Source organism: Actinoplanes sandaracinus (assembly GCF_030009775.1).
Classification (GTDB): domain Bacteria; phylum Actinomycetota; class Actinomycetes; order Mycobacteriales; family Micromonosporaceae; genus Actinoplanes; species Actinoplanes sandaracinus.
Genome location: NZ_JASCTH010000008.1, coordinates 56,430 through 166,578 on the forward strand (window position 1 = coordinate 56,430; position 110,149 = coordinate 166,578).

Annotated in this window: 105 protein-coding genes and 2 pseudogenes (1 of these 107 running past the window's edge); 61 read left to right on the forward strand and 46 right to left on the reverse strand. The window is 70.0% G+C overall.

What is annotated here, in order from left to right:
- The 5 genes from QLQ12_RS13765 to QLQ12_RS13785 form a co-directional block, all read left to right on the forward strand.
- Positions 1-730, forward strand: the 3' portion of a protein-coding gene (locus tag QLQ12_RS13765) for a TldD/PmbA family protein (RefSeq protein ID WP_282759981.1). Its footprint begins 728 nt before the window's first position; the window shows 730 of its 1,458 coding nt (coding positions 729-1,458); its start codon lies off the left edge, out of view; it ends in the stop codon at positions 728-730.
- Between the two features lie 207 nt (positions 731-937).
- Entirely contained in the window at positions 938-1,729 is a 792-nt protein-coding gene (locus tag QLQ12_RS13770) for a hypothetical protein (protein WP_282759982.1), read from the forward strand.
- Positions 1,730-1,739: 10 nt separating this feature from the next.
- A complete protein-coding gene (locus QLQ12_RS13775) occupies positions 1,740-3,635 on the forward strand; it encodes a fumarate reductase/succinate dehydrogenase flavoprotein subunit (RefSeq protein ID WP_282759983.1) in 1,896 nt (631 codons plus the stop codon).
- A complete protein-coding gene (locus QLQ12_RS13780; RefSeq protein WP_282759985.1) occupies positions 3,632-4,645 on the forward strand; it encodes a succinate dehydrogenase/fumarate reductase iron-sulfur subunit in 1,014 nt (337 codons plus the stop codon). Before QLQ12_RS13775 ends, QLQ12_RS13780 begins: the two co-directional genes overlap by 4 nt.
- A 614-nt stretch (positions 4,646-5,259) precedes the next feature.
- Positions 5,260-5,844, forward strand: coding sequence for a GNAT family N-acetyltransferase (locus tag QLQ12_RS13785; protein WP_282759987.1), 585 nt, complete (start codon positions 5,260-5,262; stop codon positions 5,842-5,844).
- 240 nt (positions 5,845-6,084) lie between these two features.
- Here the strand turns inward: QLQ12_RS13785 and QLQ12_RS13790 are convergent, their stop codons facing one another.
- Positions 6,085-6,822, reverse strand: a complete 738-nt coding sequence (locus QLQ12_RS13790; RefSeq protein WP_282759988.1) for a TetR/AcrR family transcriptional regulator — start codon at positions 6,820-6,822, stop codon at positions 6,085-6,087.
- Between the two features lie 89 nt (positions 6,823-6,911).
- Between QLQ12_RS13790 and QLQ12_RS13795 the strand changes: the two genes are divergently transcribed.
- The 12 genes from QLQ12_RS13795 (at position 6,912) to QLQ12_RS13850 (ending at position 18,750) form a co-directional block, all read left to right on the forward strand.
- Entirely contained in the window at positions 6,912-8,477 is a 1,566-nt protein-coding gene (locus tag QLQ12_RS13795; RefSeq protein ID WP_282759989.1) for an MFS transporter, read from the forward strand.
- Positions 8,478-8,486: 9 nt separating this feature from the next.
- Entirely contained in the window at positions 8,487-9,122 is a 636-nt protein-coding gene (locus QLQ12_RS13800; protein WP_282759990.1) for an alpha-ketoglutarate-dependent dioxygenase AlkB, read from the forward strand.
- Between the two features lie 127 nt (positions 9,123-9,249).
- Complete coding sequence (locus QLQ12_RS13805; protein WP_282759992.1) at positions 9,250-9,957, forward strand: ABC transporter ATP-binding protein; 708 nt, start codon at positions 9,250-9,252, stop codon at positions 9,955-9,957.
- Positions 9,958-10,231: 274 nt separating this feature from the next.
- Entirely contained in the window at positions 10,232-10,951 is a 720-nt protein-coding gene (locus QLQ12_RS13810) for an ABC transporter ATP-binding protein (RefSeq protein WP_282759994.1), read from the forward strand.
- A gap of 104 nt (positions 10,952-11,055) precedes the next feature.
- The gene (locus QLQ12_RS13815; protein ID WP_282759995.1) at positions 11,056-11,934 is read left to right on the forward strand and encodes a branched-chain amino acid ABC transporter permease; all 879 of its coding nucleotides are present in this window, start codon (positions 11,056-11,058) and stop codon (positions 11,932-11,934) included.
- 85 nt (positions 11,935-12,019) lie between these two features.
- Positions 12,020-13,054: a branched-chain amino acid ABC transporter permease gene (locus tag QLQ12_RS13820; protein WP_407651477.1), complete on the forward strand. Its 1,035-nt coding sequence runs from the start codon at positions 12,020-12,022 to the stop codon at positions 13,052-13,054.
- A complete protein-coding gene (locus QLQ12_RS13825) occupies positions 13,051-14,316 on the forward strand; it encodes an ABC transporter substrate-binding protein (protein WP_282759996.1) in 1,266 nt (421 codons plus the stop codon). Before QLQ12_RS13820 ends, QLQ12_RS13825 begins: the two co-directional genes overlap by 4 nt.
- A gap of 47 nt (positions 14,317-14,363) precedes the next feature.
- A complete protein-coding gene (locus QLQ12_RS13830) occupies positions 14,364-15,110 on the forward strand; it encodes an SDR family oxidoreductase (protein ID WP_282759998.1) in 747 nt (248 codons plus the stop codon).
- Between the two features lie 11 nt (positions 15,111-15,121).
- On the forward strand, positions 15,122-15,898 hold the full coding sequence (locus QLQ12_RS13835; RefSeq protein ID WP_282759999.1) for an SDR family oxidoreductase: 777 nt from the start codon (positions 15,122-15,124) through the stop codon (positions 15,896-15,898).
- 70 nt (positions 15,899-15,968) lie between these two features.
- Complete coding sequence (locus tag QLQ12_RS13840) at positions 15,969-16,949, forward strand: phosphotransferase family protein (protein WP_282760000.1); 981 nt, start codon at positions 15,969-15,971, stop codon at positions 16,947-16,949.
- Positions 16,949-18,148, forward strand: coding sequence for an acyl-CoA dehydrogenase family protein (locus QLQ12_RS13845; RefSeq protein WP_282760001.1), 1,200 nt, complete (start codon positions 16,949-16,951; stop codon positions 18,146-18,148). Before QLQ12_RS13840 ends, QLQ12_RS13845 begins: the two co-directional genes overlap by 1 nt.
- Entirely contained in the window at positions 18,145-18,750 is a 606-nt protein-coding gene (locus QLQ12_RS13850; RefSeq protein ID WP_282760003.1) for a TetR/AcrR family transcriptional regulator, read from the forward strand. The genes QLQ12_RS13845 and QLQ12_RS13850 overlap by 4 nt, the downstream gene beginning before the upstream one ends.
- Here the strand turns inward: QLQ12_RS13850 and QLQ12_RS13855 are convergent.
- The 7 genes and pseudogenes from QLQ12_RS13855 to QLQ12_RS13880 all read right to left on the reverse strand — a co-directional run bounded on the left by QLQ12_RS13855 (position 18,704) and on the right by QLQ12_RS13880 (position 23,086).
- On the reverse strand, positions 18,704-18,985 hold the full coding sequence (locus tag QLQ12_RS13855) for a DUF6886 family protein (protein ID WP_282760005.1): 282 nt from the start codon (positions 18,983-18,985) through the stop codon (positions 18,704-18,706). The genes QLQ12_RS13850 and QLQ12_RS13855 overlap by 47 nt on opposite strands.
- A gap of 112 nt (positions 18,986-19,097) precedes the next feature.
- Positions 19,098-19,259: pseudogene (locus tag QLQ12_RS46880) on the reverse strand (DUF6886 family protein); the annotation flags it as partial.
- 3 nt (positions 19,260-19,262) lie between these two features.
- Positions 19,263-19,679 (reverse strand): PIN domain nuclease, encoded by a 417-nt coding sequence (locus QLQ12_RS13860; protein ID WP_282760006.1) that lies wholly within the window; start codon positions 19,677-19,679, stop codon positions 19,263-19,265.
- Positions 19,670-19,891, reverse strand: a complete 222-nt coding sequence (vapB, locus tag QLQ12_RS13865; protein ID WP_282760007.1) for a type II toxin-antitoxin system VapB family antitoxin — start codon at positions 19,889-19,891, stop codon at positions 19,670-19,672. The genes QLQ12_RS13860 and vapB overlap by 10 nt, the downstream gene beginning before the upstream one ends.
- A gap of 74 nt (positions 19,892-19,965) precedes the next feature.
- A complete protein-coding gene (locus QLQ12_RS13870; protein ID WP_282760009.1) occupies positions 19,966-21,054 on the reverse strand; it encodes an alcohol dehydrogenase catalytic domain-containing protein in 1,089 nt (362 codons plus the stop codon).
- Positions 21,051-22,460 carry an aldehyde dehydrogenase family protein gene (locus tag QLQ12_RS13875; protein WP_282760011.1) on the reverse strand — a complete coding sequence of 470 codons (1,410 nt, stop codon included), beginning with the start codon at positions 22,458-22,460 and terminating at the stop codon, positions 21,051-21,053. The genes QLQ12_RS13870 and QLQ12_RS13875 overlap by 4 nt, the downstream gene beginning before the upstream one ends.
- A complete protein-coding gene (locus tag QLQ12_RS13880; RefSeq protein WP_282760012.1) occupies positions 22,457-23,086 on the reverse strand; it encodes a TetR/AcrR family transcriptional regulator in 630 nt (209 codons plus the stop codon). Before QLQ12_RS13880 ends, QLQ12_RS13875 begins: the two co-directional genes overlap by 4 nt.
- Before the next feature lie 115 nt (positions 23,087-23,201).
- Here QLQ12_RS13880 and QLQ12_RS13885 point away from each other — a divergent pair, with 115 nt between their 5' ends.
- A complete protein-coding gene (locus QLQ12_RS13885) occupies positions 23,202-24,737 on the forward strand; it encodes a long-chain-fatty-acid--CoA ligase (RefSeq protein WP_282760014.1) in 1,536 nt (511 codons plus the stop codon).
- Here QLQ12_RS13885 and QLQ12_RS13890 read toward each other — a convergent pair.
- Positions 24,734-25,156, reverse strand: coding sequence for a (deoxy)nucleoside triphosphate pyrophosphohydrolase (locus QLQ12_RS13890; protein ID WP_282760015.1), 423 nt, complete (start codon positions 25,154-25,156; stop codon positions 24,734-24,736). The two genes, QLQ12_RS13885 and QLQ12_RS13890, sit on opposite strands and share 4 nt — an antisense overlap.
- Positions 25,157-25,341: 185 nt before the next feature.
- Here QLQ12_RS13890 and QLQ12_RS13895 point away from each other — a divergent pair, with 185 nt between their 5' ends.
- Positions 25,342-25,653: a 4a-hydroxytetrahydrobiopterin dehydratase gene (locus QLQ12_RS13895; protein WP_282760016.1), complete on the forward strand. Its 312-nt coding sequence runs from the start codon at positions 25,342-25,344 to the stop codon at positions 25,651-25,653.
- 28 nt (positions 25,654-25,681) lie between these two features.
- On the opposite strand, the gene QLQ12_RS13900 is transcribed toward QLQ12_RS13895, so the two are convergent.
- Positions 25,682-26,590, reverse strand: coding sequence for a hypothetical protein (locus tag QLQ12_RS13900; protein ID WP_282760017.1), 909 nt, complete (start codon positions 26,588-26,590; stop codon positions 25,682-25,684).
- A 254-nt stretch (positions 26,591-26,844) separates the two neighbouring features.
- Here QLQ12_RS13900 and QLQ12_RS13905 point away from each other — a divergent pair, with 254 nt between their 5' ends.
- Positions 26,845-27,027 (forward strand): hypothetical protein, encoded by a 183-nt coding sequence (locus QLQ12_RS13905; protein ID WP_282760018.1) that lies wholly within the window; start codon positions 26,845-26,847, stop codon positions 27,025-27,027.
- Between the two features lie 145 nt (positions 27,028-27,172).
- Here QLQ12_RS13905 and QLQ12_RS13910 read toward each other — a convergent pair whose 3' ends face one another.
- Genes QLQ12_RS13910 through QLQ12_RS13920 form a run of 3 tightly spaced genes read right to left on the reverse strand, consistent with a single transcriptional unit; the run spans position 27,173 to position 29,655 of the window.
- Positions 27,173-27,907, reverse strand: coding sequence for a Type 1 glutamine amidotransferase-like domain-containing protein (locus tag QLQ12_RS13910; RefSeq protein WP_282760019.1), 735 nt, complete (start codon positions 27,905-27,907; stop codon positions 27,173-27,175).
- Positions 27,904-28,737, reverse strand: a complete 834-nt coding sequence (locus QLQ12_RS13915) for a nucleotidyltransferase domain-containing protein (protein WP_282760020.1) — start codon at positions 28,735-28,737, stop codon at positions 27,904-27,906. The genes QLQ12_RS13910 and QLQ12_RS13915 overlap by 4 nt, the downstream gene beginning before the upstream one ends.
- Positions 28,738-28,785: 48 nt before the next feature.
- The gene (locus QLQ12_RS13920) at positions 28,786-29,655 is read right to left on the reverse strand and encodes a G5 domain-containing protein (RefSeq protein ID WP_282760021.1); all 870 of its coding nucleotides are present in this window, start codon (positions 29,653-29,655) and stop codon (positions 28,786-28,788) included.
- Between the two features lie 199 nt (positions 29,656-29,854).
- Between QLQ12_RS13920 and QLQ12_RS13925 the strand changes: the two genes are divergently transcribed.
- Positions 29,855-30,304: a MarR family winged helix-turn-helix transcriptional regulator gene (locus tag QLQ12_RS13925; RefSeq protein WP_282760023.1), complete on the forward strand. Its 450-nt coding sequence runs from the start codon at positions 29,855-29,857 to the stop codon at positions 30,302-30,304.
- Positions 30,305-30,395: 91 nt separating this feature from the next.
- The gene (locus QLQ12_RS13930; protein ID WP_282760024.1) at positions 30,396-31,016 is read left to right on the forward strand and encodes a phosphatase PAP2 family protein; all 621 of its coding nucleotides are present in this window, start codon (positions 30,396-30,398) and stop codon (positions 31,014-31,016) included.
- Between the two features lie 51 nt (positions 31,017-31,067).
- Here the strand turns inward: QLQ12_RS13930 and QLQ12_RS13935 are convergent, their stop codons facing one another.
- On the reverse strand, positions 31,068-31,658 hold the full coding sequence (locus QLQ12_RS13935) for a TetR/AcrR family transcriptional regulator (RefSeq protein ID WP_282760026.1): 591 nt from the start codon (positions 31,656-31,658) through the stop codon (positions 31,068-31,070).
- Between the two features lie 74 nt (positions 31,659-31,732).
- Here QLQ12_RS13935 and QLQ12_RS13940 point away from each other — a divergent pair, with 74 nt between their 5' ends.
- Positions 31,733-32,212, forward strand: coding sequence for a GNAT family N-acetyltransferase (locus QLQ12_RS13940; RefSeq protein WP_282760028.1), 480 nt, complete (start codon positions 31,733-31,735; stop codon positions 32,210-32,212).
- Between the two features lie 183 nt (positions 32,213-32,395).
- The gene (locus QLQ12_RS13945; RefSeq protein WP_282760029.1) at positions 32,396-32,791 is read left to right on the forward strand and encodes a Uma2 family endonuclease; all 396 of its coding nucleotides are present in this window, start codon (positions 32,396-32,398) and stop codon (positions 32,789-32,791) included.
- A 244-nt stretch (positions 32,792-33,035) separates the two neighbouring features.
- Here QLQ12_RS13945 and QLQ12_RS13950 read toward each other — a convergent pair whose 3' ends face one another.
- The 4 genes from QLQ12_RS13950 to QLQ12_RS13965 all read right to left on the reverse strand — a co-directional run bounded on the left by QLQ12_RS13950 (position 33,036) and on the right by QLQ12_RS13965 (position 35,771).
- Positions 33,036-33,431 carry a PIN domain-containing protein gene (locus tag QLQ12_RS13950; RefSeq protein WP_282760030.1) on the reverse strand — a complete coding sequence of 132 codons (396 nt, stop codon included), beginning with the start codon at positions 33,429-33,431 and terminating at the stop codon, positions 33,036-33,038.
- Positions 33,428-33,667: a hypothetical protein gene (locus QLQ12_RS13955; protein ID WP_282760032.1), complete on the reverse strand. Its 240-nt coding sequence runs from the start codon at positions 33,665-33,667 to the stop codon at positions 33,428-33,430. The genes QLQ12_RS13950 and QLQ12_RS13955 overlap by 4 nt, the downstream gene beginning before the upstream one ends.
- Positions 33,668-33,867: 200 nt before the next feature.
- Positions 33,868-34,953, reverse strand: coding sequence for a redox-regulated ATPase YchF (ychF, locus tag QLQ12_RS13960; RefSeq protein WP_282760033.1), 1,086 nt, complete (start codon positions 34,951-34,953; stop codon positions 33,868-33,870).
- Between the two features lie 23 nt (positions 34,954-34,976).
- Complete coding sequence (locus QLQ12_RS13965; protein WP_282760035.1) at positions 34,977-35,771, reverse strand: alpha/beta fold hydrolase; 795 nt, start codon at positions 35,769-35,771, stop codon at positions 34,977-34,979.
- Positions 35,772-35,975: 204 nt separating this feature from the next.
- Here QLQ12_RS13965 and QLQ12_RS13970 point away from each other — a divergent pair, with 204 nt between their 5' ends.
- A complete protein-coding gene (locus QLQ12_RS13970; protein ID WP_282760036.1) occupies positions 35,976-37,487 on the forward strand; it encodes a DNA-3-methyladenine glycosylase 2 family protein in 1,512 nt (503 codons plus the stop codon).
- 161 nt (positions 37,488-37,648) lie between these two features.
- Complete coding sequence (locus QLQ12_RS13975; RefSeq protein WP_282760038.1) at positions 37,649-38,143, forward strand: methylated-DNA--[protein]-cysteine S-methyltransferase; 495 nt, start codon at positions 37,649-37,651, stop codon at positions 38,141-38,143.
- 8 nt (positions 38,144-38,151) lie between these two features.
- On the opposite strand, the gene QLQ12_RS13980 is transcribed toward QLQ12_RS13975, so the two are convergent.
- Positions 38,152-39,507 (reverse strand): DUF4407 domain-containing protein, encoded by a 1,356-nt coding sequence (locus QLQ12_RS13980; protein WP_282760040.1) that lies wholly within the window; start codon positions 39,505-39,507, stop codon positions 38,152-38,154.
- The gene (locus tag QLQ12_RS13985; RefSeq protein WP_282760041.1) at positions 39,483-40,757 is read right to left on the reverse strand and encodes a hypothetical protein; all 1,275 of its coding nucleotides are present in this window, start codon (positions 40,755-40,757) and stop codon (positions 39,483-39,485) included. Before QLQ12_RS13985 ends, QLQ12_RS13980 begins: the two co-directional genes overlap by 25 nt.
- A gap of 220 nt (positions 40,758-40,977) precedes the next feature.
- On the opposite strand from QLQ12_RS13985, the gene valS reads away from it, so the two are divergent.
- Both valS and QLQ12_RS13995 read left to right on the forward strand, forming a co-directional pair.
- Positions 40,978-43,512, forward strand: coding sequence for a valine--tRNA ligase (gene valS, locus QLQ12_RS13990; protein ID WP_282760042.1), 2,535 nt, complete (start codon positions 40,978-40,980; stop codon positions 43,510-43,512).
- 23 nt (positions 43,513-43,535) lie between these two features.
- Positions 43,536-44,084 (forward strand): hypothetical protein, encoded by a 549-nt coding sequence (locus QLQ12_RS13995; protein ID WP_282760044.1) that lies wholly within the window; start codon positions 43,536-43,538, stop codon positions 44,082-44,084.
- On the opposite strand, the gene QLQ12_RS14000 is transcribed toward QLQ12_RS13995, so the two are convergent.
- A complete protein-coding gene (locus QLQ12_RS14000) occupies positions 44,081-44,797 on the reverse strand; it encodes a hypothetical protein (protein ID WP_282760045.1) in 717 nt (238 codons plus the stop codon). The genes QLQ12_RS13995 and QLQ12_RS14000 overlap by 4 nt on opposite strands.
- 54 nt (positions 44,798-44,851) lie before the next feature.
- Between QLQ12_RS14000 and rmuC the strand changes: the two genes are divergently transcribed.
- A complete protein-coding gene (rmuC, locus tag QLQ12_RS14005) occupies positions 44,852-45,985 on the forward strand; it encodes a DNA recombination protein RmuC (protein WP_282760047.1) in 1,134 nt (377 codons plus the stop codon).
- On the opposite strand, the gene QLQ12_RS14010 is transcribed toward rmuC, so the two are convergent.
- Positions 45,978-47,009: a 4-hydroxy-3-methylbut-2-enyl diphosphate reductase gene (locus QLQ12_RS14010; RefSeq protein WP_407651485.1), complete on the reverse strand. Its 1,032-nt coding sequence runs from the start codon at positions 47,007-47,009 to the stop codon at positions 45,978-45,980. The two genes, rmuC and QLQ12_RS14010, sit on opposite strands and share 8 nt — an antisense overlap.
- A gap of 25 nt (positions 47,010-47,034) precedes the next feature.
- Here QLQ12_RS14010 and QLQ12_RS14015 point away from each other — a divergent pair, with 25 nt between their 5' ends.
- From QLQ12_RS14015 to QLQ12_RS14030, 4 genes are read left to right on the forward strand one after another with little or no spacing between them, the layout of a single operon-like run.
- A complete protein-coding gene (locus QLQ12_RS14015) occupies positions 47,035-47,550 on the forward strand; it encodes a hypothetical protein (protein ID WP_282760050.1) in 516 nt (171 codons plus the stop codon).
- Between the two features lie 46 nt (positions 47,551-47,596).
- A complete protein-coding gene (locus QLQ12_RS14020; protein ID WP_282760051.1) occupies positions 47,597-48,136 on the forward strand; it encodes a hypothetical protein in 540 nt (179 codons plus the stop codon).
- Between the two features lie 9 nt (positions 48,137-48,145).
- Complete coding sequence (gene xseA / locus QLQ12_RS14025) at positions 48,146-49,369, forward strand: exodeoxyribonuclease VII large subunit (protein ID WP_282760053.1); 1,224 nt, start codon at positions 48,146-48,148, stop codon at positions 49,367-49,369.
- Complete coding sequence (locus QLQ12_RS14030) at positions 49,370-49,573, forward strand: exodeoxyribonuclease VII small subunit (RefSeq protein ID WP_282760055.1); 204 nt, start codon at positions 49,370-49,372, stop codon at positions 49,571-49,573. It abuts the gene before it with no gap.
- A gap of 2 nt (positions 49,574-49,575) precedes the next feature.
- Here QLQ12_RS14030 and QLQ12_RS14035 read toward each other — a convergent pair whose 3' ends face one another.
- Entirely contained in the window at positions 49,576-50,205 is a 630-nt protein-coding gene (locus tag QLQ12_RS14035) for a DUF4245 domain-containing protein (RefSeq protein ID WP_282760057.1), read from the reverse strand.
- Positions 50,206-50,255: 50 nt separating this feature from the next.
- On the opposite strand from QLQ12_RS14035, the gene glpX reads away from it, so the two are divergent.
- Positions 50,256-51,344: a class II fructose-bisphosphatase gene (glpX, locus tag QLQ12_RS14040; RefSeq protein ID WP_407651478.1), complete on the forward strand. Its 1,089-nt coding sequence runs from the start codon at positions 50,256-50,258 to the stop codon at positions 51,342-51,344.
- A 397-nt stretch (positions 51,345-51,741) separates the two neighbouring features.
- On the opposite strand, the gene QLQ12_RS14045 is transcribed toward glpX, so the two are convergent.
- The 4 genes from QLQ12_RS14045 to QLQ12_RS14060 all read right to left on the reverse strand — a co-directional run bounded on the left by QLQ12_RS14045 (position 51,742) and on the right by QLQ12_RS14060 (position 55,585).
- Positions 51,742-52,362, reverse strand: coding sequence for a rhomboid family intramembrane serine protease (locus tag QLQ12_RS14045; protein ID WP_282760059.1), 621 nt, complete (start codon positions 52,360-52,362; stop codon positions 51,742-51,744).
- A 47-nt stretch (positions 52,363-52,409) separates the two neighbouring features.
- On the reverse strand, positions 52,410-53,189 hold the full coding sequence (locus tag QLQ12_RS14050; protein ID WP_282760060.1) for a S1 family peptidase: 780 nt from the start codon (positions 53,187-53,189) through the stop codon (positions 52,410-52,412).
- A gap of 69 nt (positions 53,190-53,258) precedes the next feature.
- Positions 53,259-53,948 (reverse strand): aggregation-promoting factor C-terminal-like domain-containing protein, encoded by a 690-nt coding sequence (locus tag QLQ12_RS14055; RefSeq protein ID WP_282760061.1) that lies wholly within the window; start codon positions 53,946-53,948, stop codon positions 53,259-53,261.
- A gap of 224 nt (positions 53,949-54,172) precedes the next feature.
- On the reverse strand, positions 54,173-55,585 hold the full coding sequence (locus QLQ12_RS14060; protein ID WP_282760063.1) for a PhoH family protein: 1,413 nt from the start codon (positions 55,583-55,585) through the stop codon (positions 54,173-54,175).
- 275 nt (positions 55,586-55,860) lie between these two features.
- Here QLQ12_RS14060 and otsB point away from each other — a divergent pair, with 275 nt between their 5' ends.
- Positions 55,861-56,667 carry a trehalose-phosphatase gene (gene otsB, locus QLQ12_RS14065; RefSeq protein ID WP_282760064.1) on the forward strand — a complete coding sequence of 269 codons (807 nt, stop codon included), beginning with the start codon at positions 55,861-55,863 and terminating at the stop codon, positions 56,665-56,667.
- A 526-nt stretch (positions 56,668-57,193) separates the two neighbouring features.
- On the opposite strand, the gene QLQ12_RS14070 is transcribed toward otsB, so the two are convergent.
- Positions 57,194-57,964, reverse strand: coding sequence for an isoprenyl transferase (locus QLQ12_RS14070; RefSeq protein ID WP_282760067.1), 771 nt, complete (start codon positions 57,962-57,964; stop codon positions 57,194-57,196).
- 188 nt (positions 57,965-58,152) lie between these two features.
- Entirely contained in the window at positions 58,153-59,958 is a 1,806-nt protein-coding gene (locus QLQ12_RS14075) for a phosphoenolpyruvate carboxykinase (GTP) (protein ID WP_282760069.1), read from the reverse strand.
- A 314-nt stretch (positions 59,959-60,272) separates the two neighbouring features.
- Between QLQ12_RS14075 and QLQ12_RS14080 the strand changes: the two genes are divergently transcribed.
- From QLQ12_RS14080 to QLQ12_RS14090, 3 genes are read left to right on the forward strand one after another with little or no spacing between them, the layout of a single operon-like run.
- Entirely contained in the window at positions 60,273-61,037 is a 765-nt protein-coding gene (locus QLQ12_RS14080; protein ID WP_282760071.1) for a sigma-70 family RNA polymerase sigma factor, read from the forward strand.
- A gap of 52 nt (positions 61,038-61,089) precedes the next feature.
- On the forward strand, positions 61,090-61,629 hold the full coding sequence (locus tag QLQ12_RS14085) for a GtrA family protein (protein ID WP_282760073.1): 540 nt from the start codon (positions 61,090-61,092) through the stop codon (positions 61,627-61,629).
- A gap of 37 nt (positions 61,630-61,666) precedes the next feature.
- Positions 61,667-62,224 carry a GtrA family protein gene (locus QLQ12_RS14090; RefSeq protein ID WP_282760074.1) on the forward strand — a complete coding sequence of 186 codons (558 nt, stop codon included), beginning with the start codon at positions 61,667-61,669 and terminating at the stop codon, positions 62,222-62,224.
- Here the strand turns inward: QLQ12_RS14090 and QLQ12_RS14095 are convergent.
- The 3 genes from QLQ12_RS14095 to QLQ12_RS14105 are packed head-to-tail and all read right to left on the reverse strand — an operon-like array spanning position 62,188 to position 64,510.
- Positions 62,188-62,754 carry a PH domain-containing protein gene (locus QLQ12_RS14095; RefSeq protein WP_282760075.1) on the reverse strand — a complete coding sequence of 189 codons (567 nt, stop codon included), beginning with the start codon at positions 62,752-62,754 and terminating at the stop codon, positions 62,188-62,190. The two genes, QLQ12_RS14090 and QLQ12_RS14095, sit on opposite strands and share 37 nt — an antisense overlap.
- Before the next feature lie 4 nt (positions 62,755-62,758).
- On the reverse strand, positions 62,759-63,580 hold the full coding sequence (locus QLQ12_RS14100; protein ID WP_282760077.1) for a biotin--[acetyl-CoA-carboxylase] ligase: 822 nt from the start codon (positions 63,578-63,580) through the stop codon (positions 62,759-62,761).
- A gap of 9 nt (positions 63,581-63,589) precedes the next feature.
- Positions 63,590-64,510: a hypothetical protein gene (locus QLQ12_RS14105; protein ID WP_282760078.1), complete on the reverse strand. Its 921-nt coding sequence runs from the start codon at positions 64,508-64,510 to the stop codon at positions 63,590-63,592.
- Positions 64,511-64,656: 146 nt separating this feature from the next.
- Here QLQ12_RS14105 and QLQ12_RS14110 point away from each other — a divergent pair, with 146 nt between their 5' ends.
- Positions 64,657-66,228 (forward strand): acyl-CoA carboxylase subunit beta, encoded by a 1,572-nt coding sequence (locus QLQ12_RS14110; protein WP_282760079.1) that lies wholly within the window; start codon positions 64,657-64,659, stop codon positions 66,226-66,228.
- 3 nt (positions 66,229-66,231) lie between these two features.
- Here the strand turns inward: QLQ12_RS14110 and QLQ12_RS14115 are convergent, their stop codons facing one another.
- The 3 genes and pseudogenes from QLQ12_RS14115 to QLQ12_RS14125 form a co-directional block, all read right to left on the reverse strand.
- Positions 66,232-66,975, reverse strand: coding sequence for a M50 family metallopeptidase (locus QLQ12_RS14115; RefSeq protein WP_282760080.1), 744 nt, complete (start codon positions 66,973-66,975; stop codon positions 66,232-66,234).
- Between the two features lie 23 nt (positions 66,976-66,998).
- Complete coding sequence (locus tag QLQ12_RS14120) at positions 66,999-67,217, reverse strand: hypothetical protein (RefSeq protein ID WP_282760082.1); 219 nt, start codon at positions 67,215-67,217, stop codon at positions 66,999-67,001.
- A gap of 1,714 nt (positions 67,218-68,931) precedes the next feature.
- Positions 68,932-70,179, reverse strand: a pseudogene (locus QLQ12_RS14125) (serine/threonine-protein kinase); the annotation flags it as partial.
- Positions 70,180-70,280: 101 nt separating this feature from the next.
- Here QLQ12_RS14125 and QLQ12_RS14130 point away from each other — a divergent pair.
- The 7 genes from QLQ12_RS14130 to QLQ12_RS14160 all read left to right on the forward strand — a co-directional run bounded on the left by QLQ12_RS14130 (position 70,281) and on the right by QLQ12_RS14160 (position 79,044).
- On the forward strand, positions 70,281-70,478 hold the full coding sequence (locus tag QLQ12_RS14130) for an acyl-CoA carboxylase subunit epsilon (RefSeq protein ID WP_282760084.1): 198 nt from the start codon (positions 70,281-70,283) through the stop codon (positions 70,476-70,478).
- Positions 70,479-70,563: 85 nt separating this feature from the next.
- Positions 70,564-70,998 carry a hypothetical protein gene (locus tag QLQ12_RS14135; RefSeq protein WP_282760085.1) on the forward strand — a complete coding sequence of 145 codons (435 nt, stop codon included), beginning with the start codon at positions 70,564-70,566 and terminating at the stop codon, positions 70,996-70,998.
- Entirely contained in the window at positions 70,998-72,329 is a 1,332-nt protein-coding gene (locus QLQ12_RS14140; RefSeq protein ID WP_282760086.1) for a hypothetical protein, read from the forward strand. The genes QLQ12_RS14135 and QLQ12_RS14140 overlap by 1 nt, the downstream gene beginning before the upstream one ends.
- Positions 72,330-73,502, forward strand: coding sequence for a S8 family serine peptidase (locus tag QLQ12_RS14145; RefSeq protein ID WP_282760087.1), 1,173 nt, complete (start codon positions 72,330-72,332; stop codon positions 73,500-73,502).
- A gap of 478 nt (positions 73,503-73,980) precedes the next feature.
- Entirely contained in the window at positions 73,981-74,595 is a 615-nt protein-coding gene (locus tag QLQ12_RS14150) for a Maf family protein (protein WP_282760089.1), read from the forward strand.
- Positions 74,596-75,333: 738 nt separating this feature from the next.
- On the forward strand, positions 75,334-77,082 hold the full coding sequence (locus QLQ12_RS14155) for an acetyl/propionyl/methylcrotonyl-CoA carboxylase subunit alpha (RefSeq protein WP_282760090.1): 1,749 nt from the start codon (positions 75,334-75,336) through the stop codon (positions 77,080-77,082).
- A gap of 756 nt (positions 77,083-77,838) precedes the next feature.
- The gene (locus QLQ12_RS14160) at positions 77,839-79,044 is read left to right on the forward strand and encodes a hypothetical protein (protein WP_282760092.1); all 1,206 of its coding nucleotides are present in this window, start codon (positions 77,839-77,841) and stop codon (positions 79,042-79,044) included.
- A gap of 413 nt (positions 79,045-79,457) precedes the next feature.
- On the opposite strand, the gene QLQ12_RS14165 is transcribed toward QLQ12_RS14160, so the two are convergent.
- Positions 79,458-79,664 carry a helix-turn-helix transcriptional regulator gene (locus QLQ12_RS14165; RefSeq protein WP_282760093.1) on the reverse strand — a complete coding sequence of 69 codons (207 nt, stop codon included), beginning with the start codon at positions 79,662-79,664 and terminating at the stop codon, positions 79,458-79,460.
- Between the two features lie 174 nt (positions 79,665-79,838).
- On the opposite strand from QLQ12_RS14165, the gene QLQ12_RS14170 reads away from it, so the two are divergent.
- The 3 genes from QLQ12_RS14170 (at position 79,839) to QLQ12_RS14180 (ending at position 82,305) form a co-directional block, all read left to right on the forward strand.
- Positions 79,839-80,096 carry a hypothetical protein gene (locus QLQ12_RS14170; RefSeq protein ID WP_282760095.1) on the forward strand — a complete coding sequence of 86 codons (258 nt, stop codon included), beginning with the start codon at positions 79,839-79,841 and terminating at the stop codon, positions 80,094-80,096.
- Positions 80,097-80,257: 161 nt separating this feature from the next.
- Entirely contained in the window at positions 80,258-81,280 is a 1,023-nt protein-coding gene (locus QLQ12_RS14175) for a tyrosine-type recombinase/integrase (RefSeq protein ID WP_282760401.1), read from the forward strand.
- A 287-nt stretch (positions 81,281-81,567) separates the two neighbouring features.
- Positions 81,568-82,305 carry a DedA family protein gene (locus QLQ12_RS14180; protein ID WP_282760097.1) on the forward strand — a complete coding sequence of 246 codons (738 nt, stop codon included), beginning with the start codon at positions 81,568-81,570 and terminating at the stop codon, positions 82,303-82,305.
- Here QLQ12_RS14180 and QLQ12_RS14185 read toward each other — a convergent pair.
- Positions 82,232-83,632: an NAD(P)H-quinone dehydrogenase gene (locus QLQ12_RS14185; protein ID WP_282760099.1), complete on the reverse strand. Its 1,401-nt coding sequence runs from the start codon at positions 83,630-83,632 to the stop codon at positions 82,232-82,234. The two genes, QLQ12_RS14180 and QLQ12_RS14185, sit on opposite strands and share 74 nt — an antisense overlap.
- A gap of 98 nt (positions 83,633-83,730) precedes the next feature.
- On the opposite strand from QLQ12_RS14185, the gene QLQ12_RS14190 reads away from it, so the two are divergent.
- Positions 83,731-84,192, forward strand: coding sequence for a gamma-glutamylcyclotransferase (locus QLQ12_RS14190; RefSeq protein ID WP_282760100.1), 462 nt, complete (start codon positions 83,731-83,733; stop codon positions 84,190-84,192).
- Here QLQ12_RS14190 and QLQ12_RS14195 read toward each other — a convergent pair.
- From QLQ12_RS14195 to QLQ12_RS14210, 4 genes are all read right to left on the reverse strand, one after another.
- A complete protein-coding gene (locus QLQ12_RS14195; RefSeq protein WP_282760102.1) occupies positions 84,189-85,154 on the reverse strand; it encodes a GNAT family N-acetyltransferase in 966 nt (321 codons plus the stop codon). The two genes, QLQ12_RS14190 and QLQ12_RS14195, sit on opposite strands and share 4 nt — an antisense overlap.
- Before the next feature lie 111 nt (positions 85,155-85,265).
- On the reverse strand, positions 85,266-86,003 hold the full coding sequence (locus tag QLQ12_RS14200) for an SCO6745 family protein (protein WP_282760104.1): 738 nt from the start codon (positions 86,001-86,003) through the stop codon (positions 85,266-85,268).
- 94 nt (positions 86,004-86,097) lie between these two features.
- Positions 86,098-87,021 (reverse strand): hypothetical protein, encoded by a 924-nt coding sequence (locus QLQ12_RS14205; RefSeq protein ID WP_282760106.1) that lies wholly within the window; start codon positions 87,019-87,021, stop codon positions 86,098-86,100.
- A 2-nt stretch (positions 87,022-87,023) separates the two neighbouring features.
- A complete protein-coding gene (locus QLQ12_RS14210; protein ID WP_282760107.1) occupies positions 87,024-87,656 on the reverse strand; it encodes an MBL fold metallo-hydrolase in 633 nt (210 codons plus the stop codon).
- 190 nt (positions 87,657-87,846) lie between these two features.
- On the opposite strand from QLQ12_RS14210, the gene QLQ12_RS14215 reads away from it, so the two are divergent.
- Complete coding sequence (locus tag QLQ12_RS14215) at positions 87,847-88,788, forward strand: DUF4349 domain-containing protein (protein WP_282760109.1); 942 nt, start codon at positions 87,847-87,849, stop codon at positions 88,786-88,788.
- 23 nt (positions 88,789-88,811) lie between these two features.
- On the opposite strand, the gene QLQ12_RS14220 is transcribed toward QLQ12_RS14215, so the two are convergent.
- Together QLQ12_RS14220 and QLQ12_RS14225 are read right to left on the reverse strand one after the other, a co-directional pair.
- Positions 88,812-90,068 (reverse strand): amidohydrolase, encoded by a 1,257-nt coding sequence (locus tag QLQ12_RS14220; protein ID WP_282760110.1) that lies wholly within the window; start codon positions 90,066-90,068, stop codon positions 88,812-88,814.
- 216 nt (positions 90,069-90,284) lie between these two features.
- Entirely contained in the window at positions 90,285-91,850 is a 1,566-nt protein-coding gene (locus QLQ12_RS14225) for an acyl-CoA mutase large subunit family protein (protein WP_282760111.1), read from the reverse strand.
- Between the two features lie 205 nt (positions 91,851-92,055).
- Here QLQ12_RS14225 and QLQ12_RS14230 point away from each other — a divergent pair, with 205 nt between their 5' ends.
- Positions 92,056-94,005 (forward strand): serine/threonine-protein kinase, encoded by a 1,950-nt coding sequence (locus tag QLQ12_RS14230; RefSeq protein ID WP_282760402.1) that lies wholly within the window; start codon positions 92,056-92,058, stop codon positions 94,003-94,005.
- Between the two features lie 23 nt (positions 94,006-94,028).
- Complete coding sequence (locus QLQ12_RS14235) at positions 94,029-95,669, forward strand: phospho-sugar mutase (protein ID WP_282760112.1); 1,641 nt, start codon at positions 94,029-94,031, stop codon at positions 95,667-95,669.
- Positions 95,670-95,709: 40 nt separating this feature from the next.
- Here the strand turns inward: QLQ12_RS14235 and QLQ12_RS14240 are convergent, their stop codons facing one another.
- Both QLQ12_RS14240 and galE read right to left on the reverse strand, forming a co-directional pair.
- Positions 95,710-96,396: a GOLPH3/VPS74 family protein gene (locus tag QLQ12_RS14240; RefSeq protein ID WP_282760113.1), complete on the reverse strand. Its 687-nt coding sequence runs from the start codon at positions 96,394-96,396 to the stop codon at positions 95,710-95,712.
- A 107-nt stretch (positions 96,397-96,503) separates the two neighbouring features.
- The gene (gene galE, locus QLQ12_RS14245) at positions 96,504-97,505 is read right to left on the reverse strand and encodes a UDP-glucose 4-epimerase GalE (protein ID WP_282760115.1); all 1,002 of its coding nucleotides are present in this window, start codon (positions 97,503-97,505) and stop codon (positions 96,504-96,506) included.
- Between the two features lie 275 nt (positions 97,506-97,780).
- Between galE and QLQ12_RS14250 the strand changes: the two genes are divergently transcribed.
- From QLQ12_RS14250 to QLQ12_RS14260, 3 genes are all read left to right on the forward strand, one after another.
- Positions 97,781-100,627 (forward strand): bifunctional glycosyltransferase/CDP-glycerol:glycerophosphate glycerophosphotransferase, encoded by a 2,847-nt coding sequence (locus QLQ12_RS14250; RefSeq protein ID WP_282760116.1) that lies wholly within the window; start codon positions 97,781-97,783, stop codon positions 100,625-100,627.
- A complete protein-coding gene (locus QLQ12_RS14255) occupies positions 100,624-101,790 on the forward strand; it encodes a glycosyltransferase (RefSeq protein ID WP_282760117.1) in 1,167 nt (388 codons plus the stop codon). Before QLQ12_RS14250 ends, QLQ12_RS14255 begins: the two co-directional genes overlap by 4 nt.
- A gap of 63 nt (positions 101,791-101,853) precedes the next feature.
- Positions 101,854-102,342, forward strand: coding sequence for an NUDIX hydrolase (locus QLQ12_RS14260; protein WP_282760119.1), 489 nt, complete (start codon positions 101,854-101,856; stop codon positions 102,340-102,342).
- Positions 102,343-102,660: 318 nt separating this feature from the next.
- On the opposite strand, the gene upp is transcribed toward QLQ12_RS14260, so the two are convergent.
- Positions 102,661-103,293: a uracil phosphoribosyltransferase gene (upp, locus tag QLQ12_RS14265; RefSeq protein ID WP_282760121.1), complete on the reverse strand. Its 633-nt coding sequence runs from the start codon at positions 103,291-103,293 to the stop codon at positions 102,661-102,663.
- Positions 103,294-103,352: 59 nt separating this feature from the next.
- Here upp and deoC point away from each other — a divergent pair, with 59 nt between their 5' ends.
- From deoC to QLQ12_RS14290, 5 genes are all read left to right on the forward strand, one after another.
- The gene (gene deoC / locus QLQ12_RS14270) at positions 103,353-104,282 is read left to right on the forward strand and encodes a deoxyribose-phosphate aldolase (protein ID WP_282760122.1); all 930 of its coding nucleotides are present in this window, start codon (positions 103,353-103,355) and stop codon (positions 104,280-104,282) included.
- Positions 104,283-104,287: 5 nt separating this feature from the next.
- Entirely contained in the window at positions 104,288-105,712 is a 1,425-nt protein-coding gene (locus QLQ12_RS14275; RefSeq protein ID WP_282760124.1) for an aldehyde dehydrogenase family protein, read from the forward strand.
- A complete protein-coding gene (locus QLQ12_RS14280) occupies positions 105,705-106,553 on the forward strand; it encodes an aldehyde dehydrogenase family protein (RefSeq protein ID WP_282760126.1) in 849 nt (282 codons plus the stop codon). Before QLQ12_RS14275 ends, QLQ12_RS14280 begins: the two co-directional genes overlap by 8 nt.
- Before the next feature lie 113 nt (positions 106,554-106,666).
- Complete coding sequence (locus QLQ12_RS14285) at positions 106,667-107,533, forward strand: DNA primase (protein WP_407651479.1); 867 nt, start codon at positions 106,667-106,669, stop codon at positions 107,531-107,533.
- A gap of 64 nt (positions 107,534-107,597) precedes the next feature.
- Positions 107,598-110,036 carry a transposase gene (locus QLQ12_RS14290; RefSeq protein ID WP_282760128.1) on the forward strand — a complete coding sequence of 813 codons (2,439 nt, stop codon included), beginning with the start codon at positions 107,598-107,600 and terminating at the stop codon, positions 110,034-110,036.
- Positions 110,037-110,149 lie beyond the last annotated feature (113 nt).

Consider the following 110,149-nt stretch of genomic DNA (forward strand, 5'->3'; position numbering starts at 1 on the left):
GGTGCTGGAGCCGGACGCGGTCAAGGACGTGCTGGAGAACCTGGCGATCTTCGGGTTCGACGGCAAGGCCCACAACCAGCAGCAGAGTTTCGCCGAGCTGGGCAAGGCGCAGTTCGACCCGTCGGTGACCATCGTGGACGAGCCGCTCGGCAGCCGCGAGGAGCCGGCCGCCGATCTGCCGTTCGACGACGAGGGCACCCCGCGCCGTCCGTTGGTGCTGGTCCGCGACGGGGTGACCATGGCGGTGACGCATGACCGCACCTCGGCGGCTCAGGCGGGCGCCGAGTCGACCGGGCACGCCTCGCCGGTCTCCCGGTCGTGGGGTCCGCACGCCTCGCACATGCGCCTGGAGGCGACGTCGGCGCCGGGCGTCAGACCCGGCACGGGTGACATCGACTCGATCGCCGAGTCGGCTCGCCCGCTGGTCGCCGGGATGCGCCGCGGCCTGCTCGTCACCGATCTCTGGTACACCCGTGTGCTGGACCCGAAAGCGTTGGTGGTGACCGGCCTGACCCGTAACGGTGTCTGGCTGGTGGAGGATGGCGAGGTCGTCTCGGCGGTGAGCAATCTGCGGTTCACCCAGTCCTATCCGCATGCGCTCGGCCCGGGCCGGGTGCTCGGGATCGGCGCCGGGACGGTGCTGCTGCCGGACTCGTGGGACCGCGCCCACTACGCCGCTCCCGCCCTGCATCTGGCGGAGTGGAACGTGACGGGCAACGCCTCGGGATGATCCACTAATTCATCGGCGATGATCACTGCGACTCGGGATGATGTTTTTGTGACCCAGTCCGCAAAGTGTCAGACCTTCGGCGTAACGTGTGCCCCACATCACTGTCGCGACGCGATGGCGGAGTGGGGCACCACTGTGTCCTGACCACGTCGCCCGCGGCCCTGCGCCGCACTGAAAAGGAAGCGCGGCACTGTTCAGGGGAGTGGAATGACGACGACGGCATCGAGGCCGGGCGGCGGCAAAGCCCGTGCGGCGATCACCGCCCGGACGCTGCGCACCGACCGCTGGTGGCTCGCGCCTCTGGTGACATTCATCGGGCTGAGCGCGTGGGTCACCTACGCGACCGTCCGGGTGTTCATGCACAAATGGTTCTTCGTGGAGGAGTACCTCTACCTGACGCCGTTCTACTCGCCGTGCATCACCGACGTGTGCGGCCCGGCGGCGGAGTTCGGCACCCCGCTCCCCGCGTTCTTCCTCATCCCGGAAGCGGCGTTCACCCTTCCGTTCCTGCTGCTCTTCCGCCTGACCTGCTACTACTACCGGAAGGCGTACTACCGGGCGTTCTGGCTGTCGCCGCCCGCCTGCGCGGTGCCCGACGGCCACAAGACGTACACCGGTGAGACCCGCTTCCCGCTGATCTTCCAGAACGCCCATCGCTACGCGTTCTACGCCGCGGTCATCATCTCGGTGATCAACACCTGGGACGCCGTGCACGCGCAGACGACCGGGCTGGGGCTGGGCAACCTGATCCTCTGGATCAACGTGATCATGCTGTGGGCGTACACGCTGTCCTGTCATTCCTGCCGCCACATCGCCGGTGGGCGGATGAAGCACTTCTCGAAACACCCGGTCCGCTACCGCTTCTGGACGTTCGTCTCGAAGCTCAACACCCGGCACATGCAGCTGGCCTGGATCACGCTCGGCACCCTGGCGCTGACCGACTTCTACATCATGGGTCTCGACGCCAACTGGTTCGACGACCTGCGCTTCATCAACTGAGGGGCCTGCGATGAGCACCGCGATCGAACGACACCTGTACGACGTCGTCGTGATCGGCGCCGGCGGCGCCGGCCTGCGCGCGGCGATCGAGGCCCGGCTGGCGGGCAAACGGACGGCGATCATCTCGAAGTCGCTGTTCGGCAAGGCCCACACGGTGATGGCCGAGGGCGGCGCCGCCGCCGCGATGGGCAACGCGAACTCCCGTGACAACTGGATGGTCCACTTCCGTGACACCATGCGCGGCGGGAAGTTCCTGAACAACTTCCGGATGGCGGAGCTGCACGCCAAGGAGGCGCCGGAGCGGATCTGGGAGCTGGAGACGTATGGCGCCCTCTTCGATCGGACCAAGGACGGCAAGATCTCGCAGCGGAACTTCGGTGGCCACGAGTACCCGCGACTCGCCCACGTCGGCGACCGCACCGGCCTGGAGCTGATCCGCACCCTGCAGCAGAAGATCGTGTCGCTCCAGCAGGAGGACTACGCCGAGACCGGCAACTACGAGTCGCGGATCCGGGTCTTCCAGGAGACCACGGTCACCGAGCTGCTGCTCGACGGCGACCGGGTGGCCGGGGCGTTCGGCTACTACCGCGAGTCCGGCGAGTTCGTGCTCTTCGAGGCGCCGGCCGTGGTGCTGGCGACCGGCGGCGTCGGCCGCAGCTACAAGGTCACCTCGAACTCCTGGGAGTACACCGGTGACGGCCACGCTCTGGCGCTGCGTGCCGGGGCGACCCTGATCAACATGGAGTTCCTGCAGTTCCACCCGACCGGCATGGTCTGGCCGCCCAGCGTGAAGGGCATCCTGGTCACCGAGTCGGTCCGCGGTGACGGCGGGGTGCTGCGCAACTCCGAGGGCAAGCGGTTCATGTTCGACTACGTCCCCGACGTCTTCCGCAAGCAGTACGCGGAGACCGAGGAGGAAGCCGACCGCTGGTACACCGACCCCGACAACAACCGCCGTCCGCCCGAGCTGCTGCCCCGTGACGAGGTGGCCCGGGCCATCAACAGCGAGGTCAAGGCCGGGCGTGGCAGCCCGGCGGGTGGCGTCTTCCTGGACATCGCCAGCCGCATGCCGGCCGAGCAGATCATCCGGCGGCTGCCGTCGATGCATCACCAGTTCAAGGAACTGGCCGACGTCGACATCACCAAGGAGCCGATGGAGGTCGGGCCGACCTGCCACTACGTGATGGGCGGGGTCGAGGTCGAACCGGACACCGGCGCGGCCTTCGGCAGGGTGCAGGGGCTGTTCGCCGCGGGCGAGGTGTCCGGCGGCATGCACGGGTCCAACCGGCTCGGCGGCAACTCCCTCTCCGACCTGCTGGTGTTCGGCAAACGGGCGGGCGAGCACGCGTCGGCCTATGTGGACACCCTGCCGGCCCGGCCCAAGCCGGCCAAGGTGGACGTCGCCGCCGCGGTCGAGGTCGCGCTGGCGCCGCTGGTGCGGACGGGGGGCGAGAACCCGTACACCCTCCAGCAGGATCTTCAGGTGGTGATGGGTGACCTGGTCGGCATCATCCGCCGGGAAGGCGAGTTGACCGACGCCCTCAAGCGCCTTCAGGAACTGCGGGTGCGGGTGGCGAACGTGAGCTCCGACGGCGGCCGCCGCTACAACCCGGGCTGGCATCTGGCCCTCGACCTGCGCAACATGCTGGTCGTCTCGGAGTGCACCGCCAAAGCCGCCCTGGAGCGGGAGGAGTCGCGCGGCGGCCACACCCGGGAGGACTTCCCGAAGATGAGCCCGCAGTGGCGCCGCGTCAACCTGGTCTGCTCGGTCGACGAGGCCGGCGAGGTCCACCTGGACCGCAAGCCGGTGCCCCGGATGCGTGACGAGCTGCTCTCCCTGTTCGAGCGCAGCGAGCTGACGAAGTACATGACCGATGAGGAACTGTCCGAGTTGGAGGCCGAGTGAAACGCCACTTCCGGGTCTGGCGCGGCGATGCGTCCGGCGGCGACCTGCGTGACTTCGACGTCGAGGTGAACGAGGGCGAGGTGGTCCTCGACATCATCCACCGGTTGCAGGCCACGCAGACCCCCGACCTGGCCTGCCGCTGGAACTGCAAGGCCGGCAAGTGCGGCTCCTGCTCGATGGAGATCAACGGCAAGCCGCGCCTCGGCTGCATGACGCGGATGTCGACGTTCACCGAGGACGAGACGATCACGATCACTCCGATCCGCACCTTCCCGGTGATCCGTGACCTGGTCACCGACGTCTCCTTCAACTACGAGAAGGCGCGGGAGACCCCGGCGTTCGCTCCGCCGCCCGGCCTCGCGCCCGGCGAGTACCGGATGCAGCAGGTCGACGTCGAGCGCAGCCAGGAGTTCCGAAAGTGCATCGAGTGCTTCCTCTGCCAGAACACCTGCCACGTCATCCGCGACCACGACGAGAACAAGCCGGCCTTCTCCGGCCCACGCAACTTCATCCGCGCCGCCGAGCTCGACATGCACCCGCTCGACGACCGCACCGACCGCAAGGAGTTCGCGCAGGCCAGCCAAGGCCTCGGGTACTGCAACATCACCAAATGCTGCACCGAGGTCTGCCCCGAACACATCAAGATCACTGACAACGCGATCATCCCGATGAAGGAACGCGTCGTCGACCGCCGCTACGACCCCCTGGTCTGGCTCGGCCGCAAGATCTTTCGCCGCGACCAGCTGGAGTCCGCCGAGAACATGGCCCCCAGCACCACGGTCGGCGTCGCCGGCACCTCCGGCGGCACGACGCTCGGCGCCTCCGGCGTGCCGCATTCCAGCGTCCGCCTCCCGGAGAGCGCTCCGATCGGCCCCGACGGCCGCATGGACGTCGCCGAGTTGCTCGCACCCCAGCAGGGCGGCCTCTCCCCCTTCGGCGAGGACATCAGCTTCCCGCTCCCGCCCGAATACATCACCTACACCCACCCCGAAAGAGACAAAAACCAATAGTTTGTACGCCGTGGGCCGCCCCGCCGAACCACTTCTCCCGTGGCGCGCCATGCGACGTCCGCCGGCCTCACGGCCGCGGCGCCACCACGGGCTGCTGCCCACTCACCGGCTACCGCATCAGGGGCGCTGATCCACCAGTGAGGGCTAGCCGCCCTGTGCCGGCTAGCCCTCACTGCTGTGTCGGAGGTGCCGATACAGCAGTCAGGGCTAGCGGGGCGGGGTGGCTGGCGCTGCTGTATCGGAGGTGCTGATACCGCCGTCGGCGCTAGCCGGAACAGGCGGCTAGCGCGCTGCTGTATCGGAGGCGCTGATACCGCCGTTGGGGCTAGCCGGGCGAGGCGGCTAGCGCCTACCGCGTTTATCGAAGGTGCTGATGCGACAGTGAGGGTCAGCCGGGCTTGGCTGGGGGCGGTTTCTGGTGTGCGGGCGGGAGGGGCGAGCCGGGGGGCAGCGGATACGCCCGAGAGTCGCGCTGCGGTCCACAGTGGGTCGGGCGTCGCGCGGTAGCCCGGGACGCGTGGTTCGGCGGGGCGGCCCGCGGCGTACCGGATGATCGGTTCTGGGGCCTGCCAGCCGGGCGGCGCGTTTCGTGAAGCGCGGCCTATCGTCGCGGAATGCCTCTGTTGACCACGCCCGCGCTGCCCGCGGGTTCGCTCGCCGCTCTGAGTCAGCCCACCATCGCCCGCAACGGGGTGATCTTGCGCGCGTGGGAGGAGTCGGATGCGGCGGCCGTCGTGGCCGCTTATGCCGATCCGGCGATTCAACGGTGGCACTGTTGGAGCTTGAGCGGTGACGAGGCTCTGCGATGGATCGCGGGTTGGCCCCGGAAGTGGCAGGAAGAGACCGGGGCCAGTTGGGCGGTGGTCGTCGATGGAAAGTTCGCCGGACAGGTCGGCTTGCGCGGGCTGCAGCTCGAAGAGGGCCTGGCCAAGATCTCCTACTGGGTGCTGCCGGAGACCCGGGGCAAGCGTGTCGCACCGCGGGCGCTGGAGGTGATGAGCCGGTGGGCGTTCGGGACGCTGGGCCTGCACCGGCTGGAGTTGAACCACTCGACCGCGAATGCCGCGTCGTGCCGGGTGGCGCTGCGATGCGGCTTCCTGCTGGAGGGCACCAAGCGCAGTGAGGCGCTGCACGCCGACGGCTGGCACGACATGCACACTCACGCCCGCCTCACCACCGACCCAAGCCCCACCGTGTGAAGTCGGGGTAGGCAGCGCAGCACCACACTTACTTGCCACCCTGGCTGGCGAGCGAGGTGCGGAGCGTCTGCGCGACGCCAGAAACCGCTGGGATTGCGGCGCAAGCAGGCGCGGAGTTGCGCGACGCCAGGCGCTGCAGTGCGAGTGGCGTGAGCGAAGCGCGCACTCTCCGCGACGCCAGACGCTTCAGGTGGCGTGGCGCGGTGCGGTGCGGTGCGGTGCGGTGCGGTGCGGCAGGCTTCAGTCGGTGGGGGCGGGGTTGCTGGTGAGCCAGAGTTCGAGGCCGTCGAGGATCCGCTCCATGCCGAACATGTAGCTCTGCGTGAAGACCTGTTCGGGGTCCATGTCGGCGACCCCGTCCTCCTGGCGCCAGCGGGCGTAGTCCGTGTGCTTCTCGCCGAGTTCGTCCATGAGCGGCTCCAGTTTCTGCTGGAGCTGAGCCGCGGGCAGCCCGGAGCGCCGGACCGCGGCGGCGACCGCTGCCTCCGTGGTCGCTGAGCCGATCACGTGCGCGGTGATCAGGGAGTGGACGTGCGCCAGCCTGGGCCCGTGGAAGCCGGCGGCGGAGAGGAGGGCGACGGTCCGGTTGGTCATCCGCATCACGTTGGGGCCGATGGTGGGACGGACGCCGAGCAGGCCGATCACCCACGGGTGGCGTAGCAGCATGGTTCGCATCCCGCCGGCCGTCACCGATACGCCGACACGCCAGGGGGTGTCACCGGCCTCGGGCACGTAGACCTCGCCCATCACCTCGTCGACGGCGAGTTCGAGCAGGTCGTCCTTGGTGGCGACGTGCCAGTAGAGCGAGGTGGCGCCGGAGCCGAGCCGGGCGCCGAGGCGGCGCATGCTCAGCCCGGCCGTGCCCTCGGTGTCGAGCAACTCGATCGCCGCGCGGACGATCTGCTCCCGGCTGAGGGTCGGCTGACCGGTTCGGGGGCGGGCCGGACGGGTCCACACCGAGTCTGTGAAGTCGGGCATGACGTCATCTTAAAGGGGATCGCACAGTGTTCGACTCCACTGGTACGGTGTTCGAGCAATCACGAACACTGTACGAGAGAGGAAGATCGATGCCCGACCGTCACCCGCGTCGCTGGCTGATCCTGGGCGTGCTGTGCGTGAGCCTGCTCGTGGTCGTCGTCGACAACATGGTGCTCAACATCGCGATCCCAGCGCTGATCCGCGACCTGGGCGCGAGCACCGCGGACATCCAGTGGATCATCGACGCCTACATCCTGGTCTTCGCCGGCCTGCTGCTCACCGCCGGCAGCCTCTCCGACCGGCATGGGCGCCGCCTCGGGCTGGTGGTCGGCCTGGTCGTCTTCGGCGGGGCGTCGGCGCTGGCCACCATCTGCCAGACCTCCGGCCAGCTGATCGCGGTCCGTGGCCTGATGGGTCTCGGCGCGGCCTTCCTGATGCCGGGCACGCTCGCCATCCTGACCACGGTCTTCGACGATGCGGAGCGCAAGAAGGCCATCGCGATCTGGGGCTCGGTGCTCATGCTCGGCGCCCTCGGCGGCCCGACGCTGGGCGGGCTGCTGCTGGAGCACTTCTGGTGGGGTTCGGTCTTCCTGATCAACATCCCGATCGCGGTGATCGGCATCGTGGCCGCGCTGGCGATCATTCCGGAGTCCCGGGGGCCGGCCTCCCGGCCCGATCCGGTCGGCGCACTGCTCTCCACGATCGGCATGACGGCCCTGGTCTGGGGCGTGATCTCGGCTCCCGAGCACGGCTGGGAGTCGCCGCGCACCGCCGGCGGCTTCGTCATCGCCCTCGTCGCGCTGGTCGGGTTCGGGTTCTGGGAGCGCCGGGTCGACGAGCCGATGCTGCCGATGACGCTCTTCAAGGACCGCAACTTCCGGGGCGCCAGCCTGTCGCTGGTGCTGCTCGCCTTCTCGGCCGGCGGTGTGATGCTGGCTATCACGCAGTACCTCCAGTTCGTCCTCGGCTACGAGCCGATCAAGGCCGGCGCGGCGTTCATCCCGATGCTCGTGACGACGATGGCGTTCAACGGCATCGGCGTGGTGGTGGACAAGAGGTTCGGCGCCCGGGTGGCGCTGACGGCGGGTCTGCTCCTGGTGGCCGGCGGCTTCGCGGTGCTCGCGTCGCTCGACCCGACCGACGGCTATCTGAAGCTGGCGACCGCGCTGGTCGTGATCGGCATGGGCAGTGGTGTGGCGTCACCGGCCGCGGTGGGAACCCTGCTCGGCGCCCTGCCGCCGGAGCGGGCGGGCGTCGGGTCGGCGGTCAACGACACGGTGCAGCAGATAGGGACGGCGCTGAGCGTGGCGGTGCTGGGCAGTGTGCTGACCACGGCCTACCGCGCGGCCATGCCAGCGGACGTCACCGGGCCGGCGCGCGACTCCCTCGGCGACGCGCTCGGGGTCGCCGCCGCTTCGGGGAACACGGGACTGGCCGATGCGGCGCGAGCCGCTTTCGTCGACGCCATCGCGGTCACCTCACTGGTCGGAGTGGTGGGCGGAATCGCGGCCGCGATCCTGGCCGCTTCGGTGCTGCGCCCCAAGGCTTCCACGGAAGCGGCGCCCACCGGCCCGTCGTCCACAGAAGCGGAAACCGCGAATCCGTTGTCCACAGGCTCGGCGCCGGAGCCTGCCGGGATCGAACGTCAGTACTAACATGGCGGGATGACCAGCGCCTACCAGCCTTCGATGCTCGATCTGATGTCCGGGCCGGCCGAGGCGGTCGCGTCGTTGACCGGCCGCCTCACCCGGCACCCACTGACCGCCGGCGCCTGGGTCGACGTGCTGCCCGGCTGGCTGCACGGGTCCGACGCGGTCTTCGAGACCCTGCTCGACATCGACTGGCGGGCCGAGCGGCGGCGGATGTATGACGACGTCGTTGACGTCCCACGCCTCCTGCGGTGGTTCGGCCCGCGGGAGCAGCTGCCGCATCCCGCGCTGGACGCGGCGAAGGCCGAACTCAACCGGCACTACGCCGGGGAGCTGGGCGAGCAGTTCGTGACCGCGGGCATGTGCCTCTATCGCGACGGGCGCGACAGCGTGGCCTGGCACGGCGACACCCACGGCCGGTCGGCCACGCACGACACCATGGTCGCGATCGTCTCCTTCGGCTCGCCGCGCAATCTGCTGCTGCGACCACGGGCCGGCGGGCACGGCACGCTGCGGTTTCCGCTGGGGCACGGCGACCTGATCGTGATGGGTGGCTCCTGCCAGCGCACCTGGGAGCACGCCGTGCCGAAGACCGCGAAGCCGGTCGGGCCACGGGTCAGTGTCCAGTTCCGCCCGATCGATGTGGCCTGATCAGAGCAGTCGAGTAACGGGGACATTGCAAGTGGTTGACGAGTCGGCCGAGAAAGTTACACTCCAAGTGTAAATAGTTGAGGCTCCATCTCCATCCAGGACTTCCACCGGTCCTCCCGAGGCGGCCATGTCAACAGAATCCCCGCTCAAAGAGCTCGCGCTCCACGACATCACCGTTCGCTTCGGCGGCCTGACCGCACTCGACAACGTCTCTCTGCGCGTGGCGCCGGGACGGATCGTCGGCGTCATCGGGCCGAACGGCGCGGGCAAGACCACCCTCTTCAACATCATCTGCGGGTTCGTGCAGCCCACCTCCGGGTCACTCACCCTGGACGGGCAGCCCTGGCGGCCACGCCCGCACCATCTCAACCGGCTCGGCATAGCCCGGACCCTGCAGGGCGTCGGCCAGTTCGCCGGCATGACCGTCCTGGAGAACGTGATGGTCGGCGCCCGTCGCCGGCGCGCCGAAGCGGAGGCGATGGCCGCCCTGGAGCGCTGTGGCGTCGCACGCTATGCGGCGGCCCATCCCGGCGCCCTGCCCTACGCGATCCGAAAACGCATCGAACTGGCCCGCGCGCTGGTCGCCAAGCCACAGATCCTGATGCTCGACGAGCCGGCCGGCGGCCTGGACGCCGATGAGATCGGCTGGCTCGGCACGCTCATCAAGGAGACCGGCACCACGGTTCTACTGGTCGAACACCATATGGACCTGGTGATGTCGGTCTGCGACGAGATCCTGGTGCTCGATTTCGGCAAGCCGATCGCCCTCGGCAGCCCAGCCGAGATCAGTGAGAACCCCAAGGTCACCGAGGCTTATCTCGGCACGGCGGCCTGACCACCCCGCACCTCACGGCCAGAGGCCTGACCGGCCACTGACTTCGCATCTCACACGGCCCGAGGCCGGACCGGCCTCTGACTTGACTCCCCAGACAGCCAGAGGTCCGACCGGGCTCTGGCATCACACCTCACACAGCCAGGGGCCGGCCCACCCCTGACGTCGCATATCCGAAAAGCCGGTTATCTCCCGGCTTCCTTCGGCATACCCGAGAACGGCCCCAAGGAGGAGCGCCGATGATCATTCGCATCCCGTTATCACCGGGACTCTTCCGGTGAGCGGCGCGCTGCTGCAGGTCGAGGGCCTGACCGCCGGGTACGGCGCGGCGCCCGTTCTGCACGATGTGGACCTCGCCGTCCGGCCGGGAGAGATCGTCGCCGTCCTGGGGGCGAACGGCGCCGGCAAGACGACGCTGTTGCGCACCCTCTCCGGGTTGGTCCGCTCCGCCGGAGGCCGGGTCGTTTTCGACGGATCCGACCTGGCCGGCACCAAGGTGGAACACCTGGTCCGGCGCGGGATCGCGCACGTCCCGGAGGGCCGGGGCGTGGTCACCGAACTGACCGTGGACGAGAACCTGCGGCTCGGCGGCCTGTGGCGGCGCGACCGCGCGGACACGAAGAAGGCGCTCGACGAGGTCTACGAGTTGTTCCCTCCGCTGGCGCAGCGCCGGGCGTCCGCCGGTCATCAACTCTCCGGCGGGGAGCGCCAGATGCTGGCGCTGGGCCGCGCCCTGGTCGGGCGGCCGAGGCTGCTGCTGCTCGACGAACCGTCGCTGGGGCTGGCTCCGAAGGTCACCGGGCAGATCATGGCGCTGCTGCGTGACCTGCGGGCCCGCACCGGTCTCGCGGTGCTGCTCGTCGAGCAGAACGTCCGCAGCGCCCTCTCCATCGCCGACGAGGGTGTGGTGCTGGCGCTGGGCCGGGTCGTGGTCCGCGACAAGGCCTCGGTGCTCCGCGACGACGCCGATCTCCGTCACGCCTACCTGGGGTTCTGAATGAGCGAGCTTGCGAGCGAATCGGTCGGCTCAGTCCGTCACTCATGGAGCGAATGGCGACGCCGGAGCGAACTGCGGCACCGGAGCGAAGCGGAGGCGGCGGCATGAGTCAGTTCATCTATCTGACCTTCGACGGGCTGAGCCGCGGGCTGGTCTACGCCGCTTTCGCGCTGGCCCTGGTGCTGATCTGGCGGGCCGCCCGGATCGTCAACTTCGCGCAGGGCGCGATGGCGGTGGCCGCGGTCTACGTCGCCTACTCGGTCACGAACGCGACCGGGTCGTACTGGCTCGGGTTCGTGGTGGCGCTGCTGGCCGGGATGGTGCTGGGCGTCACCGTCGAGCGGGTGGTGATGCGGTTCGTGGACCATTCGTCGCCGCTCAACGGGGTGGTCGTGGCCCTCGGCCTGGTCCTGATCCTGCAGGGCACGCTCGGCATCCTCTACGGCAACGAGTACCTGCCGGTGGAGACCCCGTTCAGCCGGGACGCCTTCGAGGTGGGCGGGGTGGCGATGCTGTCGCGCTACGACCTGTTCGTCATCGGCGCGGTGGGCACGGTGGTCGTCGCTCTGACGCTGCTCTTCACGCGTACGGCGGTCGGCCTGCGGATGCGGGCGGCGGCTTTCGCCCCGGACGTGTCGCGGCTCCTCGGCGTCTCGGTGGGCGGCATGTTGACGCTCGGCTGGGCGCTCGCGGCGGCGGCGGGCTCACTCGCCGGCATGCTCGTCGTCCCCACCGAGTTGGGACTGCACCCGACGGCGATGGACGTGGTCTTCGTCTCGGCGTTCGCGGCCGCCGTGGTGGGCGGGCTGGACAGCCCGATCGGTGCGGTCGTCGGCGGGCTGGTCGTCGGCCTGCTGCTGTCGTACGTCAGCGGATACATCGACGTCACGGTCACCCCGATGGCCGTACTGGCCCTGCTCGTCGTGGTCCTGCTCGGTAAGCCGGGGGGCTTGTTCTCCAGTTCGAAAGCGAGGGTGGCATGACCGACCGCACCGAGCGGCAGCAGGCCGCACCGGATGACGGACCGTGCAGGCGAGGGCCGGGAGCGCATGCCGGGGGAGGCACAGCGTGACCGACGTGAAACCGAAAGCGAGCGCGGCTCCCGTACCCGACACGGGTCTGATCGTGCCGAAGCGGCGCCGGCGCCCACATCCCGTGCTGGTGATCGCGATCGGCGCGGTCGTGGTGGTCGCGCTGACCTACGTCCTGCCGCCGTTCCGGAACTATCAACTGGCCACGGTCGGCGCCTACTTCTGCGTGACGGCCGGGCTGACCGTCCTGACCGGACTCAACGGGCAACTGTCGCTGGGGCACGGCGCGCTGATGGCGACCGGCGCGTACACGCTCGCGCTGACGCAGAACAAGTTCATGAACCTGCCGTTCAGCTTCGCCGTCGCGATCCTGGTGACGACCGCGGCCGGTGCGGTGATCGGCTTGGCGGCGGCCCGGTTGCGCGGCCCCTATCTGGCCGGTCTCACCCTCGCCGTCGCGATCGTGGTCCCTTCGGTGACCAGCACGTTCGACGAGACGTTCAACAGCGACCAGGGCCTGTCGGTGGTGCTGGACCCACCGCCGGAAGCGTTCCCGATGGAGCAGTGGCAGGCCTGGTTGTGCTGGAGCGCCGCGCTGGTCGTGGTGCTGCTGCTGGCGCTGCTGGTGCGCGGCCGGTTCGGGCGTGACCTGCGGGCCGTCCGTGACGACGAGACCGCCGCCCGGCTGGCCGGGATCAACATCGCGCGTACCCAGGTGCTGGCGTTCGTGGTGAGCGCCGTCTGTGCCGGGGTCGCCGGTGCCCTGTTCGCCGTGCTCGCGCAGAGCGTGTCGCCGGGCGCGTTCCCGCTGACGCTCTCCCTCTTCCTGATCATGGCGATCGTCATCGGCGGACTGGGCAGCCTCTTCGGAGCGCTCTGGGGCGCCGTCCTGCTGGTGGTGCTCCCCACCCTCTCGCAGTCCGTCGGTGAGCAGACCGGGTCGCAGCGGCTGGAGGGAAACCTCGCGCTGATCGTCTTCGGTGTGGTACTCGTCGTCGTCATGCTCGCCGCCCCGGGCGGCCTCGCGTCCATTCCCTCTCGCATCACACGTCTAATCAGGAGGAACCGATGAAACGCACCGCGACGACGGTTCTCGCCGTCGTGCTGCTGGCCACGGCCGGCTGCACGAACGACGGCGGAGGCGGCGGCACCGGCAGCGCCAACGTCCCCGGCGTGACCGACTCCTCGGTCATCGTCGGCACCCACATGCCGTTGACCGGTCCGGCCGCGGCCGGCTATTCGAAGATCGCGCCGGCCACCAAGGCGTACTTCGACTACGTCAACAAGAACGGCGGCGTGCACGGCCGCAAGATCGAATACAAGATCAAGGACGACGGTTACAACCCGGCGAACACCCAGACCGTGGTGCGCGAGCTGGTGCTGCAGGACAAGGTCTTCGCGGTCCTCAACGGCCTCGGCACCCCCACGCACACCGGCGTGCTCGACTTCCTCAAGACCAACCGGGTGCCGGACCTCTTCGTGGCCAGCGGCAGCCGCAGCTGGAACCAGGCCGACAAATACCCGGGCACGTTCGGCTTCAACCCGGACTACACGGTCGAGGGCAAGATCCTCGGTACGTACGTCAAGGAGAACCTGGCCGGAAAGAAGGCCTGTTTCCTCGGGCAGGACGACGACTTCGGCCGGGACAGCCTGGCCGGCATCGAGAAGATCCTCGGCTCGGTCGCGGCCAAGGAGAGCTACGTGACCAGCAACCCGAACGTGGGACCGCAGATGGGCGCGCTCAAGGCGGCCGGCTGCGAGGTCGTCCTGCTCGCGACTGTGCCCGGTTTCACTGCCCTGTCGATCGGGACCGCTGCGAAAATCGCCTTCAAGCCCCAGTTCGTGGTCAGTAACGTGGGCGCCGACCCGACGACCGTCGGCAAGGCACTGGGCGCCGGCGCTCCGCTGATGGAAGGCCTGGTGGCGACCAACTACCTGCCGCTGACCACCGACGAGGCGAACCCGTGGATCCAGCTCTTCAAGAAGGTCAACGCGGAGCACAACGGCAATGCCGAGTTCGACAACAACACCGTCTACGGCATGTCGGTCGGATATCTGTTCGTGCAGGCGCTCCAGGCGGCCGGCAAGGACCTGACCCGCGACAAGCTGACCGAGGCGGTCAAGAAGAACGGCTTCCAGGGCCCCGGTCTGGTTCCGCTGCGCTTCTCCGCGACGGATCACTCGGGGTACGGCGGCGCCCAGCTCACCAAGGTCGTCGGGGGCAAGGCGGCCTGGGTCGGTACGCCGTACACCACCGACGACAAGGACGCCCCGGTCACCGCGTACCAGGGACAGGCCGCGACTCCGCCGCAGAACGGCGTGCCGGCCGCGTAGTATCTGCACGAAGCATGCAAAAAGACGACTCATCAGGAGGTTGTGCGATGGCCGACCAGGTAGCGGTAGTGACCGGAGCAAGCCGGGGAATCGGGTTCGCCATCGCGCAACGCTTCGTCGCCCAGGGGGCGAGAGTCGCCGTCACCGGCCGCGACGCCGACGCTCTCGAGGCCGCCGTGAAGGAACTCGGCGGTCCCGAGGTAGCGATCGGCGTGGCCGGCAAAGGTGACGACCCGGCGCACCGGGCCGCCGTCGTGGACGCGGTGCGGGAACGGTTCGGGCCGATCACCACGCTGATCAACAACATCGGGATCAACCCGGCGTACGGGCCGCTGGCCACCCTCGACCTGAACGCCGCCCGCAAGATGGCCGAGGTCAACCTGATCGGCACGCTCGGCTGGGTCCAGGAGGCGCTGCGTGGCGGCCTGGGCGAGACCGGCGGTTCGATCGTCAACATCTCCTCGGTCTCCGGAGTCCGCCCGGCGCCGGGCATCGCCTTCTACGGCACCACCAAGGCGGCTCTGATCCACCTCACCGAGGAGCTGGCGGTCGAGTTGGCCCCGAAGGTCCGGGTCAACGCGGTCGCGCCCGCGGTCGTGAAGACCCGGTTCGCCACCGCCCTCTATGAGGGGCGCGAGGCGGAGGTGGCGGCCACGTACCCGCTCCAGCGGCTCGGCAACACCGACGACGTGGCCGGCACCGTGGCGTTCCTCTGCTCACCGGAGGCGTCCTGGATCACCGGGCAGACCATCGTGATCGACGGTGGCATCACCCTCACCGGGGCCGTGCAGTGAAGGCCGGTTCAGTGAAGCGGGTCGTGGTCACCGGCGCCGGTGGCGGGATCGGGGCGGCGCTGGCCCGCCGGTTCGCCGCCGACGGCGCCCGGGTCGTGGTCAACGACCTCAACGGCGACGCGGCCCGCTCGGTGGCGGACGAGATCGGTGGGATCGCCGTGCCCGGCGACGCCGCCCGCGAGGACGACGTTCAGAACCTGGTCGACACGGCCTTCACCGAGTTGGGCGGGATCGACCTGTTCTGCTCGAACGCCGGAGTGCTGTCGGGCGGGGACGAGACGACACCGGACGCGCAGTGGCAGCGTGACTTCGAGGTCAACGTGATGTCGCACGTCTACGTGAGCCGGGCGTTGCTGCCACGCTGGCTGGACAGCGGCGAACCGAAACGACTGCTGGTCACGGTGAGCGCGGCCGGCCTGCTGACCCTGCTGGGGAGCGCCACCTACTCGGTGACGAAGCACGCGGCTCTGGCCTACGCGGAGTGGCTGCGGGCCACGTATGCCCATCGGGGTCTGATCGTGCAGGCGCTCTGCCCGCAGGGTGTCCGCACGGACATGCTGACCCGGGGCGGCGACCGCGGCAGCGCCGCGCTGCTCGCCGAGGGCGCGCTGGCGCCGTCGGCGGTGGCCGACCTGGTCGCCGAGTCGCTGGACGGCACCGGTTTCCTGATCCTTCCGCATCCGGAGGTCGAGGGTTATTACCGCTTGCGTGCGAGTGATCCGGATCGTTGGCTGGGGGGCATGAACAAACTCCAGCGCGGCTTCGAGCAGAAGGCCTCACCGGCATGATCGACCGCACCCCTGAACCGGACGGCGACCTCGCGGACGAGGGCCGGCGGAGCCTGTCGAGGCGGGCCCGATGAAGGGTCTCGACCTGGAGAGACTCCAGGCCTATCTGGACAGTCCGCCGCTGTCCGCGACGATGTTCGCCGGCGGCAAGTCGAACCTGACGTACGCGGTCACCGACGGCGTCAACCGCTGGGTGCTGCGCCGCCCGCCGCTGGGTCACGTGCTGCCCACCGCCCACGACATGGTGCGGGAGCACCGTGTCCTTGACGCCCTGTCCAAGGCCGGGTTCCCGGCGCCGGCGCCGGTGCGCCTCTGCACCGACACCGAGGTGATCGGGGCGCCTTTCTACCTGATGGAACACGTCGACGGCACGATCCACCGGGACGCCGGCGGGCTTGACGCGAGATCCTTCCGGGAGCTGAACCTCACCCTGGTGGACACCCTCGCCGACCTGCACTCGCTGGATCCCGCGGCGATCGGGCTGGGCGATTTCGGCCGTCCGGAGGGCTTCAACGCGCGCCAGGTGCGCCGCTGGAAGCAGCAGCTCGACGCGTCTCGCAGCCGGGATCTCCCCGGCATCGAGGAACTGCACGCGCGCCTCGCCACCGACATCCCGGCCGGCGGCCCGGGCGCCGTGGTGCACGGCGACTTCCGGCTGGACAACGTGCTGGTCAGCTCCTCTCTGGAGGTGAACGCCGTGCTCGACTGGGAGATGTCGACGCTCGGCGACCCGCTCAGCGACCTAGCCCTGATGCTGGTCTACGCGGGCCGCCCGCTGCTGGAGCGCGACGGCCACCCGGTCGCCCCGATCGACATCGCCGGCCACCCGTCGCTCGACGAGATGGCCGCCCGATACGCCGAGCGCGGCAACCGCGACGTCGGCGATCTGCACTGGTACGTGGCCTTCGCCGCGTTCAAGCTCGCCGTCATCCTCGAGGGCGTGCACTACCGCTACACCAAGGGTCAGACGGTCGGCCCCGGCTTCGACACCGTGGGTGCGATGGTTCCGGCCCTGGTCGAGCAGGGCCATCGAGCGCTGGAAGGACACTGATGGACTTCGAATACGACGCGAGGACCGAGGACTACCGCAAGCGTCTGCTCGCCTTCATGGACGAGCACGTCTACCCGGCCGAGGCCACGTTCCACACCGACGGCTGGGAACCGCCCGCCGGCCTGGAAGCCCTGAAGGCCGCCGCGAAGGACGCCGGCCTCTGGAACCTCTTCCTGCCCGGTGAGCACGGCGCCGGACTGACCAACCTTCAGTACGCCCCGCTCGCCGAGATCACCGGCCGGAGCCCGGCGATCGCGCCGGCCGCGCTGAACTGCGCCGCCCCGGACACCGGCAACATGGAGGTCCTGGCCGAGTTCGGCACCCCGGAGCAGCAGGAGAGGTGGCTCAAGCCGCTGCTGGCCGGTGAGATCCGCTCCGCGTTCGCGATGACCGAACCGCAGGTGGCTTCCTCGGACGCCACCAACATCGGCACCCGGATCGAACGCGACGGCGACGACTACGTCATCAACGGCCGCAAGTTCTACATCAGTGGCGCGATGAACCCGAACTGCAAGATCTTCATCGTGATGGGCAAGACCGACCCGGACGCTGCCCGTCACGTGCAGCAGAGCCAGATCCTGGTGCCGCGGGACACTCCCGGCGTCACGGTCGAGCGCGGCATGACGGTGCTCGGCTACACCGACGGCGACCACGGCGGCCACGCCGAGATCACCTTCGACAACGTGCGGGTGCCGGCCACCAACCTGATCGGTGTCGAGGGCGGCGGCTTCGCCATCTCCCAGGCCCGCCTCGGGCCGGGCCGGATCCACCACTGCATGCGGCTGATCGGCATGGCCGAGCGGGCCCTGGAGCTGATGTGCACGCGGGCGCTGGTCCGCACCCCGTTCGGCAAGCCGCTCGCCGAGCAGGGCGTTGTCCAGGACTGGATCGCCGAGTCCCGGGTCCGCATCGAGCAGGCCCGCCTGCTGGTGCTCAAGGCCGCCTGGCTGATGGACACGGTCGGCAACAAGGGCGCGCACACCGAGATCCAGGCCATCAAGATCGTGGTGCCGTCGGCCGTCGAGTGGATCGTCGACAAGGCGATCCAGACGCACGGCGCGGCCGGACTCGGCCAGGACTTCCCGCTCGCCGGGCTGTTCGCCAGCGCCCGTATGCTGCGACTCGCCGACGGGCCGGACGAGGTGCACAAGCGCTCGCTGGCCCACCGAGAGCTCAAGCGTTACCGGAGCAGTTCGTGACCAACCCACCCACCCGCGTCGATGGTCGCACCGCGCGGTCCGAGAGGACCCGCGCGGCGATCATCGACGCACACCTCCAGTTGATCGGCGAAGGGGACATGCGTCCCACCGCCGATCGGGTCGCCAAGCTGGCCGGGGTGTCGCTACGCGCCCTGTGGAGCCACTTCGCCGACATGGAGGCGCTGATGACGGCCAGCGGCGAACGCGTGCTGGCCCGGCGGGACGCCTCGTACCGCCCGATCCCGGCTGACCTGCCGCTGGCCGAACGGATCGAGGCGTTCTGCCACCAGCGCGCCCGCTTGATGGAGGAGCTCGCGCCCGCCGCGCGGGCCGGCGCGCTCAAGGAACCTTTCTCGCCCGGGTTGCAGCACTACCGCGGGATGCATATCTCCCGGGTACGCGACGAGCTGACCTCCACCTTCCCCAGCGAGATCGGCAGTGACGATGACCTGCTCAACGCCCTGACCGCCGCCAGCTTCTGGCCCACCTGGGCGTTGTGGCGCGACGCCATGGGCCTTTCGGTGGAGAGCGCCCGCATCGCGTTGAGCCGGTTGATCACGGCGATGCTGGCTCCGGCCGTGGGCGCGCGTTCCGGAGTCTGATCCCGCTGAAGCCGACCGTGCTGGTGATCACCTGGTCCCAGAACGGCCAGAGGTTGTCGAGCAGCCGCAACTGGATGCCGGCCGCGGCGTGGCACTCGATCAGGTCGCCGACCGGTTCCGGCGGGCCGAGCGGCTCGACCGGCCCGGTCGACACGTGGGCGTGCGGCTGCGGCTCGCCGATCGGGCGGAACCTCCCCGCCGGGAGCCGGTACGCGTAGAGCCTGGTGGTGCGCATCGCGTCCCACCAGGCGTACTCGATCGCGTGGACCCGGTCGCCGCAGCCGGCCGGCGATAATCCGCTCCCGGTCGGCCTCGGTGGTGACGCCGGGACGCACCCAGGCCATGGCGCGCGGGCACTGCCGCGGAAACCAGTAGTCGGGCGCCCGGTCGTGGCCGACGGCCCACACATAGGCGTCGGTCTGCCGTGCGGTCGCCGCGACGTGCGGCACGAACCGCGTGATGGCGGGGTCTTCGGAGAAGTGCAGCACGTGACCCGGCTCCGGACGCATGCGTCAGCTGGCCAGGGATTCCACCGGCTGCCCGGTGACAGCCGCGATGAGCTCGAAATCCTTGTCGACCGCCAGCACGGTCAGTCCTGATTTCTCGGCGGTCGCCGCGATCAGCAGATCGGGAATGGACGGAGCGCGGTGCTGACCACGGTCGGCGAGGATCATCTGCACCTCGAGGGCTCGGTCCTCGATGGCGGGCGTCAGGTACTCGACGGGCATGAACGACAAGGGCGGCAGGATGAACTGTTGCCGTCCGGCCTCACCGGAACGCGCCGAGTAACCGAGTTCCAGTCGGGTGATCGTCGACAGCCGGACGAGGCCACGGCTGATGCGAGCACTCCACTCGTCACGGTTCGCCGCTTGGTCGCGCTGCAAGCGCACGTAGGCCGACTTGTCGATCAGCCAACTGGTCACCGCCACGCGGACCCCATGACGTCGGGGTCGTCCAGATCCGCGAAGACGTCCGCGGAGCGCTGCCAGTCGTCGGGGGTCACTGAGCGCCCGACCGGCGTGATGTCTCTCTCGAACTTCCGGCGCAGGTATTCGTTGCGGGACAGTCCGAGTGCAGCGGCCGCGGCGTCGATGCGGTCGACGGCTTCCTGACTCAGATCACGAATGAGGATGTTCGGCATGGCAACCTCCGGCATGCAGCTGCTGATATCACGATATCAGCAGCCGCATGCCGCCCGCTCATCGAAGGACAGGTTCAGAGGATGGCTACGGAGCGGGCGCCCTCGCCGCGGGCCATGCGGTCGAAGGCGGCCGGCACCTCGGCCAGGGTGATCCGGTCGGTGATCAGGTGACCGATGTCGAGCTTGCCGTCGAGGACGTCGCGGGCCAGGGCCGGAACCTCCAGGTCGGTGTCGGCCTGGCCGTACACCGAGGCTTTGAGGGTGCGCGCCGACGAGAAGATGTCGAGCGCGCCCAGCTGCACCATGTCGTCGGCGGCGCCCATGCCGACGACGGTGACCTGGCCGCCGCGGCGGGTGGCGCGCCAGGCGGCGCGGATGGTCGCGGCGCGGCCGACGCATTCGATGGCGTGGTCGGCGCCGAGCCGGCCGGTCAGGCCGCGGATGTCCTTGGAGAGGTTGTCCGACGACACCACGAAGTCGGTGGCGCCGGCCGCTTCGGCCAGGCCTTTCTTAGCCTCGGTGACGTCGACCGCGATGACCTTGCCGGCGCCGGCGGCACGGGCCGCGGCGACCGCCGAGAGGCCCACCCCGCCGAGGCCGATGACCAGCACCGACTCACCGGGCCGGACTCCGGCGGTGTTGCGGATCGCGCCGCTGCCGGTCAGCACCGAGCAGCCGAGCAGCGCGGCGACATCGAAATCGAGCTCCCGCGGTACGGCGATGACGGCGTTCTCCGGAGCGACGACCTGTTCCGCGAACGCGCCGAGGCCGAGGGTGACGTGGACCGGTTCCCCGTCGAGGGTCGTCCCGTTCTCGAGGGCCGCGACGCCGGAGGACGTGCTGCACAGCCAGGGCTGCTCGTGCTCGCAGAACCAGCAGCTCCGGCAGGCCGGCTGCCAGTTGAGGACCACGTGGTCGCCGACTGTGACCCGGGTGACGTGGTCGCCGGTCTCGACGACCTCACCGGACGCCTCGTGGCCGAGGACGAGGGGGTGCCGCGGGCGCAACGTGCCGTTGATCATGGACAGGTCGGAGTGGCAGACACCGGCCGCGCGGACCTTCACCCGCACCTGGCCGGGCCCGACCTCCGGGAGCCTGAGCTGGACGAGCTCGGCCGGGGCGCCGGCGTCGCGGACGACCAGCCCGGTCATGTAGTGGGTCATCGCTGGATCGCCTTCACCTGCTGGAACTCGGCCAGCCCGTAGGCGCCGAGCTCACGGCCGACACCGGACTGCTTGTAGCCGCCGAACGGGGCGAACGGGTTGAACGAGCCGCCGTTGACGTCGACCGCGCCGGTGCGCAGCCGCCGGGCCACGGCCAGCGCCCGCTCGTCGCTGCCCCAGACCGCGCCGGCCAGGCCGTATTTCGAGTTGTTGGCGATCGCCACGGCCTCGTCGTCGGAGCCGAACGGAATGATCGACAGCACCGGGCCGAAGATCTCCTCCTGGGCGATCTCACTGTCCGGGTCGACGTCGGCGAAGATCGTCGGTGCGACGAAGTGGCCGGTGGACGGCACCGGGGCGTCGAGGCCGCCGGCGACGAGACGGGCGGTGGCCCGCTCGATGAAGCCGCGCACCCGCTCCCTCTGCGCGGCCGAGGCGAGCGGGCCGAGCCGGGTGGCCGGGTCGAACGGGTCGCCGACGGTGTAGGCGGCGGCGGTCTTGGCGGCCAGTTCGACGGCCTCGTCGTAGTGGCTGCGGTGGACCAGCATCCTGGTCCAGGCGGTGCAGGTCTGCCCGGAGTTGAGGAAGGCGTTGCCGACGCCGACCTTGACGGCCTTGATCAGGTCGGCGTCCTCCAGGATGACGTTGGCGGACTTGCCGCCCAGTTCGAGTGACACCTTGGCGATCCGGTCGGCGGCGGCACGGCTGATCGCCCGGCCGGTCACCGTGGAGCCGGTGAAGGACACCACGTCGACGTCCGGGTGGCCGGCGATGGCGGCGCCGACAGCCGGGCCGGTGCCGGTGACCATGTTGAACACCCCGGGTGGCAACTGCGCCTCGGCGAACGCGTCGGCCAGGAGGTACGCCGTCAGCGGGGTCAGCTCGCTGGGCTTGAGGACCACCGTGCAGCCGGCCGCCAGGGCCGCGCCGACCTTGGCGACGACCTGATGCAGCGGGTAGTTCCACGGCGTGATCGCGCCGACCACACCGGCCGGCTCGTGCACGACCAGCGAGTTGCCGATCGTCTCCTCCGCCGGGGGCTGGGCGGCCAGTTCGGCGTACCCCGCGAGAACGGTGAGGGGAAGACCGGCCTGGACCGCCTTGGCGATCTTGAGTGGGGTGCCCAGTTCGAGGCCGACGATCCGGGCGATCTCGTCCGCCCGGGCGGCGAGGGCGCGGTGCAGGCGGCCGAGGGCGGCGCCGCGCTCGGCGGGTGGCGTGGCGGCCCAGCCGTCGAAGGCGGCGCGGGCGGCGGAGACGGCGAGGTTCACGTCCTCGGCCGTGCCGGCCGGCACGTGCCCGAACACCTCCTCGGTGTACGGGTTCTCGACTCCGATGCGCTCAGCGGACTCGGGCGGCACGAACGCGCCGCCGATCCAGTGCTCATCACGGAAGACCGACGTCATCGGCGTACCCCCTGGTCGTAGCGGTCGGAGAGGCTGTTGATCAGCAGATCCAGCCCGAGTTCGAAGGCGCCCTCGTCGACCGCCGCCCGATGGGCGGCGAGTTCGTGGGCGCGGTGCAGGTGTGGATAGCGGTCGTAGAGTTCCGGGTCGGCCTCGAAGCCGAGCGCGAACGAGCCGAGCGCGGAACCGGTGATCAGGTAACGCATCAGCGCGCCGATGTGGGTGGCCCGGGCCCGTGACCAACCGGCTTCCAGCAGTGCGCCGTAGACGGCCTCGGCCATGGCCAGCCCGGCGGGGCGGCGGCCGGGGCCGGTGGCCAGCACCGGAACGATGTTCGGGTGGGCGGCGAGGACCGCGTGGTACGACTTGGCCCAGAGCCGCAGCCCTTCACGCCAGTCGTTGGCGCGGAAGACGGAGATGTCGACCTGTGCCACCACCGACTCGGCGACCGCGTCGACGATCTCCGCCTTGGTGGCGAAGTGGTTGTAGAGCGACGGCCCCTGCACACCCAGCTCGGTGGCGAGGCGCCGCATCGAGCACGCCTCCAGGCCTTCGGCGTCGATCAGCATGGATGCCGCCTCGACGATGCGCTCCCTGGTGAGCAGCGCCTGCCGCGGCCGGGCCATACGAGATCTCCTGAGAAAGACGAAATCAACACTGGACGTGTAAAAACTTACGCCGCTAGTTTAAGCACAGCTGCGACCTGCATCACTCCCGAGCTTACGAAGAAGGAGGCTCAGCATGACGACGCTCTCCCTCGCCACCGTCCTCGCCGAGGCCGCACGCCGGTACCCGGAAAAGGTGGCGATCGTGGACGCCGGCGGCGCCCGCATCACCTATCGCGAGCTCTGGGAACAGACCCGGTCGTACGCGGCCGGCCTGCGCGAACTTGGCATCGGCCCCGGCGACACGGTGGCCGTGATGATTCCCAACGTGGCCGACTTCCCCCGCGTGTACTTCGGCGCGCTGGCGGTCGGCGCCCGGATCGTGCCGATCTCGCTGCTGCTCAACACGGAGGAGGTCGGTTACGTCCTCTCCGACAGCGGCGCGAAGCTGCTGGTCACTCACTCGGCCTTCCTGGCCGCCGGCGCTCCGGCCGCGGCCGCGAGCGGCACGGCCCTGGTCAACGTCGGCCCGCTGCCGGCCGACCTGCCGCAGTACCCGCCCCGGCTGGAGGAGATCTCGGCCGGCCTGGAGCCGCTGCGGACGTACGTGACCCGTGAGGCCGAGGACATCGCGGTGATCCTCTACACCAGCGGCACCACCGGGAAGCCGAAGGGCGCTCTGCTCACCCACCTCAACCTGGTGATGAACGCGGCCGTGAACGTCTTCGACGTGCACCCGCTGACCGGTGACGACGTGGTGCTGGGCTGCCTGCCGCTGTTCCACACGTTCGGCCAGACGGTCGGGATGAACGCGACCTTCCGGTTGGGCGGGACGCTGGTGCTGCTGCCCCGGTTCACCGGCGAGGCGGCGATCGAGCTGATGCTCAAGGAGAACGTCACGATCTTCCACGGCGTGCCGACGATGTACATCGGGCTGCTGGAGGCGGCGGCGAAGGCGGAACGCCTGCCGAAGCTCAAGCTCTGCGTCTCCGGTGGCGCGTCACTACCGGTCGCGGTTCTGGAGAGGTTCGCCGGAGCCTTCGGCTCGACGATCTGGGAGGGGTACGGGCTGAGCGAGACGTCCCCGACGGCCACCACCAACCAGCCCGCGTTCGGCGCCAAGCCGGGTACGGTCGGGCACCCGATCTGGGGCGTCGAGGTGGAGATCGCCCGTCCCGAGGTGCCGGAGCGGGTCGAGTTCCTGCCCGACGGCGAACTGGGCGAGATCGTGATCCGTGGGCACAACGTCTTCGCCGGTTACCTGAACCGGCCGGAGGCGACCGCCGAGGCGCTGGTGGACGGCTGGTTCCGGACGGGTGACCTGGGAGTCAAGGACGAGCAGGGCTTCGTCAGCATCGTCGACCGCACCAAGGACCTGATCATCCGCGGCGGGTTCAACGTCTACCCGCGCGAGGTGGAGGAGGTCCTGGCCCGGCATCCGGCGATCCAGCAGGTCGCGGTGATCGGGGTGGCGGATGAGACTCTCGGCGAGGAGATCTGCGCGGTCGTGGTGCTCCAGGACAAGGGCCTGACCGAGCAGGAGCTGATCGACTGGTCCCGCGAGCACCTGGGCAAGCACAAGTACCCGCGTCAGGTCCGGTTCACGGAGTCGCTGCCACTCGGCCCGAGCATGAAGGTCCTGAAGCGGGAGCTGCGCAAGCAGTACTCCTAGCGCAACAGCGGTGGCAGCTCGGCGACGATCGGCTCGTCGGCGGGCAGCCACGGCACGCTGTTCAACTGGTCCACGGTCAGCCAGCGCATGGAGCGGTGCTCCAGCGCCTTCGGGACGTCCCCACCGAGCAGGGTGACGGCGTAGACCCGGAGCACGGCACGACCGTGGGCCAGTGGCACGTCCGGGCCCACCCGGTCGCCGACGTCGACCCGTACGCCCAGTTCCTCGGCGCATTCCCGGGCGAGCGCCTGCTGCTCGGTCTCGCCGGGCTCCACCTTGCCGCCGGGGAACTCCCATCGGCCGGCCGCCTCGGGCGGTGCGCTGCGTTCGCAGGCGAGCACCCTGCCCGTCGTGATGATCACTGCAGCGACGATCACCCTGGGTGATGGTGATGGCTTGACGTATTGTTCCGGCCGCATGGAATCCAAGATCTCATGAAAGTTCGTCGTTCAGGTTGCCCGCTGGTGCCCCGATCGTCACGCAAACACGGATATGTGGGCGTGGACACCGCTGGCCGGACGGGCGAAACTGTGGGACACCGACGATGACGACTCGGCGACAGTTCGGCCACAAGCCGGCAACAACGCTAAGGGGGGGTGCGGTAGTGCGGGCGAGAAGACGCCGGGACACCGGCTCGGATTATCTCAGCGACGCCCTCGCGTTACTGAGCGGCTGGACCCGCGACGGTGTCCAGTTACACCGCGACCTGGCGTGTGACGACAGCCAGCACGCCGCCTTGACCGAACGTATCAAGGTGGCGGCGGACACTCTCCACATCCGGCCGACCATCCGACGGTCGAACGGTCACACTCAGATCTGTCTCGGTCAGCAGGGCGGTGGAGCCATCACCGACGGTGAGGTGACACTGGCCGCCCGGATTGAGGATTTCTACCGCACCGTCGTCCAGGCGCCGTAAACCCGCTCCCGGACCGTCACCCGTGGACCTACGAGGCCCTGGCCCCTCCGACCGGTTGCGTGAGATCCCAGACGTAACGCCGGCCGGCGGGCTTCTCGTCCCGCCAGACGACCTCCCAGCGGCCGCCCGCGTCGCGTTCGGGCTCGCTCATCCAGCCGTACCCCTGGCGCTCCTTGACACTCGGGGGCTGGTCGCTGTCCGGGAAGCTGAAGGTCATCTCGAACCTGGTGAACGCGGACGGGGTGCCGCTCGCGGTCGGCAGCCGGTCCTCCCAGACGAGCTGGTCCCAGCCGCGCCGGCGTAGCGGGTTCCACAGTCCTCTGGGCCGGTACTCGACCTGCCACTCGGTCGGCGTGGTCATCGCCGGATCGAAGATCAGCCAGACCCGCAGCAGCCGGCTCTGCTCCAGCGGCAGCGCGGTGATGGTTCCACCGACCGGGCGCAGCGTCTTGAACGAGATCTCGTCGAGCCGGGTCAGCCGGTCGGTGTCGGTCGCCACGATCGGCCGCATGGTCCGGTGGGTGACCAGCGGTTCCGGGGTGGTGATCCGTTTCTCCACGATCCGGTCGCTGTCGTCGTCGGCGCCGATCGTGACCAGCACGTCGAGCGTCTCGGAGAACAGCGGCTTCTCCCGGTCGCTGATCCGCTGGATGGCGTCCAGGTAGTGCTGGTGGCCGGCCTGCTGCAGGGCGAGCAACTGCGTCGCGTCGTGCAGGTCGGTCTTCAACTCACGGATCTTGACGACGAAGGCGAGCTGCCACAGGCGGACCACGAAGTAGAGCAGGCAGGCCAGGAAGACGGCGGTGAGCACCCACTGGGCGATCCTGGTGGGCACGTCGGTGAGTTGTGCGACGCCCGATGCCAGGCCGATGAGCACGACCGAGACGTTCAGGGTGCCCCTGAACAGGGTGTGATACTTCGATGGGCTTTCCGGCATCGTCACCATGATGGCAACAACGGGGTTCCCGACAAATCCTCACAAAGAGTGACTGCACACGCTTCGGGACGCCTGTTTGCCCGATATCTGGTGACCGACCGGGGGAACGACCATGCCAGTCCGGCCCACCCGCGGCGATTACTTGCCGGTAACTATTGCCCGCTGAATCCGGGTCGCCGCATGCTACCGAGAGCCCCAGAACAATCAATCGATTTAAGCACTTCGATCATCGATCCCCCCGGAGGCGATCACCGGTGCTGACCTACATGCAGAGACCGCTGACCCGGCGTCACCGGGCCGATCTGCTTCCCCTCACGGGCGGCGGTGAGGGCGGGCAGCCACGCCGGCGCTTCGTGATCAGCCACAACGCCATCTTCGCGGTGGCGATGCTGCTGTCGGCGGTGCTCGTGGGTCTCGCCACGGTCGCGCTGCACTGAGGCACGCCGGCCGTGGCGAGTCCGCGAGCGTCAGCTTCCGCCTTCGCCGCCCTTACCGGTCCGGTCGGACATGGCTCTCCTCATGCAGAACAGATGGACTCCGCTGTCACAACGGAGCCGATCCTCTCCGGGTTGCGCTTCCAGCCTAGGCCAGCAGGCGGGTCGGCAAGGGTGTCTCGATGACTGTGCCGTCGCCGGCACGCTTCACCTCGTACGCCGAAGCTCCCTCGCGGTCGGTGACCGCCTCGGACAGTGACGTGCCGCGGTAGATCAGCCCCGCGCCGTCGTCGGTGGCGTAGCCGTCCGGCAGGGTGCCGTCACCGACCAGCTCGTGCATCCGCGGCCGGCGCTGCGCCTCGGCGTCGTAGTGCACCCCGTTGCTGTACGGCAGGAAGCCCAGCCCGTCGGTGAAGCCACGCAGGTCGTACCCGAAACTGTCGGTGGTGCCGCCCCGGTGCCAGCAGATCGAGCCGGCGGACACGCCGCTCAGCACGACTCCGGCCTGCCACGCCTCGTGCAGGATCTCGTCGAGGCCGTGCACCCGCCAGACGGCGCAGAGGTTGGCGACGCTGCCGCCGCCGACCCAGATGACGTCCTGGGCGAGCAGGTGCGCGCGGATGTCCACGATGTTCGGCATCGGGAACAGCTCCAGGTGCGACGCGGTGAACTCGGTGCCCGCGAACGCCGAGTAGAACGCGCCGATCCGCTCCTGCGGATCACCGGTGGCCTGGGCCAGGAAACAGATCTTCGGCGCCTTCTCCGCGTTGGCCAGTTCCGCGGCGAGATAGTGGACCGCGCCCGGCTTCATATCGAGCAGGCCGTACCGGCCGGGCCGGAAGGAGGCGCTGGTGGCGAGGATGGTGGGGACGTCAGCTGTCACCGGAGCATCATCGCGCACGCGTCCGCGGTCTCCAGAACGAGATCCGCGACCAGGTCGATCGCCGTGGTCAGATGCACCGGGTCACCGTCCACCGCGGCGAACACGCTGTCCATCCGCGACTGGAACCGCTCCGGCGCGCCGGGCAGCGCCGCGGCCGCGGCCACCGCGCCCTTCTCGCTGATCAGCCAGCGCCCGGCGGCGCCGTGCAGCGCGTGCGCGCACACCCCGGCCACCCGGAACAGGCATCCGGCGACGTAGGCGCTGTCACCGCGCGACACCGCCTTGCGGGCCAGCCCGAGCAGGAAATCAGCCTCCCACAGGCCGGCCACCAGAGCTTCCGCCAGCGGGCGGGGAAGAATTTCGACGCGGCGTCGCAGCGCGGCCAGTTCCCCCGACGGATCGGCGAGGACGCGGCTCAGGGCGAGTTCACCGGGGTACGAGAAGTCGGGCACCCCGAGTGGATGGCCGGCCTGCATGTGGAAGGCGTACCGCCCCTGCTCGGCATCGGCCCAGCACCGGCGGACCCGGTCGACGTCCCGGTAGATCCAGTCCACCGGGTGGCCGTCGATCCGCAGCCAGCCGCCGCCGTCCACCCACGGCCCCCACCCGCCGGTCCGGGTCACTCCGGCCCCGGGCCCGGCCACCTCCTCGGCCAGCTTGCCGAGCGCCTCGGTGTCCAGCGGCGCCCGGTAATAGACGCCGAGATCGGTGTCGGACTCCTCGGTGTGGGTGCCACGCGCCCGGCTCCCACCGAGGACCACCCCGACGACGCCGGGCACGGTGAGCAGCCGCTCGGCGAGATCGGTCAGGCCGGTGTCGGTCAGCGCCATGCCGTTACGGTGGCCCGCGACGGCCCCGGGAGCAATGGCCGGTGACCGTCAACACAGGGTGGCGGGCTCCAGACGTACCCCGTCGAGCAGTTCGAGGTCCTCCTCGGCGATCAGGATCTCGCCGACCTCCTGCTCGCGGGCGTCCACCTCGGCCGGGTCCAGGACGGTGACCGGGAACTCTGACCCGTCCGCCGGGCAGACCGCGGACCGTCCGAGCGGCAGGCAGATGTTCAGGGCCTGCTCACACGCCGGGTCCAGGGCCGACTTGCGGCGTGCGCCGAGCGCCACCACCCGTTCCTGCGGCGCCTTCGTGACGCTGGCGCCGAGCAGGCGGCGGGCGGTCGGCCTGCCGTCGGTGACGGTCACCAGGTACCGCAGCGCCTGCTCCCCGGGCACGCCGGGCGCCTGGACGCGGCGGGTGCCGCGGGGCAGCGACGCGTCGCGGACCACCCGGGTGTCGAACGGGATGACCCGGGTCTCGACGTCGGTCCGGGTGGTCACCATCGGCGCGGCGACCGCTCTGCGGCGCGCTTCCCCCGAGGGCTTGTCCGCGGTACGGGCGGGGCGCGGCCCGGTCCGGTCGGCGCGCTCGTCGGCCACTCTGGCCCGGCTGAGCTGGTCGGTGGTGGCCGCCCTCACCGGCACGGGCGGCGCCGGTTTCTCCTCGTGGCGCGGGAGCGGCGGTTCGGCGGCGGCCGCCGCACGGCTGACCACCTCCGGATCCTCCTCCAATCGCGGGGCGCCGAGGTCGGGGCCGGTGTCCACCTGCGGGGTGGACGCGACGGTCTCTCCGGATGCCGGGCTGGTCAGGGTTGCCACACCGGCCGCCCCACCGCCGACGAGCACGAGGAACGCGCCCGTGCCGGCGGCCATCCGGACACCGAACGGCAGCCGGGCCCACCAAGACTTTCGTGGCATTTCGAGCAGATGCTGCCAAGAGTCACTAGTTGTCTGGTTTTGCACCAAAACATTGTGACTTTCTCAGGCCCGCAGGCAAGTCAGCGACAGTCACTCGAAATGATGACGCCCACGCCCCGAACCCTGATTCACGCGTTGCTCCGGTGAGGCGGAAAGTCGCTGATGCCCGGCGCGGCCCATCGGTCGTACGATCGGAGCCATGTCCGCCCCCGTCCCACTCAGCCCGGAGGAGGAGGCGGTGATGCGTGCGCTCGGCCGGTTCCTGCTGGTCATACCCCGTGCGCTGGACGCCGACCTGATGCGCGAGCAGCGCATGTCCGCCAGTGAGTACGCGGTGCTGCGCCACCTCTCCGAAACCCCCGGCCACCTCATGCGGATGAGCGAACTCGCCATGGCGTGTGACATGTCACTGAGTGGCATGACTCGCCTCGCCGCGAAACTCGAGTCGCTCGGCTATCTGCACCGCATCCGCTGTAAGGAGGACGCCCGCGGCGCCAATGCCGTTCTCACCGACAAAGGCATGGCCCGGCTGCGCGAGGCCTGGCCGACACACCTGGCCAGCGTCCGCCGGCACATCTTCGACCATCTCGACGACCTCGATCTCAAGCAGCTCGCCGCCGCCTTCACCGCGATGGCCACCGACCCCTGAGGCGCCCCGGGTTCCGGCGCGGACGAGACGGGGGCATGATCCCGCGTTTCGTGCCGCCGGCCGGGACCCTCTGGGTTGCGATGATGGCTCCGTGCTGAACACTGCCACCGACGACACCCGCACCAGACCAGGCGTCCTCGACCGGATCGCCGTCGCCGTCTCCGAGGTGCTCGCACCCGCGATCCTGGTGGCCGTCCTCCTGATCGTCGTCGGCTGGCACGCCGGCGACACCCCGGGGGTGTCCCGCTGGTGGGGCCTGCCCGGCGCGGTCTTCGCCGCCGTCATCCCCCTCGGCTATGTCCTGCACGGCGTCCGCAAGGGCCGCCTCACCAACCATCACATCCCGGAACGCGCCGACCGCCGGATCCCTCTGCTCTTCGGCACCGCCTCCCTGGTCGCCGGACTGCTCCTGCTGCTGGCCCTGGGCGCCCCGCGCGAGGTGCTCGCCCTGCTCACCGCCGGCGGCGTCGGTCTGGCGGCGTTCGCTCTGGTCACGCACTGGTGGAAGATGTCGATCCACGCCGGCGTCGCGGCCGGCACGGTGGCGGCGCTGACCGCCGTCTACGGCGAGATCGCTCTGCTGGGCGCTCCGCTGGTGCTGCTCGGCTGCTGGGCCCGGGTTCGGCTCACGGCGCACACGCCGGCTCAGGTGGTGGCCGGCGCCCTGGTCGGCGCCCTCATCGCCGGAACGATCTTCCCCGCCCTCCGCTGACACCATGCCGCCTGACGCCCGCTGTCTGACGCCTGACGCCCGCCGCCTGGACTATTCGGCCAGGCCGTAGGCGGCCAGGGCGGTGTCGAGCATGCGCTCCTGGTCGGCCGGCGGGAAAGCGGCCGGGTCGGCGGCGGCATAGGCGGCCACCCCTTCGGTCATCGAGATCAGCGCCAGGGCGACGGCGGCGACCCGCCCGGCCGTCCAATCCGGAGCAGCCGCCGCGGTCAGCCGCTCGACGCGCTCGCGCCAGACCCGGTTGTTGCGCCGGTGCTCGGCGACCAGGCCGTCGTCGGCCACCGCCGCGGCCAGGAAGCCCAGCCAGACGACCGCCTCCTGCCGGGTCTGCTCGTCGAGCGCCATCCCCTGGTGCAGGACCGCCCGCAACGCCGCCCGCGGCGTCACCGCCCCCGCCTCGAGGGCCTCCACCCGCGCCCGGGTGACCTGGTGCAGCAACTGCCGGGCGTGCAGCAGCAGCGCCTGCCGGTTCGGGAACCGGTGCATGACGAGCCCGGTCGTGCACCCCGCGGCCGCCGCCACGGCCCGCACCGTCAATCGCTCCAGGCCCTGTCCGGCCAGGACACTCCACACCGCACGGGACAGCGCCTCAGCCTGCGCCGATCGATCAGCCGTACGTGACACGCGTCGCACTCCCCGTTCACCGATCCATCCTCGTAACGGATGTTACCGTAACGCCTGTTACGGATGGAGGACGCATGACCTGGATCATCGAACCGCGACCCTGGGACGACGCCGACGGGGCCGCGCTCCGCACCGCCCAGCGCGCCGAACTCGACGCCCGTTACGGCACCGGCGACCACGAGCCCGGCACCCCGCCGTCAGCCGCCGACATCGACCTGTTCCTGGTGGCCCGCGACCCGCTCACCGGCCGGCCCGTGGGCTGCGGCGCCCTCCGCCGCCTCGACCGGACGACCGCCGAGGTCAAGCGCATGTATGTCACTCCAGAGAGCCGCGGCTCCGGGGTCTCCACCGCCATCTTGCGAGCCCTGGAGGCGGCCGCCGCCGACCGCGGCTGGACCACGATCCGCCTGGAGACCGGCCCCGCCCAGCCTGACGCGATGCGCTTCTACCAACGCGAGGGCTACCGCGAGATCCCCCTGTTCGGCGCCTACATCGGCTCCGGCCTCTCGGTCTGTTACGAGCGCACCCTCGACCTCAGCGATTCGCTAGGGTAGTCGCATGACGGCCTTGCCCGACTGGATGCGCCCTCCGCGCGAGGAGGGCTGGTTCGCCGAGGATCTGGACCGCCTTCCGGACGCCCCCGCCACACTGAGCTCATCGACGGAGCACTCGTCTTCGCGATGTCGCCGCAGCGGTCCTGACACGGCCGCGTCGTCACCGGCCTGACCACCACGCTGATGGCGCAGGCACCGACGGGCTTCGAGGTGGAGCGGGAGATGACCATCCGGCTCGATGCCCGCAACCGCCCGGAGCCGGATCTGGTCGTGTCCACCGTGCCGTTCGATCCGGCCCGCACCTGCTTCACGCCGGACCAGGTGCGGCTCGTGATCGAGGCCGTCTCTCCGGAGTCGGCTCACCGCGACCGGACCGTCAAGCTGCGCAAATACGCGGAGGCTGACATCGCGCACTACTGGCGCGTCGAAGAGGAGGGCGGCCTCCCGGTGGTCCATGCCTACGAGTTGGACCGACCGGCCAAGGCCTACGCCCCGGCCGGCATCTTCCGGGGCTCGATCCGGCGGCCGGTGCCCTTCACGATCGACATCGACCTGGCAGGCCTCGTTCCCCAGCCATGACGAGCGGGACGAGCCAGACGCCGAGGCCCCGCTTCGTCACCGCGCGACCCGCGACTCGATGATCTCGCCGTCGAAAACCCACTCCACGGTCACCCATCGAACCAACCGGGCCCGCCGATTCCCAGCGGACACGGATCCAGCCGTGGGCCACCAGCCCAGGCGGAACGGGTAGTGATCGAAGTGCCTCCGGGGGCCTGGACTCCGTCGCCGATCAACAACTCGACACCTCCGCCGGGAAACCCGACTACAGGCCGATGGTCCGAACCCGGCGCCCGCACAGCTTCACCATGTCGTCGGCATCGGATGTCAGAACCGCCACGGGAGCAGGGAGTCGTAGCGCCACCTCGGCGACCATGGCATCGATGGCGTACTTGTGCCCATGTAGCCCTGCCGCCTTCAACAGGTCCGCACTGCGGCGAGCGCTCTCCTTCGTCACCGCCTCCACCCGGATCCGGGACAGCAGCAAGCTCAGCCGCGCCGTGTCCACACCCGAGTGGGAAACCTCGATGATCGTGGCGGCCGACATGACAAGATCGGTCCCGTCACGCTCCGCCTGCTCCAGCAGCCGCATCGCCTTGCGGTCCCGGTCGATCCACCCTGAGAAGCCTTGCGAGTCGAGCACCAGCGACTCCAGGCTCACGCCGCATGCTCCGTCTTCTCGGCGCCATGCAGGAGCGCCCGAGCCCCGGCCATCTCCTCGTCAGTGAATGCCCCGAACTCCCCTTGGTAGCGGTCCAGCTCCTCCCGCAGAAGCCTGCGCCGCTCGGCCCGCTCGGCCAGCTCGGTGAGGTAGCCGGAGACGTTGTCGGTGTGCGTCTTCATGCTCTCCAGCAGTTCTGCCGGCAGCGTGATCGTGACCTTCTTCGTCCTCGCCATGTCGCGACCATACCATGGTGTTACCACGGCGGGCGACCTGATTCGATCCTGGCCGGTGTGCCCCGGCCAGGATCGATCCACAGAAAGTCAGGTGGGATTCAACTCGCCCACAAGCCGGTGCCGGGCCGAACGCTCCAGACATCGCACCCCGGCCCCGCCGCCTTCAAGCACCCACCTGACCGGCAGAGGTTGACCCGGAACTAGACGTTGAACCGGAACTCGACGACGTCGCCGTCCTTCATGATGTAGTCCTTGCCCTCCATGCGGACCTTGCCGGCGGCCTTCGCCGCGGACATGGAACCGGCGGCGACCAGGTCGTCGAAACTGACGATCTCGGCCTTGATGAAGCCGCGCTGGAAGTCGGAGTGGATCACACCGGCGGCCTCGGGAGCGGTCGCGCCGACCGGAACCGTCCAGGCGCGGGCCTCCTTCGGGCCGGCCGTCAGGTAGGTCTGCAGGCCGAGAGTCTCGAAGCCGACGCGGATCAGACGGTTCAGGCCGGGCTCGGACTGGCCGGTGGACTGCAGCAGCTCCAGCGCCTCCTCGTCGTCCAGCTCGATCAGCTCGGACTCGATCTTCGCGTCCATGAAGACGGCCTCGGCCGGCGCGACCAGGGCGCGCAGCTCGTCGAGGAACGCCTCGTTGCCGAGCTCGGCCTCGTCGACGTTGAAGACGTAGAGGAACGGCTTCGTGGTGAGCAGGTGCAGCTCGGCCAGCAGTTCCAGCTCGATACCCGCCGACTTCGCACCCTGGTAGAGAGTGACACCGTCGTTGAGCAGCTTGAACGCGGCCTCGGCGGCGGCCACCGCGGCGGCCTTCTCCTTCTTGAGCTTCGCTTCCTTCTGCAGGCGGGGCAGCGCCTTCTCGACCGTCTGCAGGTCGGCCAGGATCAGCTCGGTGTTGATCGTCTCGATGTCGTCGGCCGGAGAGACCTTGCCGTCGACATGCAGCACGTTGGGGTCGGAGAAGGCACGCACCACCTGGCAGATCGCGGACGCGTCGCGGATGTTCGCGAGGAACGCGTTGCCCCGGCCCTGGCCCTTCGACGCGCCGCGGACCAGCCCGGCGATGTCGACGAAGCTCACCGGCGCCGGCAGGATCTTCTCACTGCTGAACAGCTCGGCCAGCTTGCCCAGCCGCTCGTCGGGCAGCCCGACCACGCCGACGTTGGGCTCGATCGTCGCGAACGGGTAGTTCGCGGCGAGCACGTCGTTCTTGGTGAGGGCGTTGAACAGGGTGCTCTTGCCGACGTTGGGCAGGCCGACGATTCCGATGGTGAGGCTCACGGAACGCCAGTCTACGGGTTCGCTCAGCGGAAGAACTTCCGCAGTTCGGCAGCGACCAGTTCCGGCCTGCCGCTGTCGTCGGCGGCGAGATGCCCCACGCCGCTCAAGGTCACCCGCCGCGCTCGCGGCAGAACCGGCTCCAGGCCGCTCAGGACCCCTTTGAGGTACGCCGGGGAGCGCTCGCCACCCAGCAGAAGCGTCTCCGCGGTCACCGAGCGGTAGGTGTCCAGCGGGCCGGCCGCGTCCTCGACCACCGCCGCGTCCAGGCGCATCGTCGGGATCAGGTCCCCGATCCGGCGGCCCTGACCGGCACGGATGACCACACCCATCATCGGGATGACGGCCGCGCGTGGGACGTACCGAAGATCGCCCGTGCCTTTCGCCGCCGTGACGAAAGCGGCCGCCCGCCGGCCCCGGGACAGCTCCTTCTCATATCTCGGAAGCCAGGCGACCGGATCGTGATCGCCGTGCTTGAGCGGCGGCTCGTAGAGCGCGAGGCGCTCGATCGGCAGCTCCATCGCCGCGCGCAGCGCGATGACCGCGCCGGAGCTGAGACCGAAGACGTTGCGCGCCCCGGTCTCCTCGAGCACCGCCGCCAGGTCGGCGATCTCGGCGCGGAGGCCGTGCCCGGGCCGCGCCGGGCCGCTGAGGCCGCGACCGCGGCGGTCGGGGACGTAGACCGTGAACCCGGTCGCCAGGCAGCGGGCCAGTTTCGTGAAGTTCGCCGAGGTCTGCATGCCGCCGTGCAGGAGCACGACCTTGGGACCACCGCCGGAGACGCGCCACCGGATGTCCGTCTTTACCGCCAAAGCATCCATGCCGTCAACCGTAGTTGACACACCTCGCTCCCGTCAACCTTGGTTGACACCCCGCCTCTCCCACGCGCCCATCCACCCGCGCGATCTTGCGAGTTGGCGGTTGCGGGGCGCAAACTCACCAGATCTCGGCTGCGGCCGCGGGCGAGACGGTCGTGTCCGAATTCCGCCAGCCACGACCGGGGCGGCGGGAGCAGACTCGACGGCATGGAGCTGGACTTCGAACACTGTTATCGGGCCGTCGACAGCCGCGACCCGCGGTTCGACGGATGCTTCTACACGGCCGTGCGCACCACCGGCATCTACTGCCGGCCGTCCTGCCCGGCGGTCACCCCGAAACGGGAGAACGTCACGTTCTACCTCAGCTCGGCGGCCGCACAACGCGGCGGATTCCGGGCCTGCCGGCGATGCCGGCCCGACGCCGCACCCGGATCCCCCGAATGGGACACCCGCGCGGACACCGTCGGACGGGCCATGCGGCTCATCGGCGACGGCGTCGTCGACCGGGAAGGCGTGCCCGGCCTGGCGTCGCGGCTCGGATACACCGAACGGCACCTCAACCGGATGCTCACCGCCGAACTCGGGGCCGGACCGCTCGCACTCGCGCGAGCCCAGCGGGCACAGACGGCACGGATCCTCGTCGAGACGACCGACCTCGGGCTCGCGGAGATCGCGTTCGCGGCCGGGTTCGGCAGCGTGCGGCAGTTCAACGACACCATGCTCGAGGTGTACGCGCGATCGCCCGGCCAACTGCGGGAACGACGGCCCGCGGCACGGAGCGAGGCGGGAGTCGTCAACCTGCGGCTCGCCTACCGGCCACCGCTGCATGCGACGTCGCTGCTGGAGTTCTTCGAGGCCCGCACCCTGCCCGGCGTGGACGAGGTGGACGGGCAGACGTACCGCAGAGGAATGAACCTGCCGCACGGGAGCGCGGTCGTCGCGCTGCGGCCCGGAGATCGATGGGTCCATGCGACGCTTCGGCTCGATGACGTGCGGGACCTGGCGCCGGCGGTGGCGCGGTGCCGGCGGCTGTTCGATCTGGACGCCGACCCGGTGGCGGTGGATGGGCTGCTCGGCGGCGATCCGGCGTTGACGGCGGCGATCCGGGCGGAACCGGGGGTGCGGGTGCCGCGGGCGGTGGACGGGTTCGAGATGGCGGTTCGGGCGGTGGTGGGGCAGCAGGTAAGTGTGGCGGGCGCCCGGACGACGCTGGGGCGGATGCTGCGTGCGGCCTCAGAGGCCGGGTCGGCGTCGCCGGCCGCTGCTTCGGGGGAACCCGCCCCCATCCCCCAACCTGCCGCTTCGCGGGAAGCCGCCGCCGTCCCCGCCCCCGTTGAGCGGCTGGCCGGTTTCCCGGCCGCGAGCACCGTCGCCGACCTGCCCGACAGCGCCTTCGGCATGCCGGCCGCCCGCCGTGCCACCATCCGCGCCCTGGCCCAGGCGGTTGCCGACGGCAAGCTGGACCTCGCTCCGGGCGCCGACCGCGCCGAGACCGTCGCCCGCCTGACCGAGCTTCCCGGCATCGGCCCGTGGACCGCCGGTTACGTCGCCATGCGCGCGATCGGCGACCCCGACGTCTTCCTTCCCACCGACCTGGCCGCGCGCCGCGGGGCCGAGGCGCTGGGCCTGCCCAGCACCGCGAAGGCCTTGGGCGCGTATGCCGAACGCTGGCGTCCCTGGCGTTCTTACGCGCTGATCCGTCTGTGGCGGTCGGCCTGACCGAAGCGGCGCGCAAGGCCAATCTACCCGCGATCCAGGGCCGTCCCGCCGTTGTCCACATTGCCGTGTGAGCCACTCCGGTCGTCCACAGGCGGGCCATTCTTCCGCCCGCCGGGCGCGGAAACGCGCAACGCTGGCAGCCCCCCTTCAAGGAGAGAACGATGTTGCGTCATTCGACTTTGGACACCCCTGTCGGCCCGCTCACCGTGGTGGTCAGCAGGACCGGCGCGGTCCGGGCGACGGGTTTCACCACCGATGTCCCCGACTTGATGAGCCTGGTTCATCCGATGCTGCTGGAGCCGGTCGAACCCGGCGATCCGGGCCTGGTGGGTGAGGCCGTCCGGGCATACCTCGCCGGTGACCTGACCGCGATCGACGCGGTGCAGGTGGAGCAGCACACCGCGGGCGCGTTCATGGCGCACGCCTGGCGGGTGATGCGGGGCATCAAGCCCGGCGCCCCGGTGACGTACACCGGTTTCGCCGAGCTCTCCGGCCGCCCGTTGGCCGTTCGTGCGGCTGCGGCGGCGTGTGCCCGCAACCCGGTGGCCTTGTTCACGCCGTGTCACCGGGTTCTGCGGACGGATGGGACGCTCGGCGGCTACCGCTGGGGCTTGAACGTCAAGGAGTGGCTGCTGGCGCACGAATCAGCTGTTTGAGACGGCCTTCATGAGGTCGGCCGCTGGCCGGGGATGAGCTGGTCGTCGGTGTGGTGGGCGGCGTCGGCCGGGCCGGAGTCCCGCATCCACCGGTTCAGGTCCCGGTCGGCCTGTTCGACGGCCCGCTGTCGCCAGTTCTGCAGGACCCGGCCCATCACCTCGGCCTGGGTGTCGATGACGATCTGGTTGCCGGCCCTCGCGGCGTCGGAGGCTCGGCGCAGCCGGTCCTGTTCGGTGCGCAGATCGCTGTCGCGGCGTTCCCGGTCGAGGCGCAGCAGGTGGTCGCTGTTCTCCTTGGCGACCTTCTCGTAATCGGTCTCCGGGCCGAGAACCTGGAGCAGTTTCATCAGCACGGGCAGCAGTTCGAGGGCGAGGAACAGCAGGAACAGCGCGAGGTGTGCGGTGTGGAGGGTGGGCCGGTCGCCGGCGACCTCGTCGAGGGCTTCGAGACGGGCGAGCAGGCCGGTGTCCTTCCTGGACGCGGCCTCGTGGGCGGTCTTGTCGGCGGCGAGCCGGGCGCGCAGGTCGGTGAGCCGGGCCCGGTTGTCGGTGAGCCGGGTCCGTGCCGCTGAGGTGGCGACGTTCCGCGCGTCGGTGAGGGCGATGCGCGCGTCGGCGCGGGTGGCGGCGAGCCGGTTGCGTGCCTCGTCGCGGGTGGCTCGCGCCTCTTCCTGGATGCGGATCTTCTCGTGGTAGGCGATGCCGGCGCCGGCTCTGCCGGAGCCGCAGGCGCCTTCTTTCTCGCAGACCACGTTCGCCTGGGCTTGGAGGAACTTCTTCTGCGCGTCGTCGTATTGTCCGCGGGCGGCGACCACCGCCGGGGCGGATTCGACGTTGACGCCGCCACCGCCGGCGAGGATGCGTTCGTCCTCGGCGATGGTCTGCTCCAGTGCGGGGATGGACGCGTAATCGGGGTTCGCGGCGGTGTCGCGGTTGAATTCGGCGATCTGGCGGGCGTGCATCACGGTGAGCTGGGTCCGGATCTCCGCTTCGAAGATCTTCAGCACTACCGGGGTGGAGATGACGGCGCCGAGCACCAGGGCCAGCAGCACGCGCGGCACGGCCATGAGCAGGGTGAGGGCGGTGCGGTCCTGGCGCGTCATCTGTACGACGAGGAGCCGGTCCAGGTTGAAGATGATCATGCCCCAGGCGAGGCCGATGAGGACGGCGGCGACCGGTCCGGCGCCGAGGGCCATGTGTACGGCCATCGCGGCCGACGCGGCCGCGACGAGTGCCGTGGACACGATGACGCCGCCCATCGCCGCGTACCGCAGTTCGTCGCCGGGGGTGACGTCGAGGACGCCCCGCTGGCCGCCGGCGAACCCGGCGAGTATCCGTTTCAGGCCCATGGTTTCCTCAGCCATCTCGGCCACCGACGTCGTGGCCGCTCGGGGCGCGTGTCGAACCAGCGCGCCACATCGATCGGGAACCCGGTGACGCGCAGTGCGCCGGATGGCGGGGCGGGCACTGCGACCGGGGGGAGTGCGGGGAGGGTCGTGCGGTGGCGCCGGGTGGCGGCCGGCTCGAGTGGAAGCCGCGGGAGCTGGATCCGCGGGAGCTGGGGAAGTTCGAAGACGTGCACGTGGCCGGTCTCGGCCTGATGGCTGCCGGCCGGGTTGGCGGCGCGCAGCCGGACGGGTCCCGGCCGCGTGATGATCAGTGCGGTGTGGCCCTCGTCCCGTTCGTTTGGGGCGGCGGTGACGGTGGTCCCGTCCGGGCCGGTGATCACGAGTCGGTCGGCGTGCCGGGTTCGCCAGCGCACGGTGACCGGCGATCCGGGGGGCACGATCTCGGGGCTGACCTGGACCTGTTCGATCACGGGCGGGCCTTGGAGGGTGGCGGCCCGGGCGGTCAGGTAGTTGCGCCATTCGGCTGCGGTGGGCAGCAGGTGGGCGACGTCGGATCGGGCCCGCCGCAGCAGTTCCCGTCCGGCGCCGTCCAGGAGCGGGGTGTCGCCCGGCGGGGGCGCGCAGTGGTGGACGAACCGGCCCAGCCAGGTCAGGTCGCCGGCCTGCCGGTCGAGGCCGCCGGGCCGGCGTGGTCGCACCCGGGTGCAGTCGGCGATCAGCACTTCCGGGGCGGGTGTGCCGGTGTGGAGCGCCGATGCGAGGGCGTCCGTGCCGAGGACGATGCCGTGCTGGTGGGCGAGGTGGATGGTGTCGGCGAGGGCGGCGCAGAGCTGTGCCCGCAGATTCGTGGGCTGGTCCGGGCGCGGCGCGTTCAGCGGTCGTGGGGCCCGTCCGCCGTGGCCGTCGGCGGTGGTGAACCGTTCCGGCACGGTGGGCAGGAGCATGCCGACCGCCGTTTCCGGGTCGTCGCCGGTCACCAGCCGGTACGGCCACAGGAAGCGGCCGTTGAGCGTCGTGGCGGCCGGGTGGTCGCGCAGTGCGACGAGGTCGAGCAGGTCGCCGAGCGGCCGCGCGCCGGTGTCGAACCGGTGCAGGACGAACGGCCGTGGCAGGCCGGTGAGCTGGTCGAGGTCGTGTTCGGAGACGGTCCACCGGGCGGGTGCGGGGCGGGAGTCGCTGTGTCCGGCCGGTGCGCGCACGCCCACCGAGCCGGCGCCGAGCAGGTGGAGCGGCTGCGGCGTCTCGCGCGCGGTCTCTTCCGTCACCCGGATCCTCTTTCATCCCTCCGCGGGTTCGCCCACGGCGCCCGCCCGGCCCGCGGTGATCAGGTGACTCCCGGCCGCACACCGGCCGGACAGGTGGGGCGGTGACCGTCCAGTTCAGAGGTACGGCGACGACCGTACCGTCGGATCTCGGTGGACCGGGCCCGGTGGGCCCCGCAAAACGCCTGGCTACGCCGTACGGGTGAGTCCTACGCTGGTCGGCATGACTGATACGGGAACCGGGCGCCGCGGTTTCCCTGAGCGGCCGTCACTGGACGGGCTCGAGGAGAAGTGGGCGCCGCGCTGGCAGGAGGAGGGCACGTACGCGTTCGACCGTTCCAAGGAGCGGGCCGACGTGTATGCGATCGACACACCTCCGCCGACCGTATCCGGCTCGTTGCACGTCGGGCACGTCTTCTCCTACACGCACACCGACACGGTGGCGCGGTTCCAGCGGATGCGCGGCAAGACGGTCTTCTATCCGATGGGGTTCGACGACAACGGGCTGCCGACGGAGCGTCGCGTCCAGAACCTGTTCGGGGTCCGCTGCGATCCGTCGCTGCCGTACGACCCGTCGTGGGAGCCAACGCCGTCAGCGGGCGAGGAGAGGATCTCGCGGCGCAACTTCGTCGAGTTGTGCGAGCGGTTGACCGTCGAGGACGAGAAGGGGTTCGAGGCGCTGTGGCGGCGGCTCGGGCTGTCCGTCGACTGGACGCTGACCTATACGACGATCGGGGCCACGGCGCGGGCGGTCTCGCAGCGGGCGTTCCTGGCGAACCTGGCCGCCGGCCAGGCGTACACGGCGGAGGCCCCGACGTTGTGGGACGTCGGTTTCCGGACGGCTGTCGCGCAGGCCGAGTTGGAGGACAGGGAGCGGCCGGGGGCGTACCACCGGTTGCGTTTCCGCGGCCCGGACGGGCCGGTCGAGATCGACACCACCCGGCCGGAGCTGCTGCCGGCGTGTGTCGCGCTGGTCCATCATCCCGGTGATCCCCGCTTCGCGGGTCTCACGTCGGTCCGTTCGCCGTTCTTCGACGTCGAGGTCCCGGTCCGGGCACATCCGCAGGCAGACCCCGGCAAGGGTACGGGCATCGCGATGGTCTGCACGTTCGGCGACCTGGCCGACGTCACGTGGTGGCGTGATCTGCAGTTGGACACCCGGGTGGTGCTGGGCCGCGACGGCCGGTTCCTGGCCGAGGCCCCGCCGGGTGTCCCGGCCGCCGCCTACCGGCGTTTCGCCGGCCTGACCGTCAACGCCGCCCGGTCGGAGGTGGTGCGGGTTCTGCGCGAGTCCGGCGATCTGGCCGGTGAGCCTCGGCCGGTCACGCATCCGGTCAAGTTCTACGAGCGCGGCGACCGTCCACTGGAAATCGTCACGAGCCGGCAGTGGTTCATCCGCAACGGCGGCCGCGACGAGGGGCTGCGGGAGGAGCTGCTGGCCCGGGGCCGTGAGCTGCGCTGGGTTCCGGAGAGCATGCGCCACCGTTACGAGCATTGGGTCGGCGGCCTGACCGGTGACTGGCTGATCAGCCGGCAGCGGTTCTTCGGCGTCCCGATCCCCGTCTGGTACCCGCTGGACGCCGCCGGCGAGCCCGTCCACGACCGGCTGCTCGTCCCGGACGACACGGCCCTGCCGGTCGACCCGTCGTCGGACTGCCCGCCCGGCTTTACCGAGGAGCAGCGGGACGTCCCGGGTGGTTTCACGGCCGACCCGGACGTCATGGACACCTGGGCGACGTCGTCGCTGACTCCGCAGATCGTCACCGGCTGGAGCACTGACGACGACCTGCATGCCCGCACCTATCCGATGGACCTGCGGCCGCAGGGCCAGGAGATCATCCGGACCTGGTTGTTCTCGTCGGTGCTGCGGGCCGGCCAGCTGACCCCGCACGGGCTGCCGTGGAAGCGGGCGGTCCTGTCCGGCTGGATCCTCGACCCCGACCACAAGAAGATCTCCAAGTCGCTGGGCAACGAGGTCGAGACCCCGGTCCAGTTGCTCGAACAGTACGGGTCGGACGCGGTCCGGTACTGGGCGGCGTGCGGCCGTCCCGGCGCCGACCTGGCGTTCGAGCCGGCCCAGTTGAAGGTGGGCCGGCGGCTGGCGACGAAGCTGCTGAACGCGTCGAGGTTCGCGCTCGGCCTGGGTGCGGCGGATGCGCTGCGGCAGCCGGTCACCGCTGGGCTGGACCGGGCGATGCTGGGCCGGCTGTCGGAGGTGGTCGTCGCGGCCACCGCGGCGTTCGAGGACTATCAGCACACCGACGCGTTGCAGGCGGCGGAGACGTTCTTCTGGACGTTCTGCGACGACTACATCGAGCTGGTCAAGAACCGGGCGTACGCGGAGGGCCCGGACGGCGATTCGGCCCGGGCCGCGCTCGCCACCGGCCTGTCGGTGCTGTCGCGGCTGTTCGCGCCGTTCCTGCCGTTCGTCACCGAGGAGATCTGGTCGTGGTGGCGGTACGGCTCGGTCCACCAGGCCACGTGGCCCACCCGGTACGAGGTGGCCCGGGTCGCGCCGGAGAGTGATCCGTCGCTGCTCGACCTGGCCGGTGAGGCGCTGCGGCAGGTCCGGCGGGCCAAGTCGGACCGGAAACTGTCGATGCGGACGGAGGTTCCGCTGGCTGAGGCGCTCGGCCCGGCGGAGCTGTTGGACCGGCTGGAACTGATCGGCGGCGACTTCCGGGCGGCGGCCCGGATCGGCAAGCTCGACCTGCTTCGCGACCGCACCCCGGAACTGGTGATCGCCTGCGCATTCTGAACGCGGCGGCCACCATGGGAGGCATGTCGATCGCGCCTGAGGAGGTCCGGGCTCCGGCCCGCGACGCGGTGCTGTTCCGGTCGTCGCCGGCCCGGACCTTCGTCATGGTGTTCGCCGTGCTGATGGTCGCCTACCTGGCGGTGTCACCGGTGATCGAGTGGGTCGCCGGGGACTCCGGCGACCCGTGGTGGGCGACCGTGCTTCAGGCGGTGGTGATCGCGGCCGGCGCGGCCGGCGCCTACGCGGTCTCCGCGCGGGCCGCCCTGACCACCTGGGTGCGGGTGTCTTCCGGCGGCCTCGAGCTGGCCGCTCAGGACTCCGACCCGGTCCTGCTGGACTGGGCCGACATCGCGGCCGTGGTGATCCGCCGGGACGGGCTGCGGACCGTGCTCGACGTGGTGCCCGCCGACCTGGACAGCGTCCACCCGGTGCAGGAGGGTGACACCGGCGGGCCGGCGCTGGCCGACACCCCGCGGGGGCCGGCGTTCACCGCCGACCTCACCCAGATCTGGCCGAGCCCGCGGGCGCTGCGCCGCGCGATCGGCCGGCACCTGCGGGGCGCCGCCGGCTAGAAGTCGAAGCCTCCGCCGCCGTCGAAACCGCCGAGGTCGCCGCCGGAGTAGTCGCCTCCGGCGAGATCGCCGCCGGAGAAGTCGGGTGTCCCGAAGTCGCCGAAGTCGCCGAACTCCGGCGACAGGAGGGCGTCGAAGATCAGCATGCCGCCGAGGACGCCGGCGCCCGCGCCGAGCGCTGTCCGCCACACCGGCGTCGAATACCAGCCCGCCGGAACCGGCCGGCCCTGCACGCGGCCACCCGGGTAGTAGTACGGCGTGTCGGAGCGGGGCCGGGGCCCCGCTTTGTAGGCGTGTCCCTCGACGGTGACCTCACGCTCCTGGGTGATCTGCCCGGCGCCCTGGGAGACCTGCAGCGGCGGCACGTCGGGGCCGGGGTCGAGGCCCATCGCCAGGCGTGCCGCCCGGACATAGGTCAGGCCTTCCAGCGCCGACTCGCGGGCGAGTGCGAACTGGCGCACCGAATCGGCGCTCTGCAGCTGGCCGCCGGCGGCGTTGTAGCGCTCGCTCGCGTCGGCCAGCGCCTGCCGTGCGGCCGGGTCGTCGGAGCTGAGGTTCATCACCTGGCCGCCGAGTCGCTCGTACCACCGCTGCGCGTCGGCACGGGCGTCGTCGAGCTGCGTTTTCCGGCGGGCTTCCCCGCCGCGTTGAACAACCGCGATGACCAGGCCGACCAGGATGAGGATCGCCAGGATCAGCAACACGCCCTTCATGTTTCCCACGGTACCCCCGCGGGTCGCGTGGCCCATCCATGGCAATCTGCGGAGGTGACGTTCTCGACACTGGCCGTGGTGCTCGCCTGTCTGGCCGCCGGGGCCGCCCTCGGCTGGCTGGCCGCACGGGCCCGCGCGGCCACCGACATCGCCCGCCTGGAAGCCACCCTGGAAGCCGCCCGCGAGGGCGAGCAGCGGCTGGAGCAGTCGCTGCGGGCACTGTCCTATGAGGCGACCGTCCAGTCGCAGGAGGCGGTGGCCCGGGCGGTGGCGCCGCTGCACGACACCCTGCGCCGGTACGAGGATCGCGTCGCCCAACTGGAACACGACCGGGTGGACGCCTACGCCGAACTGCGCGAACAGGTGCGGTCCATGGGCGCGGTCTCCGGCGAGCTGCGCACCGAGACGCGGCAGCTGGTCGCCGCGCTGCGCGCCCCGCAGGTTCGCGGCCGCTGGGGTGAGCACCAGCTGAAACGCATCATCGAGGCGGCCGGGTTGCTGGAGCACTGCGACTTCGCCGAACAGGTCACCGCCGCCACCGACGACCAGGGGGTGCGGCCGGACCTGGTGGTGCGGCTGCACGGCGGGCGGACCGTGGTGGTGGACGCGAAGGCGCCGATGGAGGGTTACCTGTCCGCGATGGAGGCCCGGGACGAGCACACCCGTGACGGCCACCTCGATCAGCACGCCCGGCACCTGCGGGGGCACGTGGACGCGCTGTCCGGCAAACGGTACTGGTCGGCGTTCGAGTCGGCGCCGGATTTCGTGGTGCTGTTCGTGCCGGCCGACCCGTTCCTGGACGCGGCGCTGCAACGCGATCCGTCGCTGATGGAACACGCGTTCCGCCGCAACATCGTGCTCGCCACCCCGGCGACGTTGATCGCGATGCTACGGACGGTCGCCTACTCGTGGCGGCAGGAGGCGCTGACCCGCAACGCCGCCGCCGTCCACGGCCTGGCGCGCGAGTTGTACGGACGGCTGTCGACACTCGGCGACCATGTGGACAAGCTGGGGACGGCGCTGGGCGGGGCGGTCACCGCCTACAACCGGGCGGTCGGCTCGCTGGAGTCACGGGTGCTGGTGAGCGCCCGCAAGCTCGCCGAGATGGGCGTCTCGGACGAGGAGCTGCTCCCGCCCGTACAGGTGGAAGTTGCTCCTCGTCAGCCGCAGGCGCCCGAGTTCAGCTAGCTTTCGCCGCGGCGGCGGCAGCGGCCTTCATGTCGCGGCGCAGCTCCTGCGGAAGCGAGAAGGTGAGCCGTTCCTCAGCCGTCGTGTACTCGGTGACCTCGCCGAACCCGCGCTCGGCGAGGAACGCCAGAACCTCCATGACCAGTTCGTCGGGGACGCTGGCGCCGGACGAGACACCGACCGTGGTGGCGCCTTCCAGCCACTCCTCCTGGATCTCGGAGGCGTAGTCGACCAGGTGGCCGGCCCGTGCGCCGGCGCCGAGGGCCACCTCGACCAGGCGGACCGAGTTCGACGAGTTGGTGGAGCCGACCACGATCACCACGTCGCAGTCCGGCGCGATCTCTTTGATCACGTGCTGGCGGTTGGACGTGGCGTAGCAGATGTCGTCGCTCGGCGGCGACTGCAGCAGCGGCAGCCGGGTCTTGAGCCGGGCGACCGTCTCCATCGTCTCGTCGACGCTCAAGGTGGTCTGCGACAGCCAGACGACCTTCGCCGGGTCACGGATCACGACGTTCGCCACGTCGTCGGGGCCGTCGACCAGCTGGATGTGGGCGGGAGCCTCACCGGCGGTGCCGATGACCTCCTCGTGGCCCTCGTGGCCGATCAGCAGGATGTCGTAGTCCTCGGCGGCGAAGCGCTTGGCCTCGTGGTGCACTTTCGTCACCAGGGGGCAGGTGGCGTCGATCGCCTTGAGGTTGCGCTCGCGGGCCTGGTCGTGCACTTCGGGAGCGACGCCGTGGGCCGAGAACACCACGGTGGCGCCCTCGGGGACCTCGTAGTTCTCCTCCACGAAGATCGCGCCCCGGGACTCGAGGGTGTTGACCACGTGCTTGTTGTGCACGATCTGCTTGCGCACATAGACCGGGGCGCCGTAGAGCTTCAACGCCTCCTCGACGGTCTGCACGGCGCGGTCGACACCGGCGCAGTAGCCACGCGGCTTGGCGAGCAACACCCGCTTACGAGGTTCAGTCACCCGGCCATGGTACGTGCACTCCGGGCACCCCCGCCTCTCTGCGATCAGCACCACAGGCCGGTCATACTCCCTTCCCATGACGGGGACCGAGAACATCAGCGTGAGTCGGGGCGTTCGCCTGACAGTCGGGCTGCTGAGCCTGACGGCCGGGCTGTTCTGGCTGCTCATGAACCTTTCCGGGGTGTATCCGCGGGACGTTTTCGTCGGTGTCGCGCTCGCCGGGGGCGGGCTGGTCCTGCTGCTGTGGAGGCGCCTGCCACTGTCCGGACGGCTCGTCTCCGCCGCCGCGGGGGTGATCGGTCTCGGCGGAACGGCGGCCGGGCTCACCGCCCGATCGGCCGAAATATGCTGCATGTTCGCCTACCGGGAGGGCCGGGGCTGGCCGTACGAGTGGCTAGGCCGCGGCGCGGTCGCCGAAACCCCCGGCGAGGCACAGCGCCTGGCCGCGGCGCAGGGCTGGGAGTGGTCCGCGTCGGCCCTGTTCGTGGACGTGACCGTCTGGGCGTACGCCGGACTGATGGTGATCGTGGTGGGGGGCCTGGCCCGGCGGGCCGCGCGCCGGCGAGCGGAGACCACCGGCCCCGCCGTCTAGTCCGTTTCGCCCCGGATCCGACAGAACGGGCGAGATACTTCCCTTCATGAGCGCCGAGAAGTGGCCCTCGATCCCGGCCGTTCTCCGCGTGATGGCCGGCTGGTTCATGCTCGGCATCGGGCTGCTGAACCTGGCGGTCGAGATCGACGGTGGGCTGACCGGCGCGTACCTGATGTTTCACGTGGTGCTCGGCCTCGGTGGGGTGCTGATGCTGTTGCGGCGGCGGCCGGTCCCGAGCCGTGCCGGGTGCGCGATCGCCGGCGTCCTCGCGCTGGCCGGGATGGTGTCCACCGCGTTGCCGGGCACGTCGCGCTGCTGCCTGGAGGATCCACCGGGGCACGGCTATCCGTACCCGTTCCTCGGCACCGGCGGCGGCGTCCACGTCGAGCCGGCCTACCTCGTCGTCGATCTGATCTTCTGGGGTTGCGCCGGCCTGCTGGCGATGGTCGTCCTGGCCGTCGCCGAGCGGGCGCTGCCGCAACGGCGTACCCCGATCGATCTGAGGCGTTACCGCGGGCACGCCGAACCGGCGGCGATGTCCGCCACCCCGGATCGGGCGGGCGAAAATGTCGGTGGGCTTACGTAATCTGGCCGGGTGAACGAGCCCGACAGCACGCGCAGCTCCGCCGACGAGCCGTGGCCGGTCCGCGTCGTCAGTCAGAAGATCGGCGCCTGGATCGGCAAGCTCGGCTGGGTCTGGGTCGACGGGCAGGTCGCCCAGATCAGCCGTCGGCCCGGCTCCAACGTGGTCTTCCTGACCCTGCGTGACCCGTCGGCCGACCTCAGCCTCACCGTCACCACCCACCACGACGTGCTGCACGCCGGCGCTCCCGACCTGGCCGAGGGCGCCCGGGTCACCCTGCACGCCAAACCGGAGTTCTATCCGGCCCGCGGCACTCTCAGCCTGCGCGCCGACGAGATCCGCCAGGTCGGTGTCGGCGAGCTGCTGGCCCGTCTGGAAAAGCTGAAACGCCTGCTCTCCGCCGAGGGCCTGTTCGCCCGGGAGCGCAAGCGGCGGCTGCCGTTCCTGCCCGGCCGGGTCGGGCTGATCACCGGGCGGGCCAGCGCCGCCGAGCGCGACGTGCTGATGAACACCCGGCGCCGCTGGCCGTCCGTGGACTTCCGGGTGATCAACGTGCCGGTGCAGGGCCCGACCGCGGTGGCGCAGATCCTCGACGCGCTCAAGGTGCTCGACAACGACGACACCATCGACGTGATCGTGATCGCCCGCGGCGGTGGCAGCGTGGAGGACCTGCTCCCGTTCTCCGACGAGGCGCTCTGCCGGGCCGTCTTCGGCGCCCGCACCCCGGTGGTCAGCGCCATCGGCCACGAGACCGACGCGCCGCTGCTCGACTACGTCGCCGACGTGCGCGCCTCCACCCCGACCGACGCCGCGAAACGTATCGTGCCCGACCTCGCCGACGAGCAGCGCCTCATCACGCACGCCCGGGCGCGGCTCGACCGGGCGGTGATCGGCATGCTCGACCGGGAGCGGCAGCGGATCGAGGCGTGGCGGTCCCGGCCCGTGCTGGCCCGCCCCGAGGTGCTGATCGACCAGCGTGCCACCGAGGTGACCGCGCTGCGCGACCGGGCCGGGCGCAGCCTGGAGCACCGGCTGCGCCGCGCCGACGACGCGCTGGAACACACCGTCGCTCGGCTGCGTGCCCTGTCCCCGGCCAAGACGCTGGAGCGCGGCTACGCGATCGTGCAACGCCCCGACGGCCACGTGGTCCGCGCCGCGGACGAGGTGTCGCCGGGCGACCTTCTTCGGATCCGGCTCGCCGAGGGCGAGCTGCGAACAGCAGTGATGGAGAGCTGAATGACCGACGAGAGACTCACCTACGAGCAGGCCCGCACCGAGCTGGCCTCCGTGGTGGAGCGGCTGGAGCAGGGCGGCGGCACCCTGGAGGAGTCATTGGCTCTGTGGGAGCGCGGCGAGCGACTGGCCGACGTCTGTCGCGGCTGGCTCGACGGCGCCCGCGAGCGCATCGAGGCGGCCCGCGCCGCCCGGGCCGACGAGTGACCTCAGGACAGCGAGGAGGCCAGCTTCTCCAGGTTCGCGGTGTCGTCGTCGTTCCCGATGATCACGATGGTCCGGTTCTGCTCGGTGACGATCAGGGCCATCTCCCCCGGCCGTCCGGTGTAACGCATCCAGGTCCGCCGGTCGGTGCGGTAAGCGCCGATCCGCTCGCCCTGAGCGCCGACCTCGGCCGGGACCAGCGTGGTCGCCGTGATGTTGCTCTGGACCATCAGGATCGGCTTCTCCGCCGGATCGACGTAACCGAGCCGCAGCGTCGAGCCGCCCTCCTCGCGGCGGAAATGCGCCGATGTGATGTACCAGTCAGTGCTGAGCCCGGCCGCCTGCGCCACCGGGAACACCCGCTCGGCCGCCGACAGCGTCGAGGCCAACGACTCCGCCTTCACCCTGTGCGGCTTCTCCCCGTCCAGCACCACCTTGTAATAGGTCATCAGCAGGGCGACCGGCACCAGCAGCACCAGCAGCGAGAGGACCATGTCACGCGGGCGCCGGCCCTCCTTGGCGGCGAGGCGCGGCGAGGTCGCCGCCGCTGCCCTGGCCGGGGACGGGGCTGTCGCGGAGGTCTCGGTGGGCGCGGTTTCGCCCGGGACCGGGGCGGGAGAAGAGGCTGGTTCCACGAACCCCATTGTTAACCACGTCGCTGAAACGGGACTTGGCACGTCCTCAGATGCCAGGATCTGAGGAATCACCAGCCCCGCAACGTCGCGAGGAGGCCGCCGTGCCCGCCCGAGTCCCGCAGGACCTCGACCGCAACATCGCCCTCGACCTCGTCCGCGTCACCGAAGCCGCCGCCATGGCGGCCGGCCGGTGGGTCGGCCGAGGCGACAAGAACGGCGGTGACGGCGCCGCCGTCGACGCCATGCGCAAACTCATCAACTCGATCCAGATGCAGGGTGTCGTCGTCATCGGCGAGGGCGAGAAAGACGAAGCGCCGATGCTCTTCAACGGCGAACGGGTCGGCGACGGCACCGGGCCGGAGGTGGACGTCGCGGTCGACCCGATCGACGGCACCACCTTGATGAGCAAGGGCATGCCCGGCGCGATCGCGGTCCTCGCGGTCGCCGAGCGCGGCGCCATGTTCGACCCGAGCGCCGTCTTCTACATGGACAAGATCGCCGTCGGCCCCGACTGCGCCGACGTCATCGACATCAACGCCGGCGTGAAGGAGAACCTGCGCCGCATCGCCAAGGCCAAGCGCTCCAGCATCTCCGACGTGACGGTGTGCATTCTGGACCGTCCCCGTCACGCCAAACTGGTCGAGGAGGTCCGCCAGACCGGCGCCACCATCAAGTTCATCTCCGACGGTGACATCGCCGGGGCCATCTCCGCGGCCCGCCTGGAGTCCGACGTCGACGTGCTGATGGGCATCGGCGGCACCCCCGAGGGCATCACCGCCGCGTGCGCCCTCAAGTGCCTCGGCGGCATGATCCAGGCGAAACTGTGGCCCCTCGACGACGCCGAGCGGGAGAAGGCGATCGCCGGCGGCCACGACCTCGACCGTGTCCTCACCACCGACGATCTGGTCACCGGCGACAACTGCTTCTTCGTCGCCACCGGCGTCACCAGCGGCGACCTACTCAAGGGCGTCCGCTACCGGGCGGGCGGCGCGCACACCCAGTCGATCGTGATGCGCTCCAAGAGCGGCACCATCCGGGTCATCGACTCCTACCACCGCCTGGAGAAACTCGCTCTCTACTCGGCGGTCGACTTCGACGGCCACCTGCCCACGGTGCCGATGGGCGACCAGGTCCTCTGACGGGAGGGGTCCGGGCAGATCTCAAACCCGGACCCTTTTCTCGTACGCGTCACCCCGCACCCGCCGAACACTGATCCTCACCTGGCTACACCGCGAGGTAGGCGGCTGCCCACGGCCCCAGCGCGCCCACCGGGCTGCTGCCACACCGGCTCAACCCCCCAGGTCGCACCCGCCATACCCCGGCAAGCCGCGTTGCCAGCGCAGACCCTCCCAGCCGTAGCCCGGACACGCCACCCACCGGCCGAGACACGGCTGAGCTACGGCGGGCGGGTGCGGGGTGGGTGGGGTGAGGGACTTGCCCGAAAGGCGCGCTGGGGGTGGAGGGCAGCGGCGTCGCGCGGTAGGGGCGGGACTCCGCTGGTGCGGTGGGGGGCTGGTGGCCGTACCCGCTGAGGGTTTATCGGCGGCGCCGGAAGAGGACCGCCGCGACGATCCCGCCGAGCAGGCCCAGCAGGTGTCCCTGCCAGGAGATGCGCTGGTCGGTCGGCAGGACGTTGTAGATCTGGTACCAGTAGAGCAGGCCGATGAACAGCGCGACCGCGAAGTTCCACCAGCTGCGCTCCACCAGGCCACGGGCGAGCAGCAGGCCGAGGTATCCGAAGATGACGCCGCTGGCGCCGACCACCACGGTGCTCGGGCTGCCGATGAACCAGACTCCGACGCCGGCCACCGCCATGATCAGCGCGGTGGACCAGATGAAGCGACGGGCCCCGCCGGCCAGCACGAACGTGCCGAGCAGGATGAGCGGCACCGCGTTGCCGTAGAGGTGTTCCCAGCCGTCGTGCAGGAACGGGCTGAACAGGATGCCGTCGATGCCGTCGAGGGAGTGCGGGATGATGCCGCCGGCCAGGTCGAGAGTGCCGACGCCGAGGCCGACGTCGATCGCCTCGATCAGGAACAGTGCCGGGACGATCGCGCACATCGTCACGAACGCTCGCCCCAGCGATGCGTAGAAAGCCTCGGTGCCGAACCGTCCTGCCTCGTTCGCGCGTGCTTCGGCCGCCCACCCGTAACTCATGCCTCGATGGTCGCAGGAGCGGGCGAGCCCGGCCAGTCGAGCGACGATCAGCTCAGACGGCGAACGGCATCCTGGATGTCGGTACGAAACTTGGATATTTGTGTGTATACCCCGAAATAGCCGTCCCGCGCGCAGCCCAGCCCCCAGCTGACGATGCCGACCTGCACCCACCGCCCGGCCCGGTCCCGGCGGACCATCGGGCCGCCGGAGTCGCCCTGGCAGGTGTCGACGCCGTGGCGGCCCGCGCAGATCGACTCGTCGCGGACCAGTTCCACGCCGGCCGCGCGGTAGGCGGCGGCGCACTCCTCGTCCGGGATGGTGGGCACGGCCGCGTAGTGCAGGCGGCGCTCCTGTTGCGGCGCGGCCTCCCGGGTCTGGCCCCAGCCCATCACGGTGAACGTGCCCTCGTCGACGTCGTCAGGAGTCAGCGGCAGGGTGGGCAGCGACAGCTCGCGCTCCAGGCGGACGACGGCCCAGTCGTCGCCTTCGGTCTCGGTCACGAAGTCCGGGGACCGGTGGACCTCGACCGAGGCGACGGCGATCGCGGTGCGGGAGTCGAGGTCGGGGTCGCCGGCGGTGACGGTGATCCGGTCGTTGGGGCCGGTCGGCCCGACACAGTGCCCGGCGGTGAGGACCACCCGGGGGGCGACCAGGGTGCCGCCACAGCCCATCGACAGCCGGACCACCCAGGGGAACCGCCCGGAGCCGGCGATCTTGCCGCCGACCACTTCGAGCGCCGGTGGCCGCCCGGGCTCGGCCCGGGCGGGCAGGTCACCCGCTCCCGCGAGAACGAGAACCGCGAGACCTAATGCGACTTTCCGGACCATGTGGACATTTGATCACAGCAAAAACGGGGCCGCGCGGATCGCCGCGCAGCCCCGCTCAGAGGTTTCGGGTCAGTACCAGCCGACGTTCTGCGAGTGACCCCAGGCGCCACACGGAGTCTTGTAACGGCCCTCGATGTAGCCGAGGCCCCACTTGATCTGGGTGGCCGGGTTGGTCTTCCAGTCCGAGCCCGCCGACGCCATCTTGCTGCCCGGGAGGGACTGTGGGATCCCGTACGCCCCGGAGCTGCGGTTGGTGGCCTTGTAGTTCCAGCCACTCTCCTTCTTCCACAGCTTGTCCAGGCACGGGAACTGGTCGAGCTTGAAGCCGGCGTCGAGCATGAGCGCGCACCCGATCTTGCGGCTGCCGTTGTACTCGTTGCAGGAGGACGGAATGTCGCCGGTGAAGACGACCGGACCGGCGGCTTTCTCGGTCTTCTTGGCCTCTTCGGCCTTCTTCGCCTCGATGACCTTCTTCTCCAGCGCCCGCGCTTTGGAAGCGGCGACCTGAACCTCGGTCGCGGCCTTGGCGGCGGCGGCCTCCTCGGCGACCACACGGTGCGCCCGCGCGGCGGCGTGGTCGGCCTGACGGTCCTTCAACAGCTGCATCTCGTCCTGGTTCGCCTGGACGATCATCTGAGCTTGGGCGCCCTGCTGCTGGATGTCCCGGTTCTGCCCGAGGTAAACACCGCCGGTCAATCCCGCCACGAGCAGGCCGACCGATGCCGCACGAACTCCGAGCCGGCTCCAGAGCCGCTTCACGAAGAATCCCTTCGTCGGGGGCAAGAAGCGGCGCACGTGAACGGATCAGGGTGCGCCGCGAGCACTGCGACCCGATGGGGATCGCCGGGGGGTGCCCGCGGAACACCATGGCGCAAGGTGAAGTGGATGTGAAACGCCAGAGCGGAGTTGTGACTTTAGTCACGAGACTTTTTGGAGAATTCCGGCACGAATACCCCGCTCCGGCGCTACGCAAAGCGACTACCTCACAGGGGGATCTCCTCGAGCAGGTCGGTGACCACCTCAGCGATCGGCGACCGCTCGGACCGCGTGAGGGTCACGTGCGCGAAGATCGGGTGACCTTTCAGCGCCTCGATCACCGCCGTGACCCCGTCGTGCCGGCCGACCCGCAGGTTGTCCCGCTGGGCGACGTCGTGGGTCAGCACCACCCGCGAGTTCTGCCCGATCCGAGACAGGACGGTGAGCAGGACGTTGCGTTCCAGCGACTGCGCCTCGTCGACGATCACGAACGCGTCGTGCAGGCTCCGGCCGCGGATGTGGGTCAGCGGCAGCACCTCCAGCATGCCGCGGGCCATGACCTCATCGACCACGTTGGCGTGCGCCACCGAGCCGAGCGTGTCGAAGACCGCCTGCGCCCAGGGCGACATCTTCTCCGACTCGCTGCCGGGCAGATAGCCGAGCTCCTGACCGCCGACCGCGTAGAGCGGGCGGAACACGACCACCTTCTTGTGGCGGTTGCGCTCCATGGTCGCCTCCAGGCCCGCGCAGAGCGCCAGCGCCGACTTGCCGGTGCCGGCCCGGCCGCCCAGCGAGACGATGCCGATCTGCTCGTCGAGCAGGATGTCCAGCGCCACCCGCTGCTCGGCCGACCGGCCCCGCAGCCCGAACGCGTCCCGGTCGCCGCGGACCAGCTTGAGCGTCTTGTCCGGGTTGACCCGGGCCAGCGCCGACCCACGCGGCGAGTGGATCACCAGACCGGTGTGGCAGGGCAGGTTCTCCGCCTCCTCGACGTCCAGCTCCTCACCGGCGTAGAGCGAGCCCACCTGCTCCTCGGTCAGCTCCAGGTCGGCCATGCCGGTCCAGGTGGGGTCGCTGGCCTGGCCGTGCCGGTACTCGTCGGCGGTGAGGCCCACCGAGGCGGCCTTGACCCGCAACGGCATGTCCTTGCTGACCAGAGTGACCTCGCGGCCCTCGGCGGCCAGACCCAGCGCCACCGAGAGGATCCGGGTGTCGTTGGAGTCGTTCCGGAAACCCTGCGGGAGCACGCTCTGATCGGCGTGGTTCAGCTCCACCCGCAGCGTGCCGCCCTCGTCGTTGCAGAGCACCGGCTGGTCCAGGCGCCCGAACTTGATCCGCAGCTCGTCGAGCATGCGCAACGACTGCCGCGCGAACCAGCCCAGCTCGGGGTGGTGACGTTTTCCCTCCAGCTCGGAGATGACCACCAGCGGCACGATCACTTCGTGGTCGGTGAACCGGCGGAACGCCGCCGGGTCGGACAGCAGGACCGAAGTGTCCAGGACGAAGACCCTGCCGGCCGGGGCGGGTTCCGCGTCGGCGTGCCGGTCACGGGTCTTACGGCGCCCCGTCGTGGCACGGCTGCTGGAGACCTTGTCGGCCGGGTTCTGGTCGACCCCGGCATCGGTACGGCGAGATGTCACAGGCCTGCTCCAGCGGGCGTGCAACCCGGTCCGCCCGCGGTCCGCCACCTCCGGTCGCCGGCCCTCTGCACGGAGTCGGATTGCGGTCCCCGTGGCGCAGTCGTCGCAGGTCCGGGCCGACCGGCTGGCCCAGGATGACCCCGCGCCATGACTCAAACGCTAGCGGTCAACTACGTCCCGCGGTAGTGCGCAAATTCGGGCACCGGAGGGTGACGCTCGACCCACGCGAAATCGTCACGCTTAAAAGACGACCATCCGCGGGTAGTCTGGCTGGCGTGGCAGAGAGCGAACGTCCGACACACCCGCTGACCACCGACGAGGCGTGGGCGTTCACCGCTTCACGTGCCTCAGCGACCACGTTCTTCTTCGACTTCGACGGTGTCCTGTCGCCCGTCACCGACGACCCGGACGCCTCCCAGCCGGTGCCTTCCGTCCTGGGCGTGCTGGCCCGTCTGGCCGAGTCGGTCGCCCGTGTGGCGATCGTCTCAGCCCGTCCGGTCAGCTTCCTGCGGTCCCGCTTCGAGACGCTCGACAACGTCGATCTGTTCGGCCTCTACGGCCTCGAGGTCTGGCACGACGGCCAGGTCGTCACCGAGCCCGCCGCCCTCGACTTCGTGCCCGCCATGGCCGACCTCGCCGAGCGGGCCCGCACCGAGCTGCCCGCCGAGATCCTGGTGGAATACAAGCGGCTCTCCGTCGCCCTGCACTACCGCACCGCTCCCGAGCACGTCCGCGCCGTCGAGCGGTGGGCGCACGAGCAGGCCGAGCGCCTGGGCCTGCGCATCCAGAACGGCCGCATGGTCGTCGAACTCAAACCCCCTGTCGACCAGGACAAGGGCATGGTCATCACCGAGGGCGTCCGCAACGCCGGCTGCGCCTGGTACTTCGGCGACGACATGTCCGACATCAAGGCCTTCGACGCGCTGCGCGCCCGCGAGGCCGTCGACCCCCGCTTCTTCGGCATGGCGGTCGCGGTCGCCAACCCCGAGACGGGCGCCGAGGTGTCCAGCGCCGCCGACCTCACCCTCGAGTCGCCGGACGCGGTCGCCGCCTTCCTCACCGAGGGCCTGCGGCGCTTCTGACCCCTTTGTTGTACGGGGTGGGCACAGTCTCGTGACTGCCCCGTGACGTCCCTGCCGGTCCGGGCCACAGCGCGTCTCTCGCGCAAGTCCGCTGGTCACCGGCGGGTCGTCACGCTCTCCCGGGCCGCCGACGGTGAAACGCCTCCCAGTCGCAGCCGCCCGGGCCAACGCCCATCCCGGGCCAACGCCCACCCCGGGCCAACGCCCACCCCGGGCCAACGCCCACCCCGGGCCAACGTCCGCGCCCGGCCAACGCCCGCCCCCGGCCAACGTCCGCGCCCCGACGAACGTCGGCGGGTGCGGGGGCAGCGGGTATGGGCGGCGGGCGGGTGCGTGGGCGGCAGGCCGCGAGCGGTGGATGGTGTGAGGTCTTGGAAGGCGCTGCCCGAAAGGGGCGCCGGGGCCCCGGCCCGCGCGGACGTCGCGAGGGAGCCACGGGAGTCCGACTGGCCGTACCGGAAAGGGGTTGGAGAGGCCGCAGCGGACCGTGACGGAGGCTGGGTCTGGCTGCTCGGGGCCGGGTGGGTCAGGCGCCGTAACGGCGCTGGCGGTTCGCGTAGGAGCGCAGGGCTCGCAGGAAGTCGATGCGGCGGAAGTCGGGCCAGTTCGCGTCGTGGAAGTAGAACTCCGAATGCGCCGACTGCCACAGCAGGAAACCGGACAGGCGCTGCTCGCCGCTGGTGCGGATGACCAGGTCGGGGTCGGGCTGGCCACGGGTGTAGAGGTGCTCGGCGATGTGCTCGACGTCGAGGATCTCGGCCAGTTCCTCGATCGTGCCGCCGGTGGCCGCGTGCTCGTAGAGCAGTGAACGGACCGCGTCGGTGATCTCACGGCGGCCGCCGTAGCCGACGGCCATGTTGACCTCGACGCCCTCACCGCGGTCGCGGGTCTTCTCCTGGGCGGCTTTGAGGGTGGCCGCGGTGGCCGCGGGCAGGATGTCCAGGGCGCCGACCATGCGCAGACGCCAGGGGTTGCCCTCTTCGGCCAGCTCGGTGGCCAGATCCTCGATGATCTTCACCAGCGGGTCCAGCTCGGCGGCCGGGCGGCGCAGGTTGTCGGTGGCCAGCAGGTAGAGCGTCACATGCTCGATGCCGGCGTTGTCACACCAGGTCAGCAGGTCCTTGACGCGGGTGGCGCCGACACGGTGGCCGTCGTTGGGGTCGACGAACCCCATCTCGCGGGCCCACCGCCGGTTGCCGTCACACATCACCCCGATGTGTTTGGGCACGGGTTTGCCGGCCAGCTTCCCCGCCAGCCGCCGCTCATAAAAGGTGTAGACCAGAGAACGCACGCTCATCACCCCAAAGCGTAGCCACCCCCGCCGCAGGCTCAAGCCGGGGCGGCCCGCCGTGGAACTATCCGCGTCACGATGCGCCCGATCGTGCGAGCGCACACCTCGGCCGACCAGCCGGTTCGCACCGGAAGTACCGCCGGCGACCGCCGACCGGCCGGTCCCCGCCGGAAGCGACGGGGACCGGGCCGGGATCAGGCGTCGGCGAGACGGGCGCGCAGCGCGTCGAGTTCGGCCCAGAGCACGGCCGGCAGCTTGTCACCGAACTTGTTGAACCACTCGGTGATCTGCGGGATCTCGGCCCGCCACTCCTCCGGGTCGACCCGCAGCACCGCCGCCAGGTCGGCCGGGTCGATGTCGAGGCCGGTCACGTCCAGCGACTCGGGGGTGGGGACGTGGCCGATCGGCGTCTCGATCGCGTCGGCCTTGCCGTCGAGCCGCTCGACGACCCACTTGAGGACGCGGCTGTTCTCCCCGAAGCCGGGCCACAGGAAGCCGCCGTCGTCACCGCGGCGGAACCAGTTCACGTAGAAGACCTTGGGCAGCTTGGCGGCGTCGCCGGACGCGCCCTTGGCCATGTCGATCCAGTGCTGGAAGTAGTCGCCGGCGTGGTAGCCGATGAACGGCAGCATCGCCATCGGGTCGCGGCGCACGACGCCGACCTGGCCGACCGCGGCCGCGGTGGTCTCGGACGACAGGGTGGCACCGAGGTAGACCCCGTGCACCCAGTCGCGGGCCTCGCTGACCAGCGGGATGGTGGTCTTGCGGCGGCCACCGAACAGGATCGCGTCGATCGGCACGCCACGCGGGTCGTGGTACTCGTCGGCGAGGATCGGGCACTGCTCGATGGGCGTGCAGAACCGGCTGTTGGGGTGGCTGGACGGGGTGTCCGAGCCGGGCGTCCAGTCGTTGCCCTTCCAGTCGGTGAGGTGCGCGGGCGGCTCGCCCATGCCCTCCCACCAGATGTCGCCGTCGTCGGTGAGCGCCACGTTGGTGAAGACCGAGTTGCCCTTGGCCAGGGTGCGCATGGCGTTCGGGTTGGTGTGGAAGTCGGTGCCGGGGGCGACGCCGAAGAGCCCGAACTCGGGGTTGGTGGCCCAGAGCCGGCCGTCCTCGCCGAAGCGCATCCAGGCGATGTCGTCGCCGACGGTCTCGACCTTCCAGCCCGGCAGGGTGGGCTCGAGCATGGCGAGGTTGGTCTTGCCGCAGGCCGACGGGAAGGCGCCGGCGATGTAGCGGACCACGCCCTCGGGCGAGGTGAGCTTCATGATCAGCATGTGCTCGGCGAGCCAGCCCTCGTCGCGGGCCGCCACGCTGGCGATCCGCAGCGCGTAGCACTTCTTGCCGAGCAGCGAGTTGCCGCCGTAACCGGAGCCGAACGACCAGATCTCGCGAGTCTCCGGGAAGTGCGAGATGTACTTGGTCTCGTTGCACGGCCACGCGACGTCGGCCTGCCCCGGCTCCAGCGGCGCGCCGATCGAGTGCAGCGCCGGCACGAAGTCGGCGTCGTCACCCATCGCCTTCAGGACCCCGGCCCCCATCCGGGTCATGATGCGCATGCTCGACACGACATACGGGCTGTCGGTCAGCTCGACGCCGAACATCGGCTCCGGCGCGTCGAGCGGGCCCATGCAGAACGGGACGACGTACATCGTCCGGCCCTTCATGCACCCCCGGTACAGCCCGGTCATGAGCTGCTTCATCTCGGCCGGGTCCATCCAGTTGTTGGTGGGACCGGCGTCGGCCTCGTCGACCGAGCAGATGAAGGTGCGCTCCTCGACGCGCGCCACATCGGACGGATCGGTGCGCGCCCAGAACGAGTTCGGTTTCTTCTTGTCGTCGAGGCGGACGAGGGCGCCCGCTTCCACGAGCTCGTCGGTCAGACGGGTCCACTCGGCCTCGGAACCGTCACACCAGACGATGCGGTCGGGCGTGGTCAGGGCGGCGACCTCGTCGATCCACGCGAGCAACCGCGGGTGCGAGGTAGGGGGCTGAGTCAAGGTGAAGCTCCTTCGGTCGGCACTGACCTATGACTGACCCGCCGGAAGAATTCCGGCCGTGTCATGGGGAGTCACGTCAGCGTAAGCCCGAGAAAGCATTCAGTTCATCGGTTGCATCTGTGGACAACCGCACAATCCATGGTTGGTTTGCGCGTAGACGAGCGATTCTTCGCCGCAAAGCGCAACAGTGCGCAGCGCCGCCTCTTCGAGGCCGAGCCACACCGTCGCTCTCGACAACTTTCACAAAAAGGACTTAACCCCTTAGACTTCCGCGTAATCGGGCTTTCCTCGCAGTTCCGGCCACAGGAGGCGGAATGACGATCCCGGGCAACGACGCGGACACGGACACCGGCCTCCTCGCCGCCGTCCGAGCCGGCGACACCGCCGCGTACGGAACGCTCTACGAGCGGCACCACGTGGCAGCCCGCAAGTTCGCCTTCGGTCTCGTCCACGATCCCGCCGACGTCGACGACCTGGTGGCCGAGACCTTCGCCAAGGTGTTCGCGACACTGCGCGCCGGGCGGGGGCCGCTGGTCGCGTTCCGGGCCTACCTGCACACCACCATGCGGCACCTGCGCTATCAGCGGGCCCGGCGGGACCGCCGGCTGGAGTTCACCGACGACCTGACCCGGTACGACGCCGGCGAGCCCTTCACCGACCCCGCCCTGGACCGGCTGGAGCGCAGTTTCGCCGCCGCCGCGTTCCGGCAACTCCCCGAGCGCTGGCGGGACGTGCTGTGGCAGACCGAGGTGGAGGGCAGCACCCCCGCCGAGCTCGCCCCACGGATGGGCCTGACCCCGAACGCCGTGGCGGTTCTGGCACACCGCGCGCGTGAGGGGCTACGCAGCCTCTATCTACAGCAGCACGTGGCCGCCGCCGAGCACCCGGAGTGCCGCTGGGCCGGCGAGCGCCTCGGCGGCCAGGTGCGTGGCCGGCTCGCGCCGCGCGACGCCCACCGGATGGGCACCCATCTCGGGTGGTGCTCGGACTGCCGCAACCGGCTCGCCGAGATCCGCGAAGTCGACGGTTTTCGTCACGCTCCGTATCGCCAGCGTCACCATGTCGAGACCTCCGGTTAAGACCCGGCAACGAGGACAGCGATAGGTGACCAGCCCCGGTACCCTCGGATCCGTGCCCCCGAAACCCCCGCAGACAAATACTCTGCGCACCCGAATCGCGGGACTCGTCCGCGAGTTGGGAAAGTTCGGAATCGTCGGCGGCGTCGCCTTCACCGTCGACTTCGCGCTCTTCAGCGCCCTGCTCTGGGCCGACCTGGAGACGCTGACCGCCAAGTCGCTCTCCACCGTCGTCGCGACCACCATCGCGTTCCTGGGAAACCGGTTCTGGACCTGGCGTGACGGCGAGCACACCAACATGGCCCGGCAGTACACGACCTTCTTCGTACTGAATCTGATCGGCCTGGGTATCGCCCTGGCGTGTCTCTCGATCAGCCACTACGGCCTGGGCGCGGTCTGGCCGGTGATGCAGAGCCGGGTGGCCGACGTCATCGCCGGTATGGGCGTGGGCACCGCGCTGGGTACCATGTTCCGCTTCTGGTCCTACCGCCGCTTCGTCTTCCGGGTCACCGACGCCCCGGCCGCCAGCGACCCGGCGGAAACCGAGCCCCCTCGAACCGGAAGTATGACGACACCGTCGTCCTCCTCCCAGTGACTCGGCGTAATCGCCCCCGTTCCCGTAAGGTTGCCCAATGCCCTCAGCCAGCCCGCTGACGGAACGCCTCCGCCGGCTCGCCCCCGAAGCCTTCGCCTTCGGCATCATCGGCGCCGGCAACACGTTGCTCTATCTCGCGATCTACACGGTCGCCATGCCGATCGGCGCGGTCAAGTCGAGCGTGCTCGCGACGGTCATCACGACCACGCTGGCGTACGTGGCGAACCGGTACTGGACCTACCGGCACCACACCCGCAGCGCCCTGCGCCGGGAGTACGTCCTGTTCTTCGGGTTCAACCTGGTCGGCATGGTCATCCAGTCCGGCATGACCTACCTCGGCAAGTACGGTTTCGGTTTCAGCGAGACCGATGACAAGTGGCAGCTGCTGTTCGTCACGACCATCGGCATCGGCATCGCCACCATCTTCCGCTTCTGGGCGTACCGGACGTTCGTCTTCCTCAAGCCGCCGGTCGACGGGCACGAGGCCGCGATCACCGACCTCGACGCGACCGCCGGGTTCGCCGAGCTCAGCGCGGTCGACACCCCGGGCAGTGTGGCTCACCTGGACCTGCGACCGGAACTCGACCCGCGCTGACGAGGCCGGTCCGCCGGCTCCTCAGCTTCCGCCTCCTCCTCGTCGGCCGGGGCCAGCTCGATCAGCTCGTAGAGGGTGCTCTGCACCAGCTGCGCGGCGGGCACCCCGGCCAGCACCGCGCTCTGGTCACCGATCGAGTCGATGGTGAGCGTCCCGCTGCCGAGGATCCGGTCCAGCAGCGACTGGGTCACCGTGTGGTCGTTGATCCGGTTGAGCGGCAGGTCGCGCCGCTCCCGGGTGAGGATGCCCCACTGCATCAGCAGGCGCTCACCGGTCAGCACGTACTCGGTGCAGCGCCACCGCAGCAGTGGATGCGCCCCGTAACGGGCGCCGTAGTAGAGCATGATCGCCGCGACCATCAGCAGCCCGATCCGGCCACCCTCGGTGGGCGGCAGCATCACCCAGCCCATGATCAGACCGGCCGCGGCCAACAGCAGCACCAGGCTCGGGGCCACCGCCGCCTTCCAATGCGGACGCAGATGGAGGACGATCTCCTCCTCGTCCGCGAGCACATCCTCCGGGAACGCCACGCGGTCAGCGTACGTGCACGACATCCCCCGCTGAGACCCGAAAATCCGCACCTTCCTCCGTACGGAGCACCAACTGCCCGTCGGAGTCCACGCTGACCGCCTCTCCGGTCTGCTCCGCGCCCCCAGGCAGAAGCACCCGGACCTGACGGCCGATGGTCGCGCAGTGCCGCTGGTACGCGGCGAGCAGCCCGCACATCTCGGCGTCACCCCCGGCGTCGCGCCAGCCGCCGTACCACCGCTCCAGGCCGCGCAGCAGTGCCCGCAGCAGCGGGTCCCGGTCGGTGTTCGCGGCGCCGGCCACGCGCAGCGAGGTGGCCGGCACGCCGGTCGTCTCCGGCAGTTCCTCGGCCCGGGTGCTAACGTTCAGGCCGACGCCGATCACCACCGCGTCGCCGGACACCTCGGCCAGGATCCCGGCGCACTTGCGGTCGGCGACCAGCAGGTCGTTGGGCCATTTCAGGGCGGCCTCGACGCCGGACACCCGGGTCACCGCCTCGGCCAGCGCCACCCCGGTGAGCAGCGGCAGCCAGCCGTAGGACGACGTGGGCACCGACGCGCCGGGCCGCAGCAGCACGCTGAGGGTGAGACCGGCCCGGGGCGGCGACACCCACTGCCGGTCCCGCCGGCCACGGCCGGCGGTCTGGCTCTCGGCCACCACCACGAGCCCTTCCGGATCGCCTGCCACGGCGGCCGACGTGGCGTCCGCGTTGGTCGACGCGGTCTCGGCCCGCACGTCGACCCGGGACCAGAACCCGCCCGGTACGACCAGCGCACGGGTCAGCGCCCGTGCGGACAGTGGCGGCCGGTCGAGATCGGTGTAACCCATCCCGGCAGCTTAGTGTGGGCCGGCCGAGTGCTTGCTGATGTAGGGGGCCGGCCGGGGCCGGGGACTCGGGCGGGTTCCGGCGTCCTGCTCCTCGTGGTCGGACTGGACGTCGCGCTCGCTCCAGGACCGGGGCAGCCGCACCCGACGGCCCTCCCGCGGTGGCCATTCCGGGGCCGGGCCGACCGGTTCGGCGGGCACCGGGGCCAGATCGAAACCGGTCGCCGGCTCGTAGTCGGGCACCGGCGGGAGCGGGTCGAGCTCCGGCGGGTTGTAGAGGTCGTCGGGCACCGGGGTCCAGTAGTCGCCGGAGGGCGGCCGGTCGTCGACGTCGGAGTACCGGGGCCAGTCCCAGTCGGGGACGAGCTTGTCGGAGTCCAGGGTGCTGTAGCGCCCGGCGTACCCTCCGGGGCTCTCGATGTCGCGCCGCGCCCAGGCGACCCCGTCCGGTTCCGGCTCTCTGCGGCGTCGCCGCGGCGGCCAGGAGCCGTCCTCCAGGTAACCGTCCTCGTACCCGCCGCGGTCCTCGTCGTCGTACGCGGTCCCCACCTCGGCGACGATCTCGTCCTCACCCGGGTCGTAGTCGTCGAAGCCGTTGCGCCGCAGGTCGCCGTCGTCCTCGTCGGCCAGTCCGATCGACGCCAGTCCGCTCGGGCCGCCCTCGCCCTGAACCGGCCGGCCGCTGAAGGCGGCGGCCAGCTTCCGCCGTCGCGGCGCTGTGGGCTCCCCACCCGCGACCGCGACCGCGTCCACCGTGGCGCGAGGTCCGGGAGTGGACCTCACGCCGGTGTCCGAGCGTCGGCGGCGAGCGGATGAGCCGGCACGGTTCGCCCGACGAGCGCCGCCACCGAAGAGCACGGCGCGGAAGCTGATCAGTGTGGCGAGGCCGCCTGCGATGAAGGCGAGCCCGGCCGCGGTCATCCAGTTCGTCACGCCGGTTGTAACGAATGGGGCATTGGGTATGAAACGCGCACGTAGCGACGCCCTGCCTGTGCGACACCACCCCGGTTACGATGCTGGGCGTTGCCTTAACGAGCGATAGGCCGTGCTCCGGCCGCCTCGAGAGCGTGGAGACCTTCGTGACAACGCAGCCCGACATCCACACCACCGCCGGCAAGCTCGCCGACCTCGCCCGCCGCACCGACGAGGCCGTGCACGCGGGGTCCGCACGCGCCATCGAGAAACAGCACGCCCGCGGCAAGAAGACCGCCCGCGAGCGCATCGAGCTCCTGCTCGACAAGGGCTCCTTCGTCGAGCTCGACGAGCTGGCCCGGCACCGCTCCACCGCCTTCGGCCTGGAGAAGAACCGGCCGTACGGCGACGGCGTGGTCACCGGCCACGGCACCGTCGACGGCCGCCAGGTCTGCGTCTTCTCCCAGGACTTCACCGTCTTCGGCGGCTCACTCGGTGAGGTCTTCGGCGAGAAGATCGTCAAAGTGCTCGACCTGGCCATGAAGATCGGCTGCCCGATCATCGGGATCAACGACTCCGGCGGCGCCCGCATCCAGGAGGGCGTGGTCGCGCTCGGCCTCTACGCCGACATCTTCTTCCGCAACGTCCGCGCCAGCGGCGTGATCCCGCAGATCTCGCTGATCATGGGCCCGTGCGCGGGCGGCGCGGTCTACTCCCCCGCGATCACCGACTTCACCGTCATGGTCGACCAGACCTCGCACATGTTCATCACCGGCCCCGACGTGATCAAGACGGTCACCGGTGAAGAGGTCGGCATGGAGGAACTGGGCGGCGCCCGCACCCACAACACCCGCAGCGGCAACGCCCACTACCTGGCCAGCGACGAGGAGGACGCGATCGAGTACGTCCGCGCCCTCCTGTCCTACCTGCCCAGCAACAACCTGGACGAGCCGGTCGTCTTCTCCGCCGAGGCCGATCTCGACGTTCTCGAAGCCGACCAGGCGCTTGACACCCTCATCCCCGACTCACCGAACCAGCCGTACGACATCAAGAAGGTCGTCGAGACGGTCGTCGACGAGTTCCTCGAAGTCCAGCCGCTCTACGCGCAGAACATCGTCGTCGGCTTCGGACGCGTCGAGGGACGGCCGGTCGGAGTGGTCGCCAACCAGCCGATGAGCCTCGCCGGAACCCTCGACATCGCCGCCTCGGAGAAGGCCGCCCGCTTCGTGCGCACATGTGACGCGTTCAACATCCCGGTGCTGACCTTCGTGGACGTGCCCGGCTTCCTGCCCGGCACCGGGCAGGAATGGGACGGCATCATCCGGCGCGGGGCGAAACTCATCTACGCGTACGCCGAGGCCACCGTCCCGAAGGTCACCGTCATCACCCGCAAGGCGTATGGCGGGGCGTACGACGTGATGGGCTCGAAGCACATCGGTGCCGACGTCAACTTCGCCTGGCCGACCGCCCAGATCGCGGTGATGGGCGCCCAGGGCGCGGTCAACATCCTCCACCGGGCGGAACTCGCCGCCGCCGACGACCAGGTCGAGCGGCGGGCCGAACTCATCCGGGAGTACGAGGACACGCTGGCGAACCCGTACATCGCCGCGGAACGCGGCTATGTGGACGCCGTCATCCCGCCCTCGCAGACCCGCGCCCAGGTGACCCGGGCACTGCGGATGCTCCGCACCAAGCGCGAGAGCCTGCCCCCGAAGAAGCACGGCAACATCCCGCTGTAGGCGTCACACCGCCGCGGACAACTCGGACAGCCACTGGCCGGCGAGCAGGAAGGCGCCGGCCACCACGGCGATCAGATTGACGACGAGGAAGACGCCGACCCAGAAGAGCGCGGGCAGGTGGGTCAGCCGCGCGAGCTGGTCGGCGTCCGAATCGCGCATCCGGCCATGGCTGCGCAGACTCTGCAGCTCGAAGACCGGGCGGACACCGCCGAAGAGCAGGAACCACACTCCGGCGTACGCGAAGACGGCCTGCGTCTCGGGTTCCGCGTACCAGGAGACGGCGAACACGATCGCGCCCGTGACCACGAGCGAGACCACTCCGAAGAGGTTCCTGATGTTGATCAGCATGAGCAGCAGGAGCGCCACCGCCAGCCAGAGCAGCAGCGTGATCCGGTTGCCGCCGAGCAGCCACGCGCCCAGCACACCCACCAGCGACGGCGCGATGTAACCGCCGAGCAGGGTGAGGATCATGCCGAGGCCGGTCGGACGGCCGGCCGAGAGCGTGAGACCGGACGTGTCGAACTCGAGACGGATGCCCCGCAGCCTGCGCCCCGTCAACAGGGCGATCAGGGCATGCCCGCCCTCATGGGCGATGGTGACGGCGTTACGGGCCACCCGCCACACCGGGCGGATCGCCACCGCGAGGAACCCGGCCACCGCCGTGAGCAGCACCAGCATCCCGGGCGGGTCGGGCTGAGCACCCAGCAGCTGGTCCCAGAGGTCAGTCACACCGTCGATCGACAACACGCCGGGGACTGTAGCCGATCCGGCTATGCGCGTCGCCTCACGACCGCCTCGGCGGGCTCGGATTCACGGCGGCCGAGCGAACGGGCCGCGTACACCCCGCCGGCGCCGACCAGCGCGAAAGCGAGCAGGACCAGCATCAACGTGAGCAGACCGGTGGACGCCACGATGATCGCGACGTCAGCCGCCGCCACCAGCATCCACAATGCGACAGTGGGCTTACCGCCGTGCCGTCGGCAGTTCATGATGCACCTCCATCCGTGACTCTGGATAACTACCCAGCCGTCTCGATCTCACGCATGGAGGCGCCGCCGACCGCTATCGAGGTGAGAACCCCCGGTAGATCACTTCCAGGTCCTTCTTCGCCGCGTCCCAGTCATCGACCTCGGTGTACCAGGTCAGCACATAGGTCTTGTCGCCGACATTGAAGACCCGCCGCACCACGTGCTGCTGGTAGCCGCCGCCCGTGGAGCGGAGGTACTCCAGGTCGGCCGCCGGGCCGTGGAACTCGACCCGGGTGGGGCCGATCCGCCCGGAGCCGCGGGCGGTCTGGTCATCGTTGAGGTATTCGACCGGGTCGTTCTTGCCGCTCACGATGTCGATGCGGATCTGCCGGCCTTCGCCCCATTCGATGGTCGTCCCGGTGCCACCGCCGCCGGAGTTGCTCGCGTTCTCCGGGACCGGCAGGCTGTAGCCGGAGCCCTTGAAGGAGCGCCAACCAGCCGGAATCCCACCACCGGCGGACGGCGCGGACGAGGCGGACATGGACGGCTTGGCCGTCGGGCTCTGCGCCGGCGACCCGGTCTTCTTCGGGCCCTCGTTGCCGCCGCCCGACTGCGCCGGAGCGGAGGCGCCGGACCCGGCCTTCGTCACATCCGGGTTCTTCGGCGTGTCGGAACCGAACGCCTGCACCAGGATGATGCCGACGAGCAGCAGGAACGTCAGCACGATGCCGAGGCCGATCACGGCCTGGCGACGGGTCAGGGTGGTCCCGAGGATGGTGATCCCACCGCTACGGCGTTCCACCGGGCGCATCTGCATCGGCGTCCACGCCGGGCGGCTCGGCCTGGTGAAACCCGGCTCGGTCTCGAGTTCGCCGGAGCCCCGGGGATCCGGTCCGGGCACCTGGATCGTGCGGCGTCGCCTCGGCGGCAGGTTCACCACGGACGTCTTGTCGTCGTCGGCCGCGGCGGCCAGCAGAGTGGTCTTCTCCTCCGGCGGCGCGGGCCTGGCCAGCAGCGACGTCTTCTCCTCGGCCGGCGCGGGCCGAGCCAGCAGCGAGGTCTTCTCGTCCGTGTGCGGCGCCGGCACGGGCCTCGGCGGCTGCGCCGGGAGGGCCACCACCGAGGTCTTGTCCTCGGTCGTGGACGGTCCGGCGTCGTCCGCCGGGGCTTCCGGCTCCGGCTCGTCCGCGGGGGCATCCGCCCCGGAACCGGTGGCCTCATCGGTGTCCTCGTCGCCGGGCGTGTCGGCGGGCTGGTCAGCGGCGGGCGCCTCGGCCTCGGCCTCGGCGGGCTCCGGCTTCTCCGACGGCTCGTCCGCTGTCGGCTCGCTCTCCGCCGGCTCGTTCTCCACCGGCGGTTTGCTCTCCACCGGCTTGCCCTGCGCTGTCTCGGCCTCCGCCGGCTTGCTCTCCACCGGCTCGGCGGAGGGCATCACCGTGGCGGCCTGCGCCTCCGGCTCCGGCTTCACGGCAGCGGGTGGCATCACCGTCGTGGCCTGTGCCTCCGGCTTCGGCTCCGGCTTCGCGGCAGCGGGTGGCGTCACCGTGGTGGGCTGCGCCTCGGCCACCTCCGGCTGGGCCGGGGCGTTGCGCGGGGTCACGACCGGGTAGCCGGACGTGGCCTGGGCCAGAGAGTGCTCGTGCTCGGCCGCGGCCTTCTTGGTCCGGTTCGCGACCACGTCGGCGGCGGTGAAACCGGTGCGCAACGCGTTCGTCGGGGCGGCGCTGTTCACCACCGGCGAGGGAACGTCCACACCGGCCGGGACGGGCGGCACGACGCCTCGGATCCGGTCACCCCGTGGTGCTGTGGGGGGCGCCTGACCCGTACCAGAAGAGGGTTTGATCTCGTCTTTGACCGGCGGCGTGTCGAGCCGCGTCGCGTCGAGGGGTTTGCGGCCGCGTCGCGGCGTCTCCGGCGGGGGCTGCTGGCCGCTGACCTGGGCCTTGCCCGGCACGTAGTGCGGTGGGCGGCCGTCGGGGACCGGCGGCTGGCCGGTGACCGGCGGACGCGGATTGGGCACCACCGGCGCCGAACCGGTGGCGGCGACCCACCCGGAACCGGGCAGGACCGGCGGACCACCGGGGCCGCTGGGCAGCGACGGCCGCTCCCGGCCGACGCCCGGCCGGCGCATGGTCGGGCTCATCGGGAAGGTGATCTTGGAGCGGCGCCCGGTGGCGCGCGCCAGCAGGCGCTCGGCCTCCTCCGCGTTGATGCGGTGGGCGGGATCCTTGCGCAGCAACCCGTTGAGCACGGGCTTGAGCGGCCCCGCATTACGCGCCACCGGCACGTTCTCGGTAGCCAGCGCGGCCAGCGTGGCGATCGCCGACGGGCGCGCGAACGGCGACTGACCCTCGACCGCCGCGTAGAGGGTGGCGCCGAGCGACCAGAGATCGGCCGCCGGGCCGGCCGTGCCGTCACGGGCCCGCTCCGGAGCGATGTAGGCCGGGGAACCCAGCACCAGACCGGTCCGGGTCACGTTGGGGTCGCCCGGCACCGTGGCCAGGCCGAAGTCGGTGAGCACCACACGGCCGTCCGTGCCGAGCAGGACGTTGCCCGGCTTGACGTCACGGTGGACCACGCCGTTGCGATGGGCGGCCCGCAACGCGTTGAGCACACCCAGGCCGATCTCGGCCGTGCGCAGCGCGTTGAACGGCCCGTCCTGCGCCAGGATGTCCTGGAGAGACCGGGACGCGACGTACTCCATCACGATCCACGGGTCGGCGTCGGTGGAGAGCACGTCGAAGACGCGCACCACGTTGATGTTGTTGAGCCGGGCGATGGCGCGCGCCTCGCGAAGGGAGCGCTCACGCATCTCCTGCCGCTCGCCCGGGGTCAGCCCCGGCGGCGGCACGAGTTCCTTGATCGCTACTTCTCGGTGCAGGACGACATCGGTCGCCCGCCAGACACGTCCCATCCCGCCCTGACCGAGCGGCGCGATGAGCCGGTACCGATCAGCGACAACGAGAGGGGGAGAAGAAGACATCACGCAGAAAATACCTGGTTCTGTCGAGTGGCCGCGAATTGATCAGCCGAGTGTGGGACACGTGTCACCAGATCTCCGGGCACCCGTCGTACGCTCGGTTGATGAATGGGGAACCACTGGTCAGCGTCGTACGGGGAAGCCTAGACGATCATGAGATGGCAGCGTTGGTCGCCATCCTGGCATCTCGATCCACTTCGGTCAATTCCCCCACGCCGCCGCAACCCGTCTCAGACTGGTTGCGATCATCACGGCCCTCGGCAGGGCCCCGGAGCTGGCGAACCTCAGCCCTACCAGCCTGACCCCGTCCACAGGGGGCGGTGACGCGGGCGGGGATTCGCTAACCTCTCAGAGTCATTCGTTGGGCGTCGATGGGAGGAGGGCCCGGTGATTCCTGAGGAGGACCTCGGTCCGGCATGGCTGCGTGATTACCAATACACCGACTTCGGCAGCATCGAAGCGGACATCCAGGCCATGAAGCAGTTCGCGGCCCGGCTGACGGCCAGCATCGAGCACAGCTACGCGCCCCACGCCGTCACGGTGAGCGAGACGATGATCAATCGCCTCCCCGACGCGCCACTCGGCTTCTACGACCTCCACATCTTCCTCTACGCGCACGATCAGGTCCAGATCGCGACCCAGCAGAACGTGTACGGCTACATCAACAACACGTACCGGTTCGCCAGCGCCGCCGACCAGATCAGCGAGAAGTACCAGGGCGCCGACGCCTTCTCCCGCGCCAAGATCGCAGACGTGCATGCCACCCTCGGCGTCACCGTCCCCGGCGTCGACGCCGCGGGCAACAGCACCGGAGAGGTCTGATGGGCCAGTACGACGGCGGCGGCACCAGCGGCAACAGCTGGGTGGCATCCTCGGTCACCGAGATGTTCGAGATGCTGCAGAGCCACGACAGCGGCCCGCAGAGGCAGATGTCCGCCGCGTGGAAGAAATCCTACGAACTGCTTTTCACTCACCTGAGCCAAGTCCGGGAGTACCGGGACAACCTCGCCGCCGCCTGGCCGCCGGAGAAGAACAAGGCCGCGGCCGCCTACGTGGATGAACTCAACGGCCTCATCGCCAGCCTCGAGGAGACCTACGCAGCCGCGGTCTCCAACCATCGCGCGCTCGCCACCGCGACCGACGCGATCGACGAGGCGCGGGAGAAGCTCCGAACCATCCAGACGGACTACGCGGCGAATCAGACCGCTCTCGAGAAGTACCAGGAACAGCTACGGAACCGGCCGGTGGTGGCGAAAGGGGTCGCGCCGGTGCCGCAGTCACCGGTCGCTGATGGCCGGCAGGCCCAGCTGGAACAGGAAGCCAGAGTGGTCATGGCGTCGCTGAGCGCCGAGCTGGCCACCGCCCAAACCTCCTTCGTAGCCCCAAAGCCCTACACCCCGCAGTGGAGAATCAACGACGGCGAGTCGTTCGATCCTGGCGGTCCAGGCGGAGTGCCTTCCACGATGGCACCAACATTCACGCCGCGGCCCGTCAACCCGGCCATGAATTCGCGGTCAAATATTTCCCGCCCGGGTGCCAAGACATCAACAGCAAGCCCGATTAAGGGACGGCTCGATCAGCCGATTTCTTCTAAGCCTTCCCCCTCTGAAGGTCCAATCCTCGGCGGCACGAAGCCCATTCCCGGTCCGCCGACTACCGGACTCCCCATAACGCCTACCACAATCACGCCGAGCCCTACATCTCCCGACCCGTACACCAACTTAAACAACTTCTCGCCGACCGGCGGCCCGTCTTCGTCAACCGCACTCCCCCGGTCGCCGACAACGAGCAACCCCTCGATCGGCACCTTCCCGCCAGCGACGGGAGTCCGGGGCGGCTCAGTTCCGCACGGAGGAATCAATGGAGGGGTAATCGGCGGCACTCCTCCGCTCGGCATGCCCCCGTCCGGCCGAGCAGGTCAATCTGGGCCCCTGAGTCGAGGAACCCAAAGGGTAAATCCGATTGGCGGCATGATCGGGCTGGATGGAGTCAGCCGTCCAGGGCAGCGCGCGTCATCGCGGAGTGACGAGGAATCACAGTCTCGCCGGTGGGATCCAGACAACCCCTGGGAGACAGAAATCGGCATGGATCCTGTTCTTCTCCCATCTCAGGAACAACGAATTGATCCCGGCCCCACCATTGGCGGCCGTTAGGTGAGACCCCACAAGAGAGCCGCAGCTTTCTCAAGCATCATCATCGCCGCCGTAGCCATCACCATCTACCCGAGTTGCCCGGCCTACGCCGATAAGGTCAGGGAAACGCAATGGCATGTGGGCTACCTGCAACTCGCACAGGCACATCGCATTACTAAGGGCGCCGGAGTTACCGTTGCTGTAGCCGATACCGGAGTTTATCCCCACAAGGACCTAGCTAAGAATTTAAAGAAGGGGATCGACACAGTTCCAGGCGGGAACGGCACAGGCCAGCTAGACGAGAATGGCCATGGGACACAGATGGCCGGCTTGATAGCTGGCCACGGCCGAAATACCGATGATGGCATAATCGGTATTGCCCCTAGCGCGAACTTGGTTCCAATAAAGTCCGCAGGCGCGATAGACCGCGGACCGGGCCTTGAGCCAGGGATAAAGTGGGCGGCGGAGTCAGGGGCAGACGTGATCAACGTTTCGGCTGCCACAATCGCTTCCAGGGCCATGAACGAAGCAATTGCCGCAGCGATTCGCGCAGATGCCGTAGTCGTAGCGGGGTCCGGCAATAAATCCAAGAACCTAACGTTCGGATTTCCCGCCGCAATACCTGAGGTCCTCGCCGTAGGCGCCATTGACAGAAATGGAAAGGTTGCCGACTTCTCTGTCACCGGAAGCAAGGTAGGAATATGCGCCCCGGGGGAGGATATCGTTTCAGCTGATCGCAATGATCAGTACTACAAAGGAAGCGGCACCTCAAATTCTACAGCCATTGTTTCGGGGGCAGCCGCTCTGGTGCGGGCTAAGTTTCCTGAGCTTTCTGCGCCCGAAGTCATTCATCGGCTGACCGCTACTGCTACCGATAATGGGCCGCCTGGCCGGGATGACGAGTGCGGTTACGGGGTGCTCAACATTGTCAAAGCGCTGACCGCCGACGTGCCGCCGCTCAATGCTCCGGGGGGCACAGGCTCTGCCGCGCCGACCGTGAGCTCGTCTCCGGCGGGTTCTTCGGCTCCTGCCGGGACGGGATCGTCTGTGGATGCCGCGCCCCCTTCGGAGCCGTCCAGTTCCAATCTGCCCGCCATCGCCGGGATCGGGGGCGCGGTCCTCGCTGTCGGGGCGATTCTGGCTCTGCTGATTCGCAGGCAGCGGCGCTCCTCTCCACAAGCGCCACCCTCCTGAGGCGGAGGTCTCGGCACACCCAGGAACAGGACATGGATTCCAGCCGACCGCAAGCGGCGAACCAAACAAGGCCCGGCCAGACCTCAGCTCGCCAGGACTGCGGCTGACCGGGACCGCGGCCGACCCGAGAGCGACCGGCCAGACCCCAGCTGGCCCAAGTGCGACCGGCCGGACCGCGGCTGACCAGACCACGGCTGACCAGACCACGGCTGACCAGACCACGGCTGACCAGACCACGGCTGGCCGGAGGGCTGGCCGGACCACGGCTGGCCGGAGGGCTGGCCGGACCACGGCTGGCCGGAGTGCGACCGGCCCGAGTGCGGCCAGGCGGAACCGGGGCCGGTGCAACTGGCTGTCTTCTGGACGGCAAGCTTCTGGACGGCGAGCGGATCGCGGGCCAGGCCGCCGGGTAGATCGGGGGTGAAACACGCCGGTCGGTCACGGTTTTACATCGGTGGGGCTTGTAGGGTCGATTGTCGTGCAGACCGACATCGCGTACCGCTTGATTCTCGCCTCGGCCAGCCCCGCCCGGCGGGCGCTGCTCACCGGGGCCGGGATCGACGCCGAGGTCATCGTCAGCGGCGTGGATGAGAGCGTCGTCGACACCGAGGACGCGTACACGACCAGCCTTGCCCTGGCTCGGATGAAAGCGCGGACGGTGGCGGCGGCGCTGCCTGCCGATCCGGGGGCGCTGGTGCTCGGCTGCGACTCGGTGCTGGCTTTCGAGGGTGAGGTCTTCGGTAAGCCGGCCAACGCTGACGAGGCAGTCAAACGCTGGATGGCGATGCGTGGCAGGTCGGGTGTGCTGCACACCGGGCATCACCTGACCGGGCTGGTCAGCGGGCTGCAGGCGGAGGCGGTCGGCACCACCACGGTCCATTTCGCCGATGTCACCGACGCTGAGATCGAAGCCTATGTGGCGTCCGGGGAGCCGCTTCAGGTGGCTGGGGCGTTCACACTGGACGGGCGTGGCGGTGCGTTCGTGGAGCGCATCGAGGGCGATCCGGGCAATGTGATCGGCCTGTCTCTGCCGCTGCTGCGCCAACTGCTCGCCGACATGAACATCCCGATCACCACCCTGTGGCGCCGCTGACCCGCCGGCCCACCGGCCCACCGAAGCACCGAAGCACCGAAGCACCGAAGCACCGAAGCACCGGTCGAGCGGAGCACCACTGCCGGAGCGGGCGGCGCTCAGCACCGTTCGTCACAGGCGAGCGCTTCTCAGCAGCGGCGGTCAGCATCGCGCGACGCCGCACCCGACCTCGCCAGCAACCTTGGAGCAGTAGCCACCCAAAACGGTGATCAGCGCACCAAGATCACAACAGAGACGGCGCAACGTGAGCCTCACCAGCGACCTTGATGCGGTGACCACCTGGAGAGGTGGTTGACGCTCCAAGATCGCTGGTGGGGCTGCGCGACAGGAAGCGGGCAGCGGGGGTGCGCTGTTCCGGTGCTCACGCTGCAAGAAGCCGCGCCGCCGGCGGTGGACCGGCCCGGCACGCCCAGCGGGCAGCCCAACACACTGAGCAGGTGCACCCGGGGGGCACGGCGCACGCACGACTAACCCGGACGGCGGGCGGGCACGACGCCCCCGCGACGAATACCGACAGCGAGCCGGGCACGACCCGCCCGCGATGGGCACCGACAGCGAGCCGGGCACGACCCGCCCGCGATGGGCACCGATGGCGAGCGGGCGCGGCGCACCCGGCTGGCGGCCGAAATTGGTGAACCGGGATTAACTTGCCGGAGGTGCGTCCGTGGTCCGGAACCGATCCGGAACAGTGGGCTCCAGCTCTCCGGAACCGCCTGAAGAACCGTTAGGCTCATAGCCGTGCGGAAGATATTGATCGCCAACCGTGGCGAGATCGCCCTTCGGGTGATCCGGGCCTGCAAGGACGCCGGCCTCACCAGCGTCGCCGTCTACGCCGACAGTGACCGGGACGCGCTGCACGCGCGAGCGGCCGACGAGGCCTATGCGCTGGACGGTGAGACCGCCGCCGACACCTATCTCCGCATCGACAAGCTGCTCGAGATCGCGGCGCGGAGTGAGTCCGACGCCGTGCATCCGGGCTACGGCTTCCTGTCCGAGAACGCCGAGTTCGCGCAGGCCGTACAGGAGAAGGGTCTCACCTGGATCGGGCCGGCGCCGCAGGCGATCCGCGACCTGGGCGACAAGGTGACGGCGCGGCACATCGCGCAGCGGGCGGGGGCGCCGCTGGTCCCGGGCACGTCGGAGCCGGCCGCGGATGCTGCCGAGATCGTGGCGTTCGCCGAGAGGCACGGCCTCCCGGTGGCGATCAAGGCGGCGTTCGGCGGTGGGGGCCGCGGTCTGAAGGTGGCTCGCACGATCGAGGAGATTCCGTCGCTGTTCGAGAGCGCGACCCGGGAGGCGGTGGCCGCGTTCGGGCGTGGCGAGTGTTTCGTGGAGCGTTACCTGGACCGGCCCCGGCATGTGGAGGCGCAGGTTCTGGCTGACACGCACGGCAATGTGGTGGTGGTCGGCACGCGTGACTGTTCGCTGCAGCGCCGCCATCAGAAGCTGGTGGAGGAGGCGCCGGCGCCGTTCCTCACCGACGAGCAGCGCAAGAAGATTCACGACAGCGCGAAGGCGATCTGCCGGGAGGCCGGCTATCACGGCGCCGGCACGGTGGAATATCTGGTCGGCCAGGACGGGACGATCTCGTTTCTCGAGGTCAACACGCGGCTGCAGGTGGAGCATCCGGTCAGCGAGGAGACGACCGGCATCGACCTGGTGCGCGAGCAGTTCCGGATCGCGGCGGGTGAGCCGCTGGCGTTCACCGACGATCCGGAGCCGCGCGGTCACTCCATCGAGTTCCGGATCAACGGTGAGGACGCGGGCCGGGGCTTCCTGCCGGCGCCGGGCACGGTCACCGCGCTGAGCTGGCCGTCCGGGCCGGGAGTGCGGGTCGACTCGGGCGTCACCGAGAAGAGCGTGATCGGCGGCAACTTCGACTCGATGCTCGCGAAGATCATCGTGACGGGGGCGAGCCGGGCCGAGGCGATCGAGCGGGCCCGCCGGGTGCTGGACGAGACGGTGATCGAGGGCATCGCGACGGTGCTGCCGTTCCATCGTGCGGTGGTCCGCGACGAGGCGTTCACCGGCGAGCCGTTCGCCGTGCACACCCGGTGGATCGAGACCGAGTGGGTCAACGAGGTGAAACCTTTCGCCGCGCCGGCCGCGCCGGAGGGCGAGGCGGCCGAGCGCGAGACCGTCGTGGTCGAGGTCGGCGGGCGGCGCATCGAGGTGCGGCTTCCGAAAACCCTTCTTTCGGGTACGAGCCAGCCCGCCCCCAAACGCAATGCGACGCGTCCCCGGGGGGCGCAGGGCAAGTCGTCTGCGGTGACCAGCGGCAGGCTCACCGCCCCGATGCAGGGCACGATCGTCAAGGTCGAGGTGCAGAACGGTGACGAGGTCGCCGAGGGCGACACGATCGTGGTGGTCGAGGCGATGAAGATGGAGCAGCCGATTCAGGCTCACCGGGCCGGCACGGTGGCCGGTCTGTCCGTCGAGCCGGGTGTGACGGTGACGGCCGGCACCGTGATCTGCACGATCGACTGACCGCCCGCGGCGCGCCCCGGCTTCACAGTCAAGGGCCCCTCGTCTTCCGCGGCATGCAAACGCCGAGGTGGCCGACTGATCAGGTCGGCGCCTCGGACGTCGACGCGTACCCCGGTCGCGGGTCTCATGCCGCCCGCGGCGCGCGGGGAATGAGCGGACGTCTCGCCCGACTCGCCGTGGCGGGAATCGGGGGCGATTCGTTCCGCAGGCGTTTCAGCCGTCACAAGTTCGTGGTCTGCGAAGTTTCCACGAAGAGGAGAAGCGAGCGTTCACAGTTCAAGGGGCGGGCCGTCGATACGGGACCTACCGAGTAGCTTGTTGATCAGCACGCAGGTCACGGCTCTGATCAAGGCCGTGACCTGCGGGTATTCTTGATCATCGTTTGGCGTTCGCGGTCGTCGTTTGTCAGCATCTGACGGCCTGGCGGCGGCCTGACGACGGCCTGGCGCCCGTTGTCAACGAAGCCTGTCGCCAGAGACGGCGGCGACGCGCCTCACGCTGCACTGCCCGTGACTTCGAGTGACGCCGGGCTCCCTCGCTGAAGTCCGGACAGGTAGCCGAGAAGAGCTCGCCCGATCTTGGACAACAAAGACCGCGACGCCCTCTAGGAGTTCCACAGGGCACGCACCGCTGGTACGCGTCGCCCCATCAGTAACAGTCCGGCTGAAAATGCGCAGCAATGGCCATGCGGCCGAAGCGACTGTGGGATGCTCACGATAGTTATGCGTATGCCGTCCGCGTAGAAGGTTGGCTGGCATGAAGGTTGGACCACCTACAATAAGGTTTTCAGCCGTCGCTGCAGTAGCAGTTCTAACGATAGGACCAGGCGCGTCAGCCAACGGCGATGAATCCAACTCTAGCCAGTTTACGGCCCGATTACAGAAGGAACCAATATTTCAATTAGAAAATGCCGTAGGTGCTGCGGGAAGAAAGCCGGTATCCGCAGATCCCGCGTACATCTACATGAACTCGCAAGACGTTGTAAAAGCCTTTAGCCTCGACATGTCGAAAACGCTACCGTTCGACCGAAGCTGGAAGGGGATACTGTCGGACCGCATAAAGCTGCGCGGCATCGCAGCGGCACAATGGATTGCCCGGGAGCAATACGACACTGGGGCACTGCCATCAGTAGCTGAGGAGGACCGAGCAAGGCAGGTCGCAATATGGCACTTTACAAACGACTTGGCGATAGTGCCTGACCTAGCCCGCAGTGCACCAGTTTTGGCGCGAGCGCAAGAATTGATTCGCCTCGCAACAGATCGATCTGGCGGCATGACTACGGGCCTGGACAGACTCTCGATAGACGTCAGCGTGCTGGATGCCAACGCGGAGCAGGTCTCGATCGAAATTCGGCTGGACTCGGGCAGCGAGAAGCTTACAAACTGGCAAACGCTCGAACTGGACATTAGCGGTGACACGCTCGAGATTGAAACAGGCGACACGACAGACATTCATCAGGACAAGTATGACGCCGGGGACGCGGTCGGTGAGATTACGACGAATCTCGATCAAAATACTGCTGTCGCGCGCCTGGATCGGATGGCAAACACCATGAGAGTCGGGATCGAATGGGAGCCGAGCGTATACGCCGGAATGATCCTGATTCCGGATGGCAATGCCGCCCCCCTAGTTACTGCCGAGACGGCCGAACTCCGTTATGTCACCGCGATCACCTTGGATCCAAAAGGCTTTCCTGGACCACAGGACCTTGTGGATAGATTCTTGATGGAAACGGTAGGACGCCTTCCGAACTGGCTCGCTCCACTGGCAATCTTGGTCCTTCTATACCTGATCCCCAAGTTTAGCGCCCTCGTGGACATCGGATTCACACATCTTAAACGAGCCTGTAGAGCCCTCTATCGACGAAGAGTCAAGGCAGCCAGCATCGATGATCGGCAGGCAAACCAGCCCCAAGGGAAGTCGTCGACAAATAGGCGCGGCAAGCAGCAGGGAACGCGTTGACCCAGCACCAAGCAAACGGCACATTTGGGTTGCGCGCGGAGCGCGCCTCCACACTGCCACCGCCCTCGACCCCTGCGGACCGTGCCGACCAAACGGCCCCGGCCATCCCGGAGCCTGAGGCCCCGCCGGAGGCGCTTTTGACGTGACCGGACAGCTTCGCGCGGACGGCGGCTGGGCGTACTCGCGGCTGCGACTTGTCCCGCACCGTACCGGCCGCCGCCGTTGCCTCTCAAACGCCCCGATGCTGCCGTGCGCCGGGGCGTGACCGGCCGCCAGGCCGCACGCGCGCCCCGGCGCGACACGGCGGCGGGCCGTTAGGCCCGCCCTTGAACAAGTAAAGAAAGTCTGAACACGCACGCTCGGATCACAACCGGTTCACCTACGCGTGCGCTCCCGGAGGGGACCGCTCCCGCCTACTCGCCTTCAGCCTCTTCGGCCAACCCAGGCCGGTGCTCTCGGATCCACGCCTCAACGTCATCAACCGTCCAGATGCTGCCCATGGTCAACGTTTGGTACGGCGCCGGAAAGTCGCGGTCTCGCGTGATCTGGTAGACGCGGTTCCGGCCGACACCGAGGCGCTTTCCGATCTCAGCGGCACCCATGAACCTGATCTTCTGCATAGAGCGAACGCTACGTGCGTGCTAACTAGTCATGCGCTATTTGCACATTCCCATAGCGTTAACTCTGTGCATGTGCACTGAGCATGTGTAACCTTCGGTGCTGGGAAGTCGGGCGCTTGGGTCCGCGAAACGAACAGGCGCCCCTTCCACCCGCCACTGGGAAGGAGCCGGGGCATGCCCAAGGCATTCAGACGTGGAGACGCCGTAACCGTGATGCCGCCGTACGATGACGACCCGCTGATCCTGTCGTTTCAGCACTACGGCCGGATCGTGAAGGTGTGCGGAGATCCCGAGAAGGAGGGGATCGCCTACTACGTCGTTCTAGGCTCCACGTGGCCCACGAACCAACTGTTCGGCCCGTTTCCTACCGCCCGACTTCGTAGCGGCTGGAGGGACGAACACAACCACTGGCGGGCCGCGCCTGGGCTATAGAAAGGCCATGCCGCGCAATCCGGAGGAGATGATCCTGACAGCCTGACGCGGCTCCAGTCGGACGGCTTCAACTACCCCCACCAAGGGCCGGAGGGGCCGCTCTGTCCGACGCTAAGGCGTTCCTGGTTTCGATCGAGGCGGACAAGCTCCGGGGTACGTACATCGATCCCTCCGCCGGGCAGACCCTCTTCCGCGACTACGCCGAGGAGTGGCTGCGTACCAGGGCACTCGACGAGTCGACCCGGGAGAGCACGGAGCGCAGAGTGCGCGGACACCTGCTGCCTACCTTCGGTGACTCTCAGCTCGCGGCGATCAAGCCGAGAGAAATTCGCGAGTGGGACCGCAAGATGGTCGGCACGCTCGGCGACGGCACGCGGGCGGTGGTCTTCGCTCACCTGAAGTCCATCCTCAATGCCGCCGTCGACGACGAGAAGATCGGCAAGAATCCTTGCCTAGCTCGCTCAGTCATCGCGCCACGGCCCATCCAGCGCAAGGTGATCCCCTGGAAAGCGGAAATCGTCTCGGCGATCCAGGCAGGCATCCAAAAGCGCTACAGCCCGATGGTGGCCCTCGGTGCTGGGTGCGGAATGCGTCAAGGCGAGATCCTCGGGATTTCACCCGATGACGTCGACTTTGACGGCGGCTGGTTGCACATCGTCCGGCAAGTCAAGATCGTCCGGGATCGTCTGGTGTTCGGGCTTCCCAAGAGCGATCGAGATCGCCGAGTGCCGTTGCCGGACAGCGTGGCCGAGCTTCTCCGCACGCACATCGAGGAGTTTCCTCCGGTCAAGGTCACCTTGCCGTGGGAGAACCCTGCCAGCAACGAGCGGGTCACGGTCCGTCTGGCGTTCACCACGACCCGACAGAGCGTGATCAACCGGAACACGTTCAACGCCAAGAGCTGGCATCCCGCACTGCGTAGCGCGGGCGTCACCCCGTCGCGGTCAACCGGGATGCATGCGCTGCGGCACTTCTACGCCTCGTCGCTGCTGGACGCGGGCGAAAGTATCAAGGCCCTGTCCGAGTATCTCGGGCACGCCAATCCGGGTTTCACCTTGCGGTACTACACCCATTTGATGCCCTCCAGCGAGGGACGTACCCGGAAGGCAATCGATGACCTGTTCCGGTCGAGCGAGAACTCTGACGGCCCGGAAGGAGAGCCTGACGGCCTGGCGACGGCCTGAGCGGGGTGAACTCGGGTATCTTCCCAGTTCAGATGGGGGCGGGCCGTCGATACGGGACCTACCGACGGCCCGCGGCCGCGCGCCATCGTCCGGCGCGGGCACGTCCCACCGTACGCCCGCCGACAGCGACCGGCGCAAACCGGGAGCGTGAGATGTGCCCTGGCCGTAGCGTGTCCCGCATCACTGCCGATCAGGCCCGGACCGAGCGCATGCTGTGAACACAGCGCTCTCTCAGCCGGACTCACGCACAATGCCGTGAGCCCTGAAGCCGCGAGGTGGCCCTGCCGATGACCGAACTACTGACCATGTTCGCCACCCCCGCGTGGGCGTACCTGGCCTTGTTCGCGTTCCTCGCGGTCGACGCCCTGGTGCCGGTGATCCCCATCCAGGCCATCATGATCACTTCCGGCGCCCTGACCGTCTACGGCAGCCTCGACCTCGCCGCGGTGATCGCGGTGGGGGCGTCCGGCATGTTCGTCGGCGATGGCATCGCCTTCGTGCTGGGCCGCTCGACCGGGGCCCGGCTGAGCGCCCTGCGGGCACGTTTCGCGCCCCGCAACGAGGACGGCGACTCCCGCACCAGGCGGGCCGCCGAGCGCTTCACCCGTGGCCTGCGCCGGCCCGGCCCGCTCGTGATCCTGCTCTGCCGGTTCGTTCCCGGCGGCCGGATGGCCTCCGGCTATCACGCCGGCCGCACCGGCTACCCGATCAGATCCTTCGTCGGGTACGACGGCGCCGCCGCTCTCGGCTGGGCCGCCTACGGCGGACTGGTCGGGCACCTCGGGGGTACCGCGATCACCCAGTCCGCCTGGCGGCTGTTCGCCGTCGCCGCCACCGCCGCCGTCGTCTTCGGCACCGCCGGCTGGATGCTCGCTCTGTTCGGCGGCAGCGACGAGCCGGAACCCGACAGCGGCGAGAGGCCGGAATCCGGCGGCCGAGACGAGCGGGAACCTACTGGATCTCGTGCTGCATCAGCTGACGCGCCGCCTCCGCGATCGACCCGGAGAGCGAGGGGTAGATCGTGATGGTGTGCGCCAGCTGATCGACCGTCAGGTTGTTCTCGATCGCCATGGTGATGGGCAGGATCAGCTCGCTCGCCTTCGGCGCCACCACCACACCGCCGACGATCTGGCCGGTCGCCGGGCGGCAGAACAGCTTCACGAACCCGTCCTGTACGCCGGACATCTTGGCGCGGGCGTTGCCGGTCAGCGGCAGCATCACCTGGCGGGCCGGGAACCGGCCGGAGTCGACCTCGTTCTGTGAGACCCCGACGGTGGCCAGTTCCGGGTCGGTGAAGACGTTCGCCGAGACGGTGCGCAGCCGCAGCGGCGCCACCGCCTCGCCCATGGCGTGCCAGATCGCGATCCGGCCCTGCATGGCCGCCACGCTGGCCAGCGGCAGCACGCCGGTGCAGTCGCCGGCGGCGTAGATGCCGGGAACGTTGGTGCGGGAGACCCGGTCGACGGTCACGTAGCCGCCGTCGGAGATGTCCACGCCGTACTCCCGCAGGCCCAGCTCGGCGGTGTTCGGGATGGCGCCGACCGCCATCAGGGCATGCGACGCCTCGACCGTGCGCCCGTCGGAGAGGGTGACCAGCACCCCGTCGCCGGTGTTCACCACCGAATCGCCGCGCGACTGGCTGAGGATCGTCATGCCGCGCTCACGGAACACCCGCTCGATCGCCATCGCGGCGTCGGCGTCCTCGTGCGGCATGACCCGCTCCCGGCTGGAGATCAATGTCACCTTCACACCCATCGCCAGGTAGGCGCTGGCGAACTCGGCGCCGGTCACGCCGGACCCGATCACCACCAGGTGGGAGGGCAGCTCCTCCAGGTCCCACACCTGCCGCCAGTCCAGGATGCGCTCGCCGTCCGGCCGGGCCGAGGCGAGCACCCGCGGCGTGGCCCCGGTGGCCAGCAGCACGGTGGCGGCCTCCACCGGGTACGTCTCCCCACCCTCGGGCGTGATCAGCACCTGGTGGGTGTGCCCGAGCCGGTCCTCACCGAGCCGGGCCCGGCCGCGGACCACGTTCACCCCGGCCTTGATCAGTTTGGTCTGGATGTCGCCGGACTGGGCCAGGGCGAGTTTCTTGACCCGTTCGTTGACCGCTTTCGCGTCGACGCTGACCCCGTCCAGCCCGGACGACCGGATGCCGAACCGCTCGTTGGAGCGATAACCGGTCATCACCTCGGAGCTCGCGATGAAGGTCTTCGACGGCACACAGTCGGTGAGCACGCACGCGCCACCCGGTCCGTCCGCCTCGACGAGCGTGACGTCCGCCCCGAGTTGGGCCGCGACCAGAGCCGCCTCGTACCCACCCGGTCCCCCGCCGATGATCACGATGCGACTCACGAAAACCCGACCTCCTACAGACATGTGAAACCGATGAGTTGTGCCGACACGCACTCCTCATATTCTCACTGACCGCCACTAGGACTATCGTCGTCGCCGTGCGTCACTACGCCGCGTATGGCTCGAACCTGGATCCCGCCCGCATGCGGGCCTACTGTCCGCACTCGCCGATGGTCGGCGTGGGGTGGATCGAAGGCTGGCGCCTCACCTTTGCCGGTGAAGGAGATATGGGCTGGGAGGGGGCGGTGACAACGATTGTCGAATCGCCCGGCGACCGGGTCTTCGTCTCCCTCTACGACGTCCACCCCTGGGACGCCGCCCAACTCGACGAGGTCGAGGGGGTGACCGCGGGGGCGTACCAGAAGGTGACCGTCCGTGTATCGACGCTCGACGGTGACCTTCCCGCCTGGGTGTATGTCTTCACGGGTTACGAGGGCGGCCTGCCGACCGCCTGGTACCTGTCGGAGATCGCCAACGCGGCGGAGAAGGCCGGTGCGCCCGACGATTACGTCGCCGACCTGCGCGGGCGCCCCAGCGGAACGGCCTCGCCGGAGATCTAACCGGCCGTCCCGATCGTGGTCCGGTAGATGTTGGCCCGGTACAGCGCGTCCATGCCGACCTTGAAGTAGAGGCTCGCGGCATCGGTCGGGTTGGCCAGGTCGACGCCGAGGCCCGCTTTCGGGCGGCCTTTCGCCGCGTAGGTGGCGAAGGCCCGCCGCAGCAGCGCCTCACCGACACCCCGCTTGCGGTACGGCCGGAGCACCGCCAGATGCTTCACCCAGCCCTCGTCGGTTTCCGCGCCACCGTCGGTGGACTGGAGCACCCCGGCGATCTCGCCGCCGATCTCGGCGACGAACCACTCGTCGAACGGGGTCGCGGCCGCGGCGTCGATCTGGGCACGCCAGCCGTCCCACGCCATCGCCGGGTGGTCGGAGTCCTTGAAGGCGTCCTCGATCACCGCGTGGAAGGCCCGCATCTCGGTCTCGTCGCCGTGGCGGACCGGGCGGACGGTGACGCCGGCCGGCGGCTCGGGCGCGACCGGGGAGACACCGTCGAGGGACAGATGCATCCGGGCGAACTGCTTGAGGAAGCTGAACCCGGCGCCGGTCAGCGCCTCGATCAGCGCGGTCTCGCCGGGGATCGCGCCGGCCCGGACCTCGTAGACGTCGTGACCCAGTTCGGCGGCCCGCTCCACCATGCGGGCCATCAACAGTTCGAGCAGCGGTTTCAGGGCGGGCAGGCCGATGCCCGGCCAGAAGTAGACGTTGGCCATGTCGCGGCTGCCGCCGGTGGAGTTGCCCGGGAACGCCCAGCCGACGACCTTGCCCGACACGTCGAGGGCGAGCCAGGAGTCCCGGGCCGGGTCGGTGTTGGGGGTGGTGAGGTCGTCACGCACCTCGTCGCTGGTGTAGTCGGGCGCGCCGACCGCGGCGATGTCGCTGGCGTGCACCAACTCGAGGATCGCGGGAACGTCGTCGAGGGTGGGCCGGCGCGTGCTCCAGCCGAGGGGCAGATCCGTCATGGGGGCATCCGACCACGCCGCTCACCGCCCTGCCAACCGAGTTTCGAGGGCCACTCCACACCCCGGCATGACCGCACGCGGACGTGCCGTGAGCGGGGCGATGCGGGGCCGTCAGCGGGCCAGGCGGTGGCCCAACGACTCCAGCAGCCCGGTGAGCTCGACCCGCTCGCTCTGGTCCAGGGCCGCGTAGGCCTGGCCGGCCAGCGCGTCCGCCACCGCCTCGGCCCAGATCAGGCGGCGGACCAGCGGGCCGGCCGGAGGGTACGGCGCCTGCCAGCCGAGCGCCACCGCGCCGGTCTCGCCCTCCGGCCCGGCGAGGATCGCCTCGAGCGGGGTGAGGCCACTGGCCCGGACCGCGATGACGTGCACTCCCAGCCGGTGCTCGTGCAGCAGGTGCAGCAGCACCGCCGCCCGGGCCCCGGGTGAGGTGCCCGGCACCGGCATGGCCCGCCAGGCCGCGAACAGCGGCAGCCCGGCGGTGTCCACCCGGCCGGTCACCCGCCCGGCGAGGTCGAGCAGCCGGGTCAGCCGGGGGAATCCGCCGAGCTGGTCCTCACCCCAGTTGCAGAGCTCGCCCAGATGCCACTTGGCGACCTCGCTCGGGGCGGAGGCCTTCACCGCCGCCTCCCAGCCGTCGGTGACCGCCTCGGGCGCGATGAACGCCAGCGCCGCCGCAACCGTCTCGGACCGCACCTCGCCCAGCGCCCCGGCCCGGGCGGAGACGTGGTACGCCCAGCCGGAGAGCCCCAGCAGGCGCGCGCCCTGAAGCGTCCGCGGGGACTCCGAGAAGGCCCGGAGGATGGTGGCGAGTCCCGTGCGAGCGTTGGCCGCAGCCTGTTCGGGGGTCACCCGCCCGATTCTGCTCCCCCGGACCGTCTAAAGAAAATCTCCGACCGTCCAGAGAAAATCTCCGGCGACCGTCCGAAGAGAACGCTCCCCGGCGTCATGTCCCGCCGGCCGTCAGATCGTCGAGCGCGGCCTGCGCGTCGCCCACCCGGCGGCGGGCCGCGGCGGCCTCCCTCTCGGCGGTCCGCCGGGCCAGCTTGCGCCGTGCCACGTCGGCCACCGCCTCGGCACGCCGCCGTTCCAGTTCGGCCAGTTCGGCGTCGAGGTCCTCGACCAGGTGACCGGCGTCCCGCTCGGCCTCCTCGGCCCGCTCCAGCTGACCGTCCGCGCGCCGCTCGGCGGCCAGGGCGGCGTTCAATTCCCGGTCCAGTTCCCGCCGGCGGCGGCGCTGCTCGGCTGTCGCCCGGTCCCGGGCCGCCGCCGAAGCCGCGGCGGCCTCGGCGGGCTCCGGCGACATCGCGTCGTCCTCCGGAACGGAGTCGTCCGCGTCCGCGGAGTCGTCGGCGGAGTCGTCGGTGACCAGGCGCAGGCGCGGCCGGGGCACCTCACCGAACCCCGAGTGGGTGGCCGCCCGGATCAGCCGCCCGGTCCGCACCTGGGCCGCGACCTCCGGTTCCGCCAGCGCCGCCGTGATCGTCGCCTCCACCTCGCCGAGCGGCAGTTTCGCCGCCGGGGCGCCGGCCTCGACGGCCAGTCGCCGGGCCGCCGCCACCAGCGACGACACGAACTGCCGCCGCTGGTTGGAGAGTTCCCGCAACTGCTCGCCGCGTAGCTCGCGCTGGGCGGCCCGCAGGGCGGTGGACAGTTCGGCCAACTCGTCGATCAGCTCCGGCCGCCGGATCGCCAGCAGGTTCACCACCCACGCCGCGACGGTCGGTTTCCTCAGCGCGGCGAGCCGCTTGGCCGTCTCCCGGTCGCCGGCCAGACGGGCTTCGCCGATCGCGGCGGCCCGGGCCGCGACGAAGCCGTCCGGCGGCTGCTCGTAGAGCCGCCGGACCACGTCGATGGTTCCGCCCGGCACGGTCAGTCCAGCACGCTGCCGGGCGTCAACTGCTGGAACCTCGTATCGGAGAAGCTCTCCAGGTGCTTGCCGTAAACGGCCGCGCCCCGCTCGTTGACCAGCCCGTCGTGCAGGGCGAAGGCCCGCTCCGGTTTGACCCCGCGGACGAATTCCAGCGACTCGGCGATCGTCGCCCACGGCGCGTTCAGGGGCACGAACAGCGTCTCCACCGCCGTGTCCGGGGTCACGAAGGAGTCGCCGGGATGGTAGAGGTTGGCCGCGCCGTCGTCGATCAGGAAGCCCAGGTTGGCGAAGACCGGCACATAGGGGTGGATGATCGCGTGCTGCCCGCCGAAGGCCCGCACCCGGTAACCCGCCGCCTCGAACTCCTGCCCCGCCGCGACCGCCGTCGTGGCCGGGGAGACGTCCGCGAGCAGGGGCAGGACCGCCTCGTGCGCGAAGATCCGCAGATCCGGCCGCCGGGACACGGCCCCGGTCACCGCCTTCACGTCGAGGTGGTCGAAGTGCTCGTGGGTGATGAGGACCGCGTCGGCACCGTCCAAGGCGGACGCTTCGGAGAATTCGCCCGGATCGACGACGAGCACCCCCGCGCCCTCGACGCGTAGGCAGGAATGCGTGAACTTCGTGACGCGCACGGGACCCCTCCGCTGCTCTGTGGGGTTCGTTCGCGACGGTGGAGGCGTTCCACCCGGCCTCCGGGAGGCGCAACTCAAGGCAGGTCGCGAACAGACCCCAAATCGTGACCGCTCACCTCGCAGTCTGCCGGAACCGGAACGGGGCCGCCGTACGTCCCACGGTCAGTGAAGACGTGAGATCGGAGCTGTCATGAATAAACGGGGACTCATCGTCGTACTGCTGTCGGGCTTCCTGCTCGCCGGCTGCGGCGCCGACGCGGGTTCGAAGGACAACGCCGCCTCGATGGCCGAGCCGGCGGTCGGCAAGGCCGAGGGCGAGGCGCCGGGCGGGGCGCCTCGCGCCGCCAACCAGGGTGCCGGAGAGGGCTCGACGAGCGGCAAGGACACCGCGGCGCAGGCGCCGAACCTGCGGGTCGACCAGCGTTCGATCGTCTACACCGGGTCGATCACGGTCCGGGTGGACGACGTCAACGCCAAGGCCGCCCAGGTCACCGGCATCGCGGCCGGGGCCGGCGGGTTCGTCGGCGGCGACGAGCGCCACAGCGGCGACAAGTCGGCCACCGCGACCATCAAACTGCGTATCCCGGCCGACAAGTTCACCTCGGTGGTGGACCAGATCGCCGGCCTCGGCAAGGAGGAGAACCGCGGGATCAACACCGAGGACGTCACCGAGCAGGTCGTCGATCTGGACGCCCGGATCGAGGTGCAGAAGGCCCGGGTGGAGAGCGGCCGGCGTCTGCTCGGCGAGGCCAAGTCGCTGGACGACCTGGTGATGCTGGAGCGTGAGGTGGCCACCCGGGAGTCCGACCTGGCCTCTCTGGAAGGCAAGAAGCGCCGCCTGGCGGACCTCACGTCGCTCTCCACGATCACCGTGATCCTGCTGGACCCGGAAGCGGTCAAGGACGACTCCGGCGACGAGCCGACGGGGTTCCTGGCCGGTCTCTCCGACGGCTGGAACGCGCTGGTCGCTTCGCTCGGCGTGCTGCTCACCGTGCTCGGCGCGCTCCTGCCGTGGATCATCGCTCTCGGCCTCCCGGCCTGGGCGATCCTGCATCTGCTGCGGCGTTACCGCCGCCGCGGCACCCCCGCGGCGGCCACCCCGGCCACCGAGGCCCCGGCCACCACCAACTGATCGCGGTACGGCCCGCCAGGCGCCTAGAAGGCTCCGGTGGAGAGGGCGGCCAGGGCGGTGTGCGCCATCACGCGCACGCCGTGGGCGATGCAGCTCTCGTCCACATCGAAGCCGCCCTGGTGCAGGTCGTGACGGTCGTCGGCGCCGGGCCGGCCGGTGCCGAGCCGGATCATCGCGCCGGGGACGTGCTCCAGGTAGAAGGAGAAGTCCTCGCCACCCATGCTGAGTTCGGCCTCGACCACCCGGTCGGGGCCGAGCGCGGCGCCGGCCGCACCGGCGATGACCGCCGACGCCATCCGGTCGTTGATCACCGGAGGGACGCCGCGGATGTAGTCGACGTCGACCTCGACGCCGGTCGGCGCCACGACGTCCCGGATCAGCCTGGTGATCAGCTCGGGGGCGTCACGCCAGGCCTCCCGGCTCAGCACCCGGACGGTGCCGCGCACCTCGCCCGAGCCGGGGATGGCGTTGAACGCCTGGCCGGCGTGCACCGCGCCCCACACCAGGGACAGCCCGGCCCGCGGATCCATCCGGCGGCTGAGCAGCGCCGGCACGTCGATGATCACCTTGCCGAGCGCGTGGACCAGGTCGGCGGTGAGGTGCGGGCGGGCGGTGTGCCCGCCCGGACCGGAGAGTTTGACCTCGACCGCGTCGGCGGCCGCGGTGAACGGGCCGGAGCGGACCCCGACCAGCCCGGCCGGCAGTTGCGGGTAGCAGTGCAGCGCGTAGATCGCGTCGACGTCCTTGAGGCCACCGGCGGCGATCACCTCGGGCGCGCCGGACGGCATCGCCTCCTCGGCGGGCTGGAAGATCAGCCGGATCCGGCCGGGCAGCAGGCCCTGCTCGTCGAGCTGGGCGAGGGCCATGCCGAGACCCAGCATGATCGTGGTGTGCACGTCGTGGCCGCAGGCGTGCGCCTGCCCGTCGACGGTGCTGCGGTACGGGACGTTCTTGAGGTCCTGCAGTGGCAGCGAGTCGATGTCGGCCCGGAACGCGATGGTCCGCGGCCCCTGGCCGATGTCACAGATGACGCCGTTGCCGCGGGGCATCATCCGCGGGCTGAGCCCGGCGACGGTCAGTTCACGGGCGATCAGGGCGGCCGTCTCGAACTCGGAGTGTGACGGCTCGGGGTGAGCGTGAATGTGCCGGCGAATCGCTACGAGCTCGGCGCCCCTCTTGGCGAGCCAGCGGTCCAGCCGGCCGGGAAGGGGGTCGGTGCCGGGCAGTTGCCCGGGCCACGACGTATCGGCGCCCTCGGGCGCCTCCAGAGCAGTAGTCACTTCGGCTTCCGTATCACTCTCGAATTTCGTCGGGTTCCGCAACGCGCGACAGCTTAGTCCCGTTTTCGGTGACGCTGTGCAACGGGCATGTAAAGAGGTGATCACGCCACGGCCGAGGTCGGGCGGGCGCACGAGAGGTCGTCCCGGCCCTGCCAACCCCTCAACGGGTAGTGGATCGCGGAGGTGACGCGACACACCACAGGTGCGTCGAGCGGCTCAGAACCGTTCGACGGGGCGGTGGACGCCCCATACCCCGCGGAGGGTATGACACACCTCTCCAACAGTGGCACGGAGCCGCAACGCCGCTTTCATCAACGGTAGGACGTTCTCCGTTCCGGCGGCGGCCTTCGCCAGATCTGCCAGCGCGGCCTGGACGGCCGGCTCGTCCCGTTCGGCCCGCAGGCGCGCGAGGCGGGCCACCTGGCCGGCTTCGATCGCCGGATCGACCCGCAGCGGCTCGTACCTCTCCTCGGTTTCGGCGACGAAACGGTTGACGCCCACCACGACGCGCTCGCCGGAGTCGATCTCGGTGGCGATGCGGTACGCGGACGCCTCGATCTCACCTTTCTGGAAGCCCTGCTCGATCGCCTCGACCGACGAGCCGAACTCGAAGACCCGGTCGATGAGCGCGGTCGCCTCCTGTTCCACGGCGTCGGTCAGCGCCTCCACCGCGTAGGAGCCGGCGAACGGGTCGACGGTGCCGGTCAGCCCGCTCTCGTAGGCGAGGACCTGCTGGGTCCGCAGAGCCAGCCGGGCCGACTTCTCGGTGGGAAGGGCGAGCGCCTCGTCATACGAGTTGGTGTGCAGCGACTGCGTCCCACCGGCGATCGCGCCGAGCGCCTGGATCGCCACCCGGATCAGGTTGACCTCGGGCTGCTGCGCGGTGAGCTGCACACCGGCGGTCTGGGTGTGGAACCGCAGCATGAGGGACTTGGGGTCCTTCGCGCCGAACTCGTCACGCATGATCCGGGCCCACATCCGCCGCGCCGCCCGGAACTTGGCGATCTCCTCCAGCAGCGTGGTGCGGGCCACGAAGAAGAACGACAGCCGGGGGGCGAAGTCGTCGACGGCCAGGCCGGCGGCGATCGCGGCACGGACGTACTCGATGCCGTTGGCCAGGGTGAACGCGATCTCCTGCGCGGGCGAGGCGCCGGCCTCGGCCATGTGGTAGCCGGAGATCGAGATGGTGTTCCACTTGGGGATCTCGGCCCGGCAGTAGGCGAAGGTGTCGGCCACCAGTCGCAGCGACGGCTTGGGCGGGAAGATGTACGTCCCCCGGGCGATGTACTCCTTCAGGATGTCGTTCTGGATCGTGCCCTGCAGGGCCGCCCCCGGCACGCCCTGCTCCTCGGCGACCAGCTGGTAGAGCAGCAGCAGGACCGATCCCGGCGCGTTGATCGTCATCGAGGTGGAGACCTGGTCGAGTGGGATGCCGGCGAACAGTTGCCGCATGTCGTCGATCGAGTCGATCGCCACACCGACCTTGCCGACCTCGCCGTGCGCGATCGGCTCGTCGGAGTCGTAACCCATCTGGGTGGGCAGGTCGAAGGCGACGGAGAGGCCCATCGTCCCGGCCGCGAGCAGCTGGTGGTAGCGGGCGTTCGACTCGGCGGCGGTGCCGAACCCGGCGTACTGGCGCATGGTCCACGGCCGCTTCGTGTACATCGTCGGGTAGACGCCACGGGTGTACGGGTATCGGCCGGGCTCTTCGGCTCCGACGCCGGTCGGCACGTCAGCAGGGCCGTACACCGGCTTGATGGGAAACCCTGACTCTGCATTCACGCCCACGATCCTAAGACTCGTCAAGGCGGCCGACTGTGAGTAATTTGCCACCCTGCGTTCCAGCCGGTCCACCCACGGCCACCCGGCCACTACACAGGGTCGATGTGTCATGAACAGTGACGCAGTAGCTTTCGTTCGAGGGGGAGCGCCAGGCAAGATAGCGGGGTTGGTCGACAGCCCCTACACCCCCTCGGTGGCATCCCTAGTGACTCAAATTCCGACGTGGAGCAGCGGGAACGCGGCTCCCCCCAGCGGACGCGCCGCCCCGGGCACGCTCATCGGCGGGCGGTACACGCTGCGCGCCGCGGTGGGTCACGGCGGCATGGGAACGGTGTGGCGGGCGGCGGACACGCTGTTGCGCCGCGACGTTGCGATCAAAGAGGTCATCCTTCCGCCCGGCCTGGCGCCGAGCGACCGTGACGCGATGTACGAACGGACCATGCGCGAGGCCCGGGCCGCGGCGGCGCTGCAGCACCCGGCCGTGGTGCAGGTCTACGACGTCGTGCACGAGAACGGCCGGCCGTGGATCGTCATGGAGCTGCTGGACGCCCGCAGCCTCGCCGACATGGTGATCGAGGACGGCCCGGTCTCCCCACGGGTGGTGGCGAAGATCGGTATCGCGCTGCTCGGCGCTCTCGAGGTCGCCCACGCGCACGGGGTGCTGCACCGCGACGTCAAGCCGGCGAACGTGCTGATCTGCGGTGACGGGCGTTGCGTGCTGACCGACTTCGGCGTCGCCCGGATGCCCACCGACGTGCAGCTGACCACGCCGGGCATGGTCCTGGGCTCGCCGCACTTCATCTCGCCGGAGCGGGCCATGGGCCACGACTTCGGCCCGCCGAGCGACCTGTTCTCGCTGGGCGTCACGCTCTACACCGCGATCGAGGGCCGGCCGCCGTTCGACAAGGGCGACCCGATCGAGACCATGCACTCGGTCGTCGAGGACCCGCCGGCCCCGGTGGTCCGGGCCGGCTCGCTGGCCCCGGTGCTGATGGGCCTGCTGGAGAAGAACCCCGCCCAGCGGATGGACGTGCAGACCGCCCGCACGATCCTGCGCCAGCAGATGTCCGGCCCGCTGGCCAGCAAGAGCCCGCCGCACATGATGACCGATCCCTATTCGGTCGTGCCGTCGCCGCGGCCGGTCAGCCCGGCGCCCGCCGAGACCCAGCAGATCCCCGGACAGGCCGCCCCGCCGCAGCCGAGCGGCCAGATCGGCGGCCGCGCGATGCTGGCGCCGGGCGAGTCGCTCACCGAGCACCTCGCCAAGCTGGAGCAGCAGAACGCGGGCGGCCGCCGGCGTGCCTCCGAGCCGCCGCAGCCACCGCCCGGCCCGGCCGCGGCCGTGCCGACCGGTGCCATGCCGGCCCACAAGCTGCCCGACCAGGGCCGTTCCGGCGCCGACCCGACCAGCGTCATCCCGCCGCAGAACCAGTGGACCCCGCAGCAGCCCGGCGCCCGTCAGGGCACCGTGGTGAGCAGCCCGGCCGCCAAGCGGCGCGCCACCATCGACAAGGTGGTCGGCACGGCGAAGGAGACCACCGGGCGGGCGGTCGCCACGTTCCGGTCGTGGCCACGCAACAAGCAGCTCGTCTCCGGTGGCGCGGCCGCCGCGGTGGTGCTGGTCCTGGTGCTGGTGATCGCGCTCGGCGGCGGCTCGGACAAGCCGCCGGCGCCGCCGCAGGCCGCCTCCGTGCCGAGCGCCGCGGCCGCTGACTTCCAGACCCAGCCGTACAAGGGCAACGCCGCGGTCAGCGTGGAGGTTCCGGCCGGCTGGACCCGGGCGGCCGGTGGCGTCTACGTCGAGTACATCGACCCCGCCGACAAGAACACCAAGGTCCGGATCCTGGTGGAGAAGGGCTCGGCCGACCCGACCAAGTTCGTCACCTCCATCGCGCCCGCCGGGATGAGGAAGAACAAGACCTGCACGGAGCCGTTCGTGTCGATCGCCACCCAGCAGGTCGACGTCTCCGGGAACCCGGGCGCGGAATTCGAGTACACCTGCGGTGAGGGCGAGGCCAAGCGCCACGGCATCTGGCGGATGACCACGGTCGGCGGCAAGATGTACTCCTTCTTCCTCACCACCACCGATACGAAGTTCGCCGACCACCGGAAGTACTTCGACGTCATGACCAAGACGTTCCAGCTCACCCTGTGACGGCGCTGTGCTATCAATCCCTGATGGCACCACAAGTTGATGTTGACCTGATCGCCCGGGCCGAGGCCTGGCTCGCCGATGATCCCGACCCGTCCGCCCGCGCCGAGTTGCGCTCGGTGCTCGACGGCTTACCGGGCACCGCGGCGGAACTGAGCGACCGGTTCGCCGGCCCGCTCACCTTCGGCACCGCGGGCCTGCGAGGCCGCCTGCGTGCCGGGCCGAACGGCATGAACCTGGCCGTGGTCACCCGGGCGGCGGCCGGCCTGGTCGGCTGGCTCGCGTCGCAGGGCGGCGAGGGACCGCTGGTCATCGGGTACGACGCACGGCACGGCTCGGCCGAGTTCGCCGAACGGACCGCCCGGGTCGCGACCGGGGCCGGGCGGGAGGCGCTGCTGCTGCCGGGCCCGCTGCCGACGCCGGTGCTGGCCTACGCGGTGCGCGCGCTGGGCGCGGTCGCCGGCGTGATGGTCACCGCCAGCCACAATCCGCCGCAGGACAACGGCTACAAGGTCTATCTGGGCGCGGGCCTGGGCGGCCCGGCCGGCGCCGGGGCGCAGATCGTTCCGCCGGCCGACGCCGGCATCGAGGCGGCCATCCGGGCGGTGGAGAACGTCTCCTCGGTCCCGCTGGGCGGTCCGGGCACGGTTCTCGGCGCGGAGATCCTTCAGGGGTACGTCCGCAGCGCCGCCGCGGTCCTCACCGAGGGCGGCCCGCGTGACCTGACCATCGCGTACACCCCGATGCACGGGGTCGGTGGGTCGACGGTGACCGCCGCGTTCGCCGCCGCCGGTTTCCCGGCCCCGGCGGTCGTGGCCGAGCAGGCCGAACCCGATCCGGCGTTCCCGACCGTGGCCTTCCCCAACCCGGAGGAGCCGGGCGCCATGGACCTGCTCCTGGCCCTGGCCGCCGAGACCGGCGCCGACCTGGCCATCGCCAACGACCCGGACGCCGACCGCTGTGCCGTCGCGATCCCGGTCGCGGACGGGTGGCGCCCCCTGCGCGGTGACGAGTTGGGCGCGCTGCTCGCCGACCATCTGATCCGCCGCGGCGACCCCGGCCTGTACGCCACCACGATCGTCTCGTCATCGCTGGTGGGTCGCCTGTGCGCCGCCCGCGGCGTGCCGTACGCCGAGACCCTGACCGGCTTCAAGTGGATCGTCCGCGCCGCCGACGAGCTGGCGTTCGGTTACGAGGAGGCGCTGGGGTACTGCGTGGCCCCGGGCATGGTGCGGGACAAGGACGGCATCACGGCCGCGCTGACCGTCGCCGAGCTGGCCGCCGAGCTGAAGACGCGGGGCCGCACCCTGGCCGACCGGCTGGACGAGCTGGCGGCCGAGTTCGGCCTGCACGCCACCGACCAGTTGGCGGTCCGGGTGGACGATCTCGCCGAGATCGGCCGGGCGATGACCCGGGCCCGGCGGAACCCGCCGGCCACCCTGCTCGGCGCCGAGGTGACCGAGACGGTCGACCTGCTGCCGGAGAACGACGTGCTGACCTTCCGCACCGCGACGGCCCGCGTCGTGATCCGCCCCTCGGGGACGGAACCGAAGCTCAAGGCGTACCTCGAAGTGGTGGCGGAGGGTGACCCCGTGGCGGCCCGGACCCGCGCGGCGGCGGATCTGAAGGCTCTGCGCGCCGAGATCGCGGCAACGCTCGGCGTGTGATCTTTTATGGGAGAGCAGCGACGCTGCTCTCCCATCGGGATCAGATCGGCTTGGGAGTGCCCAGGGCCGCCTGGATCGCCTTGCCCAGGGTGGCCACCACCAGCGCGACGCTGGGCCGCACGATGGAGTCCTCCAGGGTGACGTCGCCGACGAAGCCGGCGTTGCTGGCGATCTCCGCCAGCCGCTCGTGCGCCCGCTCGGACTCCTCGGCCGGCAGCTTCAGGGCCGGCTCCATGCGCGCCGCGACCAGCAGGGTGGCCAGCGCGGCCGTCCGCTCGTCGGGAAGCGTGTTGCCGATCAGCGCCGCCGCCAGCCGGCCGCGGATCTCGGCCTCGTAGGCGTGGTCCGTGGTCGGGTAGCGGTGCACGTGGATGACGCCCAGCTGGGTCTCGTCCACGTCCTGCACGACACCCCGGGAACACAGGTCCTCCAGCACGCGCGTGCGCAGCCGGTGCCGGAGACGCTGGAGCCACTGGGCGGGCGTGTGCGGTTCCTCGGTCGCCACCTTCCCCAGCACGGCATCGGCGACGGGGTCGCCCAGCGGGGTGGCGTCGACGACCACGAGGTGGCCGTCGGCGGCGTAGGCGATCCGGTTGGCCAGCGCGAGGTCGATCAGCACCGCGGCGGCCATGCCCAGGTCGAGGCCGATACGGGAACCCGTGGCCTTTCCGGTCTGGTCGTCATACGCGAGGAGGAGAAGTTCCTCGGCGAGCGGGATGGGGGTCATGTATCGCAACGATAGTGGCCCGGGGCATCCGCTCCGATCCCCAGGTCGGTCAGATCCCGGCCGTTCGTGCGATCCGGGTCACTCGCCCCATGCTCCGGGTTCAACGACTATCGGCCGAGATCCGGCAGGACCCTTCCGCGCTGGGCGAACCACTCCAGCGAGTCACGGATGCCGTCGGCGACGGTGTGTTCGGCGCGCCAGCCCAGCAGCTCGGCCGCCCGGGTGCTGCGGGTGTACGCGCCGGCCGAGTCACCGGGGCGGCGCGCGGCCCGTTCGATCTCCACCGGGCGGTCGGCCACCTGGTTGAACGCCTCGACGAACTCCAGCACCGTGGTGCCGGTGCCGGTGCCCAGATTGATCGCCAGCGAGCCGCTGCGGAACGGCAGCGCGCCGAACTCCTCCAGCGCCCGCAGGTGGGCGCCGGCCAGGTCCCAGACGTGCACGTAGTCACGGATGCCGGAGCCGTCCCGGGTCGGGTAGTCCAGACCGGTCACCGGGAACGGGCGGCTCTCCCGGTACGCCTCGATCAGCTTGCCCAGCGCGTGGCTCGGCGACGGCAGCTGCAGGCCGGTCCGCATCTTCGGGTCGGCGCCGATCGGGTTGAAGTAGCGCAACGACAGCGCCCGCAGCTCGGTGGCGGCGGTGATGTCGCAGAGCATCTGCTCGACGATGATCTTGGTGCGGGCGTACGGGCTGAGCGCGCTGAGAGCCGAGTTCTCGTCGACGGTGAAGTCGTCGCCGGGCTGGTAGATCGAGGCGGACGAGCTGAACAGCAGCCGGGTGACGCCCTTGCCGATCAGGTGGTCGACGAACTCCAGGGTCTTCGCCACGTTCTCCCGGTAGTAGTGGACCGGCCGCTCCACCGACTCCGGCACCACGATCAGCGCCGCACAGTGCACGACGGCGGTGATGTCCGGGTGGTCGTCGAAGATCTGGTCGAGCACCGCGGGGTCGGCGATGTCACCGGGATAGAAGGGTCGTCCCTCGCAGAACTCCCGCCGCCCGGTGACCAGATTGTCGAGGATCACCGGCTGGTGACCGGCGTCGAGAAGGCGAGACGCGATCGTGCTGCCGATGAAGCCCGCGCCACCCGCGATCAGAACCTTCACAACGTCCTCCCTCAGATCCGGCACAGGCTAACCGACCTGGTAATCGGCACCGATGACCCCGGTGACGTACGCCGGACGTATGGAATCGCGACAACGATCGGGCGGACATCCACCAGCGCCTTGATCGTCGGCCGGAACCCGGGAACCTGGCTGTAGCCTATGATGTCGACCGCCATGGGCCCGGTCTTGCCGGCCCATCACACCGCGTCCCCCCATTCCCCCAGGGCGCCAGCGGACGCGAGAGCCTCACGTTTTTTGAAAGGACCACGTCGACCGTGACCTCGTCCCCACCCAGGCCCCCCGACGTCACAGTTGTGGTCATCGTCTACAACGACGCGGCCCGGATCGAGACCGCGGTCCGCTCGGTGCTGCAGCAGTCACTGCGCTCCCACGAGGTGATCGTGGTCGACGACCACAGCACCGACGGGACGCCGGCCGTGGTCGAGCGCCTGGTCGAGCAGCACCCCGACGTGATCCGGTCCATCCGCCTCCCGGCGAACTCCGGGCACTGCGGCGCGCCTCGTAACGCGGGTGTGGCGGCGGCGCGGGGCCGGTTCATCATGTTCCTGGACAGTGACGACACCCTGGACCAGCACGCCTGCCGCAACATGGTCTCGATGGCCGAGCAGAGCGAGGCCGACATGGTCATCGGCCGGTGCGTGCGCCACGACGTCGCCACCGGCAGGGAGAGCTCGTGGATGCCGCAGCTGGTCGAGCAGAAGGTGGTCTACGAGTCGCTGCACGACCGGCCCGAGCTGCTCTACGACGTGCTGTCGACCAACAAGCTGTACCGGCACGACTTCCTGACCCGGGAGAACCTGGTCTTCCTGGAGGACCGGCTCTACGAGGACAACCTGTTCTCCGCGCACGCCTACCTCGCGGCCAAGAAGATCGCGGTGATCCCGCAACGGATCTACACGTGGAACGTCGAGCGCCAGGCGGCGAACCAGTCGATCACCCGCCGGGCCGCCGACATCCGCAACATCACCGACCGGATCGTCGTCACCCGCAGGATCGACGACTTGCTCGCCCTGCATGACGCCGGTGACCTGCGGCTGCGCAAGGACGTCCGGTTCCTGGAGAACGACCTGCGGGTCCACCTGGCCGGGCTGAGCAATCTCCCGGAGGAGAACCAGCGCGCCCTCGTCGACGCCGCCCGCCCCTATCTGGAGACCCTCCAGGAGGAGGCGTTCCGGCTGGCCAAGCCACTCCCGGCGATGGCCGCCTACCTGGCCCGGCAGGGTGACCACCACGGTGTGGCCACGGTGCACGACTTCATGACGCCGCGGCCTCTGCAGCCACACCTCACCACCGACCTGGTCATCCGGGACGGCCGCGTCTTCTGGCTCGACCGGCACCTCGACGACCCTCTGGGCCGCGACGTGCTGGACGTCACCGACATGGGCTTCCAGGACAGCCCGCTCAGCAAGATGCGCATCGGCGGCCGGATCGACACCGCCCAGATCGACGGCGACCGGGCCACCCTCACCGGCTCGTTCACCAACCCGATCGGCCGGATCAGCGCCGAGGCGGCCCCGAAAGCGCAACTGGTCTTCGAGGAGCGGCGCGGCAAGCGGCGGGTGTTCAAGGCCAAGGCCGAGCTGACCGTCGACGCGCGGCGGGTCGGGTGGAGCGCCACCTTCGAGCCGGCGAAACTCCTGCGCCCGATCGGGCTGATCGACCCGAACTACTCCCTGCGCCTGCACGTCACCGTCGGCAGCGACATCGCCGAACTCGCGCTCTTCGCCGAGGACGACGTCATCGACGCGATGCGGCTACCGGTCCGGCCCAAGCTCAGCCGGCTCACCGCCGACCTGTTCCAGGGTTACCTCACCGACAGCGGCAACGTGGCCGTGCGCCTGGACGCCGCCGGCAGCGCCGCGAAACTGGGCACCGCGGCGATCAGCGGGGTGCGCAACACCCACCTCGGGAGCCGGGCCTGGCGGCGGGCCACCAAGCTCCAGACGTCGCTGAGCCTGCGCCGCGACGACCGTTCCACCCAGCTCTCCTGGTACGAGAACGTCTTCCTCAAGCTGCCCGTCCGCAAGGGCACCGTGGTCTTCGAGAGCCACATGGGCAAGCAGTTCTCGGACAGCCCGCGCGCCATCTATGAGGAGATGCGGCGGCGGGGGATCAAGTTCACCCCGATCTGGTCCTACGAGACCCACCCGGCCGGCTTCCCGTCCGGCGCGAAACTGGTCAAGCGGAACTCGTGGAGTTACCTGCAGGCGCTCGCGCAGGCCGAGTACTGGATCGACAATCAGGGCTTCCCGCACGACCTGCGCAAGCGGCCGGAGACCACGTACATCCAGACGTGGCACGGCTCGGCGTTCAAGCGGATGGGTTTCGACGAGGCGGCCATCAAGGCGCGGACCGAGAGCCAGCAGAAGCGCTGGCAGCGCGCCGTCAACCGGTTCGACTACTTCCTGGTCCGGTCGGAACACGACGTGCGCACCCTGACCAAGGGCATGCGGGTGGGCGCCGAGCTGCTGCGGTTCGGGTACCCGCGTAACGACGCTCTGCTCAACGGTGGCAACGAGGACCAGTTGCGGAAGCTGCGCAAGCGGCTCGGGATCGCCGAGGGGCGGCGGGTGGTGCTCTACGCGCCCACCTTCCGGCCGGAGGAGGTGGACCGGCCCTCGGGGCTGGAGCTGCCGTTCGACCTGGAAGAGTTCGTGCACCGTTTCGGCGAGGACACGATGCTGCTGGTCCGGCCGCACTACCTGGTCTCGTTCGCGCTGCCCCCGGCGTACGCCCATGCGGTGCGCAACGTGGCGAACGTCCACGACGTGACCCCGCTGATGCAGATCGCCGACGCACTGATCACCGACTACTCGTCCCTGATGTTCGACTACTCGCTGCTGAACCGGCCGATGATCTTCCACGTGCCGGACTACGACGACTACGTGGGCAGCAGCCGGGGTTCCTACTTCGATCTCGGCTCGACCGCGCCGGGCCCCCTGACCCGTACCTCGGAGGAACTGATCGCCGCCATCGCGGACCTCGACGGCAACGCGACCTCCTACGCGGACAAGCGCCGCGAGTTCGTCGGCCGGTTCGGTGAGTACGACACCGGGCAGGCGGCCAAGTCCGTCGTCGACCACTTCTTCGGAGACCGGTGACCGCCGTGGCCGAGCACCGCGACATCTTCATCGTCTGCAACAGCGTGAACGAGTTGGGCGGCCTGACCCAGTGGGTGCACGACATCTCACGGCTGTTCACCGCCCGCGGCCACCGGGTGCGCCTGATCGGTGTGGAGCCGGCGAGCGACTACCGGGACTTCGGGTCGGATCTGCCGTACCAGACGATCACGCTGCACGCCGACCGCCTGCCACGGCGCCGCAAGGCGAAGGGGCTGGGCGGCCTCAACCCGAAGCGGGCCCTGCGGACCCGCCAACGGCAGCGGATCTTCGAGCACGGGGTGGAGCGCCTCAACGAGATCCTGCGCACCGCCTCCGGGCCGGGCGCCGTGGTGATCGCGGCTCAGGTCTGGGCCGGCGAGTGGGTGGTCGCCGCCGACACCACGGGCATGCAGGTCATCGGCATGTCCCACGAGTCGTTCGAGGCGTGCCGCAACAGCAGCCGTTACCGCCGGGTGCTGAAGTTCTACGGCCAGATGGACATCCACCTGTCGCTCACCGACGCCGACGCGGACGCCTGGGCCATCGCGAAACCCGGCATGTCGAACGTCGGCGCCATGCCGAACCCGCTGATGACCGTGCCGAAGACGATGCCCACGCTGGACGAGAAGACCGTGGTGTCGCTCCGCCGGCTCTCCCACGACAAGGGCCTCGACATGCTGCTCGAGGCGTGGGCGCTGGTCGGCCCACAGCACCCGGACTGGTCGCTGAAGATCTTCGGCGCCGGGCCGGACGAGCAGGCGCTCCGCACCCAGGCCCGGGATCTGGGATTCGACGACAAGCTGATCTTCCAGGGCAAGACCAGCGACATCGACGGCGCCCTCAGTTCCGCCTCGATCTATGCGCTGCCGTCCCGGGAGGAAGGCTTCCCGATCGCGGTGATGGAGGCGATGGCCTACGGTCTGCCGACCGTCGCCTTCGACTGCGCCCCCGGCATCCGCGAGTTGATCGACGACGAGGTCAGCGGCGGCCTGGTGGTCACCGCCGGTAACGTCCCCGGTTTCGCGGCCGGTCTGGAACGGCTGATCAAGGATCGGGAACTGCGGGGCCGGCTCGGCGCGGCGGGCCGCGACTCGGTCCGGCGCTTCACCCCGGACAGCATCGTCGACCGGTGGGAATCCCTGTTCGCGCTCCTCGACCGCTGACCGGCCGGATCAGCGGACACCGGCGGTGAGGCATTGCGCTCACCGCCGGTTAGGGTGCTCGGCGTGCAAGCGATCATCGCCACTCTGGGTTACGTCTTCTCCCCCGACCGGCAGCGGGTCCTGATGATCCGGCGGGACGCCCGGCCGGACGACATCCACTACGGCTACTACAACGGCCTCGGCGGCAAGCTGGAACCCGGCGAGGACGTGGTCGCGGGCCTGCGCCGGGAGATCCACGAAGAGGCCGGACTCGACTGCACCGGCGTCGAACTGGCGGGCACGATCTCCTGGCCCGGGTTCGGCCGCGACGGCGAGAACTGGTTCGGTTTCCTCTTCCGGATCACCGGGTGGACCGGTGAGCCGTACTCGGCCAACGACGAGGGCAGCCTGCACTGGGTCGAGGTCGCCGAGATCCTCTCCGGCCGGCTCCCGATGTGGGAGTCCGACCGCCACTTCCTGCCCCTGGTCTTCGCCGCCGAGCCGGCCGTCTTCCACGGCGTCATGCCCTTCGCCGCCGGCAAGGCCACGGCGTGGAGCTACCACACCCTTTAGACCCTTCGCTGGTACGGGTCCGCGGTCCCCGACCGCATGGACCGCGGTCCCGTGGCTCCCGCGCGACCGTCTCCCGGGTCCGGGCCGCAGCGCGCCCGGCGGGCTGCTGCCCGCTCCCGGACCCCGTCAGCCGTAGCTCCGCCACGCCACCGGACGGCCATTCCCCGTCTCGGCGACGGCCGGCGCGCCTCGGCGTGACGGGACAGGCGCGCCGGGGCACCGGGGCACCGGCCGCTTCGTCGCGCGGGAAGCGCGGGACGGCGCGGGTGCGGTCGGGTGAGCGGTGGCCGTACCGGAAAGCGGTGTCGATCTGGTTTTTCAGAAGCGGCGCATGCCGCCGAACTGGCGGTCGCCGGCGTCACCGAGGCCGGGGACGATGTAGGCCTTCTCGTTGAGGCCCTCATCGATCGAGGCGGTGACCAGGCGCAGCGGCAGGCCGGCGTCGGCCAGGCGCTTGACGCCCTCGGGAGCGGCCAGCACGCAGCAGATGATCACGTCGGTGCACCCGCGGTCGACGAGCAGCTTGCAGCAGTGCAGCAGCGAGCCGCCGGTGGCCAGCATCGGGTCGAGGACCAGCACCGGCTGATGGGAGAGGTCGACGGGCAGCGACTCCATGTAGGCGCGGGGCTCGTGCGTCTCCTCGTCGCGGGCCAGACCGACGAAGCCCATCGACGACTCGGGCAGCAGCGCCAGTGCGGCGTCAGCCATGCCGAGGCCAGCGCGGAGCACCGGGACGATCAGGGGCGGGTTGGCGAGCCGGGTGCCCTCGGTGGGCGCGACCGGCGTCTCGATGGGGTATTTCTCGACGGCGAAGAGACGGGCCGCCTCGTAGACCACCATGGTAGTGAGTTCGTGCAGCGAGGCGCGGAAGACACCGGAGTCGGTCTCGGTGCGGCGCATCGCGGTGAGCCTGGTCTGAGCCAGCGGATGATCTACGACAAGGACGTCCACGGGCACAACCTATCGTTCAATCAAGATCAACTGTCACAGGGTTGCGTAGAATCGTTTTCATGACTGTGGCGGCAACCGCTGGACTGTCCGATCTCCGCTCGTTCCTGCACGGCCTGCCCGGGGTCGATCACGTGGGCGTCGAGGCGCGGGCGGCGGCGCTCGCCACCCGCTCGATCAAGGCCGACTCCAAGGCGAAAGCGATCGACCTGGCCATCCGCATGATCGACCTGACCACGCTGGAGGGCGCCGACACCCCCGGCAAGGTGCGGGCGCTCTGCGCCAAGGCCAGACGCCCCGATCCCGCCGATCCCAGTTGCCCGCCGGTGGCCGCGATCTGCGTCTACCCCGCGATGGTTCCGGTCGCCGCCGCCGCGCTCGCCGGGTCGGGGGTGCATCTGGCCAGCGTCGCGACCGCGTTCCCGTCCGGCCAGGCGCCGCTCGAGGTGAAACTGGCCGACACGCGCGAGGCGGTGGCCGCCGGCGCCGGCGAGATCGACATGGTGATCAGCCGTGGCGCGTTCCTCGCCGGCGACTACACCCGGGTCTTCGATGAGATCACCGCGGTCAAGGACGCGTGTGGCGGCGCCCACCTCAAGGTCATCCTCGAGACGGGCGAGCTGGGCACCTACGACAACATCCGCCGGGCCTCCTGGCTGGCGATGCTGGCCGGCGCCGACTTCATCAAGACCTCGACCGGCAAGGTCGCGGTCAACGCCACCCTGCCGATCACGCTGGTCATGCTGGAGGCGGTGCGCGACTTCCGGGAACGGCACGGCCGGATCATCGGGGTCAAACCGGCCGGCGGCATCAAGACCACCAAGGACGCCATCAAGTACCTGGTGTTGATCAACGAGACCGTGGGCGACGACTGGCTCCACCCCGACCGGTTCCGTCTCGGGGCCTCCTCGCTGCTCAACGACCTGCTCATGCAGCGCACCAAGCTGACCACCGGCCACTACGCCGGTCCGGACTACTTCACCCTGGATTGAGCCTCATGTTCGAGTACGCTCCAGCACCCGAATCCCGCTCCGTGGTCGACCTCGCCGGGTCCTACGGCCTCTTCATCGACGGCGCGTTCGACAGCGGCAAGGACGGCAACGTCTTCAAGACGGTCAACCCGGCCACCGAGGAGGTCCTCGCCGAGGTCGCCACGGCCGGCCCGGAAGACGTCGACCGGGCGGTGGCCGCGGCCCGGCGCGCGTTCGGCCCGTGGTCCGAGCTGCCCGGCGCCGAGCGCGCGAAGTACCTCTTCCGGATCGCCCGGATCATCCAGGAACGCGCCCGTGAGCTGGCCGTGCTGGAGTCGCTCGACAACGGCAAGCCGATCAAGGAGGCACGCGACGTCGACCTGCCACTGGTCGCGGCGCACTTCTTCTACTACGCGGGCTGGGCCGACAAACTGGCGTACGCGGGCTTCGGCCCCGACCCGCGCCCGCTCGGCGTGGCCGGCCAGGTCATCCCGTGGAACTTCCCGCTGCTGATGCTGGCGTGGAAGGTCGCGCCCGCGCTCGCCACCGGCAACACCGTGGTGCTCAAGCCGGCCGAGACCACCCCGCTGTCCGCGCTCTTCTTCGCCGACGTGTGCCGGCAGGCCGAGCTGCCACCCGGCGTGGTCAACATCGTGACCGGGGCCGGCGACACGGGCGCCTATCTCGTGCAGCACCCGGACGTGGACAAGGTGGCCTTCACCGGCTCCACCGAGGTGGGCCGGGAGATCGCCCGGACGGTGGCCGGCAGCGGCAAGCGCCTCACCCTGGAACTGGGCGGCAAGGCGGCCAACATCGTCTTCGACGACGCCCCGGTCGACCAGGCCGTCGAGGGCATCGTGAACGGCATCTTCTTCAACCAGGGGCACGTCTGCTGCGCGGGTTCCCGGCTACTGGTCCAGGAGTCGATCGCCGATTCGTTCCTCGATTCGCTGAAACGGCGAATGGCGACGCTGCGCGTCGGTGACCCGCTGGACAAGAACACCGACATCGGCGCGATCAACTCTGCGGCGCAATTGGCCCGTATTTCAGAATTGTCGGAAATAGGGTCGGCGGAGGGCGCGGAGCGCTGGTCGCCGGAGTGCTCGCTGCCGGAACGGGGCTTCTGGTTCGCGCCGACGATCTTCACCGGCGTGACCCAGGCCCACCGGATCGCCCGGGAGGAGATCTTCGGGCCGGTGCTGTCGGTGCTGACCTTCCGGACCCCGGAGGAAGCCGTCGCCAAGGCCAACAACACGCCGTACGGCCTCTCGGCCGGCATCTGGACCGAGAAGGGCTCACGCATCCTGGCCGTCGCCGACAAGCTCCGGGCCGGCGTGGTGTGGGCCAACACGTTCAACAAGTTCGACCCGGCGTCGCCGTTCGGCGGCTACAAGGAGTCCGGCTACGGCCGCGAGGGTGGCCGGCACGGCCTGGAGGCGTACCTTGCCTAAGTCAGTCAAGTCCGTCACTGTTTCCCCGGAACCGGGACGGCTCTCCGTGCGCAAGACCTACAAGCTCTACATCGGTGGCAAGTTCCCCCGGAGCGAGTCAGGACGGACCTACCTGGTGGACGGCGACAACGTGGCCCTCGCCTCGCGCAAGGACGCCCGTGACGCGGTGCTCGCGGCGCGCGCCGCCCAGCCGAAATGGGCCGGCGCCACCGCGTACAACCGCGGTCAGGTGCTCTACCGGATCGCCGAGATGATCGAGGCCCGCCGTGCCGAGTTCACCGCGCTGGGCGTGCCCGGCGCCGAGGTGAGCGCCGTCGTCGACCGCTGGGTCTGGTACGCGGGCTGGTCCGACAAGATCGCCCAGGTGGCCGGCGGGGCGAACCCGGTGGCCGGGCCGTTCTTCAACATCTCCGCTCCGGAGCCCACCGGCGTCGTCGCCGTCGTCGCGCCGGCCTCCCTGCTCGGTCTGGTCAGCGTCATCGCCCCGGCGATCGTGACCGGCAACACAGTGGTGGTCCTCGCCGCCGGCCCGCAGGTCGCGGTCACCCTGGCCGAGGTGCTGGCCACCTCGGACGTGCCGGGTGGCGTGGTGAACCTGCTCACGGGGCGCTACGCGGAGACCGCGCCGTGGCTCGCCGGCCACGACGACGTCAACGCCCTCGACCTCACCGGGGTGGACCACCCGGACCTGGCCGCCGAGTTGGAGAGGGCCGCGGCCGGCACGTTGAAACGGGTGATCCGGCCGGTGACCGGCGGACCCGACTTCACCGCCGACCCCGGCCTGCGGCCGATGACCGCCCTACTGGAGACCAAGACCGTGTGGCACCCGAAGGGCTACTGACGCCATCAGTTCGGATGGTGCCGGGGACGGGGCGGATGTCACACAGCGTTGCCGACTAGGGTGTGTGCCCAGAGTCACCCGTCCCACCACCCCCAGATCACCCGGAGGTCACCGTGACCAGCCAGTCCGACGAGCCCGAGGCGTCCGCGCCGGTGGCCGAGAAGCCCTCGTCCGAGGGGACTTCCGGGCGGGAGCTTTGGGAAAAAGTCCGCGTCTCGCCGGTGGAGATCGCCCTTCCGGCCGGGGTGGGACTGACCCTCCGGGCGTACCGGAAGGCGTCCGAGCTCACGCCCACCGAGATCGAGATCGACGAGGACGACCCCTTCGAGGCCCGCAAGCGGCGTGCCGAGGCGGAGGAAGAGGTCATCGTCGACGAGGAGTACCAGGCGCTCATCGCCGAGGGTGCGACCGGCGATGACGACAAGGCCGCCGCCACCGCCGACGAGCCCGACCCGTCCGACTTCGAGGACGAGCCCGAGGCCGAGGCGGGTGACGAGGAAGTACCCATGTTCCTCAGCCACAAGGGCCGACTGCTTGCTTTCAAGAGCACCGAATCGCTCGTCTCCTTCCTTCGTTCGGGTGCTCCGCACGATCTCGCACAATTGGACACCTGGGGTGACCTGGTCGAGCGGGTACAGTCGAGCGACGTCGACCCGCTGCCGGAAGACCGCTACGAGCTCGACCTCGTGGTGGAAAACCTGCGTGGCGGTCACGACACGTGGGACCTGCCGCTGCTCATCAACGCCGGCGAAGTGGCCCGCGACCTGGGTTACGCACTCCGTATCAAGCCGGTGATCCTGGCACTGTCGCCTGGTTCGCCGCTCGACGATCTCGACGAGTCCCTCCGAACCGCGGAGAAGGGCGGCATGAGCGGGTTCTTCGGACGTCGCCGATTGAAGAAAATCGGGGCACAACAGGCGAGTCTCGGCTGGCGGTCGGTCATCGGCAAGATCTCTGCCGCCGTGGACTGGCGTGACTGACCGATTACCAGGGAATATCAATCCTTGGCCACAGAGAAGCACCCCCGGGGAGGAGGACGACGCCGTGGCGCTCGTGCGCGTGTTCTGCGGTCTGGCGTCGGCTGATGATTCGGTGCGTACGGCTTCGGCCGCACCACTGACCATCGCCGTGGTGGACGACGCAGGCCGGCTGCTCGGCGTCCACGAGATCAGCGACGATCCTGCCGGGTACGCCCAGCTGGGCACGCTGCTCGTGGAACGGACGACGGGCTTCAGCGACGCGGCGGTCGCCGCCGACAGCGACGACCACGTGGTCACCTCACTGCTCACCGCAGCCGGGCGGCCCCTGGTGGTGGTCGACGACGACGACGCCGACGACTTCGCCGAACGCTTCTCCGACGACGACTCCCCCGAGGAGATCTCCGCGCCTGTGGCCGCCCGGCGGGCCGTCGGCCTGGCCCGGGCGCTGCAGGCCGGCGCGATCGCCGCGGTGACCCTGCCGGCGCCGCGCGAACTGGTCAGCTACAAGCCGGTCCTCGCGGCGCACGTGGCCATGCTGAACGGACGTAACGCCGCCGCCTCCGCCCTGCGCGAAGTGCTGCGTGAGCTCTACCCCGCCGCGCTCCGGGCCTACCCGGACCCGGCACACCACCTGGCCCTCGCGGTCCTCGACGCGGTGCCCGAGCCCGGCCGGCTGACCGGCCGGGCCAGTGACCCGGCGCACGCGACCCGGGAACTCGCCGCCGAGCTGGCCCGTGCCGGAGCGGGCAGCGAAAGCGAACTGGTCGGGGCCGTCACCGCCCTGCACGTGGCGATCAGCGAGTCACCGCGCCGGGGTGGCGTCAACAAGTCGCTCGCGCCGGCCGCCGCCGAGGCGGTCCGCCAGGCGATCGCGGCCGTCCGCGCCTGTGACGACGCCTGCCATGCCCTGGTCGGCACGCTCACGGCCCGGGGCTCCCTGCCCACCGCCAACCCGAACGTCGGCCGCCGCAGCGCACGGCGCGGCCTCGAACCGGTCGCGCCCCAGCCCGCGCTGGGCGGCGACAGCGGCACCCGCTTCGGTCGTCGCGGCCGCCCCGAGCCGGCCACCACCGGCAGCGGCCCGGCCACCCCGCAGCCGATGAGCCCTCCACCGGTCGCCCCCGACCCGATCACGGCGCCGCCGATCGCCCCCGCCGCGGCGAACGGCCTGCCGGGTCGCGCCAGCAACCCGATGAACCGGCCGGTGTCGGTGCCGCCGCCCCCTCCGGGCATGACCCCGATCACTCCCGGGTCCCGTCCGGTTCCGGCGTCGCGCAACCCCGCCGCCCCGTCCTCGGTGCCGCCGGCGGGGTCCAGCCCGGCCGACGCGGGCGAGCCGTTCCGGCCGACCCTGACCAACGCCGAGCTCAACCGGGCCCGGGCCGAGCGCCGCACCGTCATCCCGCCACGCCCGGCGACCACCCGGCAGCCGGCGGCCAACGGCGCGACCGACTTCAGCCTTCCGATGCCGTCCCCGCGGCCCGTTCAGGAGACGCCGGAGCCGGGTTCGCGGGCCAACTGGCCGCTGTTGAACGGCGACAAGGAAGAAGCCACCCGCACCGACCTGCCGGCGCGCTCCGAGCCGCCGTCCCGGTCGGACCTGCCATCCCGGTCGGACCTGCCATCCCGGTCGGACCTGCCGTCACGCTCGCCGATGTCGTCCCGGTCCGACCTGTCGTCCTCCCGGACGGATCTGCCGTCCCGGTCCGACCTGTCGTCCTCCCGGACCGACCTGCCGTCCCGGTCCAAGCCGCCGTCACGGGGCGATCTGCCGTCGCGGGGCGATCTGCCCTCACGGCCGGGGTCGGCAGCCGCCTCCGTCAGCTCGCCGCCGACCGGTGGCCGGGTTCGCCCTCCGTGGCAGGACATGCCGCAGGAACCGCCCCCGCTGCAGCTGCCGAAAGAGCCCGCACGCCGTCGCGTCGACCAGGCGGTCAACGGCGGCGGCCGCGCCCGCCTTCCCGGTCTCGACCAGCTCGGCGGCACCCCGCCGATGCGTCTCAGGGAGAGCGCCGACCGTCCGCCCAGGATCACCGCCCTGGACCGCAGCAGCGCGCCGCCGGTGCCCGCCGACGGCAGCGACGGCGATCTGCTGATCTTCGCGGCGGCCCGTTCGGCCTGGTTCACCGGCACCACCGAGACCGACGGTGACGTCGACTGGGCCAACCCGAACGACAGTGGCTGGCGTGCCGCCCAGAAGGCGTCCACCCCCGCCGTCGCGGCGGAGACCTCGGCCGGCCTCCCGAAACGGGTGCCGCAGGCCAACCTGGTCCCCGGTTCCCCGCTCCGCGAGGAACGCCCGCTGCGCATCGTCCGCGACGCCGCGTCGATCGCCGCGCACACCACCGGCTATTTCCGTGGCTGGCGACGCGGGCAGGAGATCGGCGGCTTCGCCATGGGCGGCAGGCCGGGCCGCGAGGCCGCGGGCGGCTGGGACTTCAGCCGCGACGGCCAGCCGGCCGACGAATACCGCAGCAACAGCAGCAACAACAGCGGACGCTGAGCATCGAGCAGAAGGCCGCGACCACTCTGGTCGCGGCCTTCTCGCATGCCCGGCCACCGGGGCCCGGAGCCCCGGACGCCGGTGGCGGATGATGATCGCATGCGAGGTGTTGT

Excerpts from the sequence above, each read along its gene's own strand:
- QLQ12_RS13880 (WP_282760012.1), bottom strand. The coding sequence starts at position 23,086 with ATGGCCCGGCCGCGGCAGGCGCTGCTCACCAGGGAGCGCATCGTCGAG.
- QLQ12_RS13870 (WP_282760009.1), bottom strand. The coding sequence starts at position 21,054 with ATGACCCACTACATGACCGGGCTGGTCGTCCGCGACGCCGGCGCCCCG.
- QLQ12_RS13825 (WP_282759996.1), top strand. The coding sequence starts at position 13,051 with ATGAAACGCACCGCGACGACGGTTCTCGCCGTCGTGCTGCTGGCCACG.
- QLQ12_RS13940 (WP_282760028.1), top strand. The coding sequence starts at position 31,733 with ATGACCTGGATCATCGAACCGCGACCCTGGGACGACGCCGACGGGGCC.
- QLQ12_RS13815 (WP_282759995.1), top strand. The coding sequence starts at position 11,056 with ATGAGTCAGTTCATCTATCTGACCTTCGACGGGCTGAGCCGCGGGCTG.
- QLQ12_RS13890 (WP_282760015.1), bottom strand. The coding sequence starts at position 25,156 with ATGCGGCCGGAACAATACGTCAAGCCATCACCATCACCCAGGGTGATC.
- QLQ12_RS13885 (WP_282760014.1), top strand. The coding sequence starts at position 23,202 with ATGACGACGCTCTCCCTCGCCACCGTCCTCGCCGAGGCCGCACGCCGG.
- QLQ12_RS14165 (WP_282760093.1), bottom strand. The coding sequence starts at position 79,664 with ATGCAGAAGATCAGGTTCATGGGTGCCGCTGAGATCGGAAAGCGCCTC.
- QLQ12_RS14275 (WP_282760124.1), top strand. The coding sequence starts at position 104,288 with ATGTTCGAGTACGCTCCAGCACCCGAATCCCGCTCCGTGGTCGACCTC.
- QLQ12_RS14080 (WP_282760071.1), top strand. The coding sequence starts at position 60,273 with ATGACGATCCCGGGCAACGACGCGGACACGGACACCGGCCTCCTCGCC.
- valS (WP_282760042.1), top strand. The coding sequence starts at position 40,978 with ATGACTGATACGGGAACCGGGCGCCGCGGTTTCCCTGAGCGGCCGTCA.
- QLQ12_RS13955 (WP_282760032.1), bottom strand. The coding sequence starts at position 33,667 with ATGGCGAGGACGAAGAAGGTCACGATCACGCTGCCGGCAGAACTGCTG.
- QLQ12_RS13875 (WP_282760011.1), bottom strand. The coding sequence starts at position 22,460 with ATGACGTCGGTCTTCCGTGATGAGCACTGGATCGGCGGCGCGTTCGTG.
- QLQ12_RS13925 (WP_282760023.1), top strand. The coding sequence starts at position 29,855 with ATGTCCGCCCCCGTCCCACTCAGCCCGGAGGAGGAGGCGGTGATGCGT.
- QLQ12_RS14030 (WP_282760055.1), top strand. The coding sequence starts at position 49,370 with ATGACCGACGAGAGACTCACCTACGAGCAGGCCCGCACCGAGCTGGCC.
- QLQ12_RS14195 (WP_282760102.1), bottom strand. The coding sequence starts at position 85,154 with ATGACGGATCTGCCCCTCGGCTGGAGCACGCGCCGGCCCACCCTCGAC.
- QLQ12_RS14180 (WP_282760097.1), top strand. The coding sequence starts at position 81,568 with ATGACCGAACTACTGACCATGTTCGCCACCCCCGCGTGGGCGTACCTG.
- QLQ12_RS13965 (WP_282760035.1), bottom strand. The coding sequence starts at position 35,771 with ATGGATGCTTTGGCGGTAAAGACGGACATCCGGTGGCGCGTCTCCGGC.
- QLQ12_RS14015 (WP_282760050.1), top strand. The coding sequence starts at position 47,035 with ATGACGGGGACCGAGAACATCAGCGTGAGTCGGGGCGTTCGCCTGACA.
- QLQ12_RS14090 (WP_282760074.1), top strand. The coding sequence starts at position 61,667 with ATGCCCTCAGCCAGCCCGCTGACGGAACGCCTCCGCCGGCTCGCCCCC.
- QLQ12_RS13915 (WP_282760020.1), bottom strand. The coding sequence starts at position 28,737 with ATGGCGCTGACCGACACCGGCCTGACCGATCTCGCCGAGCGGCTGCTC.
- QLQ12_RS13855 (WP_282760005.1), bottom strand. The coding sequence starts at position 18,985 with ATGCGCACCACCAGGCTCTACGCGTACCGGCTCCCGGCGGGGAGGTTC.
- QLQ12_RS13920 (WP_282760021.1), bottom strand. The coding sequence starts at position 29,655 with ATGCCACGAAAGTCTTGGTGGGCCCGGCTGCCGTTCGGTGTCCGGATG.
- QLQ12_RS14000 (WP_282760045.1), bottom strand. The coding sequence starts at position 44,797 with ATGAAGGGCGTGTTGCTGATCCTGGCGATCCTCATCCTGGTCGGCCTG.
- QLQ12_RS14130 (WP_282760084.1), top strand. The coding sequence starts at position 70,281 with ATGAATGGGGAACCACTGGTCAGCGTCGTACGGGGAAGCCTAGACGAT.
- QLQ12_RS14215 (WP_282760109.1), top strand. The coding sequence starts at position 87,847 with ATGAATAAACGGGGACTCATCGTCGTACTGCTGTCGGGCTTCCTGCTC.
- QLQ12_RS14050 (WP_282760060.1), bottom strand. The coding sequence starts at position 53,189 with ATGGTCCGGAAAGTCGCATTAGGTCTCGCGGTTCTCGTTCTCGCGGGA.
- QLQ12_RS14070 (WP_282760067.1), bottom strand. The coding sequence starts at position 57,964 with ATGAGCGTGCGTTCTCTGGTCTACACCTTTTATGAGCGGCGGCTGGCG.
- glpX (WP_407651478.1), top strand. The coding sequence starts at position 50,256 with ATGCCAGGATCTGAGGAATCACCAGCCCCGCAACGTCGCGAGGAGGCC.
- QLQ12_RS14235 (WP_282760112.1), top strand. The coding sequence starts at position 94,029 with ATGGCACCACAAGTTGATGTTGACCTGATCGCCCGGGCCGAGGCCTGG.
- QLQ12_RS13975 (WP_282760038.1), top strand. The coding sequence starts at position 37,649 with ATGTTGCGTCATTCGACTTTGGACACCCCTGTCGGCCCGCTCACCGTG.
- QLQ12_RS14160 (WP_282760092.1), top strand. The coding sequence starts at position 77,839 with ATGAAGGTTGGACCACCTACAATAAGGTTTTCAGCCGTCGCTGCAGTA.
- QLQ12_RS13790 (WP_282759988.1), bottom strand. The coding sequence starts at position 6,822 with ATGCCCGACTTCACAGACTCGGTGTGGACCCGTCCGGCCCGCCCCCGA.
- QLQ12_RS13830 (WP_282759998.1), top strand. The coding sequence starts at position 14,364 with ATGGCCGACCAGGTAGCGGTAGTGACCGGAGCAAGCCGGGGAATCGGG.
- QLQ12_RS14045 (WP_282760059.1), bottom strand. The coding sequence starts at position 52,362 with ATGAGTTACGGGTGGGCGGCCGAAGCACGCGCGAACGAGGCAGGACGG.
- QLQ12_RS13840 (WP_282760000.1), top strand. The coding sequence starts at position 15,969 with ATGAAGGGTCTCGACCTGGAGAGACTCCAGGCCTATCTGGACAGTCCG.
- QLQ12_RS13970 (WP_282760036.1), top strand. The coding sequence starts at position 35,976 with ATGGAGCTGGACTTCGAACACTGTTATCGGGCCGTCGACAGCCGCGAC.
- QLQ12_RS14100 (WP_282760077.1), bottom strand. The coding sequence starts at position 63,580 with ATGGGTTACACCGATCTCGACCGGCCGCCACTGTCCGCACGGGCGCTG.
- QLQ12_RS14020 (WP_282760051.1), top strand. The coding sequence starts at position 47,597 with ATGAGCGCCGAGAAGTGGCCCTCGATCCCGGCCGTTCTCCGCGTGATG.
- QLQ12_RS13785 (WP_282759987.1), top strand. The coding sequence starts at position 5,260 with ATGCCTCTGTTGACCACGCCCGCGCTGCCCGCGGGTTCGCTCGCCGCT.
- QLQ12_RS13945 (WP_282760029.1), top strand. The coding sequence starts at position 32,396 with ATGGCGCAGGCACCGACGGGCTTCGAGGTGGAGCGGGAGATGACCATC.
- QLQ12_RS13980 (WP_282760040.1), bottom strand. The coding sequence starts at position 39,507 with ATGGCTGAGGAAACCATGGGCCTGAAACGGATACTCGCCGGGTTCGCC.
- QLQ12_RS13995 (WP_282760044.1), top strand. The coding sequence starts at position 43,536 with ATGTCGATCGCGCCTGAGGAGGTCCGGGCTCCGGCCCGCGACGCGGTG.
- QLQ12_RS13770 (WP_282759982.1), top strand. The coding sequence starts at position 938 with ATGACGACGACGGCATCGAGGCCGGGCGGCGGCAAAGCCCGTGCGGCG.
- QLQ12_RS14240 (WP_282760113.1), bottom strand. The coding sequence starts at position 96,396 with ATGACCCCCATCCCGCTCGCCGAGGAACTTCTCCTCCTCGCGTATGAC.
- QLQ12_RS14140 (WP_282760086.1), top strand. The coding sequence starts at position 70,998 with ATGGGCCAGTACGACGGCGGCGGCACCAGCGGCAACAGCTGGGTGGCA.
- deoC (WP_282760122.1), top strand. The coding sequence starts at position 103,353 with ATGACTGTGGCGGCAACCGCTGGACTGTCCGATCTCCGCTCGTTCCTG.
- vapB (WP_282760007.1), bottom strand. The coding sequence starts at position 19,891 with ATGCCGAACATCCTCATTCGTGATCTGAGTCAGGAAGCCGTCGACCGC.
- QLQ12_RS13800 (WP_282759990.1), top strand. The coding sequence starts at position 8,487 with ATGACCAGCGCCTACCAGCCTTCGATGCTCGATCTGATGTCCGGGCCG.
- QLQ12_RS14120 (WP_282760082.1), bottom strand. The coding sequence starts at position 67,217 with ATGAACTGCCGACGGCACGGCGGTAAGCCCACTGTCGCATTGTGGATG.
- QLQ12_RS13795 (WP_282759989.1), top strand. The coding sequence starts at position 6,912 with ATGCCCGACCGTCACCCGCGTCGCTGGCTGATCCTGGGCGTGCTGTGC.
- QLQ12_RS13805 (WP_282759992.1), top strand. The coding sequence starts at position 9,250 with ATGTCAACAGAATCCCCGCTCAAAGAGCTCGCGCTCCACGACATCACC.
- QLQ12_RS13775 (WP_282759983.1), top strand. The coding sequence starts at position 1,740 with ATGAGCACCGCGATCGAACGACACCTGTACGACGTCGTCGTGATCGGC.
- QLQ12_RS14170 (WP_282760095.1), top strand. The coding sequence starts at position 79,839 with ATGCCCAAGGCATTCAGACGTGGAGACGCCGTAACCGTGATGCCGCCG.
- QLQ12_RS13900 (WP_282760017.1), bottom strand. The coding sequence starts at position 26,590 with ATGCCGGAAAGCCCATCGAAGTATCACACCCTGTTCAGGGGCACCCTG.
- QLQ12_RS13845 (WP_282760001.1), top strand. The coding sequence starts at position 16,949 with ATGGACTTCGAATACGACGCGAGGACCGAGGACTACCGCAAGCGTCTG.